We start from the raw sequence: 115,343 nt of genomic DNA on the forward strand, positions 1-115,343 counted from the left end.
AGCGCTAAATACCAGCAGCAAGCTGGTTTTTAATGAAATTTCAATTGATATACAGGGGCGCACTGTCGAGGTTAATAAAAATACGATAATATTAACCAGAAAAGAATATGAAATGTTACTGTACTTTATTGCCAATAAAGGTAAAGTAATTTCAAAAAATGCAATTGCAGAACATCTTTGGGGTGACGAGATGGACATGTATGATAGTTTCGATTTTATTTATACCCATATTAAAAACCTCCGGCGGAAAATTCTGGATGCGGGAGGAAGAGATTATTTAACATCTATATACGGACTTGGCTATAAATTCACTGATTGATGAGGCTGTCAGAGCATTATACCAGGACGAGTTTCTATATCACCCTGGCTGTGTTAGTGATAGGAGCAGTGATTTACTACTTCGCTATAAGTTACATTGGCACACAGCAACTTGATCGGGCGCTTCAACAACAGTTAACAGAGGCTGAAGAGTATATCAGGAGCAACAATGGTAATCCGCAGCAATATGACCTTGACCGCGATCACGCTGTATTTGTTAAAACTTACAAGCAACTGTTACAGAAGCGTTTTTTTGACACTATTTATTTAAAACCGAAAGAGCAGCGATGGGAAGCGGGTAGGGCCGTAGAAGACCTCGTAAAATTAAAAAACAGCAACTACAAGGTTACAATTACTATTTCGAGGGTTGGGCAAAAAAATCTGATCGAACTCATTTCTATTATCACGCTTGCATTACTTGCCGGTTTATTGACGGTACTCTTTATAACCAATAAATATCTGCTAAATGGCCTTTGGAAGCCTTTTCAACTCACCCTAAAAGAGATCAAACAGTTCAATATCGCCGACGTTGATCAGTTTAAAGGTAAACCAAGTAAGGTGGACGAGTTTACAGAACTTAATGAAGCCATACGGGAAATGTCTTTAAGGGTAACTCAGGATTATCTTAGCCTGAAACAATTTACAGAGAATGCATCACATGAAATGATGACACCACTGGCTGTTGTAACCACCAAATTGGATACGCTAATACAGGACGAAACATTGAATGCAGCGCAATTGGCACAAATCGCAGATATTTACAGCTCAGTAAACAAGTCCAGTCGGCTTAATCACTCATTATTACTGCTGGCTAAACTGGAAAATAAGCTGATCGTTGAAGAGGAATCGATTGAACTCGATGTAATACTTGAAAGGAAAATGCTCCAATTTCAGGAACTTATGCAAAATAAGAACCTTACTGTCCGGTATAAGCTGCACCCGAAGCAGATATCGGCCAGTAAATACCTGATAGATATTTTACTAAATAATTTGTTTGGTAATGCAATCCGCCATAATGTGCCGGGTGGTGAAATTTTTATTGGTCTTGACCCATACCAACTTTCGATAAAAAATACCGGTATTGCAAATGCGCTGAACGGGCAACAAATTTTTGAACGTTTTCACAAAAGCAAAGATTCACAAGGTGCCGGACTGGGATTAACACTGGTTAAAAATATTTGCCAGCACTACGGGTATGGCATCCAATACCAATATGACGAGGGAAAGCATGCGTTTGTCATAACCTTTTAATTTCATAGCCTGTTTGTCACGTTTCTTATACATAAGCTTTAACTCCAATTTTACTTCAGATTGTCCCGATAGTTTTAGCGCTATACTATTTGTATACAAGTTAAAACCGACTATTGATGAAATATTTATGTTTATTGATCTTAGTGTTTTACGCCCTGGAACTTAAGGCGCAAGATAATTATGAGATTCAGGTTTACGGTTCTGAAACCGTTGAAAAAGGTAAAACAATGTTTGAATTGCATAGCAATTATACGTTAAACGGTAGTAAAACTGTAACAAGCGGGGAACTTCCTACCAATCATGTTGTACACGAAACGGTAGAGATCACCCATGGTTGGACAACCTGGTTTGAAACAGGTTTTTATATCTTTAACTCTATTGGAGATGCGGGCAGGACGGCTTACGTCGGCTCTCACATCAGGCCCAGGGTTGCCGCTCCTTCAAGCTGGAACTGGCCCGTGGGGGTAAGTATATCTACAGAATTTGGCTTTCAGAAAGCTGCGTTCTCGGCAAATACCTCCACGCTGGAAATCAGGCCAATCGTAGATAAAAAATGGAATAAGTTATATGTTTCCTTAAATCCTACCCTCGAGAAGAGTTTCAAGGGGCCCGATCAAAACCGTGGATTTACCTTTTCACCAAATGTTAAAGGGAGTTACGATGTAACAAAAGTGGTTGCCCTTGGCCTCGAGTATTATGGTAGTACCGGGCCATTTTTTCACTACGACCCAATTAAACAACAAGATCATCAGTTGTTTGTAGCCACGGACCTCAATGCAGACCCTAAATGGGAGTTTAACGGAGGAATTGGCTATGGATTTACATCGAATTCGGACCGTGCCATTGTCAAAATAATTATTGGCAGAAGATTTTAGGTGTATTAAAATGTTCTGATAACAAATAGTGACCTGAATCATTTTTCGGACTGATCAGAAGCATTCGGTTTTTAATTTGCAATGGCTCAATTTGTTTAGAATTTTCTAAACCTCTTTTAGCCCAAACTGATGGAAAGCAAAACTAACGATCAACTGAGTAATTTTTGGCAACTTTCTATTAATGATGCATTTAAACTCCTTGAAACTCAGGCAACAGGTATTGGCACTGCCGAAGCTATTAAAAGGCTTAAGCAATATGGCGCCAATACGTTAAAAAAAGCTAATAAATTTAATAGCCTGATCATATTATTTTCTCAGTTTAAAAGCCCGGTAACATTGTTGCTAATAGCTGCTGCTTTACTTTCCGCAGCCCTGGGAGATACCGCCGACACATTAATCATTATGATCATTGTCCTGATCAGCAGCCTTCTTGGTTTCTGGCAGGAAAAAGGTGCAGCAAGTGCGGTAAGTGAACTGTTAAAGATGGTTCAGCTACACTGCACCGTGCTACGGGATAACAGGAAGACAGAGCTTGAGGTAACTGCCGTTGTACCTGGAGATGTGATTTGCCTTTCTGCGGGAGATATTATCCCTGCCGATGGCCTTGTTTTAGAATCTGAGGCCTTGTTTGTTGATGAAGCGGCATTTACCGGCGAATCTTACCCGGTAGAAAAAAATCCAGGAGTTGAAAGTGTTGACGCCCCCTTAGCCAGGCGCAACAATTGCCTGTTTATGGGTTCGAGCGTGGTAAGCGGTATTGGAAAGGCACTCATCGTGACAACGGGCCAGCAAACCGAATTTGGGAAAATATCAGATAAGCTGTCATTAAGAATTCCTGAAACTGATTTCGAAAAAGGGATAAGAAAATTTGGATATATGTTAATGGAGATCACGCTTTTGTTAGTGTTGGTGATCTTTGCCGTTAATGTGTTGCTGCATAAGCCGGCGCTTGATTCGTTTTTGTTTTCACTCGCGTTGGCGGTCGGGCTTACACCTCAATTGTTGCCTGCCATCATTAGCGTTAATCTTTCAGTTGGTGCCCGCAGGATGGCCAGTCAAAAGGTGATTGTAAAACGGCTGAGCGCCATTGAAAACTTTGGCAGTATGAATATCTTGTGTTCTGATAAGACAGGGACAATTACAGAAGGTAAAGTTACTTTAAAAGAAACACTTGATTTTGAAGGTGTACATAGTGATAAAGTTTTTAAATATGCTTGGCTTAATGCCAGCTGCCAGCAAGGGTTTGTCAACCCGATCGATAAAGCCATCTGTTCTGCCCATTATGAGGGAAATGAAGCGAAGGATTTTTCGGCGATTACAGAAGTGCCATATGATTTTGTGCGTAAACGGCTTACAGTACAGGTGAAAATCCCGGCAGCTAATATAGCCATCACGAAAGGTGCTGTGCGTCAGGTTCTTGATATTTGCAATCGGGTTGAAATATCGGCAGGTATTCTTGCGGATATAGGCGACCATAAAGAAGCGATTTTAGCTCAATATCAGCTTTTAAGTGATTCGGGATTGCGTACGCTTGGAGTGTCATATAAGGAAGTTGGTCCTGATCAAATTTTCACGAGGGAAAATGAGTATGATATGGTTTTCCTTGGGTTTATAACATTGTTTGACCCGCCGCGTGCCGGTATGTCTGAAACTATTCAAAAGCTGCAACATCTCGGTGTCAGACTTAAGATCATTACAGGGGATAACGCACCGGTAGCCAGAAACCTGGCTAAACAGCTTGGGCTTTCATCCGCACAGGTCCTTACCGGTCAGGAAATACGTAATATGAGTAGTGCAGCATTGCGTCATAAGGCGCCCCTGACCCATATTTTTGCGGAGGTTGAGCCCAGCCAGAAAGAACGTATCATAAGTGTTTTAAAAAAAGCAGGGAACGTGGTTGGTTTTATGGGAGACGGTATTAACGATGCGCCAGCGCTGCACACAGCCGATGTGGGTATATCAGTAAATTCGGCGGTTGACGTTGCAAAAGAGGCAGCTGATATCGTTTTATTGGATCAGGACCTAAATGTGTTATGTGACGGGATTATAGAAGGCCGTAAAACATTTACAAATACCATGAAGTATATTTTTATGGCCACCAGTGCAAATTTTGGTAATATGTTTAGTATGGCCGGTGCATCGTTATTTTTGCCCTTTTTGCCTTTGTTGCCAAAGCAGATATTGCTTACCAACCTGTTGACCGATTTTCCTGAAATGACCATATCTTCAGACAAGGTTGATGATATCAATCTTAAAACGCCGCAACGGTGGAACCTCGGTTTTATTAAACGATTTATGATCGTTTTCGGTTTATTGAGTTCCGTTTTTGATTATTTGACATTTGCCGTGCTAATTTTTATTTTGCATGCTAATCAAAGAGTTTTTCAAACAGGGTGGTTCACCGAATCGGTGGTTTCTGCAGTTTTAATTGTTTTGGTAGTACGTACCCGACTGTCATTTTTTAAAAGCCTTCCTGGCAAATATTTATCGATAACTACCATCGCAATATTGCTATTGGTGTTAATGATTCCATATTCGCCATTGGCGTCAATATTTGGTTTCGTAACACTGTCCTGGAAATACTATATGTTGATGCTTGCAACTGTTACTGCATATATTCTATCGGCTGAACTTGCCAAGAGATGGTTTTATAAAAAAATTAAGTAACCTCTTTGTCCGACGTACATAGTAATAGCTGTCTGCAAATCGCTATCATATCTTAAGATGATATTGTACCCGTGTATGGTAATGCGCATGTTAAATTCTATTTCGCGTTTAATATCAGCAACGGAATATTAATGTTTTTAGCCATTTCAAGGGTATGGCTGCCATGAAAAAGTCGTTTTATAAAGTTAAAATGGTGATGTACCATTGCCAGTATATCTATACGTTCGTTTGCGCAAAGCATTGAAAGCCCAGTCTCGATTTTGTCGGCTCTTATAATTCTTTTACTCAAGAAAGAGCATTTTTCCTGATTGGCAATAGCATTAAGTATTTGCTCTATAAATTGTTCGTTTAAGCCAGTACGGTCCGGGTGGTTGTTTACTGATGTTAAAATTAGTTCCGCAGTGAGTGGTTCTATCAATTTGTTTAAAAATTCAAGAGCAATTATATCATCCTTGGTACAAGTTAAATCGGTGGCAAACGCGATCCGTTTTATGTCATTAAACCCTGCAGTTGGTGGAACAAGCAATAACGGGAAATCAAAGCTGTTCATCATGTTTTTTACCGTGTTCCCTTGTAAAAGCGTATTTAAGCCGTCTTTGTCATGAGTGCCGGCAACCACCATGACAATATCATTTGTGGAGGATAGGGCCTCTATCATGTTATTCAAGTCTCCAAAAGAACTCTTAATGGATATGCGTGGATTGAATCTATTATCGACGTTCAAAGTTTCTGACCAGGTTGCAAGCTGGCTTTTTAGCAATTCCAGCATAGCGGTACTTTCCTTGCTTAACATGTCGTATTCTTCAATCGGCCATGTGATGGTATAAGGGCTCGGTATATCAATTGGCAACAGGCAAGCATTACATAATACCAAATCAGCTTTTAAACCAAGTGACAGTTTTAAAGCATAATGCGCTGCATGCGTTGCGTTGGGAGAAAAATCAGTAAGGGAAATTATTGTTTTCATTGCCATTTTTGATATAAATGTGGAGGATAAGGCCTGCAAAATGTATGAGGAAAATCATGTAAATCGTTGATTTACATCAAGTGGATAAAATATGCCTATGCCTAATTTTGCTATTGTACTTCAATTATTAACCTGAAAACACAGCCTATGAAAACGATCCTGGTAATTGACGATGGTTCTGCGTCCGCTACAAATGCCACGCATCTTGCCTTCAATATAGCAAAGCACATTGGAGCTAATTTAGTTTTGGCCCGGATATATCCGGTAAAACAACCATCGTTTTCTAAAGCATTGCAATTGGCGGGGCACGTTGCCGCAGATGGTTACATACCCGGCCCGTTACGTGGCCAACCGGCCAATTTTTCCGTAAAAGAAGGTGAACATATGCCGCTAATTGAAGAACTTGAAGTATCAAGTGATACGGAAGCGCAATTGATTGCTTACATCAATAAAAATTGCGTTTGGATGGTTATAAAAGGGTTACCAGAATCGGCACCATTTAATCGGGACGTTAAGGTGCAGGCGGTTTTAAACCGGATATCTTGCCCGGTGATGCTTGTTCCCCTGAAGTTTGATGGTGGTTTTGAGCGCTTGGTTTACACCGCTGATTTACGATATTGCCGGTTAAATGTTTTGAAACATCTTGCTTCTTTGGCCCAGGCCTTTCGGGCAGATCTGTTACTTGCTCATATTTCGGCAAAGGGTTTGCCCCATATAGAACAAAATTATGCGCTAACACTTTTTAGCGACGAGATAAGTAAAAAAATCGGCTATGAGAGGCTGTTTTTTAGTAATACAAAAGAACGTGATATGTCACGGGCTGTTGATGTTATGATACATAATATGCATGCCGATCTGCTGGCGGTTGTACATCACCGATTTCATTGTGAGCAGTTGAGAACCGAGGGTAGCGATACTTCTGTTCCTGTACAAGTAGGCATCCCGGTGCTTGTCTTTCCATATTGATTTTACAAAGTTTAAACTGTTTTGAGTGTTCAGGATCAATTGGATAAATGACCGTCGTCACTAATTTAACCTACCAGGCATTGCATTTTTACATCATAAAAAAGATATTATGAAAATAATTGAAATAAGCTTTGCCGCCAGTAAACAAACCCTTATTTGGCTGTTTGTTTTGTGTATTTTTTTTATGCCGGTAGGAGCCATGTCAAAAAGCTATGCACCAGGAAAAACCATTATTTTCAATACAAGTGATACTTCGATCACAGCACAGATCGCCGGGCAACTGAATGATAAGGCATTGAATAATAGCTTGTATTTTCCTGTTTCAGCTAAGCGGTTTTACGAAAAACGGGCTTTTGCTCCGGTATGGACAGTGGAACAAAAAGATCAAAATAAAACATGGGCTGCCATGCTCCTGATTGATTGTGTGTTGCAATTTGGTTTAAGGCACGAAGATTATCATCCTAAAGAGCTGCAGTATACCACCTTGCACACCATACTCGAACAACCCGGTAAAGTAAGCAACAAGCAAAAGGCCCGGTTTGAGATATTCCTCACCGACGCTATGCTCGCTTTTATGAATAACCTGCATTTCGGCAAACTGAACCCGTATTATCCGCCAGCAAAAATTGATAGGGCAACCATTAACGGCTTTAATAGCGAAGAAATATTAACTAATGCGCTCAAATTACCTGCCTTTATGGATGCAGTAGTAAAAGTGCAACCTTTAAATAAAGAGTACGCAATATTTCAACATCAGTTGCATTTGATTAAAGGGCTTTATGAAGGAGACTGCTATGAAACGCCTGAAGCCGATGTGAGAAAAATTGCTGTGAATATGGAGCGGCTACGGTGGGCCGAAATAAACGATAGTACTTATATCCAGATTAATATTCCAACTTATACATTAAAATTAGTCCTGCCGGATACAACGTTTAATTTCAAAATAGTTGTAGGGGCCCCTGCTACACCAACACCCTTAATGGTAAGTACGCTTACAGATTTTGCTACCGGAACAGGCGCTGTAAATCCCAAAACTAATCAGAGAGACAAAATGATTCCGTATAATCTGTTTTTTAAACAAAAAACAGGCAATCAAAAAAATGGTACTTACATCTATTTCATGCCCGGCAATAAGGCAGGTATAGAGTTGTTGGGTATATCTGACAAGAATTTATTCAAGAAGCAAAAAAGAGCGACGAGTAATGGCGCGATAAGAATTGAGCGGGGAGAAGAACTTGCCAAATTGTTATTAACTACAGCCGGAAATAAAACTGACATAAAATCCATGCACCGAGCCCTGATGGATCGGGAAATTAAAGTTTTTCAACTTAAAAAGCCTGTCCCAATCAGGATCACTTATATCACTACTGCTATTGTGGATGGCCAGATTGTGAAATATGAAGATATATATAACCTTGACAGTAAGGTCGAAAATCAGCTTTATGGCCTTAAACCCGTCAATAAAACAAAGTGAGCTGTTTTAATTATGATTTTGAAAAATTATGAAAACGATTTTAGTTCCAACAGATTTTTCGGCGCAGGCAAAAAATGCGGCAAGTTATGCTGTAAATATTGCGCAAATTATCAGAGCAGGCGTAATATTATGCCATGCTATAAAAGTACCTGACGAATCACCGATGGCAAATCAGGTGGCCTGGCCGCTCGAAGATTATAATTCCCTCAAAGAAGAGACAACGCAGGAACTGCAAAGCTTGTCGGCTGCATTATTGCATGACATCCACTCAGATGAAGCGGTCGGCGATCGGGAGTTTATAAACACGCGTAGTGCTACAGGTGATGTGGTGGATGTAATCAGAAACGTGGTAGAAGAGCAAAAATGCGTTATGGTGGTTATGGGCATGTCGGGAGCCGGGGCCATAAGCAGGTTTTTCTTGGGTAGCAATACACAGGACGTGATCAATAAAGCTTCCTTCCCGGTTTTGCTGATCCCGGCAAATGCTCATTTTCATCCCATATTTAAAATCGCTTTCGCTACAGATCTGAACGATAACGACATTGAACTAATTCATTCGGTAGCAAGCCTTGCCTATTATTTTAATGCCGAATTATTAATAGCACATATTACCGATGATAAAATTGAAGAGGGAGATGATAAGCGTAAAGTAGATGATTTTTTGAAGGAGGTGACCTGCAAAGCCAATTACGCTAAAGTTTATTACAGACATATAAAAAGTGTAGATGTAATGCATGGCCTCGACTGGCTAAGCGAACATGGCACAGTTGATATGCTTGTTATGGTGCACCGTAAAGTAAATTCGCTTGAAAAGCTTTTTGGCATCAGTTATACCCAAAAACTTTCACATCATATAGAGATTCCGTTGTTGGTGCTGCCTGAGGGATTATCTGCCGTACATTTTTAGTGTTTTTTAGACCGCGAATTAGGATCGAAAACTTTTACTCAGAAGGGATATATTATAAAATCTCACGCACATCTTAACAGGCGTTTGCAGCCTTAAAAAAGCAATATGAAGTCATATTAATAATGGCCGGTAATATATGGTAAGCCTACTGTTTGTTCTGTCAATTTGTAAGCCTACCGAAACCTATGGAATCGTTAATAAACCTGATGACCTGATTAATTTAACATGTAACGTCACTAAAGGTGAAATTGAAGAGTTTAAGGCCAATTGCTATCAGAGAGAGGGCGTTGGCATATATTCAATGTTGCGGCAGGTTAAATGGAATAAAGATAAAGCTTTGTTTTAATTATAATTAGTGATGTCTAAAGAGAGCAATAAATCTGAGATCGCATTCCTGGAGGGGCCCCATTCGCGATTTAAAGAGCTACGTTTTACGGTCGAAACAATGTGGGAATTTATAAAAGGATTCCGTGCATTACATTTTATTGGCCCCTGCATTACGGTATTTGGTTCGGCCAGATTTAAGGAAGACCATCCTTATTATGAACTGACCCGGAAAGCTGCTGCCGAATTTGCGAAACTCGGTTTTACAATTATGACAGGGGGAGGGCCCGGACTTATGGAAGCGGCTAATAGGGGAGCTAAGGATGTTGGTGGCCGGTCTGTTGCCTGTAATATCCAGCTTCCTGTAGAGCAGAAGCCTAACCAATACCTCGATAAATGGGTTTACATGAAACATTTTTTTGTAAGGAAGGTGTTATTGGTCAAATACTCTTTTGCCTTTGTTGTTATGCCTGGGGGATACGGTACAATGGACGAATATTTTGAAGCGCTTACCCTGATCCAAACACACAAGATAAAAGACTTCCCGGTGATTATTTTCGGTAAAGAATACTATTGCAAACTTGTTGAACATATCGATCTCATGAAGGCTAATGGAACAATAGGGCCTGGTGATATGAAGTTGTATTTGATAACTGATGACATAGCAGAAGCCGTTAGTTTAATTTCCGAAAAGTGCATCAAAACGTTTGGGCTAAAGCCGGCAAAGCCAATCACTCCTATAAAGTGGCTTTTGGAACACATTTAATAGTTTTATTATCAATACCGCTATCAATATGAATGATCTGAATTTCTTAAAAGCCGTTATACAGCATGTGATAGATGGTATTATTATAATTGATAAAACCGGACAGATCATTTATGCAAATCCAGCTGCTGACGAATTGTTTGGATATCAGTCGGGTGAACTGTGCAGTTTGAATGTTGACTATTTAATGCCCGTACAGGCACGCATATCACACAACCGCAGTATAGATGTTTATAAAGAAACAGGTTATGCGAAGATAATTAACAAAGGCCGGGAGATTGTAGCATTACGAAAAGACGGAAGTTCCTTCCCTGCAAGACTTTCAGTAAGTGAGGTTTTATTTAAGCAGCAAGCGGTGTACGCCGGTGTAATTCATGACCTTAGCCTCGAAAAAGAAATTGAAGAACAGCAAAGGCAATATACTTCAGAGCTCGAGACAATTGTCGAAAAGCGTACAACCTTCCTGAAGAATATCGTCCAGACGCTTGAACAGGCAAAAGAAGAAGTAAACGCCTCTTTGAATAAAGAGAAAGAGGTTAATAAAATGAAAACCCGTTTTGTATCGATAGCTTCACATGAATTCAGGACCCCTCTTAGCCGCATTCAGTTATCTGCATCGCTGATAGAAAGGTATTTTGAAAGGCTGGACAAGGGCAAAATATTCGAGCATCTTGCTAAAATTAAAGGAGCTGTAACAGATCTTACCGGTATCCTGAATGATTTTTTGTCAATCGAACGCATTGAATCCGGCAGTGTAAATATTCATCGTGTAATCTTTAACCTGGGAGCTCTGATAAAAGAAATAGCTGCGGAGATGTCATTGCTGAAAAAGGCCAATCAGCAAATTATTGTTAATGACGATATCGACACCATCAATGTAATGCTTGACAATCAATTGATCAGGCATTGTCTTATTAATCTCATTTCCAATGCTATTAAATATTCCGGGGAAGACGGTATAATCAATATAAATGCCCAGCTTGTAAAAGGCGCCTGCATCATTAGTATACGGGATAATGGTATGGGAATTCCAACCGAAGATTGTGATAGTATATTTCAGCCATTTTTCAGGGCCGGTAATACAACTGACATAGAAGGGACCGGCCTGGGGCTTAACATTGTGAAGCGATATGTTGAGCTGATGAACGGAAGAATAAGCTTTAATACGAGTCTGAGAAATGGCACCGTGTTCGAAATGAAATTTCCGGCTCAATAAGCCGCTTCATGTAATTGATACCAATGGTCCATTCAAAGTATGGATTGTACCCATTTTTGAATGGACCGCTTTTAATAAACTGAACCGGGTTTAAATAATAGTAGGGAAAATGAACAGCGGCAATTTTAGGTCGCTAAGAGCTTCTTTGGTAGTGCTATGTTCAAAATAGCGCCTGAAAAAAGAATGTTGGTGATGAACTACCGCGAGGAGATCAGGTTTTTCTTCAGCGCAATGACGGTGTAGCCGGTCCGCAACTTCGCGGCCTCCGAGGTTCTTGAACGAAATATGGTCATACCCGAATTTGGCAATATGTTTTTGGAAAGCTTCTTCCTTTTCAATTTGCTGTTTCTTATCTTTTACCGGCTGATTTACATGTACTACTTCAATACTGAACTTGAAGATTTTTCCCAGGCCAATTAAGAAATGTAGTGGCGTGATATCCGCTTCATCGAAGGTAGTAGCGAATATTGTCTTTTTAATATTGTTAACACTGGTATTGGCTGGTACAACCAATACCGGGCGTTGTGTATGTTGAATTATTTTATTTGTTTCGCTGCCGAAAAACAAGTGTTCGATAGAGGTACCTGACGGGGCTCCCATCGTTATAAACATAATTTGGTTTTCATCAATTATTTGTTTGAGATTATCTTTCAGGTTACCGTCACCGCTTAAGCCTTTGAGCGTTGGCTTTCGTTCGGTTTTATCAATCCCATCTGCAATGTATTGTAGTGTATTTAATTGATGATCAAGTTTTTTCTTTGTTTCGGTAGTGGCTAAAAAAAACTCTTCTTCTACGTAGGGTCCTCCTGAAAAAGTAGACGCTACCGCTATGGTTTCATAGTTATGATACAAAAGTACGTTGGCATGCAGTTTACCTGCCAGTAGTACAGCCGAATTTACAGCGTTTGATGAATTATCGGAAAAATCGGTGAGTGCGAGGATAGTTTTCATGATAATGAATTGAGTTTTTAAGTAACTGATTTGATTACACAAATATTCACATCTCGCTCCTCATTATAAATGACCATGATCATGACTGAGCTTGACTTTAAACATGAATGGTTAAATGCAGCTTGCATTTAATGCTCAAAATCATAGCTCTTTGTGAGCAAGGTCATGTGAGGTTGAATAATCCATTCCGAATTTTGATCCATAAACTTAAATATACAACGCTATGTCAACATTAGTAAAATCAAACAACATTCCCTCATTGCGTTCAATGATGGAGGATTTCTGGAACAACGACAATTTCTTTAATCATCCTTTCTTCAATCGGGAGCTATTGCCCGCGGTAAACATCCGTGATAAGAAAGAGAACTATGAACTTGAAGTTGCCGCCCCGGGTTTTAAGAAAGATGATTTCAATATCGGTATTGAAAATGGTTTGCTGACTATCAGCGCCGAAACCAGGGAGGAACATAATGAGGAAAAAGAGAATTACACCCGCAAAGAATTTTCAAGCAGTTCCTTTACCCGAAGCTTCAACTTACCGGAAGATGTGGACGATGAACACATTAAAGCAAATTACAAGAACGGGTTGCTGACTATTGATATCCGTAAAACAACCCCTGCTGTTGCAGAGAAAAAGAAAATTAACATTGACTGATCAACCGCGTTGCGCCTGTACTTTGATTGTACAGGTGCAACTTCTTCTTTGATCAAACGCCGCAAAAAATATCAAACTATGGAAGCTGTAGTTTATAACAGGGTAATTGTCCCGTCCAGATATTGGATATTGATGCTGTTATCTGGTATCCTGCTTTGTGTTCTTGGTTTTTGGGTGATTTTATCGCCGCTGCAGTCGTATCTTTCACTTAGTATTACGTTTGCCGCAGGAATGATGATGACCGGCCTTTTTGAAACTGTTTTTGCAATGATAAGTATCCGGCATATTGAACGCTGGGGATGGCTGCTGGCAAGTGGACTGATTGATTTAGCTATAGGTAGTTATTTGTTTACCTACCCAACAATAACTATGATGTTGCTTCCGATTATTGTTGGATTTTGGTTGCTTGTAAGAGGCATAATGGGTATAGGAAGCGCGCTTGATATGCGTGCTTACGGTATCGAGAGTTGGGGCTGGATCATGTTTAATAGCTTGGTTATCATTTTCTTTTCAGTTGGCATTCTTGCTTATCCTGCTTTTGGTATCGCGAACCTGATCGTATGGACAGGAATGGCTTTTTTGGGAGCAGGTATTTTCAGAGTGGTTATTTCTTTTAAGGTTAGGCATATCATCAGTCTTTCTTCGGGTAAAGCCAAAAGTTAACTAAATGCTGTTACTCATCGGAATTAGTGATGGCGGTCATGTTTTGAGGATCCCAGCCATTTGATATTTGTTGATAATGTTAAATCCCTGAATAATGAATCCTGACAATTCAAAATCAGCTGCCTTACTTGTCTTCAACGCCGGCTCGTCAAGCATCAAGTTCTCTTTCTTTCGACTGTCAACCGGCATTCAGAAAGTTGGAGAAGGGCGAATAACACGTATTGGTTTGCCAGGAACATCATTTATATTGACAAGACAGCAATTTACCGAGATCGAAACAATACCGGGCGATGTAACTGACTTTATATCAGTCATAAAATTTCTCGCCAACTGGATCGAATGCCAGCCCATGTTTTCGCAGGTGAAAATAATCGCACATCGGGTTGTACACGGAATAGAAGATAGTTCCCCCGCGCCGGTTACGGAAAACTTACTAAATGAACTGAAACAGGCTGCCGGTGACAATCCCGAACATTTGCCAAATGAAATTAAACTGATTGAAATATTCCGTCATCGTCATCCGCAGTTACAGCAATACGTTTGTTTCGACTCTTACTTTCACCAGAATATGGCACCCGTAGCGAAACTACTTCCGTTGCCGGATCGGTTTAGGGCTACCGGATTAAGACGTTTTGGTTTTCATGGCCTTTCTTATCAATATATTATGCAAAAGTTAAACTCGGAGGGTAAGGGTTACGGTAAGACTATCATAGCGCATTTAGGTAACGGTGCAAGTTTAGCCGCTGTAAACGGCGGGAATTGCATAGATACCACCATGGGGTTTACACCGGGCTCCGGTTTGCCGATGAGCACACGGTACGGAGATATAGATCCTGGTGTAGCATGGTATTTGATGAAAAAAGAAGGGCTCTCGGCCGACCAGTTTATTCAAATAATGAATCATGAATCGGGCCTTTTAGGTGTTTCAGGCTCCAGCGGCGATATGCAGGATCTTCTTTTGCGGGATGCAACCGATTTTAAAGCTGTGGAAGCAATAAACCTTTTCTGCTATTATATAAAAAAGGCCATTGGCGCATTTACGGCAGCCTTGGGTGGGGTTGACACCCTGGTTTTTACAGGTGGCATAGGTGAAAACGCGCCTGTGATAAGGGAGCGGATATGCACTGGCCTGGATTTTTTGGGACTTAAACTTAACGCTGAAGCAAACACTAACCAAAATAAAAATATATCTGCAAATGATTCAAGGGTAAATGTCTATATTATACCAACTGATGAGGAACTGATGATGGCGCAGATTGTGAATGAAATAATCCACATTTAAAATTATTTAAAGCAATTAAAATGACAATGATAACTGATATCACATCAATCGATAACGCGCCGTTAACCGGTGAATGTTTGGAAAAATTAGATGCTTATTGGCGCGCAGCTAATTATTTGTCTGTCGGCCAGCTTTATCTTTGCGATAATCCACTTTTGGAAGAGCCCTTAAAAATAGAACATCTCAAAAAAATGCAGTTAGGCCACTGGGGTACCACCCCCGGGCAGAATTTTATTTATACTCACCTTAACCGGATCATTAACAGATATGATTTAAATATGCTTTATATTTCAGGACCCGGGCACGGCGGACCTGCAGTAGCAGCAGGTACATACCTGGAAGGGACCTACAGTGAAGTTTATCCGGAAGTTAGCCAGGACCGCGCGGGGATGAAAAATTTATTTAAACGGTTTTCATTTCCAGGTGGTGTATCCAGTCATGCCTCACCCCAAACACCGGGATCAATGCATGAAGGAGGCGAACTTGGATACTCGTTAAGCCATGCATTTGGCGCTGTGCTGGATAATCCGGACCTCATTGCTGCCTGTGTTGTAGGCGATGGAGAAGCCGAAACCGGCCCGCTGGCAACTGCCTGGCATTCTAATAAGTTCTTGAACCCGCTTACCGATGGCGCTGTATTACCAATTTTGCATTTGAACGGCTATAAGATTTCAAATCCTACGGTTTTAGCCCGTATTCCTCACATCGAGCTCGAACAATTATTTCATGGTTATGGGTACTTTCCTTTATTTGTCGAAGGTTCGGACCCCGCAATTATGCACCAGGCTATGGCTGCTGCCTTAGAGCAAGCGGTACACTTTCTAAAGCAAATAAAATATAATGCCATAGAGCATCCAGGGCAGGAGCGACCAAAATGGCCGATGATCATACTAAATTCACCAAAAGGATGGACCGGGCCAAAGGTTGTTGATGGAAAGCAGATAGAGGGCACATTTCGCTCTCATCAAATACCGCTTACCGTTTCTGAGTCAAGCCCGGAGAGTCATTTGCAAATGCTCGAAAGCTGGATGAAGAGTTACCGGCCCGGAGAGTTGTTCGATACTAATGGTTGCTTAAAGAAAGAAATTGCGGAAATAGCACCAAAAGGCAATCGAAGGATGGGAGCAAATGCTCACACAAATGGGGGGCTTTTGCTCAGAGAATTAATTCTTCCAGATTTTCAGCGCTACGCATTTAACGTGAATTGCCCCGGTATTATGGGTGAAGGAGATGTGCATGTGACCGGCCGCTTTTTGCGCGACGTAACATTACTTAATCCTCAGAATTTCAGGGTTTTCGGCCCCGACGAGACTGTCTCAAACAAGTTAGAGGCAATTTTTGAAACTACCAGCCGCCAGTGGAACGCTGATATTAATATAAACGATGAATATCTTGCTCCAAAGGGGAGGGTAATGGAGATGCTTAGCGAACATCAGTGCGAAGGTTGGCTCGAAGGGTATTTGCTAACCGGCAGGCACGGGCTATTCAATTGTTACGAGGCGTTTATACATATCGTTGATTCGATGTTTAACCAACACGCCAAGTGGTTGAAAATGACGCGGGAGATACCATGGCGGAGAAAGATAGCATCCCTGAATATCCTGCTTACTTCAACCGTTTGGCGCCAGGACCATAACGGTTTTACCCATCAGGACCCGGGATTCATTGATCACGTCATTAATAAAAAATCAGAAATTGTGAGGGTTTACTTGCCGCCGGATTCTAACTGCCTTTTGTCTGTTATGGCTCATTGCCTGGGCAGCAAACATTATGTAAATGTCATGGTAGCAGGGAAGCATCCTTCTCCTCAATGGTTAAGTATGGATGAGGCTGTGGTTCATTGTTCAAGAGGCATTGGGGTATGGGATTGGGCAAGTAATGATCAGGACTGTGAGCCGGATATTGTGATGGCTTGCTGCGGTGATGTGCCTACATTAGAAACACTGGCTGCTGTATCCATATTACGTGAACATTTTCCGGATTTAAAGATAAGGGTTGTAAACGTTGTGGACCTGTTAAAGCTGGAAAGGCAATCCAGCCACCCGCATGGTTTGAACGACCATGATTTTGATGCACTTTTTACTGTCGATAAACCCGTTATCTTCGCTTTTCATGGCTATCCATGGCTTATTCACAGGCTTACCTACAACCGGACCAATAATAACAACATTCATGTAAGAGGTTACAAAGAAGAAGGCACAATAACGACATCTTTTGACATGACCGTACTTAACGAAATGGATAGGTTTCATCTCGTAATGGACGTAATCGATCGATTGCCGCATCTGGGTAGTAAAGGCTTATATCTCAAACAAAACCTAATGGACAAATTGGTTGAGCACAAACAATACATCAATATGAATGGTGAGGATATGCCTGAAATTAAAAATTGGCGGTGGAAAGCTTGAAAGGTGGTTACTTCCGAAAAAATAGTTTGGGCTTCTGATAGTTCTTTGGTTTTTTGTACGCCTTTGCTCACCGGCAAGCAACAACTTTTATTGATAAACAGCAATGAAGTTTTCCAAAAGCCGGCTCCGTTAAGCATGCGGATTGCATGTAAAGTATAATGCTTGTTGTGTTTTAAAGCCCTTTTTTTTAAAATATAAAGATAAGGCAGGCTCTGGTCAAAGCAAAAGGCATTATTTAAGTTGCATTAGTGGCCGGCGCCAGGGCGCTTTGATCACAGGAGCTGAACCTTTATATCCGGTTAAAACTGTTTTTTGGGTGACTCACCTTTAAGTTGTGTCCATAAAAGTTTGCCCTTGTCTGTGCCAATTACTTTCCACGTGGCAAAGGCTACTAAAAGTGGAAAAGGAAATGCCGAACCAAATCCTAAAGGCGTAATTGCCAGAAAAAAAATAATAGCTCCGGCGCAGGCGAGCGTTACCCAAATTCCTTTATATGCCAAACCAATGGCAATCAAGGCCTGGCCAATGGCAATTGCCGTAACCATTTGAATAATATGTAAGCTGAACCAACCATTTATGAAACCGAGATAACTAAATGCATACCTGCTAAAACCAAGGTACGTATTTGGATGTGCCCTGCAAACCGTATAATTTGTCCAGGCGGCCCAGGCAAAAAGTAATGCAAGGGCCAGCCGCGTTATCCAGGGTTTTCGGAAAGATGACCAAAGAATCAGCAGTCCGATTATGTTTGAAAAGCCATACGCTACCAGGAGCATCGGAGATTGTTCCATATCTATGAGATTATGGGTAGTAAAGCGCCGCTCTTAACAGGCGGCGCTTTCTGGGATTAAAAGGCAAGCTCTGGTTCTTCAATGTCAAGATTATTGACCACATGAAATACGCCTGGAGCAGCCCACGCCACATCCGCAGCATCTTCGCTTTCGGCAAATGAACGTACCCTGCCGGTTAGAGTAACAGTGTTGCCGCTGATGCCGGCATGTACCTTAGTTGCATCAATGTTTGCGCTGCGCTGAAAAGCAGCACTGATCTTTTGTTCCAGTTCGGCAGGAGATATCCTGGGCCTTAGGGTTATAAGATTGATGACCGAACGCACGCCGGTGAGATCTTGAATCGCGGTCTTCGCGCTAACCCTCTGATATTCCCATTCCAGTTCACCCTCCATAGTTACGGTGCCATCTTCTACTTTGATTTTGATTTTGTCATCAGGCACAGCTGAATGCCATTTAAGCGCATTTAGCACTGCTTCAGCTATCTCTGTGTCGGTTTTCCGGTATACCGGCGAAACACCGATCTGGATGTCTTCTGCTATAGCTTTAACTCCGATAACTTTTTTAGCCGCCCTTTCAGCAGTTATTTTTTTTGAAAATGTATCCACTGTACCCGAAAGGGTTACAATGCCATTTTTAACGGCCACACCAATTGCAGATGAGTTTAGAAATGGCTGCCATTTCAATTCATCCATTACATCTTTTTGAATTTGACTGTCTGTTTTCATGACTTGATGATTAAGTTAAGAAATTGTTTATTGTACCTCAAAGTACTTGTAAAACAGTGTGATATGCCATGATTCAAATCAGTGATTTCGATGATGTTCATCAACTTTGCGGGTGCTGCAGATAAGCCATTAAGCACCCCGCTAACAGTGGTAAAGATTACTGGTTATTGCTTACAAGCTAAGCTGCAATTAGCGCAAACAAGTAAGTGCAACACCTGTCCAATCATCTGAAAGTATATAGGATCCAGTTTTAAAAACAGTAGGTTATGCCAGTAAGTGGATCCGCCTGAAAGCTGTTGGCATAGCCGTTTTGTTCAGATAGCCTAAAAACTGCAATGCGATGGTGCATTGGAAAAGTCTCAAAAGCGCCATATCATAATCAATGATCCAATTTTTGACAACGACATGTATTGATTGGGCGAATGCGCTAACCTATATCATTCATCTGTGTGGTACCTTCATTTATACATAATCCCCGCTTTAGCTAACGCTTAGCCGGGGAAAACGAAGTGTGAAAATGGTTCCAAATCCGGGTTGGCTTTCAAATTTGATGGCTCCATTCATTAGGCCTACATACCGCGCTACGATATTCAGGCCAAGGCCCGTTCCCTGGGTTGTACCGGTGTTACTTGCCCGAAAGAAAGCACTGAACAAATGTGCCTTATCCGCTTCCGGAATTCCGATGCCCTGATCGGTAACTGATAAACTGCATTCTTTTGAGTTAAGTTCTGTGTCAAGGCGGATCAGGGTGTCTTCACCGGAATATTTGATTGCATTTGACAAAAGGTTATTGAGGCAGTTTTTTAACAATTGCTGGTCGAGCGTTACCATTTCAAATCTTCCGGAATGCGTATAAATAAGTTTTTGACCAGGTTTGGCCAACATTTGCATTTCTAAAATAATTTCCCGGCAAAATTCTGCGAGATTAAATTCAGATGCCGAAATGCTGATTTTTCCTGATTCCAGTTTTTCCAGAGAAAGGAAATCGCCGAGGATGGCGGAAAGGTCGTTAACAGCATTCTTGATCTTGTCGGTATGTTTAATAATATTCAGGTCGTGATAGGTTTCAGCATATTTGCCGATGAGGGAAGCCGAAAGTTTTACGGCGCTTAAGGGGGTGCGGAATTCGTGGGATGCCATTGACACAAAACGACTTTTCAACAGCCCCAACTCCTTTTCTTTTTGCAGGGAAAGGTTAAGCTCTGCGGTACGCCGGGCAACCATATCTTCGAGGTGTAAAGTGTAATTTTTTATCTGTTCTTCCGCTTTTTTTTGCCTGCTGATGTCACGGGCTATCGTTGATGCGCCTATTATTCGGTCCCGGGCGTCACGTATTGGAGAAATAGTCAGTGAAGTTGGAATAATGACACCGGCATTTGTTTTACGCAAGGTCTCAAAATGTTCTACCGTCTTACCGCTTCTTATCGCCCTGATGATTCTCTTTTCCTCAGTCAGTTTGTCGTTTGGAATGATAAGTCCGACATGTTTTCCGATTACTTCATGAGGTTTGTAGCCAAAAATCCGTTCAGCGCCACGGTTCCAACTGGTGATTTGCCCGTACAGGTCTTTGGCGATGATAGCATCTTCGGATGAACCTACTATTGCGGCAAGCAGGGCCTGTTGTTTTTCATACCTGCGCTGGGTAGTAATGTCACTGAGGGTATGGATGGAGCCATCATAATTGCCATCTTTATCGCGTACAGCTACAGATGATACGAGGATGTAGCAGTCGGCGCCGCTTGATAACTGAAACCGGATCTCTTGCCGGACAATATCCTTTCGGGCTCTAAGTCCCGTAGTCAATGGTTTATAATTTGTATTAATAAGATGCCCTTCCTGGTCGTATTTGGTTAAAGTCGGATACCAGTCATCGTTACCTTTAAGCGGTTCTATTTCAAAGAGGGTCGCAGCAGCTTTATTATATGCTATGAGCAAATCGTTTCGATCGCATAAATAAACCGCTACCGGTAATTGCTCATAATATTGAATGAAGGTGGCTTGTTCATCATTCATTGTAAATAATATTTAACAGAGGTCAGATTTATTTATAAAAATAGTTATATATATATGGAGTTGTTAGGATTTCTCACTTTATGTAAACTTATGAAATCGGGCCTTATTGTGTTTAAAGGGCTTTAAGGTATGATCTAAGGTCGTTTACTAATGTAAATATTAAGTTGGTTTTTTCCAAAAAAAATTAATGAGGTATTAAACGTAAAATATCAAACGTGACAGAAATCATTGAATGGATGTTCGGTTTAAATTAAATTTGTAAGTATGGTTAACCATTATTTTGTCTTTATCCACAGGTCACGTAACGGGTTTTGTACCATAACCTTAACGCAAAAATAAATGATATGGCAAAAGAACTAAACGAAGAGAGAATAACACAATTGTTAAGCGAACAAATCGTTGGAAGGATCGGTTGTCATGCTGATGGCGTCACCTATATTGTACCCGTCACCTATGTTTATGATGGCGAATTTATCTATGCGCATTCAAAGGAAGGTATGAAGACGACGATCATGAATAAAAATCCAGATGTTTGCTTTCAGGTTGATGAGATACTAAACCTTGCAACTTGGTGGAGTGTGGTTATTTGGGGACGTTTTGAGGAGATTCATGGAGACGAAAGAGAAAAAGCTATAAAATTGCTAATAGAAAAAATAATGACACTCCTCGAAGAACGTCGTAGTTTGCCTGCTCATGGAGCAATTGAGCATGCACAGGCTGCTGCTGTACGTGAAGCTATATGGTATAGAATTAGAATTATCAACAAGACCGGTCGTTATGAAATAAATTAACAGGCATCCCACAATAAATCTAAACATTCAATTGACAAATAATTTTTGTTTTCCCGACAAAACACTACGCAGGCCTCCTAACAATAATGGTTATAGATTTTACACGATTTAGTCTCCCTTAATGCGCCTGTATAGCGATTTGGTAGCCTGCCAGTTCCAGTCGGCAAATCTGCCGCGCTGTACAACGAGTTTGTTCTGCTCAGGGTATTGGATAAAATAATGGAATGCAAAACCGGCATTAGGGTTCTGCCAGCCTATAATCTGACCAAAACGTAAATCATTGAACACAGTTGTGTCCTTCCGTAATTCCACAGTATAAAATTGTTGTGAAAACTGCAAGAGCCTGCCTATATCTTTTTGATATTTAGAGCTATTAAGTAAATGCGTATTACGTGGGAAATAAGTTAATGCTAAATGTTGTTTTCGATCAAATACAGATCGGTATCCGGTATAATAACCGCTATCTGTCCCCGCGGTAATGTACCATAGCCAATTTTGAAGGGGGGCCGGAGTGGTAAAATACCTTGTGTACCGGATGTTTTGCTCTTTTAGCAGCGCCTTAACCGAGAGGTCCATCACCAATTTGTGTTTGTAACAATATAACAAGTAAAAGCAACTTATACCCAAGCCTGCAGTATACCATATTTTTCTTCTCTTATAATCCTGTTTTAAATAAAGCAATGCGAGGCATGCAACGAGCGGCCAAATAGTAAAAAAGGGATCAGCCACGTAAATTAGATTGAACGCTATACGGGCTTCGTTAAACGGTTCGAACCAGCCAACTCCGTAATTATTGAGTGCATCCAACCCATCGTGCAATAATAAAAGCGACACGAAGAAGACACACCATTGCTGCCGGGATATATTTGAGCTCGGTGTCAGACGGTTGGCAGCAATCGTCAGCAAAGGGCAGATCATCGCACAAAACAAAAAAGAATGGGTGAAGCCGCGATGCGCCAACAGAGCTCTTGGGGTGGAGAACCAGAACGCGTTCAGGAAATCAATGTCTGGCAAGCTATGGATTGTTGCTCCCCATAACATTGCGCGTTTACCCAACCGGCGGCCGGCAAACGCTTCGCCTACGCAGGCGCCGATCGTAAGATGTGTTAGTGTATCCATAGCAGTGTTAAAATAATAAAAAGTACTGCGTGATATGCTGCTTTAGAACATCAAATCGGGTGAGCATAATCATTTTAAAAAACATTTTAATAAAACGATGAACTTGAATGTACTTTGAATGGACCGCTGAACCATCTTACAGATATCGAGATAGATGTGGATTAAGATGCTTTATCGGTGACTTTATCGTTTGGATTTGCGGGCATGCAATGGGCTGACAAATAATGTTAGTAAAGTTAATCATCAATTAACACCTAATGATGCCAGAAATAGCAGCTTTCAGACAGACTTGTTAAAAGCAGGCGGAAAAACCAGAACCGCAGATTGTTTGTCGGTGATTGCGGTTAAGGATTCACTCTGGCTAAAAAGTCTCGAAATTAAAGAATGGCGACCATGAGTCATTGCTAATACATTAGCTTGATGTGCCCGGCAATATTCATGCAAGCTTTTATGTACGTTTTTGCCAGGTATTTGGGTACAACTGAGCCCGCGTTGGGCAAGAAACTTACTGAAGGTAACTTTCGGGACAATATCGGCAGCCACTTCATTGGACTGTACAACATGCACAACATCGAAATGAAAATCGAGCGTTTCAGATAAATCAATTAAAAAATCTATCGCCGGCAAATCAGCGGTATTAAAATCGGTTGCAAAAACGACGTATTGAGGTATATACTGTTCAGCGCCTGTCGGTAAAATCAGCACAGGTTTGACAGCTTTGCGAATAACCGCTGCTGTATCGCTGCCCGTCAATAAGTGCTCCAGGGCGCTGTCGGACCTTCCGCCCATAATTACCATTTCAATTTCACGTTGGCCGGAAATTTCTTCTATTACGTCGCTTAGGGTACCTTCGCCGTTTTTTATCTCAATATCCGGGTGGTAGTGCGGTACACTACCGGCAAGTTTTTTCAGATGATCGGCTTCGAGACTTAATCTCTCCCTGGCATCGGCAAACAGCATGCTCGTGGTTTCTGTGACATAAGGACCCGCAGTGTCACTGGGAATCAACGGAATGAACCGCAGGGTATGATACAAAACAATGCCCCAGCCAAGCTTGGCCGAATACCTTAATGCTGCAGCCTCCGCATGTGCAGCGTTCGGTGAAAAATCCGTGAGAACCAGTAGTTTTTTCATTTGAATCTTAATTTAAGTGCTGTGATTGTAGGTGTGTTTTCGCATTTTTTATGCTTCGTCTGCAGTTTACCGCAGGCGGCTATTATTAAAGGTAACCTGCGCGTTCGCTCCTGGTTGACAGGTTTTTTAAGTCAATCAAATATATTTCCGCGCAGTTTGATTATAAATGATGATCAGCATTAAAAAAAATGATATTCAGCGCAATACAATGATGATGTGAGCAAAGTTACCTATTTGGATGATGGGGGTCATTGTTACCGGTTTGTAACTATGTTTAATTTGGGCTTGAAAGAGACAAATATGGCTACAACGCTCAACCCGGAAATTCGTGAGATAATCAATACAGTGCATTACCGCGCTTGGCTATCCATGAAAACCCGTATCAATTCAAAGAATGAATTCGCCAATACAGTCAGAGTTGCTGCCGATAAAGCAAAAGCAGAATTGTGCAGCTGTTAATTTTATTAACTATAAAATGAAGAGGCTTATTATCTACTTGTTAGTGATGTTACCTGCAAGGGGAAGCGCCCAGGCTACAATGACCGACTTAAGCCTGGCAGCCGCAAGAGCGTTGCCCGCGGTGGTAAGGGTTACCTCTTATCTTTCAGACAGCTTATTATCCAGGCGTCCGCAATTGCCCGCGCAGATTGGTCAAAGATTCGACAGATCTGCTTATGATACAGCTGTTAGTGATGCTTCAGGCGTACTTTTAAGTACTAACGGCTACATTATTACAAACGCCCATGTAATAGCGGCAGGAGATAGCGTGGTTGTTATATTACAAGATCGCAGGGCTTTCCACGCAACAGTGCTCGGGATAGATGCGGCGGCAGATTTGGCATTACTGAAAATACAGGCTGATGGCTTACCATTTTTGGAAATAGGAAATTCCAACTTGGTTCGCATCGGAGACCCTGTACTCGCTGTTGGAAATCCGCTGGAATTAAACTCAACGGTTACAGCCGGCATTTTGAGTGCCCGTTTCCGCGGAATTGACGATCTGGGCGCTGCGTCGGGCGTTAATTCATACCTGCAAACAGACGCTGCCAGTAATGAAGGCATGAGCGGTAGCGCACTTGTAGATGTGTCTGGGAAATTAATTGGTATAAATGCTGCAATACTTTCTCCTACGGGTTCATTCTCTGGCTATTCATTTGCCATTCCCTCGGGGATTGTAAAAAAGGCATGGCTGGATTTGGTTGCCTTTGGCGAGGTTCACCATGCATCACTTGATATTGTTCTCCGTGATATGGATGCCAGACAGGCGGGCCGGTTAAAGACGAAGAATGTAAACGGCGTGCTGGTAAAAGGCGTGATAAAGGGAGGAGCGGGGGATCTGGCAGGTGTTCGGAAAGACGATATTTTGCTGATGCTCGATAAAATTACGCTTGAAAATACCGCCCAATGCAGAGAAATGCTGGCGGAACGAGCTCCGGGAGATCGCATTACCCTGGTTATTTGGCGAGATAACGGGCAAATATCGCTGCCTGTTAAGCTTTCGGCGGATAATAACAGCCGGAATGTCGCAGGTAGCAAAGGCGATGCATGGCCTTTACTGCGCACTGTTCATAGAAAATAAATCAAGCTTGAGTATGACTTGTTTGGGAAAAGCGGCCGAACTAATTTATGGAAATGCGGTGTGTATGAGAGACGTTAAGTGACGAAGGTTATTTGCTTGATCTTTTGGTCCGAACAAATATGGTGATACAACTTGGCCAATATTCTGAAGCAATCTTTAGTTGGCATAAGTATATTTTATTAAATATTAATTTTTGATTTGGAAGCCTGGCGGGGCGATAATTTATTCTTTATGAACAGTGAAAAAAAATCAATGGCTGGCGAATTTGGGAACAACAGCCCTGGCAACAATAGGGGGTGCCTGCATCGTGGTCGTGTGGTTGAACTCGTCATACGCCGGAATTCCGCGAGCATCAGCGATATTGCCAGGGCGCTGCAGGTAAGTCGCCGGACGCTTTACAATTGGTTTGAAGCAGAGGATCTGGATTTTGAAATTGTTTGCAAAATAGGATATGTCTTAAATTATGATTTTACCAAGGAGTTTCCTCAAGAACTGCCCGAAAGGTTAGGGGCTGTCAACATACAAACATTGGGCGGTTTAGATGAAGGTAGCGAAAAGCCGGATGATCCGATCTATTATTGGATGAGAAGATACATTAAGTTATTAGAGGCATTTAATGAAAAACTTATGTCAGGAAAAAAACTGATCCGATAGTTTAATAATAAACTTTGATTTGCCATGTATTTACAGGACAGATTGGCTATTCATTGTTTTTTAACCGGGCAAGGCTTTTAATTTCGCTACCTGAGGGGCATCAAATATTACGCCGCGGACACTTTCCAAAGCTGATCAAGGTCAGGTCGCCAGGTGATTGCGGTCATGTCAACTCTCGTTACTTTACGGTTTATTTACTTCAGCAATTACGAGTTATTTATTCAAAAAAACATGAAAACAGATCTTGAAATTCAGAAAGATGTGATGGACGAGCTTAAATGGCATCCTATCCTTCATGATGCAGAAATCAAAGTAAGCGTAAAAAAAGGTGTAGTAACACTTTCCGGACAAGTGGACACATATGGCAGGAAATTAGCTGCTGAAAACGCTGCCAGAAAGGTAGCCGGCGTGAAAGCGCTGGCTGAGAATATCCAGATTGGAGTATCTCCTGCGTACAACACAAACGATGGGGTAATAGCCGAGGCCGTGCTGCATGCCCTTAAATGGCATACAGGGATTCCTGAAGATAGTATTAAAGTAAAAGTGGAAAATGGTATTGTGATGTTAGAAGGAGAGGTGGAATGGGACGTTCAGCGTAACAGTGCCAGCACCGCTATACAGCACCTCCATGGTGTAAAGGCCGTAAATAATTCTATTACCATACGCCCAAAGGTAAGCGCTGATGATTTGGCAAAGAAAATAAGTGAAGCTTTTCTTCGCAGGGCCGCAATAGATGCCGCCAGGATTATAGTTTCTGTAAGCGGGAACAAAGCGACACTTACCGGCAAAGTGCGCTCTTTTGCCGAAAAGGAGGAGGCGGAAGATATCGTGTGGGCTGCGCCCGGAGTTACCAGCCTGGACAGTAAGTTGATTGTTGAAGAGCCTGAATTAATGTTGCAGTCACACATCTGAGAGGATATGAAAGTAATCATGTAGCCGCAACTTGTTGTTTAAACTATGTGCCGCCCGGTTTGTTTACTGTTATGCCTGATGATGGCCAGTACGGTTGCTTCCGGCCAACGGAATTTTCTGTTATTTAATCCAGGATATTCATCAAACGGAACTACTGTAGCAGATACGGCGCTTTCGGCACAAATCAGTTCGCGCATCCTTCCATGGCAGTCTTTATTTTAGTGCGTTCCGTGCAAATGGTTATACATTCTGGCAGTCGGTACCGCCAACGCTATTCGGCAGTTATATTTGGGAGGCCGCTGCCGAAAAACAATACCCTTCACCGAACGATTTTATCAATACCTGTTTCGGCGGTATCGCCCTCGGTGAAATGACCTACCGTTTATCAAACCAGATTGTTAATAATCATACGCGCGGTTTTAAGCGGCAGTTTAGCGAAATATTAGCACTGATGGTGGCTAAGCAAAGTTGAGCATAATCCTCAACTCCTTACCTTATCCGCAAATTATGACTATATCCACAATGAGGCTTTTTTAATAGCGCGCAAAGTGTCAAATTGAATTGGATTTCAGCTTTTACACTTAATAAGCAGTTGCAAGTCACAGCGAGTGCAGGCGGCTGGTCGGTGATACTGGCCGCCGTGCCCGATCCTTACCATTTTAAGGGCCGTAACTATGATTATGGGACCGGAGTAGGCTTTTACGGGCAATTTGGGGCTACCATGTTTAATTGTCTATTTTTTCGCTTCAATTACCGGGGCGGACTAATCGGTACCGTCAATGGCAATGCCTCGCATTAGTATCGCGAGCTGTTACGGGCGAAGTTGGTCTTCGCTTGTGTAGTGGTGTATCGGCGTGTTTGGAACCCAGATATTTTTATTTGCGTGGGTATTATCAAAATACCCAAAGATCACCGCCCGCTATCCCTATCTCCGGTTTTCTTGCCGATACAGCTTGAATTTTAACTAAAACGGATATGACGCAGATCACTGTGACTGCTGACTGTCATCATATTGCACTGCCCTTCAATAAATTACATTTGACATATCATATAGAAATAATATGAAAAAGATCAGTGCAGCATTTGACGGCCTGAAATTCTCACAGGCAACCCTTGACTACGCTATTGAACTGGCAAGCCGCGACCATATGGTAATTAACGGGGTTTTTTTGGAGGACTTTCTCTATCATAGCTTCGATATTTTTGACATGGTGGGAAGTCAGGGTGTTTCAGGAGATAAGCTGAACCGGTTGCTTAGAAAAGACCGGACAACCTGTGATAGGACTATCGCCCTATTTGAAAAGATATGCGCTGAAAAGCAGGTTAGTTATGTAGTGCATAAAGACAAAAGTTTTGCGATCAACGAGCTGATCAAAGAAAGTATTTACAGCGACCTTACAGTTATCAACGTTGTCGAAACTTTAAATCACTATTATCAGGAAAGGCCTGCACCCTTTATTAAAGAGTTCCTGGCCGGTGCTCAGAGCCCGGTATTGGTTGTTCCGCCGGTTTACCATTCAATCAAACGGATAATTATTTTGTACGATGGTCATCCGTCCTCTGTATTTGCGCTAAAAACATTCAATTCTTTATTTCCATGGGCAAATAAATACCCCGCCGAGGTTGTTTGCGTAAGCCAACGCCCCTTGGCTTTACTACCCGATGGAAACCTGATTGGTGAATATGTACGATGTCATTACGATGACCTGGTAACAACGCAGTTGACAGGTGATCCGGAAGATGTATTGCTTGACTGGTTGAAAAAAGCCGATCCGGGAGCTGTTGTGGTAATGGGGGCTTACAGCCGGGGAGCTGTTTCTCGAATGTTCAACAATAGTATGGCTAATAAACTAATGGAAGTTTTGGACCTGCCGTTATTTATAGCACATAGCAAATAAAAACGGAGCTATTTACCTTATTAAATTGACAATTATGAAGACATTGATGATCGCGACTGATTTTTCAGCTAATTCCAGTCATGTTGCAAATTACGCTTACCGGCTTGCACAAGCCCTGGAGGCTAAGTTATTACTTTGCCATACCTTGAATGTACCTGCAGAAGTACCACAAAGCGGAACTGTTGCCTGGCCGGAGGCAGTTTATGACGATATAGACCGCGACAGCAAGCTGCAACTTTCCAAAATGAAAGAGGATATGATTGCAACAGGAAACATTGACAGCTATAAACCAGAGATATTGTGTATTCAGGGCCCTGGTTTCGTTACTGATGTTGTAAATACGGAAGCTGATCGGTATAAGGCAGACCTGATTATCGTTGGTGCCCACAGTAACGACCATTTAGGGACCTGGATGGTTGGTAACCATAGCCGCAAAATGATAGAGTCGGCTGTACGCCCCTTATTACTGGTTCCGATAGGCGCGAAGTTTCAGCCAATCATGAGGATAGGGTTTGCCACCGACCTCAAACATATTAACAACGATTTGGACGCGTTGAAGAATGTGGTGTTGCTGGCAAGATCCTTAAGCGCAGAATTAATATTAGCGCATATCCATTGGGATGTTGATGATCAGGATTACAGATTGGTGATTGATGCTTTAAAAGACGGAATCATGACCAAATACGGTTATGAAAAAGTCAGTGTCAGAACAGTCAACAGTAAGCATGTCGCCAATGGTTTAAATTGGCTCATAGCTCACGCCCACATAAACCTGCTTGCAATGGCTCATCATCAACATGGTTTTTTTGACCAACTTTTCCATGGAAGTCGAACCCAACAATCGGCAGGCCACATGCCAGTGCCTTTATTGGTGGTAAAGTAAGCAGATAATTTGAAATTAAACTGAGAGGAAAAAAGATTAATCAAGTATAGCATAAGCGGGCAGCCTCCGCGCCGATCAGGGACGAAATGGAATAGTGGTGCCTGGGCTGGCCGGCAGCGGCAGCATAATGCAACTATAGACGGTACCGCGCTAAAAATGGTAAATCGGCATAGTTAAAAATGCAGGTGCTGATTACGTTGCAGTAACGAATTTTCTTTTTTTCCTGCTTTGCATGTTCTCTGTTTATTGGAAATAGTTTATTGTTTAAATAAGTTAAAGGTCACATAATATCATCAGAATGTCTTTACTTATCCAGGAAAAAGCATTAGAATATTTAATAAATCATTTGTTCAATTGATTATAATATTATGAAGACAATCCTTGTCATTGAAGATAATAGCGATATTCGGGAGAGTACTGCTGAAATTCTCGCGATGAGCGGTTACAAAGTAATCACGGCCGAAAATGGAAAAAGTGGCGTTAAGACAGCCATCAGGCAGCGACCGGATCTGATACTCTGCGATATCATGATGCCTGAACTTGACGGATATGGTGTACTGAACATTCTGAATAAAAGCCCTTACACGGCAACTATTCCTTTTATATTTTTAACAGCTAAAACCGGAAAGCCAGATCTGCGAAAAGGGATGGCTATGGGGGCTGACGATTATTTGACCAAACCGTTTGACGATAAAGAACTACTGCACGCAATCGACTGCCGTCTTCAGAAGCAGGAAAACCTCAAGACATTTTATAGTCGCTCTCTGACAAGTTTACAACGCCTGGCTTCCGAACATGTTCTTGGTAGCGATGAGTTAAAAAGATTGATTGCCGAACGAAAAGTGAGGCAGCTTAAAAAGAAACATATTTTGTACTATGAAGGCGATAATCCAGAAGGCATTTATTTGGTATTGGAGGGTTTTGTCAAGACGTTTAAGCTTGTTGAAGATGGCCGCGAATTAGTGACCGGGCTTTACAAAGCGGAAGAATATGTGGGGATTAACGAGCTATTCACAGACAAACATGTCGACACCGCTGAGGCGATAGATGATTCGGTGGTGTGCCTCCTACCCAAGGATATGATCATGGATCTGATTTCACAATATCCGGATATTAGTCAGCAATTTATGAGAATTTTATGTAATAATATTCGTGAAAAAGAAGAGCAATTGCTGCAATTTGCATACTCTTCTGTGCGAAACCGAATGTTACAAGTGTTATTGCGCCTCCAGTCGCAATTTCCGGATCATAATGATTTTAAAATATCGCGTGATGAGTTAGCAGCTATGGCTGGTATGGCCACAGAAACCGTTAGCCGTACACTTAGCGATTTTAAAGAAGAAGGCTTAATTGAAAGAAAGGGCAGCCATATACGGATATTGGATGCCATAAATTTTGCAAAAGCCAGACACTAAGCTACTTTCGGATATTTTTCTCACTCAGATAACGCAACATGCCGATGTCCCTTGTATCGCTGGTTCGGAACACCGAAGCAGTTGAAGGTGCACGTGCGCTCAATCTAATCACTATAATAACCAGTTAATGGCTGCGGTCCTTGAATCAAATAAATAAGCAGATCAGGATATAATGTAATTCTTTACACCAGAAAAGCCAAACTGCAAAAATCGATCTGCAATCTGCAGTGCTTAGCAATTTATTCTATTACGACAACAGCCGAGTGAAACAGAAAATGCCAAGAGGCATTTTCTGTTTCCGGACTTAATTTAACGAAGGGGGAGTAGTATTTGATAGTTACTTTCGTCCCGGTATCGCTTTCTTACAGTAATATCAGTGTCCGCTCCCACTGCTTTATGGGCAGGATTCAAAAAAACAGATGCTGTAAAGTGATATTGCCCAGGGGGTAATTGCCTAAAAGTTACACTTCCATCAATAGCGGAAAGCTGCATTCCTTGATATGTAATGTTGCCTGAGTTGTCTTTTTCAGGCATCCCGGCATAGTAATAAACAGGAATATCTGGCACAGGTTGTTGGTTGTATTGTACCATAACATTAACATTCCCATTATATACAATAGCTTTTTCGCATGATGATAATATAGTGATGGTGACTACTGAGATGACTAATTTCATCGTGATATTAGTTTTCATATTTGACAGGCCTTAGTTTAAACTCTATTTAATTTTATTCCGCCTTATTCTTCATCATCATTAATAATGAATACGCGCCTTTGGTTACAAAAACAGCGTTCGCGGTCATATCCTTTGTTGGCAACAGTATTTCGGTAAAGCCGTTTTCACTTTCGCCTATATTAACCTCGGTCATCTCAAACTGTCGGTTCCCGATAACTTTATAGATATACTGTTTACCTTCAAACTGAACAATGGCTTCGTTAGCTATGGCATATGCCTTAGTATTTTTTACTTGTACTTCTGCATTCATATAAGTACCCGGAACCAGTGTTTTATCGTAGGTTTCAAAATGGCAATGCACATCTGCGTTCCTGTCGGCAGAAAGATCCCGGCCAATCAGTAATATCTCGGCTTCGTGTTTTTTTGCGGGTTGGTTGTTGGTATAGGCCACCAGTTTTTGACCGATATATAATTTATCCAGATCCTTCTCATATACTTTCAGCGCCAGGTGTATATCTGTTGGGTTGACCAACTCGAACAGCACCTCCGTCGGGGACACATATTTGCCGATATTGACATTTACTTTAGATACAAAGCCGGTTATAGGAGAGTATATATTGACGCTCCTGGATATTTTTGAGGCGCTGATAGTTCGTACGTTGATACCAATGAGTTGTAATTTCTCAGCTAATGAGCTAATTAACACTTGCTGGCTGCGGTATTCGGCCTCGGCCTGCTGAAAAACCTTGTCACTGCTCGCTTTGCTTTGGTTAAGGTCTTTTTGGCGGTTATATTCATTTTCCAGGTATCCTATCCGGGCCTTTGCTGTAAGATAATCCTGTTGTAACTGGATATATTGCTGGTCCTCTATCATCGCTATGGCTTCACCTTTATTCACATGCATGCCCGGCAACAGCTTGGTTGATTTTAAATACCCACCAAGGGGGACACTAATGGAAACCATATTTTGCGGCGGAACATCGATTTTTCCATTGAGTTTTAACACAGATGATATTTCCCTTTGCTCAAGCTTGCCTGTAAGTATCGATGCATTTTTTAGCTGCGCATCCGTCAGGGTTACAATGTTAGTATTCTCTGCTTTACCTGTATTATCTGTTGCCGGTTTTTTTTCGCCGCATGCAGATAGCAGAATAATGATGACTGATAAATATATAATGGGTTTCATGATCATATTTTTAGTTGTTTGAAAAATAGTTGAGTTGAATGATGGCCTCGTTAAGGTTGCGAACAGCATCCAGGTAATCATTTTTAATAGTAGTGGCCTGGTTAATCAGTTGTGTCCATTCCAGGTAGTTGATGTTTCCGGCGGCAATTTGCTGGTTGGCGGTAACGGTTATTAAAGCGGCATTTTTTAACGGCTTGCTTTCAAAATACTGAACCGTTTGCAGGTATTTGTGGTATTGAAAAACGGCAGATTGATAAGCTGTTGTCATGCTTTGAAGTTCCATAGCATAACTATTTTCGGCTATCTGTTTGTTTACTCTCGCGCTGTTGATCCGCGCCTTTTGCGCCCCGGCAAAAATAGGTATGCCGATACCCAATTGCACTGAGTTAAACCGGTTTGAGCCATTATAAAGCTTATTATCGGCACCAATACCCTTGATGCTGGTATTGTTATATCCTATGGCCAGATCAGGCAAAAGCTTGCTCTTTTCCATGCGGATAGCAGCGTCTGCAATTTGCTGCTGCTGAGCTATTAGTTTTATTACCGGGTGGTTTTTCAAGGTCAATATGTCTGAAGCCAATGTAACGGCTAATTTATAGTCGGATTTATCTGGTGTTAAGGGCTCTGTAGAATTAAGCAACAACTGGAATTGCAGTTGTATGATGGCCACATCTTCCTTTAACTGGCTTAGCTGCATCTGCACCTGTCCCAATAATGTTTCAGCACTTGTTTTCTCCAGTAAATTGGCTTCGCCTTTGGCCAGCCGCAACTCGGCTTTTTTATAAAAGCTCAAATACAGGCTATCGGCATGCTGTAGTAACATCCGCTTGTTTTCCAGATATACCAGGGTGTTAAAAACCTGGCTAACCTGCTTTTTTAACAGCACCTCATTTACCGCGATATTCAGTATGCTGTTTTTCCAGTCTTCTTGCAAAAGTTCTTTCTGCCTGCTATAGACAGTCGGAAAGTTGAAAGACTGGGAAATACCGAATTTGGTATCGTTGTAGCTGCTGTTGATTTGTCCAACCTCCCCAAACAGCGTAGCCTGCGAAATATTGGCTGATGTGCCGATCAGTATCTGCTGATACTTCGACTTTAACTGTTCATGTTTAACTTGTAAGTTGTTTTTTAAAGCAGTATCTATAGCGGCTTTAAGGGTAATGGGCGTTTGCGCCCCTGAGGTTTGGCTTATTACAGTCAGCAAAGTGATGGAAAGCACAGTGCCCGTTTTCTTCGATAGCACTGTTTTAAAGCCTTTTTCAAACATGATATATAAAACGGGCAATACAAACAAGGTGAGGAAAGTGGCGATCAGCAAGCCACCTATTACTACCGTAGCTAACGGCCTTTGTACTTCGGCACCGGCACCGTTACTGATAGCCATGGGAAAGAAACCCAGGGAAGCCACAAATGCTGTCATCAGTACCGGCCTTAGCCTTACCTTGGTGCCTGATAACACAATACGTTTCAAATTGGTCATACCTTCTTTTTTTAACCGGTTAAATTCCGATATCAATACAATACCGTTGAGCACGGCCACGCCAAACAGAGCGATAAAGCCAACACCTGCGCTGATGCTGAAAGGCATACCGCGCAAAGCAAGGAACAGGATGCCCCCGATAGCTGACAATGGAATTGCGGAGTAAATCAATAATCCGTGCTTAATGGAGTTGAAAGCAAAATAGAGTAGTAAGAAAATAAGCAGTAACGAAACCGGCACGGCTATCATCAGGCGCTGTTTGGCAGCATTCAGGTTTTCAAAGGCACCACCATAGGTTACATAATACCCCGCCGGGAATTTAAGTTGTTTATCTACCTTGGCCTGCAGCTCGTTTACGATTGTTTGTACGTCCCGGCCGCGCACATTAAAGCCAACTACGATACGGCGTTTGGCATCCTCGCGCTGTATTTGGTTGGGGCCGTCCTTGATTTGTACATCGGCCAGCTGATACAAAGGGATCTGTGTACCCCGCGGTGTCGGGATGAGTAAATTTTGAATATCCTTCAAGTCTTTTTTTTGCTCGCTGCTTATTCTGACCACTACTTCAAAGCGCTTTTCACCTTCAAACAGGGTTCCGGTGCTTTGTCCGGCGAGTGCGGTGTTAACCACCTTGTTAATATCGGCGATATTGAGGTTGAATTGTGCTATGGCATTGCGGTTATAATTAATGATAATCTGCGGCATGCCGGCAACTGCTTCCACAAACAGGTTTTTAGCGCCGTCAACGGTATTGATTATTTTACCCAGCTTATTCGCATAAGCAGCGAGGGTATCCAGGTCTTCGCCGAATATTTTACAAACCACGTCCTGACGTGCACCGGTCATCAGTTCGTTAAAACGCATCTGAACCGGGTACTGAAAGCCTGCGGTAACACCCGGAACCGCTTGTAAGGCCTTACCCATTTTTTCAGACAATTCATTAAAGGTTTTAGCCGATGTCCACTCGTTCTTGGGTTTTAGTATCACCATCATATCGCTTGCATCCATCGGCATAGGATCGGTCGGCACTTCGCCGCTGCCTATTTTGGTCACCACCTTTTCAACTTCGGGGAATTGGCTTTTTAAGATGTGGGCGGCCTTTTGGGTATTGGTAATAGTAGTATTCAGGCTACTGCCGGTTAGCACCCGCGTATCAACCGCAAAATCACCTTCTTCCAGTGCAGGTATAAACTCACCGCCCAGTGTGGTTAAAATATAGGCTGAAAATATAAACAGACCGATAATAGTTAATAATGCAGCTTTGGGAAATGCAATTACCCCGCTTAATGTTTTTTGATATATTCTTTCAACCTTCGCCATTAACCTATCCGAAAAATTGGGCTTGTGCTTGATCTTCTTACTCAGGAAGACGGCGCTCATCATAGGGATGTAAGTGAGTGATAAAATAAAAGCGCCCAACAGCGCAAACGCTACGGTTTGCGCCATAGGTTTAAACATTTTACCCTCGATTCCCTGCAAGGTGAAGATCGGAAGATATACTACCAATATAATTATCTGGCCAAAAACAGCGCTATTCATCATTTTGCTGGCAGAACTGTTCACCTCCTGATCCATTTCTTTCTGCCCAATCTTGTCAGTTAATGTAAAATGTTTGCTATGGCTAAGGGTATGCATTACGGCTTCTACAATAATTACGGCCCCATCTACGATCAAACCGAAATCAAGCGCACCAAGGCTCATTAGGTTACCGCTTACACCAAAAAGGTTCATCATAATAATAGCAAACAGCATCGACAACGGGATCACAGAGGCAACGAGTAAACCTGCCCTGAAATTGCCAAGGAATAATACCAGTACAAATACCACAATGAGTGCCCCCTCCAGCAGGTTGCGCTCCACAGTACCGATGGCGTTGTTCACCATTTTGGTACGGTCCAGGAAAGGTTCAATCTCAACGCCTTCTGGCATAGTTTTCTGGATTTGTGCTATACGTTCCTTTACGTTTTTAATCACCTCGCTGCTGTTGGCTCCTTTCAGCATCATGACAACCGCTCCCGCAACTTCGCCTTCGTCGTTATAGCACATCGCACCATAACGGGTAGCATAGCCTATTTTAACATCGGCCACGTCTTTAATAAAAAGCGGCGAGCCATCGGCAGTATTTTTAATTACCGTATTATTGATATCTTCCATATTGCCAATCAGTCCCTGGCTGCGGATATACACCACCGTTGGGCCTTTTTCAATATAGGCGCCGCCGGTATTCTGGTTGTTACTTTCCAGGGCCTTAAAAACATCGGTTATGGTAATATTATGGGAAAGCAGTTTATTAGGATCAACTTCAATAGAATACTGTTTAAGCTTCCCGCCAAAGCTGCTCACTTCGGCTACGCCTTTGACACCGAGTAACTGGCGGCGAACTATCCAGTCCTGTATAGTACGGAGCTCGGTTTCGTTATACCTACCGGCATAACCCTTTTTGGGGCGCACTACGTATTGGTAAATTTCGCCCAGCCCGGTGCTTACCGGGCCAAGCTCGGGTGTGCCGATGCCGGCCGGTATCTGGCTTTGCACTTTTTGCAAACGTTCGGCAACCTGCTGCCTCGCCCAGTAAACATCTGTAGCGTCGTCAAAAACAATGGTAACCAGCGACAGGCCAAACCTGGAAAAACTTCGGATCTCTTTTAAGCCCGAGATATTGCTGTTCGCCTGCTCTATAGGGTAGGTGACCAAACGTTCGATATCTGTAGCTCCGAATGATGGGGCGATGGTAATAACCTGTACCTGGTTGTTGGTAATATCGGGTACGGCATCAATGGGCAGTCTGGTAAACTGATAGCTGCCATAGCCAATAAGGGCGATAATAAAAAGCCCTATGATCAGCTTATTCCGTACGGAAAAAGCGATAATATGATTTAACATAAAATAAGATCTTGAAAATTAGCAATTCAAAAAGCAGCGCATAGCAGGAATAGCCAGGCTAAGCGCTGTAAACAACATAGAAATGACTGCTAATTAGGATTTTGGCGGCTGCCAGATGCTGGATAAATAAGTTGAGTGGTTAAACGACTGATCGAAGGCATGTAACTTCGTTTTCGTTGAGAATACCAGGGGAGGGACGAGTGGCTGAAATAATTGAGGAACCAGCACGGGTGATATCGTCGCTGTGCAATTATCTGCAGTTTTGAAGGGCAGCTTCATATCCTCCCTGTAGTCTTTATCCCTCGGGCTGCCATGCATGTAATGCATGTCAAGAAATTGCAGGAATGAAATGCTCTTGTTTTCCTTCCGGTGTTCGGCAAAGTGTTCAAAAACCACAGGCAATTTCAGCAACTGGTGGAGTTCAGTTGTTGAGAACAGGAAGGTTGTTAAAAGCAATATGGCCGTGAACTTTTTCAAAACTATACAAAAGTAACAATTAATAAACAATCGTTTTTGACGCAGATCATATGATTATTAAGTTTTAATCATTTATTAATATGCGCGATCGGCTCAAAATGAGGTCCGGAGGTCTTCACAGCCGCATTTGGTCCTTTTTTCATATTCAGCCTTCGGTTCCAATACGATACCAGGCTGTATTTCTTCATATACTGAAGCCCGCTAAAAAAATAACTGTCATACCGGGCGATTTCTTTGTCACTCGTGGGAATTATATCTCATTTAGCGGTCATTGGGATTGCCTGCGAAGCATGCCTAATGATGACGTGTATTAATGATATATTCCTGTGTTGAAGGTGCATAATTCATAGTTCCTTGATAACCTTTTTTAGTTTGTCTTTTACTTCAGTTGCGATCCTATGTAAATCTTTGTTTAGTATGAGCTTCATAGATGCTGCCGGATTTATGGCGGATACTTCCACTTTGCCAGGTTTTTTTTCCTGTACAATTATATTACAGGGCAGCATGGTACCGATCTTATCTTCGGCTAATAAGGCATTGTAAGCAAATGACGGGTTACATGCCCCCAATATTTTATAGTTGTAAAAATCTACACCCAGCTTTTTCTTTAATGTCGCCGTTATGTCAATCTCCGTTAATAGGCCAAACCCTTCTTTGTTTAAGGCGCTCGTAACCCGTTGAATAGCTTCTTCGAAACTTCCGGTTATTTTTTTGTTGAAATAGTATTTCATTTTTTGTGGATTTATTACTACACTTTTTACGCTTTTAAATTTCCTGGTTTAATGACTCAAAATAAATGACTTAGCTCATTTATGAGATTGATGTAAATCATCGGTGGCAAATCATTGGCTCCGGAAAAAAAGGTGAATTGAGTTTGAATAAAGCTGATTTCATTGTTTTTAATGCCTGATTTTCCTGCCTTTGCTGACGAATTTTAAACCCTAAAGAACCAAAACCCAAGACTGGAAAATGGGGGAATGACGAAAAGTGCTGACAAGGAAGGGTATCATTGTGAAAGAATTGTTGTAAACGGAAATATTAAGAGCGGCTTTCTGTTTTAAAGGATGTAGGAGTGAGGTCAGTTATTAAAGTCAATTGCGGGCAGGTTTCAAATTTGGCTGTTAATCCATCGTTTGAATTTGAGTATTTTGTGCGTACTGTCATATAATACCCTGATCCGTGTCATTCCCGGTTAGCAGAGAAACACCAACATTTGAAAAAATATTCATCAGAACTTGTGAAAAACAGAAATTAAAATAGTCTACAATACTAATATACTCGTCAGTTTTAAAATAACTACGGATTTTTTTTTAAAATCATATGAACTTCTCCTTTCAGCATCCTTACCCAATAAACCCGGAATACAAAACGCCGGTCGCTTATCTTTGCATGGAATATGCCGTCCATCAGCCCCTTAAAACCTACTCAGGTGGCCTCGGCTATCTTGCAGGCTCTTTCATGAGGAGCGCCTATGAACTCAGGCAGAACGTTATAGGTATCGGAATCTTGTGGAAATATGGGTATTATAACCAGGGAAGAAAGGGCGATGAAACCATGGAGGTACTCTTCCAGGAAAAAATATATCACTTCCTCATTGATACCGGCATTAAATTTACTATTAAGGTATCCGGCCATGATGTTTGGGTTACAGCATTTTACCTGAAGCCTGAAATTTTTAAAACGGCTCCTATATTTTTCCTGACAACAGACCTGCCGGAGAATGACTATCTGGCTAAAACCATTTCACATAAGCTTTATGACAGTAATCCTGAAACGGGGACTGCTGCTGCGATATTGCTGGGCGAAGGCGGGGCACGCTTATTAGAAGCAATCAATTTCCAACCGGATATTTATCACCTGAACGAATCACATGCCTTACCCATCGCATTTTATTTATATAAAAAATATCAATCCGTTGAGGAAGTAAAAAGAAGACTGGTTTTCACTAACCATACACCCGAACCTGGCGGCAACCAACGGTCTGATTTGTTTCTGCTTAATAAAATGGGGTTTTGGGGGGATATTCCAATAGATGAGGTAAAGGAAATAGCGGGTTGTCAGGGCGACGTTATGGATCATACCTTAACTGCGTTTAGGTTCTCCGGCAAAGCCAATGCTGTGTCAAAAATGCATTTAAACACACTACAGGGAATATGGAATGGAAATAACGGCATTTGTGAACTTACTTCTATAACCAATGCCCAGAGCTATTCTTATTGGGCAGACAAGGAAATGTATGCGGCATTGGAAACTAATCAGATTCAAAAGCTGGTGGAAAAGAAAAAGGCAGGTAAGCGTGCACTTTTTGACGAGGTAGCGGACCAATGCGGCGTTCTGCTCGATCCTGAAGTGCTCACCATTGTTTTTGCGAAAAGGTTTGCCGGGTACAAAAGGCCGGAATTGCTATTGCATGATATGGACTTTTTTCACCAACTGCTAACTAACAATAAAATGCCGATCCAAATGATATGGGCTGGAAAGCCTTATCCAATGGATTATGATGCGATAGCCAGTTTTGATAAGATCGTAAACTTATGTAAGTATTACCCTAACTGCGCGATTTTAGTAGGGTATGAATTGCGTTTATCACGACTGCTTAAACAAGGGGCAGATGTCTGGCTCAACACGCCGCGGCTGACCCACGAAGCTTCAGGTACGAGCGGGATGTCGGCTGCAATGAACGGATGTATTAATGTTTCGATTCCTGATGGCTGGTTTCCGGAATTTGTTGTGGATGGCGTGAACGGTTTTGTTATACCCAATACTGAAATTAGTGAACATAAATTTCAACAGGATGAAACCGATGCGCATAACTTGTACAATTTGCTGCAAAAAACAGTAATTCCCCTGTATTACGATCATCCGGATAAATGGATTGAAATAATTAGGCATAGCATGCAGGATATATTCCCTCACTTTGACAGTAACCGGATGGCAAAAGAGTATTATAAACAGCTTTATACTAACGGTACTGATATTTGTTAATGTGGGCCCATTCGCTGTTTCCCACAACCTTTTGAGCAGTAGGATCACAAACCTCCGGGGTGATGCCACGTTTGGTCGTAAGGTCGACACGTTGTTGGTATTTATCCAGGCAGCAATCGAAACCGTGAATTGTTTGTTGTAACCGGCTATAGCGAGACCAATTCCTTCATAGTTTTTTCCATTGTGGCCCGGATAAAAGATTACGTAAGGTTGATAAATACGCTCACCTCATCATGATTAATACAATGACCAGTATTGCAGGTACGGCCTGTATATAGAAGATCTTTTTGGTTACTGTAAGTGCCCCGTAAATACCAGCTACGGCAACACAACTCAGGAAAAACAGGGCCACATAGTTATGCCATTATGCGTCGCTGATAAAGAATGTCCAGATCAGACCCGCTGCTAAAAATCCGTTGTATAAACCCTGGTTAGCCGCTAAAACTTTGCTGTTTTCCAGTTCCTGCAATGATTTGTTGAATGCCTTGGGGCCGCGGGTTGTCCAGGCAAACATTTCCAACCATAATATATAACAATGGATAAAGGCTACCAGGCCGATGAGTACTTTGATAATAAGATCCATAGATTTTGATGTCTTAAGTATAAATGTAGTAAATGTTATAGGATATATTGTACCGGGATTCTGTTACGCCATTAAGCCTTAAACCTTACACTTATTCTGTAGGGGGCATTCAAGTACAAATGAATAACCGTGTAAATTACAATAATTAAGAAAGCGGCCATCAGATTAAGGCTAATCGGAGCATTCTTGCCCATGCTAAGCTGATAATTCTCTGCCATCGGGGTTAAACCCGTTTGTAAGATTTTATTTTGCCAGATAATTTCTATATTTGAATTTGACACATATACAATGAGCATTAAAACACCATGATGTTTGTGTAATTAACCTGATCAATATAGGAAATTAAAATAACGCATGGCCCCTCTTGACTTGTCAGACGACGATGCCAAACTTCTGAAACTTATTAGCGAAGGCAGCAAACCTGCCTTTGATGCATTATATACCAAATATTGGAAGCAGGTTTATAATGCAGCATACAAACGGGTTAACGATATAGAACGCGCTCAGGATATTGCTCAAGACGTATTTGTGCAGTTATGGGTGCGCACGTCAACGTCGCCGATTGAGAACCTGCCGGCTTATTTATTGGTTGCCGCTCGCAACGGCGTTTTTAAATATATGGAAAAGGAATCGCGCTATGCGGCCTTGCCTGATACAGTCCATGAAATTGAAAGCCATCTTGGCCGCGCCGATGCCAATGTGCTTCATGACGAATTTTTGAAAGCTTTTAATGAACTTATAGATACTTTACCGCCCCAGCAGCGTATTATATTCAACTTGCGCTTTAATGAAGGCCTCTCAAGCCAGCAAATCGCCGATCAACTGGAAATCTCCCCCAAAACCGTTCGTAATCAAATGGGGAAGGCCCTTGCAACACTTCGCAAATCACTTTTCTTACTCCATGTATTGCTTTATTTTTATCAAAAAGGTTGATAAAACGTTTTTTCTTTAATGAAGATGCGCTATTTTTATCAATTATGATGATTGGTTGATGCTATTTTATCATTTTGATTTTAAATGCACATTATTTTTAAATAAAACATTAAAAATATTTTCAATTAACATGGGCTATTTTCATTTTGCCGACTCATGTATATATAAAGGATGTAAATGGACGAGGCGAACAAGCAATATTTTATACAAATACTAGCAAAATACAAACGTGGCGAGGCTACCCAGGAAGAAATTAAATTCCTGGAATCGTACTATAACCTGTTTGATTTGAACGATGACCTCATTACTGATGAAAATGAGGCCGACTACCTGTATCTGAAAGATGCTATTAAAACAAAGGTTGATGAGAGGATAGCGCAATACGAAAACAAGCCGGTTACCATGCCTTTAAGATCGGGTTGGACCAGATATGCCGTGGCCGCCTCAATTCTGTTGTTTATTTCGGTTGGTGCTTACTTTTTTATTCGTAACCGGTATAAGGCCGATAATTTGGCCGCAAACTCTTACAAAGGCATAGTACCTGGTACCAACAAGGCTACGCTTACTTTGGCCAACGGCACAACCATATCGCTTGATGATGCTGCCAACGGACAAATAGCTAAACAAGCCGGGGTTAAAATCACCAAAACGGCCGATGGGCAGATCGTTTACCAGGCCGAAGCGACCGGACAGAATCAAGCTGTTCAAAACACGGTTACCACACCTAACGGCGGGCAGTACAAGGTGATCCTGCCCGACGGCACTAATGTGTGGCTTAACGCGGCATCGTCAATAACTTATCCAACCGTGTTTAAGGGAGCGGAACGTGAGGTAACGCTCAATGGCGAAGGCTACTTTGAAGTAACAAAAAATAAAGCAATGCCATTCAGGGTAAAATCGGCATTGCAAACTATTGAGGTGCTCGGCACGCATTTTAATATCAATGCTTACGGCGATGAAGCTTTGGTTAAAACCACCCTGTTGGAGGGTTCGGTAAAGGTAACATCGGCAACAAACTCAATACTTATTGTTCCCGGTGAGCAGGCTGTAATAAGCCGTACTGGTAACGGTACGATAAGTAAACAACAAGTGAACCTTGACAAAGAAGTAGCCTGGAAAAACGGCATATTCTCATTTGCAGATGAGGATATCCGCGAGGTTATGCGCCAGGTAAGCCGCTGGTATGATATTGATGTGGTTTATGATGGCGATATGCCAACAGAGAAATTTTTCGGTGAAATTTCAAGGAGCAGCAACCTCGCCGATGTTTTCAGGATCCTGGAGCTTAATAACATGAAATTTGCGGTTGAGGACAAAACAGTGAAGGTATCCTACAGTAAATGATATTTAACTTAAACTTTATACTTACAACTAAACAAACTAAATGCTAATCACTAAAACAAAACTTAATGGATAAACAACTACGATAAATCTCAGATCAATCTCATATCAACAGACCAAAAATTAACCGGAAGCCTCTCACCGCTTCCGGTTTAAAATAGGTCAGGCAGCACAAGATGTCGAAGCCCTGGGCTGCATTTTATTAACCCAATCTTATTCAAAAATATGAAATTAACTTTTCTTTACAACGCCGTATGCGCAATACGGGGGGTAAAGTGCAAATTCTTATTAGTATTGAAACTCACCACTATACTGTTGCTTGTTGGCGTGTTGCACTTATCCGCAGCAAGTTATTCTCAAACGGTAACCATATCCGGTAAAAATAAGAGCCTTGAATCGGTTTTTAAGGATATAAAACAACAAACAGGTTATTTGTTTTTTTACAGCGAAAAAGTGAATATAAAAGGCAAAACAGTGGATGCCGATTTTCATGACACGCAGCTTGTTGACGTGCTCAGCGCCTGTCTTAAAAACTTCGATCTGAGTTTTACTATTGTATCTAAAACCATCGTAATCCAAAATAAAATACCTGAACCGCGGCCGGAACCGGTTACTATCAACAAGGTTTCGGTGAGTGGCCGTGTGTTGGATTCGGTAAGTAAAACCACCTTACCGGGCGTAAATATTGCCGTTAAGGGGGGGAGGGGAGTAATAGGCCAAACCAATGATAAGGGGGAGTTTAATGTACAGGCAGATGCAGGGCAAACATTAATATTCTCATTTATGGGCTACAAATCGGCGGAAGTTAAGGTGGTAGCAGGCCAATCGATTGTAGTGAGGCTTTTGCCTGATATTAATAACATTAAAGACATTGTGGTAACCGGTTACCAGGTTATCAAAAAAGATAATTATACCGGTAATGCTATCACAGTAAGTGGTGCCGATCTGAAGCGTAATAATCCGCAAAACGTGATCAAAAGCATAGCCTCGTTTGATCCGTCGTTTAAAGTACTTGATAATAACTTTATCGGTTCGGATCCAAACAAGCTGCCAAAGATCAACGTAAGGGGCGCCACAGCTATCCCTTCCATCAATGATAAAATACTTGACCGTAACAATCTTTCAAGCAATTATAACCTGCCGGCCTTTATCCTTGATGGCTTTGAAGTATCGCTTCAAAAAGTAGTTGACCTGGATATTAACCGGATAGAATCGGTTACCTTATTGAAAGATGGTGCGGCTACCGCGGTTTACGGTTCAAGGGCAGCCAACGGTGTAATGGTGATCACTACCAAAGCGCCTGTTGCCGGGAAGCTGCAGTTATCATACAATTACGAGCTTACCTTTAACGGCCCGGATCTGTCCGACTATCACGTGCTTAATGCTAAACAAAAAGTGGCCTATGAGCAGCTTGTGGGTTTATATGACACACAGACATCTACCAGCGGTGATACTAAACAGGACGAGCTTGACGCCCAGTTGTTCACGCGCTTAAAAAATGTGGCGAGCGGTGTTAATACTTATTGGTTGTCGCAGCCTTTAAGAAACGCCTATCAGCAGAAGCATTCGGTTTACGCGCAGGGAGGCGATCAATCGTTCAGGTATGGTATCGACTTGCGATACCAGACACAACCGGGGGTTATGAAGGGTTCTGACAATACGCGTTATAGCGGCGGGGTTGATTTTACCTATAACCCAAACTCAAAGCTTATCATCAGGAATGATCTGACCATTACGCAGGTTAACCAGGCCAATTCTCCTTATGGCGATTTTTCGACCTATGTAAATGCCAACCCATATTTCCCGATAAGGGACAGTACAGGCAGACTGGTGCAGGAACTGGCCAACTGGCGTGTAAACACCGGCCGTTCAGGAACTGATCAATATGTTACCGAAAATGTATTTAACCCTTTATATGAAGCCAGCCTGAGCAGTTTTAATAAAGCGGCATATACAGAAATACTGGAGTCGTTCTCTGCTGATTATAAGATGACAAAAAGCCTGAGGTTAAGGGCGTTAATGAGCGTAAACAAAACCAATTCAACATCTGATAATTATGTATCGCCCTTAAGTAGTGTTTTTTACAACTACGCGTCTGATCGGCTGAACAACAGGGGTACTTATGATTACGGAACAAATGCCAGTCTTAACCTTGACGGAAACGTAACTATCAGTTATAACAAGCAGTTGGGCGATCATTATTTCAACCTTGTGTTAGGTGCTAATATTTTGGCTTCAAAGGCCGATGTTAAATCATTTTCGGCCCAGGGTTTTTCAAACGACAGGTTTACCAATATTGGATTTGCACGTATTTACAAAGAAAATTCAGGCCCTTACGGAGATGTTACCAAGTCAAGAACGGCGGGTGCTTTCTTTTCGGGCAACTATGCGTTCCAAAACAAATATCTGTTAGATGCATCGGTAAGGGTTGATGGTTCATCGGCTTTCGGGGCCGACAGGCGTTATGCTCCTTTCGGATCCCTTGGGATTGGCTGGAATATTCATAAGGAAGGTTTTTTTCAGGGCTCAAAAGTAATAAGCCAGCTGCGCCTTAAAGGCAGTATAGCAACGCTTGGTTCTATCAGCTTCCCGGCATACCAGTCGCGCTCAATTTATTCATATGATACGCAAAACTGGTATTCAACCGGTATCGGCGCTACCATCCTGGGCTATGGCAATAGCAACCTGGAATGGCAAAAAACCCGTACCTCTGATGTTGGTATGGACATTGGGTTGTTTAAAGATAGGATAGTTATATCGCCAAGATACTATTACAAACTTACCAAGGGATTGATTACTGATATCAATCTTGCGCCGTCAACAGGTTTTACAACTTATAAAGATAACCTTGGTGACATGTCAAACAAAGGCTATGAGCTTTACCTCGTAGCCCAGGTTTTCCATACATCCAACTGGAACATTAACCTGACCGGTAACCTTGCTCACAACGTTAACAAAATAGTGAGCATATCTGATGCGCTTAAAGCCTTCAACAATAACATAGATAACTTCCAAACCAACAAGGATAACAACGCTTTTTCAACCCCGCTAACCCGGTATGTTGAAGGTAAATCACTGAATACCATTTACGCAGTGAAGTCATTGGGTATTGATCCTGAAAACGGTAAAGAGATCCTGGTGAAAAAAGATGGTACCCTAACCTATGTTTGGGATGTTAAGGATGTACAGGACGTGGGCAATACCACGCCAAAGGCCGAGGGCTTTTTTGGTAGTACGGTATCATACAAAAGGTTTATGCTGAGTTTTAGCTTCCATTACCGTTTTGGCGGGCAGGCCTTTAACCAAACGCTTATCGACAGGGTTGAAAATGCTGATCCCCGTTTTAATGTTGATAGCCGCGTGCTGGAGCAGAGGTGGAAACAGCCTGGCGATCATACGTTTTTCAAAAATATTACTGACCTAACCGATACTTATGTGTCATCGCGGTTTGTACAAAAAGATAACCTGATTGAGCTGCAGTCGCTTTACTTGTCATATGATTTTAAGCCAAACGCTATTCGTCGTTTGGGGCTTCAAAATTTGAGGCTGGCAGCCACGGCAAACGATGTTTTCAGGACTTCAACTATCCAGGCAGAGCGGGGGATCTATTATCCTTTTGCCCGCAGTTTAACATTTTCATTATTGGGTTCATTTTAACACATAACCATGAAGAGATATTTAATTTTTATAATCCCGTTGCTGGTATTTACCTCATGCAAAAAGTTTTTGGATGTACAGCCGGAATCTGATGTAACCAAAGAGCAGTTGTTTACCACTGAAGATGGTTTTGAGGAGGCGCTGAATGGTGTTTACACCAGGTGTACCAAAGCAGATATGTACGGCGGCAACCTCACGTTTAGCAACCTGGATATCATGGCGCAGAACTATTCGTTTTCGAATACTGATTTTCAAAAGATCGCTTCTTTTCAGTACAGCCAAAACATTTTAAAGGATAAAAACAGCCAGATCTGGTCGGCGGTTTATAACGCCATCGGTAATTGTAATGAAATATTACAGGTGATAGATAAACAAAAGGCTGTGTTTTCGGGTAACAACTATGCCATCATTAAAGGCGAAGCGCTCGCCCTTCGCGCATACCTGCATTTTGATCTTTTGCGCATGTTCGCGGCTTCGTATAAATCCAATCCGAACGCCAAAGGCATCCCATATGTAACTAAAGTTATTATTAAAAGTACACCGTTTTCATCAGTAGCTGAGGTAATTAACAACGCCATAGCTGATCTGCGTAATGCACGTGCGCTGCTAAGTACAACTGATCCTATTCTTTCTCCAGGCTACATAGTTGGATACCCCAACAAAACCTATCCCGGCGGTTATACAGGTCGCAAACAAACAGAAACCACAAGTAATAGCCTGTTTTTGCAAAACCGCAGGCACAGGCTTAATTATTATGCCGTATGCGGCGAACTTGCAAGGATTTACCTGTATAAAAATGACTACCAGAATGCACTCTCCAACGCCAATGATGTAATAACTGCTAATAAATTCCCCTGGACTCAAAAAGATGATGCCTTTAACAACAACGTTGAACAAAAAGACAGGATTTTTTACAACGAGCTGGTATTTGGCTGGTATGCACCACATGCCAATGATAACAACGCGCTTGTTACGTTATTCAGTGCCACAAATACTGCTCAATATCAGCCAACACCGTTGCAGTTAGATAATATCTATGAAAAAAGCACTGTTGGTGCCGAGGACTGGCGCTACAGAGAATGGTTTTTTACAGCTACAGATGTAACGCCAAACCGTAGTTACCTGGTTAAATATTTGGTTAACAGTTCGCCGCAGGTAAACCTGCACCCGTTAATGGCGCCGTCTTTTCGCTTAGCTGAGGCCTACTATATAGCAGCTGAAGCAAGCTATGATAGTAACCCAACAAAAGCCATTGAGTATTTAAATACGGTACGTACCCATAGGGGCATTATCGATTTATTGCCGAATACTTTGGGCAAATCAGCTTTTATGAACGAGCTGGTTAAAGAAGCCCGTAAAGAGTTTTACGGTGAGAGCCAGATATTTTACATGTATAAACGCTTAAACCTTGATATAGTGGCGGCCAGCGGCCAGATCTATCCGGCATCAAACAGCATATACGTGTTCCCGATCCCCGACGACGAAACAGCTTACAATAATTGATCTCATACCATTTATAACAATGAAAAGAAATATATTTTTTGTTTTAGTGGTCTTTGCAGCTCTTTTCGGTTGCAAAAAAGACCAATTACTTACATACGGCTCCAGGGATAATATTTATCTGAATTATAAGGATAAAGACGGCAGCCAGGATACATCGATATTAACCTATTCCTTCGCCTATAATCCTACCCTGGCGCAGGATACCATTTGGGTGCCAATAATTATTTCGGGGCAAAGATCAAAAACTGAAAGGAAGTTTGCGATAACCGTAGTTGACACGGCTACCACGGCCAAAGCTGGTTTGCATTATGAAGCGCTTAAGCCATCGTACGCTATGCCTGCTGATTCGGGTACTGTAAAGGTACCGGTGATCATTAAAAACAGCGACCCCGAACTTGCAAATAAGTCTGTAATGCTTACCATTCTTGTTTCGGGTGGTCAGGATTTTAATTCGTCATTGCCTGTGGCATTAAGGACACGATCTATCCTCTATTCGTCGCGTTTGGAGCAGCCGGCATGGTGGATTTACTGGATGGGTAACCTGGGCCCTTATAGCAGGATAAAACACCAGTTGTTCCTGATCTCTTCGGGCACTACCGATCTGGTTGATATGTCAAAACCGAACGCTTATCTGCAGATTCCGCGTACACTGTATTATATAGATAACGTGAGGACCTTTATTAATGATCCGTTTGCATGGGTAGCAAGATACCCGGAAAAAGGTTATGTGCTTACCAAGCGGGCTGACGGAAGCAACAATTATGATTTTTATAATTCTTCTTCGCCCGGTAAGAAGTTTTACCTCAAGTATTACGCGCAGGCAGGCAAGTACTTTTTTGTTGATGAAAATGGTCAGCAGGTTATTATCAATTAAACACTTAGGTCATGAAATTTAAATCGATAGCTATATTGGCGCTCATAACGGTATTTTATACTTCATGTAAAAAAGACCTCGGCAATTATGTATACTCGCCACCTTCCGAGCCGGTAGTTACCGGCGTTAATAATGCAACATTTGCAGCCCTGCTGGGCGATACGCTCACCATATACCCCAAGGTTACTTTGGCCGGTGCAGATCCCTTAAAGGATCTTGATTTTGAATGGCATATCACCGTACAAGAAGAACTGCGGGAAGCAGTTTACAAAGGCTACCCTCTGAAAATGGTCTACAATTTAGGCCCCGGCGACCGTGCTTGTAAACTCACCATTACCGATAAACGGAACGGGTTATTTTATACATTCCCTTTCAAAATTACAGGTACGACCCAGTTTTCGGCAGGTACTTTGGTGTTGAGTAACGATAATGGGGTTACCAAACTATCATTTGTAAAACCGGATAAAACGGTGTTGGGCGATATTTATAAATCACTTAATAAAGACGATTTGCCTATCAATCCGGTTCAATTGTACTATTCAAAACCATTGCCTTATCAGCCCAATACCAAAGAGGAATATTGGGTGCTAAGCAACGATCCTAATAAAAGCGGGGTGGTGCTTGACGCCAGCACATTATTAAAACGAACAGATTTTGCAGCGCAATTCTTCTCGCCGCCGGCTGTTATCAATACAGGTTACCTGGAGCCATTTTTAGGCCCTGTACAAATGGGAACAGTGCCAACTGGTGTTATCAATGGTAAGCTGTATGTAGGTGTATCCTCAACAGCGCCATTTGCTGATGACTACGGCAAATTTGCCAACGAACAAGGCGGAGATTACACGATGTCGAAATATTTTACTCACGGCAGCTCATTTTTTATTGGTTACAATCTTAAAGGAAAAGCTTTTATCACTTTTGGCGCCGATGGTACTTACTCAGGTAACAATTATAAAGTTGATGCTGCAAGTACCGGTTTTGATCCCAAAAATGTAGGATACGATAATTTGTTGTTCATGAAACCTACAGAAGGTGGCCCTTCCTATGCTTTCTTTAAAACAGCGACAGGTACCATAACCGAACTAAGTTTTAGCTACCCTATGGGGGATGACCGGACATTTAAAGGCGTGGGCAAACGCACATTCAAAGGCAGCGCTTTAATTGATGATGATACCAAATGGGTGGTAAACAGCCTAAATGTGTTTTATTTTTCATCAAAAGGGAAAATTTACCGCTATAACCCAATTAATGAAGATATAAGACAGCTTGACGCAGACTTTGGCGGTAAAAAGGTATCCATGCTGAAGATCAGTTTGGATGACAACACCCTTACTGTTGGCGCAGATGGGGCAGTTTATACACTTGACGTAAGTGTTTCTAAAACCGGTAATATCACCAAAACAATAACCGGTATACCGGGCGAACCGGTTGACATTGTGAGCAGATAAAAAACTAACTAATCAAAACCACATAAAAGATTAACCAACAGCATGAATGATTTTTGTGTTTTTGGCCGCAGTCATGACATTAACAAGAGCGTTTCATCCTTGAAAAGTATAACGTAACCTGTCGACTCGATGTATAACATATAAAGAAATGAAAAAACTACTAAACTTAATTTTGAGCATGGCTGCGTTGAACGCCGCCGGCCAAACTAACCAGTTCGCTATTAATGGGCAGATTGGCAATCTCAACGGTCAGAAAGTTTATTTAAGCTTTATGACAGACGGCAAGGGGCATGAAGATTCGACCACATTAGTTAACGGCGCTTTTCATTTCACAGGTAGGATGAACCCATACAGTTCTGTACGCCTTGCACTTGATCATAAAGGCGCCGGCCGGGAAATTGCCACCCATGGCGGCGATATTCTCTACTTTAATTTTTCTAATGAAACGCTTAATATAGTTTCTAAAGATTCCCTGGCAAACGCCCAGATGAGCGGATCCAAAACATATGATGAATATTCGGCTTATGTGAAAGCTGTAGGACCGATGCCATGGGACATCGATCATATTTCTAATGCTGAAATTGCGGCAGCGCCCGAGTTGGTGAATGATACCGCATTTACCAATTCGGTTGCCCGCCATCACTATAAAATGATTGCCGATTTTCAGCGCAAAAATCTCGATTTTGCCAAAACGCACCCCGATTCGTTCTTTGCACCGGTAGCGCTGTTCGGCACTGCATCTAATGAAAAAACGGTTACAGTAGCCGAACAGGTGTTCAAAACCTTCAGTCCGGCAATCCAGGCAACTGATAACGGTAAAACTATCAAAGAATTTATTGATGCACATTACCGTTTAAAAATAGGTGGCCCGGCGCCGGTTTTTACTCAGGTCAACCCTGCCGGCAAACGCTTATCGTTAGCCGATTATAAAGGTAAAATCGTTTTGGTCGATTTTTGGGCAAGTTGGTGTTCACCTTGTCGTCAGGAAATCCCAAATCTGTTAAGTCAGTATAAAATGTACAAGGATAAAGGGTTCGAAATCCTTTCGGTATCGCTTGACAACAGCCGTGACAAATGGCTGAAAGCACTGCAACAGGAGGGTATGACATGGCCGCAGGTTAGCGACTTGAATGGCAACAACAACAGCGTTGCCCGTCTTTATGGCGTTTCGGCTATACCTGCTACATTCCTGGTAGACCGCGACGGCAAACTTATTAGCACAAATCTGCGCGGGGAAGACCTCAATAATAAACTTGCCGAACTTTTTAATTAAGCAGGTATGAAAAAGATCATTTTGGCTTTTCTGCTTTGTGTTATGTTTAGCGTAGCCTCTTTGGGTAACGTCATAAAACACGGAGCGGGCAAAATAGCACTTCATGTTTTATATGTAGGATATGATCCGGCAAAACCTAAGCCCGAACATATTACTTACTATAGCACAGCTGCGGGCGCTGTAGATGAGGCCTGGAAAACCCGTATGGCCGATTTTAAGGCTTTTTTAGAAACGCGCTTTGACAAAGTTGAAGTTGTGGATGTGAGGGATTACTATGCCTCGATGTCTGCCAATGTCGACGTAACAATTGCCGATGCGGGGCCGATAAAATTACCTGCCAATTTTGACAGGCCTATTATTTTGATGCATCAGCTGGCTCCCGATGTGGGCATGCCGATAGGACTTAAGTTTGATTGGTATTGTCAGTGTTTGGAAGACGATGCGCTGAACATCAAAACCAGTCATGCCATATTTAATACACCTGTAAAAGTGAAGTTAACTTTAGTTAACAGGCCTACGCCGGGTTCGTTTTTTAACGGCTTTCAGGGAGCAACTACCCCGAAGGAACTGCCTATGTGGAAGGTGATTAAAGAGGATCCTGCAGCTAAGGATAAATACATTATCGGCATGGTGGCACATGGCGAGGGATTTAACGATTCGCCGGATGCCGAAGCTATAAGTGGCGGTGTTTGCTTAAAAAATGCTGAAGCAGTAGCGTTAGGCCGTCAGGGTAATTATTTTATGTGGGGCTTTTCTGCTTCGCCAAATCATATGACCGATGAAGCTAAAGATGTATTTGTGAACACAGTTTGCTACATCAAAAAGTTTGATCACCAGGCGCCCATCATGAAAAAAGTACAAATTGAAAATCGTGAGTGGGTAAATGAAATGATTTACCGTAGCGATAAAGTGTTATATCAAAAAACACTGATAGCCCGGAAAGAAGGTAACGCCCGCCTGCTAAAAATGCAGCAGGAACTTAAAGACCGTAAAGCCAAAGGCGAGGATATTGGTAAAGGTAACGAGGCGTTTTTAAAGATGCCGGTATCCGATGATGTACAAAGTTTTGATGAATACCTTAAAAGCTGGACTGGCAGCGGCATGTATGATGCTTTTGGAACTGACGTAGAGGCCTATCATAAATACTATCGGGATAACCTCGAGTATTTTTATCCGGTTGATGCTTACTCGTTACAGGTTGATGAGGATGCAAAAAAGCTGGGGATCTCCAACCGCAAAATTGAGCTGCTTGAAAAATGTATCAGCATGCTTGAGAAAGGAGAGGAGCCTGCCCTGGCCCAAAGGGTATTGGAAAGATATACCACTGAAAAATTCACATCTGCCCAAGAATGGCGCACATGGTTAACCAAAAACAAACCGAACCTTTATTATACCGAAGCCGGAGGGTTTAAGTTTATGGTGAATACTTACAAAACAGAAACAGCGGCAATTGCGCCCGTATCAACCGGCAACATTAAAACTGCGAACGCTGTAACAAAACCAACCCGTACCGACCCGGTGATGGTGAGCGCAACGTTGGTTAATGAAGCAAATGGTAAAAAACAGGTAGTTGTTAAAGCAGAAATCTTGCAAGGCTGGCATATTTATGCGTATGTACCTAAAGATAGTCCTTTTATTACTACGCAGCCCATTATTGAGTTGCCTAACGGTATTACGAGCAGCGAGTGGCAAACATCGGCCGGGGTACCATTTACCGGTGGCGAAGGCATGTTTGTTTGGGAGGGCATTGCAACATTTAAAACGGAAATAAGCGCAGCCTCATTAAAACCCGGCATCGTAATTAAATGCGGGCTTTATTACCAGGTTTGTGATAATAACAAATGTTTTCCGCCTAAAAGAAAGATAATTGAAATACAGGTTTTATAATCCAGCCCAATGAAAATAAACTTTAAAAGGTTGCTATTGGTAACACCCATAGCACTTGCCCTAAGCACCGGATGGAAGGCGGAGGGAAAAGCTTCATCATTAAAAAAACAGGATACTGTTACAGCAAATCAAAATTTAATAGTTGGAAAACCTTTGCCGGCTTTTGAGTTACAAACTGCCGATGGCAACTTCATCAAATCACCGTCGGTTAAGTGTAAAGTGGTGCTGCTTGATTTTTGGGCTTCGTGGTGTATGCCGTGCAGGGCAGCTATTCCGCACCTTAAGGAGTTATATAAACAATACCATGCTAAAGGATTCGAGATAGTTAGTATTTCAATTGATCAAAACAATAAAGCCTGGAAAAACGCCATGCTTAAAGAAGCAATGCCCTGGCAACAGGGAATAGATAAATATGAGGATGGCAAAGATGCATCAGTGATGATGAATGCTTTGGGTATCCAGTCGGTACCCTTTGCAATTGTGCTTGATGCTGAGGGGAATGTGATTTTAATAAATCCCACTTCCTCTGATATCGATATACAGCTCAAAAAGATCTTTAACAATTAAGAAATTATAAAAGGATAGCACTGGCTATCGTAAAGACAGTCCCGGTAGGACGTTTTCCATCAGTTTTAGTTTAATTTCCGGAGAGCCGGTTTTAATACCGGCTCTTTTTACATCGGCAGGTACCCTAAACAGCAGCGTTTGGACAACGCTACGGTTCAATTATAATGTATAATGACAAAACGGTTTTTATTATTTTTTTTCCTGCAGTGCTTATGGAACCTGCAGGTTACTAACGCGCAAAATGTTGATAAGCGGATACAAAAGCCCGGAGCTACGCAACTACAGGACAATATAAAAGCAGCGATAAAAAAAGGTTATGCTGCCAGTGTATTGATGTGGGAATATGACACTTTACAGTATAGCCGGATGAGTGCACAGTTTAGTGGTGTTGTAGTCTCGAAAGGAGGAGAGATCTTAAGCGCAGCACATGTGGTAATGCCCGGCAAAACCTATCAGGTAATGTTTCCCGATGGAAAAATGTGCCTGGCCCGTGGTTTGGGCCGTATTACTATTCCCCCAACATTTATGCTGCCGGATGCTGCCATGCTCAAAATAATCCAAAAAGGGGATTGGCCGTTTGTCGAAATGGGCTGTTATTCGGATGTCAAAATCAACCAGCCATGTATTAGCATTGCTTACCCGGAAAGCCTGGAACAACGCAAGCCCGATGTAAGATTTGGACATATCACCAATTTAAATAACAGGTATGGTTTTATGGAATCAACTTGCGTGATGGAGCCAGGAGATTCAGGCGGCCCCCTGTTTGATCTCTCTGGCCGTTTGATCGGAATCCATAGCGGCATCGAACAGTCGGAGGATGTTAATTATGAAATCCCCGTAGATACCTATCGTAAATATTATACAGCACTAACCCGTTTAGAGAATTATACTTCCCTGCCTTTGGATACAAATGTAGTTTCAAAAAATCAGCCGGCCAATAATTTTCCGGTAGCTGAAAATCCAGATAAGTATTTTAAAAGTGTGAACAAGCGTTTTAAAACAACTTGTGTAAATATTAAGAGTGTTATTGATGGTAAGGAACAGATTATAGCAGGGACCATTTTTTCTTTAGATGATGTCAATGTAAAAACCGCTTTCAAAAATTCAGATATCATTTTGACTAAAAGTTCAATGATTGGCGAGGAACCTTTTATTACATTATCGAGCGGCAAGACTGTTAAGGCAAATATTATCAGACGAGACAGAATTAATGACCTTGTGATGTTATTGCCCGTTTCAAAGTTAGGGAAGGAAGGTATCAGGCTTGGAATGTTATTGGCAGATACACTTAGTAATAACGATTTGGGTAGTTTTTTGATCTCTCTTCGCGCTGATTCTCCGTATTGTAGTAGTGTTTTGGGAAGCGTTGGCGTAAGCTTGCCAAAAAAAACCAGCTACGGCTATTTGGGAGCTGTTGCCCGGCAAAAGGGACAGGCGTTATTATTTACTTTTATTCAGCCCAACAGCGCGGCTGAGGCTGTCGGACTAATAACCGGCGATGAGCTTTTAGCAATTGATGACAAAACTGTAAATGACGAACTGGATATGTTTAAAGCCCTTCAAAAATTCCGCGCCGGAGATACTACTTTAATAACAATCAATCACAAGGGAGAAAAGTTAATAAAAAAAGTCGCCCTAAAATATCCACCCCAAAAAATTACCAATCATCCGGCCGACCACTTCATAGGGGGGAAAAGCATTCGAAAAGATGGGTTTGGGAATGTATTTGTTCATGATGCAAGAATAAAACCGTGGGAGTGCGGAGGGGCCGTATTTGATATCACCGGAAAGTTTTTGGGCATTAATATAGCAAGATTGAGCAGAACAAGCACAATTACGATACCAGCCGTCGCAGTAAATCAATTTATAGTAACTGCCATTAACGACAGCAAAGAGGGTAATTAATTATCCGTACAAGAGTCCATTCGCATTGCTGCAGGTTCTTTCGGCCTACTTTAGATCTTGCTAACTCATTCAGAACCGTTGCTTTCGGATAACCAAATCTGGTTCGGAAGATGAACCGTACAGAGCAGGAAATTGAAAGCCTATTTAGCATTTTCGATCAGCTTCATTGCTTCTGTAATATCCTTTGAAGCCGTTATGTCATTTGTCTTATCCCGTGCTTCTTTAACCGCTTTTAAATATTTGATAATATATGGAGCTGCACCGTCTTTTTTGTAGGTTATTCCCATATACTTGAGCTCGGCAATTCCTTGTCGAACATATTCCGGATTCTTCAAGCTTTCTATCATTCTGGAGAATTTTTCGGTCAGATGAATTTGTTCCTGCAAGGTTCCGCTAACATAACGCTGATAAACATAAGGCCATTTGGCATCTCCTCCACTTGCTGCGTACACCCTGACAATTGCTTGCGTCAAGTCGCCTATATTATCATCCTCAAATCTGGCCGCAAATTTCAGGGCGGCAACGGGATCGACCTCATTGATTCCAATAAGCCCCGCCGCGTCAACCTGGTAGGAAGGACTCGATAGGGCTTTTTTAAAAATCTCCATATACTTAAGGTTTTTTAAGCTGCCGAGTATTCTTAATGCATAAGCTTTCACTAAAGTGTTGTCATCATTTTTTGCCAGTTCCATTACTCGCGGCAGAGTGGTGTATTTTAGGTCTTTATCCAGAGTCATAAAGTCTTTTTTATCGTTAGCCAACATTTCCAGGGCTTTGAGGCGTAAACCAGAGAATTTGTCGTTTAATGCGGCAAAGATTACTTTTTGAGCGCCTTTATCCCCTTGATTATTTCCAGAGACTTCAAGGGCTTCGTACCGGTCGAGATATAAAGGGGCGTTGAAGTACTGGAAAACAAATTGCTCCAAAGTTTTGTGATCAGTTTTTTGAGCCACCAGTACTTTATCCGCGTCAACATTGACCAGGTTTGGCTTGGCAATCAATTTAAGGGAAAGGGTGTCAACCTTTGCATTCAGCCAAATTTTATGGCGTTCTGTTTTGCCGTTAATGTAAAGGTCAATTGCTATTGGCAGTTTAAAAACTTGCCCATCTTGTTTCTGAGCGATGTAAACATATTCTGTTTTAGCGGTTTCATCCCAGTGGTAGCTGATGTCCAAAACCGGGTGCCCGGCATTATAGTACCATTGGTTGAAAAACCAGTTCAGGTCAAGTCCGCAGCCCTGTTCCATGGCCAGCCGTAACTGCTGTGCTTCGGCACTTTTAAAAGAGTTTGATGTCAGGTAAATATTCAGTCCCCTATAAAAAGCCTTATTGCCAAGGTAATTACGAAGCATGTTGAGGATACGTCCACCTTTTTGATAGGTTACCCCATTAAAGGCATCATGTATAGCCTGGTAATGAAAGTTGACCAGGGGTATTTTAGCGTTGTCAGGATTGCTAAGATAGCCCTGTAATCCGTTATGTAAATGTTCGTCAGCGGCATCTTTCCCATATTTATGTTCCAGCCACAGAATCTCTCCGAGGTCGGCAAATGATTCATTTAAAGTTATATTGCTCCAGCTTTCGCAAGTCACATAGTCACCAAACCATTGATGGAATAATTCATGCTCCACACCCGAACTGTAATATTGATCCAATAATTCGCGCCGGGTGCTTTGACTGCCGAAAACATTGGCTGTTGTGTTTTCCATGGCACCGCTGACGTAATCGCGCACCACAATGGCGGCATATTTATTCCAAGGGTAGTCAACGCCGGTAATTTTTGAGAAGAAACTTATGGCCTCCGGCACATCTCCAAACATATCCCTTGCATAAGAAGCATATTGGGGTTCAATATAATAGTTCACTTCTTTACCGTGCCAATGATCATGGTAAATTTTAAAATCACCTACTGCCATCATAAACAAATAGGGGGAATTGGGCAATTCCATTTTCCAGGTGTCGGTACGTGTACCGTCGTTGTTTTTCTTTTGCGAGGCGAGCCTGCCGTTGGATAGCGTGACATATTTAGCCTGTACGGTCATGCTGATCTCGGAAGTAGTCTTTTGATTAGGCTTATCGATTGTGGGAAACCAGCCGGAGGAGCTTTCTGGTTCCCCTTCGGTCCAGATCTCAATCGGCTTATTCTTTTCGGTACCATCCGGGTTGATAAAATATAATCCTTTCTCATTGTTGCGAAGCCCTTTGCGTTCATTAGGTTTAGCGGTGTAATTAATAAAAACGGTATAGGTCTCAGAACTATTATAAGTCCTGTTGAGCCTGATCACCAAGCTAAGGCTATCGTAAGTAAACTTCAGCGGACTTAACTTGCCACCTGCCAGAATGCCTGTAGTGTGGATATCCATCCATTTCGCATCGAGCCTCAACGAATCAGTTGGATAAAAATGAGGCTTTATAGTAACCCATTCTTTACCATATAAATAGCGCTTTTTATAGTCAAAGCGTACATATAGTTTGGTATGGACCAAATCATTTACCCTCGCCGGGCTTTGACGATAATTGTTTTCCTGGGCTAATGAGCAGTGTACTATTGCCAGCAAAAAAACTCCGGATAATAAAAGGATATAGTATATTTTCATGTCCTACTGAATAATTAGGGTCAATATACTATATTTATAGTACTATTTATAACATAGTACTATAAATTTTAATTATCGGTTTTTGTCATCCCTCACCTTATCGCTCTTCTTTTTGATATGAATCGATGGTAATTTTGAGCATTTGATATAAAAACAAAAAGCCTGCAAATCATTTGATTTGCAGGCTTTTTAATATTAAAATCAGCGGAGAGTTAGGGAACAATGACGTATTTAACATCCGCTATAAATCAATGTTTTATGTTCTTATCCAATCAAAGGTCACCTAATAGATCACCAGTAAATAATCAAATCGCTTGTACTTATTAAACAAAGATAACTATTTTAAAATATAAAAACTGCAGACCTAACACAAAGGAATTAAAAGACGCGCTGGTCGCTAACGCGCATCGGAAGCCGTGCCGGTTCGACTCCGGTTTAGGGTACTATTTTAGGCAAGTTGTCAACTTCATTAGCAACTTTTTTTATGCAAATTTATTCAAGGGCCAGTTTCTCTTTAAGTTGTAGCTAATAAAATTTATGGTTGACTTTTTGTAAGAGTGAATTTTTTGAGTATATCGACGGCGAAATTAATCTCCTTTTCATCTACAGATGCAAATCCGAAACGAATTGCATCATAGCTTAAGCCTTGATCTTTGAAATGAGCCTTCCCTGAAAATTGCAATCCTAAAGCAGGAGCCCTATTAATAATATTGGCAAGCTGATAGTTCTCCTTAAACTTGAGCCAAAGCGCCATACCTCCCTGCGGTTTGGTAAATTCCACCAGATGACTCAATTCACAACCAATGAGATCTGCCGCATAATTACACCGGTGGCTGTACAGTTTGTTGGCTTTCATGATAAACCTGGAGAACTCACCACTTTGCATAAGCGACGCAATTATTTCTTCCATTAACACATCGCCCCTTAAATCGATCAAGATTTTTAATTTTATAGCGCTATGTAAAAAATCTGGAGTTGATATAATATAGCCAATTCTGAAGTTAGATCCCAGCACTTTCGTCAGTGACCCTATATAGATCACATGGCCATCATGCGCTCCGCTCGCTAGTGGCAAATACGGACTGTATTGATATTGGAAATCGTAATCATAGTCGTCCTCAATAACACTCAATTTGTGCTTTTTTATTAGTTCAAGCAATTTGGTACGACGCGCTGAGCTAAGCGTAACTGTTGTTGGGTGATGATGGTGAGGGATGATATAAAACAGTCTGATATCATGATGCAATATAGCCTCTTCAATTGCATCAACATCGGCGCCATCGTTATCTACGTGAATAGTAATCAGTCGCGCCCCCAATTGCCTGAAAATCGCGTCTGCAAAAAAATAACTTGGCGAGGTCACCAAAACCTTATCGCCCGGTTTAATGATCAGTGAGCTGGCAATGTAAATCGCCATTTGTGCACCACGGGTAACCATTAAATTTTCGGGTCCGATATTAAGTCCGCGGGTGTCATTAAGGAATAATGTCAAAGCTTCTTTAAAGATCTGGCTGCCGTCAATGTTCCAGCTTGTCGAAGCTTTTTTAAGAGTCTCCTGCATAAGCAGCCGCTTGTATTCATTGGCCACGCGCTCAACTGGGAAGATGTTGACATCCGGGAAGCCGTCGTTGATGATAACCTTAAAGTCAGCAGTTGTTTTGGTCAGTGAAGGCACGTGATCCAGCGTATCGAATGTGATGGATGTTTTAGCTGGGTAATTTGTTCTGGCTTTTTTTCCGTAACTGCGCGGTTTCAAAATGGGTAAAGATTCAGATACCCGGTATTCTTTTCTTTCCTCGCTTATGATCCAATCTTCGACGATCAGCTCGTTATATGCTGCCATGATGGTTTTCCGGTGCAGGCCCAGGTCTGTTGCAAGCAGACGGGCGCTGGGTAGGGGCATGGCAGGCAGCAGTATGCCTTTTTGAATTAAGAGTACCAACTGTGACGCAATCTGTTTGAACACGGCTTCAGTACTGCGTCTATCGATCTTGAGCAACGTTTTATAGGGAAGCATAAGTAAATAAGACAAGATTTTTCATGGCAATGCTAAATGGCGCTGGTCACTCTGATTACAAAAGACTGGTACCTTAAGCGATGGCCGCACTTTTTTAAGTTTGTAGAACAAAGATATCATATTCAAAAAGGATCATTATAAGATGATTTATCGCAAATATCAAAATGAAAAACTTACTCGTCATTAATGCCAGTCCGAGAGGTGAACGATCTGTCACCAGGCGGCTTACTAATTTATTTGCAACCAGGTGGATATTGGCTCATCCGGATTACATCATTCATCTCCGAGAGGTTGGGCAGGCAACTATACCGCATGTTACCGAACTGTGGATCTCGGCAGCCTTCAAACCGGCTGAATCAAGGACTGAAGCTGAGATCAACGAACTGAAACTGAGTGATCAGTACATCGCCGAAATTAAAGCTGCTGATGTAATTGTGTTAGGGGCGCCAATGTTCAACTGGTCTATCCCGAGCGGCTTAAAGGCCTATTTAGACCAGGTGATCAGGGCGAACGAAACGGTTAAAATGCGGCCTGATGATCCGCGAAATCCTTACCGCGGTCTGTTGAGCGATAAGAAGGTTTACCTGCTTTTTAGCAGGGGAAATGCCGGCTATGAAAAAGGCGAATATTATGCGCACATGAATTTCCAGACGGATTACCTCAGAACGGTTTTCAGGATCATGGGGCTTACCGATGTACAGGAGATTGCTTTAAATGGAAGCGCATTCGATAAAACGATATATGAACAATCTGCCCGGGCAGTTCATGATCAAATAGCCGAAATTACTTCAGTTATCTTTTAAAACCTTTTTCTCTATGCGTGTATCCGGGATAAACCAGATACACGCAACAATGGCATATAGTATACAAGCCGGTACCGGCAGCCACCAGGCCATAACAATCGCGATCACATAGATCAGTAGTGAAAGCTTACCTTTCCGATCGGAACCCAGCGCCTGCGCCAATTCGGACTCTACGCCTCCCTGCCTGGCTAATATTCGGGCCAGTATCACGTAAGCGCCCCCGCACATCAGCAGTAAAAATCCATAAGCCGCTACCGGTACCCGCGCGAAATGATTGGCTGCCATCCATTCGGTGCCGAAAGGAATGAGCGACAGCCAAAAAAGTAAAAACAGATTGGCCCATAACGCGCTGCCATTTATGGAACTGACCAGGTAATGCATGTGATGATGGTTATTCCAGTAAATACCCACGTAAACAAAGCTTAGGATATAACTCAGAAAAAAAGGTGTAAGCGGAATAAGCGCATTCAACTCATGACCATGCGCCGGCACTTTAAACTCCAGTACCATGATCGTGATGATGATTGCAAACACACCATGGCTAAAGGCCTCCATGCGTCCCTTTCTCATCATTAACCGCTGGCTTTGGCAAAATGATTACAAGCCAGGTAATATCCTTTGTTCAGGTATAACCTGTGCGCTGTATGCAGCATATAGCCGCTATCCAGGTGAACGCTTTTGATCCCTGTGTTGGCAGCATAGTGTGCAACAAAATCCAGTAGTGCGCCTGCATATCCACGGCCGCGGCACTCAGGGAAAGTGAAAAGGACATCTACGTAGATCATCGGTCATGTACGTAACAGGTTTAATTTCCGGTAGCTGATAAATGCGCAGGCCCTGGTACTCACCTCATTTGGGATGTATACCAGTTCAAATTCTTTCTGGTTAATCATTCCCAAAACCTGATTCACCACTGTTTCGGGGTCCAGGTTCGGCCTGAATTCGAGGATCGCCTCTTTACAAAACTCAATATCTGCTTTTGTAATTATCTTTTTGCATTCCATAATTGTTGATGCTAAAATGTGATTTTATTATAGGTGGCTTTTTTGGATATAGCTATCCACACTCCATTTATGATGATCGAGGGCTGAGAGCACCAATGCAGCACCCGTAAAAACAAATACCGGGTAGTTGAACGGAGCTTTTATGCTTACGAATATGGCCATGCATAAGCCAAAACATAGTGTGAGAACGGCGGCGCCTATACCAGTTTCTTTGATCCGGTAGCCAACAATTAGCGATATGCCAAACACAAATTCGCCGAGTGTCGCAATAATGCCCGTCACATTGGCAACCTGCCGATTGGCAAATGGAATAAGCGTGTTTGTATAATCAATAAAGTGTTTCCAGTCTCCCCAGGTAGCACCGGAGCCGGGAGGCCCCAAAAGCCTAATCTGTCTAATACAGGTATTAAAAAGCCAATTCCAAGGGCTGATCGTAACAGGAGTTGGCCTATTGCCGCGACATTTTTCATTTGATTTTGAATAAAGATCAAAGTTAACGCGATACTATTTTAGTCTAAGGTGCCAGTTATGGTATTTGAAAGGGGCCAGCTTTAAAGCCCCCGATTATTTATTGCAAATTTTATTTTGGCGAAAAAGGCATCAGGGCCTTTTTCCATATATGAATAGCTTCAGCCATTTCTTTTTCATCCAATGAACTATACCCCATACGTATGAAGTCACGGGGTTTGGAAACATGCGGTTCAAAGAAATAATTACGCCCATCACTCATCCTTAGCCCTAACTTTGCTGCATTCCTGGCAACAGCGCCGGCGCTTATGCCATCCCTATAAGAAGCCCATATGGCCAGTCCGCCATTCGGCTTATCAAATGTCAAGTATTCTCCCAGGTGCTCAGAAAGTAGCAGGCAGGTATTTTCCAGTCGTTTCTGGTAAATTTTATGAGATCTTTTAATGTGCCGGGAAATATCGCCGGCTATCAGCAGTTCGGCTGTGGCTTCTTCAAGCAACTGTTCGCCCTGCCGGTCAATCAGGCGGCGGATAGCAGCAGCTTCGTTTATAACAGCGTCTGGTGCAACCATGAAACCAATGCGAATACCCGGGGCAATGCTTTTACAGAATGAGCCTACATATATAATATGTGCACCCGGATCTACACTGGCCAAAGGAAACAGTGGGTCACTGGCAAAGTGGTAGTCAAAATCATAGTCATCTTCCAATAATGTAAATCCGTACTTCGAGGCAAGGTTCATGAGCCGCATGCGTCGCTCCGCACTCAAGGTTACGGTAGTTGGCCTGTGATGGTGCGGAATAAAATAGATTAACCTGGGTACTTTTTGTTTACACAATTCTTCGATCCGGTCTATATCCATGCCTTCCTTATCAACAGGTATAAATACCAGGTTGGCGCCTGTGAGTTTAAAGGTTTGGTTCGCGTCGAAATAACCCGGTTCCGGTACAAATACCGTGTCGCCCGGATTGATAAGCAACTGGCTTGCTAAATAGATGGCCATCTGTGTCCCTTTGGTGATCAGAATCTCTTTTTCCGTTATCTGCAATCCCCTGGTCCGGTCTAAATATTTAGCCAGTTCAACTCGCAGGCGAAAGGAGCCGTACTCCGGGCCATACATCAAAAATTTATTGGCAAAACGCCCTTTCCCCAGCCGCCGGTACTCTCTCACCAGCTCTTCAATGGGCGCGATCCTTGGGTCGGGAAAGCCGTCGTCAAATTTATACTGCGGCTTACCGGTTCCAGGTAGGCTGAATTTTCCGTCCTGATCATCTACCGTAGCATAGTTGAATGGTTGCCTGGTCATCAATGAATAGCCAGCCTCCCTGGTGCGTGCCAATTTTTCATTGTCTTTGGAAACCTTGCGCACAGCTATTTCCGGTAGCTGGCTGGAAACATAAACACCGCTTCTGTCCTTTGTTTCTACCCAGCCCTGGGCATTTAGCTCCTCGTAGGTAGCCACCACTGTTTTCCGGTTGAATCCAAGACGCTCCGCAAGTACACGGGAAGAGGGGAGCGCCTGTCCCGGTTTCAGAACGCCGCGGCAAATTAGTTGAATAATTTCCGACTCCAATTGCTGGTATAAAGAACCTCGCTGGCCGTCTTTGTGGAAAGTGATTTCAAGTAATTTCTCTATCATAACTGGACCCTTATCTATTTTGATTTTGGCCCACTAAGGTAACCAAATTGACATCTAATTTTGTATCAACATTAGCAAATTTTAACACATGAACACTGAAATCACGACCAATCCGGTCATTGAAACCATTTTAAGCCGGAGCGCAGCTAAATACTACGACACCACGGCTACCCTGAGTGATGATGAGATCCGCGAACTGGTGCAAATTGGCACTACCGCGCCAACATCCTTTCATTTACAAAACTGGCGCTTTATTGCCGTGCGCACCGCCGAAGCCAAAGCCAGGCTACGGCCAATTGCCTGGAACCAGCCTGCTATTACTGATGCAGCCGTTACATTCATTGTGATTGGCCAGTTGGTTGATACCAGCGTAATCCCAAACCGCCTTGCACCATTGGTAGCCGCCGGCGTTATGCCCGAAAGCATGGTGCCCGAATGGGAAATCCCGGCGCGCGATCTTTATATGCCTTATCCGCAGCGCAGGCGCGATGAAGCGATACGTACAGCCACCTTCGGCGCTGCCGCTATTATATACGCTGCTCGCGCACTTGGTTACGGTTCTACGCCAATGATTGGGTTTGATTTTGACGCCGTAGCCAGCGAGTTTGGATTGGCTGAGGACGAAATACCGATGATGTTATTATCCGTTGGCCCAGAGCGTGCCGGTAACTGAAAGCAAAAGCCCCGCCGCCCTCTTGAAGAAGTGCTTGACTTAGTTTAATTGTTATTTAAAAACTGTAAATAAAGACCCTACAATGCCCAGAATTGAAGCGCTTAAGCCGGAACAGGTACCGGCAGATTCAAAACCAACGCTTGACGTGTTTACAAAAAACATTGGGTTTACGCCCAATATGATGGCCACTTTTGCTGCAAGCCCCGTTGCATTCAACGCATGGGCTGCACTATTCAGCGTAATGACCAAGGCGCTGGATGTAAAGACACGCGACAGCATTGGCCTTGCGGTATCCGAAGTGAATGGCTGTAATTACTGCCTCACTGTTCACAGCTATATAGCTAAACACATGGCCAAATTGGAAGATGATGAGATAATCCTTGCCCGAAAAGGTCACGCTATAGACCCCAAGCGCGATGCAGCCGTCCAGTTTGCAAAAAAACTGATTGAGGCCCGCGGCAAAGTTAGCGATGCTGATCTGGTGGCCGTACGGGGCGCCGGCTACACCGATGCCAATATCCTGGAGATCGCTGGCCTGGTGGCCATGTATTCACTGACAAACTTTATTAATAACGTTTCGGATCCTGAGAAAGACTTTCCATCGGTGACACCTGCTGGATCGATCTGATCCTTAGGTTAGAAATCTCCGGGGAAAACCCCAAAAGTTGACTTCCTGAAAAATAGACTGCCGGCATAAAATAATCCGGCAGTCCTGTTCCGGATGTTTGAAGATAACTATCAGCCCTAAATCTTATAAAATAGAAATAGTAACTTATTATAATACCACTCTATCCGGGTGGTGTTTATTGAACAACAAAAAGGAGTTGTATTATGAAAGCAATTGTTGTAACAAATGAAAATGCGGGATTATCGGGAATGAAACTCGTAGAGTTGCCCGAACCGTCGGCTGCGATCAATGATGTCATTGTGCAGGTTTATTCGGCCAGTATTACCGGCGACGAACTGTCTTGGCCATCGACCTGGACTGATCGTAAAGGAGCGGACAGGACGCCATCGATTCCCGGACACGAGTTGGCCGGAGTAGTAACAGCGCTGGGCTATGGCACCACAGGCCTATCCGTAGGCCAGCGGGTATTTGGCCTTCAGGACTGGTATCGCAATGGTTCCCTGGCAGAATACGTGGCCATTGAGGCGCGCAATCTTGCACCGCTACCGGACGATATTGACTTCAACGACGGCAATGTGCTTGTGATGCCAGGTTTGACAGCATGGCAGGCACTTTTTGATCATGGGCAACTACAAGCAGGCCAACGGGTTCTTATTCATGGAGCTGCAGGTATTGTTGGCTCTATGGCCGTTCAGTTTGCGCGTGAGGCCGGCGCGTACGTTATCGGTACCGGGAGGGCAGCTCACCGAGATGCTGCACTTGAATTTGGTGTAAACGAGTTCATCGATTTGGATGGTAATGAACTGGAAAATATCGATAAGGTCGATTTAGTGTTTGATGTCCTTGGTGGCGATGTTGCGAAGCGTTCTCTTGGTGTAATTCGTAAGGGGGGAAGATTTGTATCTATTACCGGTTGGAACGAGGAACAAGCTGACGGAGTACAGAATATCGACTTCGTAGTTGAAGCTGATCGATCCCAATTGACTGAGATTGCAAAAAGATTCCGTGAGGGACGTTTAAAGACAAACAGCGGGAGCATTGTAACGCTCGACAACGCGATTGCCGCCTACAACTCGAGCGACCGGCCTAAAGGTAAAACGATTGTTCGCGTTGGTGCATAGGGATTGGGTAGGTAAATATTAAAATACTTCAAATCATAGAGATGGATGTTTGCTGTCTCTATGATTTTCTTCAATTTTTTTAGATGCTACATGAGAAATGTTACTCCAATTGCCCGGAAATCAGGAAGAGAAGCTGATGGTCAATATAAATTCAATGACCTAAGAAATACCGGTGCCTCGCAGGTAGAAATATTCTTAAATGAGAAACGTGATAATCTTTGTAGGATTGATTTTGTTATTGACGCGTCCAAAACCATGTCTAACCATTCATTATTAAGTTTTTCTTATTCAACCGGAAAGCCGGTCCGTTCTGGAAATGTCCCGGATTATGAAATTTATTTTATGAAGGATTTTCTTGACAGCGGAACTTTAGCATTATCTGAACAATTGGGCTTGTTCAGATCTCAATTACCAATAATGTTTATAGTTAATAAAGAATGGAAATGGCGAATTAATGAAATTTTTGAAAGTATTAATAATGTGGCCTCCAAAGCCGACTTATACCAAAATGAATTGATCAGAATTCATATTCGCGAACTCATCCTTTTCACCCGCCGGCTTAAATTGATTAATACTAATCAACTTAATCTACGGGTACGCTCAAATTAATTTAAAAATGAATAAGGGCTGAGAAATAAGTCTTTCTAATTTTAGAATCGCAAATGGATAAGAGAATGTATGCTATTAGACGACAATTGTTACGCAGGCTGTTCTTGCCAGAAGATGTTTTAAATCCTATAAACTTTCCGGTTCGATCAAAATCGGCTTTGATATTTCATAACGACCTCACTCATCAAATAGAGCAGCAAATCGTTTAAGGTCATCGATGAATTGGTTCGTCTGGCTGACGGGTTTGAGTACATCTGATAGATGTAGTAGGCTGTAAGCTCATAACTTACAGCCTTTCTTTTTTTCTTACCTATTATTTTACATACAGTTTTTGGTATAATGTTTAAAGTATTCCCGGTTAACCTTGTCGCCATAAAGGGTGTTTATCGGGAAGTTTTAAACCACTAAAATCATCGCAAGTATAGCTTCAACAATACACACACTTGAGACTGAGTAGCAATTATCCCACTTAATCAGTGAACAGTGTAAAAATTCCAAATTATTTAACCTTTAGAGTCAATGACAATAAAGGCAGAATGGTCTCATACGGCCATAGGTTTACAATCGTAAACTTTTTTCAGGATGAGACCTTTTAGTAAACCCATTTCGGACGGGACGGTAAAATAAACGGATAAATCAGGCCTGGCAGAGAAGCCGGACTTTTGTTTAGCTGCTTATTGTACAATCCGCTCCATTACCATACACACACAGGATTTTATGATACTCATTAATGTTTTGGTTGGCGAGCCTAGCGGAATTGAGAGAGAGGGTGTTTGAATGGATTGCAAGAGAGCAATAAGCTGGATCATTACATAGTCGAGGGGATTTAGATATGTTATAAATCTGCGCTTTTAATTAGAGATATAAAAAGAAAGAAAACCTTGTGGCTGTGAAAAATTCGATTAAATTTGTTGAACAGAAACAGCCACTTAATACCTTGTCACATGCCAATAAAAAAGCCACCGTTATTCATAGTCAGCGTTCAAAACGCTTAATTAGATTCTGCCAATTTTTCCGTTCCCTAAATTCTTATCTCTCATGTTACCAATAAAACCATTCAAATTTTTAGTGTCATTACTGTGCGCATTTGTAATTGCAATAAATATAAAAGCGCAAACAACCGGGCCCACCTTGGCTAAAGTAATTCCCCCTTCGCCAAATATGCAGGCCTTTCAAAAATATGGTAATATCCCGGTTAGTCCTTATACAGGCATCCCGAATATATCTATTCCGTTATATGATGTTAAGTTTCGTGATATTACGGTGCCCATTTCATTAAGTTATCACGCATCGGGCATTAAAGTATCCGAAGAAGCCAGCCAGGTAGGTTTAGGATGGGTGATCAATACCGGGGGCTCAATATCACGTAATATAATAGGCGATGACGATTTTTATGGTTCTGTGTACTTTAACAGTGCTCAAAATAATGTAATGGATTTTGCAGACGGCCAGGGGCCCAGGGATCTTCTTGGCCGTGGCTGTACATTAAATATGTTTAATAAATCTATCGCCAATAGCCCCACACTTTATACATATGATATTTACGATTATCTCCACGAAAACTCGCCGGTCGATTTTCAGCCGGATCAGTATTTTTATAATTTCCTGGATAAAAGCGGCAAGTTTATAGTTAAACGAAACCGGCAGGCAATATTACAAAAGCAGGAAAGAATTCAGATTATTAATACGGGTACTGATGGCAGCAGTTGGCAAATTAAATCAGCCGATGGTTATACGTTTGATTTTAACGCCGCCGAAAGCTATCATTCACTTGAAGATCATTATTCGGCCTGGTACCTTACAAAAATCACCTCGCCTACAGGCAATACGGTTACATTCAATTATACTACCGTTCCGCGATATGTAACTTCGGTAGGCGGATACTCAGAGTTACTGGATTATCAGGATTTGCCGGTGCCTTATGGCGGAGGTGCCGATGGAAACAGGCTTTACTCGGCACATAACACCGGCTGGCAAAAAGGTTCAATCCCCGGCAAGGACTATACCCTTGCTGTTCTTGACAATATCGATTTTAATACCGGCATAGTAAAGTTTAATTATTCGGACAGGCTGGACATTTCAGGCGATAAAAAGTTGGATAGCCTCACTGTATTTATGAAGGATAAAAACGGTGCCTTAAGCAGCCAGCCATTAAAAACCATTGCTTTAAGCTATAGCTATTTTGATAACGGTAACACGGATAATGATGCAGGAAACGGAAATTCGCCAAGGCTTAAACTACTCAGCGTTCAGCAAAAGGGCTCATACAACAACGTAAACACTGCCGAAAAGCCCTATCTTTTTACCTATAATGAAAACATCTGGATGCCATCGAAAGGCTCGTTTGCCAGGGATCATTGGGGATATTATAATGGTAAGCTGGACAATACATCGCTTATTCCGAGCGTAATGTCGGTAAGTTCGCCCAATCTGATAACGAGGGCGCTTGGTGTGCCGGGGCCCGAACGCGAACCAAACTCCTCCTATGTTAACGCCTACTCCCTGTTGAAAATTCAATATCCAACAGGTGGCTCAACCGAGTTTCAGTATGAAAGCAATGATTTTGATGAACAGCAATCGCAGGTAAATGATGCAAGCTACTTCAGTAAAACTTATACTGTTGTTCAGCAAACAACAACGATTAATTACGATAACCAAAACACAACGCCTTTTTTTCCTTCGGATACCCTCGATCTTTCTAATGAATACATTTTCACCGAGAATCCTTTGACACAAAACGCCACGTACGTTAATTTTAATGTTGCTTTCCGCTTTTCGGATTATAATTATTGTTCAACACATCCGTATCCGTTTCCGGTAACCGATGTTATGACTTTTGATATTTACGATGTAACCGGCACTAATCTTATAATGCATAAGGATGCCTCCTACTTTCCGGTGTGCTCGGGCGGGAGCACCGAGGGGTGTACCGTTTGTGGAGGCCCTGTGTTAAGTTATAACTCCAGTAACCTTTTACTGCCGCCTGGCAAGTACAAATTAAAGGTTCACGTTGATCCTTCTTATGCATCCTCGTTACAGGATATCCACTTCAACTTTACTTATTATACCCAGGTGGGTACGGCCACACTCTATGGCAACGCCAATGCGCTTACCTTTTCCACAGGTGGAGGGCAAAGAATTGCCAGGATAATTGATCACGAAGCAGATGGTAGTCCCAATGTAAATGTTAAAAAATTTGTTTACCACTATTTTGCGGATAAAAACAATAGCGGGCAGCAAAAAGAATACAGCTACGGCCGCAGGATGTCGCACCCGGTGTATAATTATTTTGTGATAAACGATGTACTTGGCCGTGTTGTACTTTCGCAGGGTTCTATCGACAGGCAGTTTGTGGCACCACGCCTTATGCGGAGTGCCGATAGCGACATACCTTTAAACGGCTCGGCGGCCGGCGCGGTGGTAGGTTATGATCGTGTAACCGTTTTGTATGGCGAAAACGGCGAAAATGGTAAAACCGAATATCAATATGTTAACCAGCCCGATCATGTATCAGATTATTCCTCTCCGCTTAGTGAATATGGTTTACCGCTTCAGCCACCGTATGCCTCCAACGTTCCGGAGTTGCTGAATGGCTCAGTGTTGGTGCAAAAAGATTATATCAATAAAGCAGGTCAATTTCAGATTGCCAAAAGCGTAACCAACACGTACGAAAATGCCCTAACGAATGATAATGTGGTTTACGGCATGGAAGTGCGAAAACGCCCATATGAACTTGCAGAAAATGGCTCCTATACCAGCGACATGCCGACCGATATATGCGAATCGGGCAGTATGATGAGCTATTTTAACCTTGTATCGAAGTTTTTGCCTCTGAGAACTACCACAGAGCGGGATTACACCCAAAATGACACCACCAAATATTCGGAAGTAAACACCAGTTACTATTATGATAATTACCTCCACTATCAGCCTACCCGGGTGGTAACAATCAACAGTAAAGGCGAGCAGATTATTACCCAGAACAAGTACCCGCTTGATTATACCATAACCGGTACACCTGCAAACCCAACTGCCCAGGGTATAAAAAATTTAATTGATAAAAACCTGGTTGGCACTGTGGTTGAAAAGATTACAAAAAAGGCGGATGCCAATGGGGCAAACGAAAAAACGCTTAGTGCGGTTTACACTTCATATAAGCCAACGCTGCCTTTACCCGATGTGATACAGGCAACCAACACAGTGCAGCCGCTTGGCGATTTTACGCCATCAAGTATAACAGCCTCATCGGCAGCTATCGATACGCGGTATAAACAATATGTGTTGTTTGATCAGTACGATAACTATGGGCATATCGTTCAGCAGCATATGCTTAATGGAGCTTTAAATTCGTATATATGGGATTATAATTCAACATCGCCCATAGCTCAGGTAATTAATGCAGGTGTAACCGATATTGCCTATGCCGGTTTTGAATGGGATGGCACCGGCGGGTGGATCACCGGTTCAACACTACGCGACAATACATCGGCGTTTTCGGGGCGTGTATCCTATAACCTATCTAATGGATCTGTTACCAAAAGTGGTTTAACGGCAGCAAACACCTATGTGGTATCGTACTGGACAAAGAACCCAGCTGCACTAACAATCACAGGAACAATTACCGGCTACCCAATAAAAGGAACAACAATCAATGGCTGGACATATTATGAACATCAGGTAACAGGGCAAACTACTATAACCGTGTCGGGATCAGGAAACATAGATGAATTGCGGCTATATCCAAAAGGTGCTCAAATGACCACTTACACTTATTCGCCATTAATTGGTGTCACAGGTTCGATAGATCCGAAGAACAATGCCTCGTACTACGAATATGACGGCCTCGGACGTTTGCAAAACATCAAGGATAAAGACGGTAATATCGTTAAACATTTTGATTATCATTATCAGGGACAATAAAACATTACAAATCAGAGACATGAAAAAATTAACCTTAATCACGATTTTATTCGTTTGCATATCTAACTATCTTTTTGCGCAATGGACAACCAGCGGCACCAATATATATACAAATAATGCAGGCAGTGTAGTTATCGGGGCGACAGCCCCAACAGTAGTCAATGCTTCAGCAGCTTTATTTCCATCTGTCACGTCCAAATTCAATGTAGTAACGGGGACCGGACCGGCGACCTTTGCTGATCTGGTTGTTCTGAACCATCCTGGCGTGAACGCAGATGCTGTTCAGCGGCAGATCGGCCTTGTTTTCAAATTATCAAGCGAAAGCACTACGGGCGAATCTGACAAAATGGGTGGGATGCTATTGGAAAGCAGTAATGTATATGCCAATCTTCCTTCTTTAAGCTTGCTTACTGCTAACACCCGCAGACTTACAATTGACGCATCTGGAAATGTTGGTATTGGAACAATTACCCCGCAATCTAAACTTACTGTAAACGGCGTCATATCTGCTGATAATTTTGGCTTCATCTCTGCCCAGAGAGCGGCCGCGAATAATTATACTAATCTGTTTTTAGGCGGGGCCATTAAGGATAATAACAACGGTACTTTTACTGTAATGGGTGATGGCGAGTCCAATTATTTTGCTGCGATTAGAATGGACAATAATGGCGGTAATATCGGTGCAATTAATTTCTACAGCGCCCCTTCAACTGCAGGGACAAACTATTCGATCAATAACGCTACGTTAACGAGCTATTTACGGATGACGCTGGTGAACGGCAACCTGGGAATCGGTATCTCTAATCCAACAAACAAGCTGGATGTCAACGGAACTGCGCACGCAAAGTCTGTAAAAATTGATCTGGACGGTTGGTCAGATTATGTATTCCAAAAGGATTATCAGTTACCGTCTTTAACCGACGTAAAATCTTACATCGACCAAAACCGGCATTTACCCGAGATTCCGTCGGAAAACGAAATGATCAAAAACGGTCTGGATGTAAGCGAAATGAACAAACTTTTGATGAAGAAAGTGGAGGAACTGACCTTGTACGCGATAGAGAATGAGCAGAAGGATAAGGAAAAAGACAAGTTGCTTACCTCGCTTCAGGAACAGATCAACGAGTTAAAGCAACAACTCAAGCCCGCGTCAGGGAAAGCAAAAAAATAACTGAACCTATATCACACCTAAACACTTGAAGCATGAAAAGAAATGCTCATCACAGAAACCGTTTTACGGTTTCCTTACTTATATCGCTGCTTATGGGCAGTATGCGTTTGGCAGCGCAAACCTATTTAGCGCCTCCGGCAACATTAACAACAGCACCGGCAGCGGGTTCATATTATAACTATACGGGGATCACGCTGAACCCAAACTTCAGTTTTACGGCAGCAGCTGGTAGCAGCCTGAACCTGTATATTGCCAATCCTGACTGCCAGCTGCTAACAAACAGTTTTAGCCAGAACCAGAACTATATTATTACCAGTACGCCGCGTACGGCGATGAGCTCGTTCAGCACGAGCGGTAAAACGGCCTGTGACCTGATGCAAACAGTACAATACTTTGACGGGTTGGGCAGGCCACTGCAAACGGTACAGGTAAAAGGGTCGACAGCGGGTAAAGATATGGTCCAGCCATTTGCGTATGACCAGTTCGGACGGGAAGTACAAAAGTACCTGCCTTACGCGGCACAGGGCGCAGCAGACGGGAGCTATAAAAGCACTGCGGTGAGCGACCAGAACGCATTTTATACCGCCCCGCCGTCAGGCTCGGGCGTTTCAGCGATTGCAAGCCCTTTTTCGCTGACAAATTTTGAACCTTCGCCACTGAACCGGGTGCTGGAACAGGGAGCTCCCGGTGCCGTTTGGCAGCCGGTAGCGGGTAGTTCGGCCGGGCATACCAATAAAATAGAATACACCACCAATAATATCACGGCGCTAACAGATGTAAACAACAGCTACCTGGCAGCCTTGTACACAGTAGCGATTAATGGCGACCAAAGCCGGACGCTAAACCGGGTAAGCGGGGCTAACTATCCAGCGGGGCAGTTGTATGTAACGATCAGCAAAGATGAGAACTGGGTAAGCGGTAAACCGGGCACCACAGAAGAATATAAGGATAAAGAAGGGCACGTAATACTAAAACGGACGTTTAACCTGGTGGGCACAACGGTACAGGTATTATCAACCTATTATGTGTACGACGATTTGGGGAACCTGGCTTTTGTACTGCCTCCTAACAGCAATGCCGATGCGGGTATCACCAGCGCTGCCAATCAAACTACGCTGGATAATTTATGTTACCAGTACCGCTACGACGAGCGAAACAGGATGACCGAAAAGAAACTGCCGGGCAAAGGATGGGAGTTCATGGTGTACAATAAATTAGACCAGGTGATTTTTAGTCAGGATGCTAACCAGCGTACCCAAACGCCCCAGGTATGGACATATACTCAATACGACGCGCTGGGCAGGGTTGCGATCACAGGTTTATGGAGCTCAACAGGAGCTTCGGGAAGTAACGGCGACACGAATCTGAGTACGCCGGACCATACGCTGAAGAACTGGCTGATTAGCTGGGCTGCAGCTCAAAGCACCTTATGGTTAAGCCGGGATAACACTACCTCAACAGGTTACAGCGCCATCAACCCTCAGGGAACGGTGCTAACGGTTAACTATTATGATGATTACAATAACCTGGGAAGTTTACCGGGTTACCCGACCAATTTTACCGTATCGGGGAACAGCCAAATGACCACAGGATTAATAACAGCCAGTAAGACAGCGGTGCTGAACAACCCCTCAGATTATTTGTGGACAGTACATTACTATGACGATAAAGGCAGGGAAACACAGCTGTTTAAACAGCACTATTTAGGCGGCACGGTAAGCCAGTATAATTATGACCAGATCACCAATACGTATAATAACATTACCAGCGAACTGACGACCAGTAAGCGTGAACATTATGTCAAAAACACAACCAATACGGATAAGGTAAAATCGGTAACGATACTGAACACCTATGCTTATGACCACATGGGGCGCAAGGTGCAGACCAAGGAGCAAATCAACAGTGGTGCGAACATATTGTTGAGCCAGACAGATTATAACGAGATTGGCCAGGTGCAAACCAAACACCTGCACGGAGCAACAGGAACAGCACCGTTTATGCAGAATATCGCGTATGCCTATAATGAACGTGGATGGTTAAAGAGCAGTACTTCACCCTTGTTTACCATGCAATTAACCTATAATAATGGTAATACCGCTCCGTTTAATGGCAATATCAGTAACCAAACCTGGCAAATCCAGGGCGGCGCAAGCAAAAGTTATAATTATACCTATGACGCGCTGAACAGGCTGACTGCAGGGATCTACAGTCCTACTACCGAGAACTATAATGAACAGGGCATTGATTATGATTTGGCAGGGAATATCCAGCACCTTACCCGTCAAAGCTCAGCCTACACTTATAATTATACAGGCAACCAGCTGCAGTCGGTAAGCGGGCTGACCACGGGTACATATCAATACGACCCGAATGGCAACGTCAAATTTGATGCCCGTAATCAGAAGAATATCGCGTATAACCTGCTGAACCTGCCGCAGAGTGTAACCGCAACTGGTTTTAACCTGAGCTATACCTACGATGCGGCAGGTAAAAAGCTCCGTAAAAACAACGGGGCAACTATAACGGATTATATTGAGGGCATTCAATACGAAAACGGTAACATCATTTTTATCCAAACCGAAGAAGGCCGGGCGATCAATAGCGGGGGGAATTATATTTATGAATACACCCTGACAGATCATTTGGGCAACAATCGTTTAAGCTTTGATCAAAACTCGGCTACAGTGATCAGGCAGCAGGATGATTATTATCCGTTTGGTATGGAAATATCGAGGGGCACTACAGCAAGCCCTAAGAATGAGTATCTTTACAATAAGAAGGAGCTGCAGGAAGAATTGGGGCAGTATGATTATGGTGCAAGGTTTTACGATCCTGTGATTGGGAGATGGGGAAGTGTTGATCCTTTGGCAGAGAAAATGAGGAGATACTCGCCTTATAACTATGGATTTGATAATCCAATAAAATTTATTGATCCTGACGGCATGAGCCCCGAAAAAATAAAAGCTCCTAAAAAAGATCAGCAGGCTCGAATACTCGGTTACATAAACTTAAGATCGAAAACTCAATATGAGTTTAAAGATAACTATCTCCAAGTTGATAAAAAGGCTAAGGACAATGTCCATGGATCCACAAAATACTCTGATAAGCTTAACAAGGCTATCAATAACTCTAAAACAATTCAAATAGAAATAGGAGATACATTTAAAGGAAAAAACAACGAATCAAAATCTGTTGACCTTGATGCGGGCGGTGGGGTGACATCAACACCGGCGCAATCAGCTGTCGGACCAGCGATTGATCAACGCTTAAGAATAGCAGGCGATCCTGTTATAACGATATCTGGTAATTCCAATAATAGTATGTTGAATCAGGGTAAGATTGTTCCTGATGATCCGTCGCTGATCCTAATGCATGAAATTGTAGGTCATGCTCTTCCAATAATTCTACGATCAACCGGGGGGAATGCCGTTGATAATGAAAACGAGATTAGGAAAGATTTAAATATACCTACAAGGTCATTTGATCCTACACATAAGGAAAGTAATTTTGGTCAATAATTTTAATATATATACGTATGAAATACTTATTGCTCTTCAGTTTCTTTCTTTGCACTGCTATTTGCTCATGTAGTTTCCAAGCAGAAAAAAAGAAAGCTAAGCAATCTGGCGTGTTATTATTTTGTCTTAAGGATAATGATACTATTTATGTAAAGATTACAAACAATACAGATAGCATTATTTATGTCCCGCCAAAATATACTCCGGATTTTACGAATAATGATGACACTCTTCATTTTGAAACAGTTAATAAAGCTAAGTATAGCATTACTCGCTACTACCGATACAAGAACGTGTTGCCTTTTGAATTTCACACAACACGGGAAATAAAAGGCATCAGCGCGGACTCTGTTGAAGAACATAGATCGCCGGTAACCTTTTATAATCAGTTTCGTGTTCAACCTATGCATGATATAAAACCAGGAGCATCTTATATAGAAAAGATTGAATTTAATGTTCCTAAATATGTAAACGTTTTACAAGTAGTGTATTATAGCCGACCTTTTTTAAATAGTTATCAGAAATATATTCTATATTCATATAAGGATTTTATGGCTTTTGACAGCTTATATGCTAGCTATGTAAATACTTCCATTTTGATTAGATATCGTTAACTATTTGGTACAAGACGAAAGAGGATAAAGAAGACTTTCACTGTTCGAAGGTGTGCTGTGAATCCCTGCTACCGCAAGCGTTTTTCGCTGCCGCAAGCCTTTGGCTTGTGGCCCGTTTGCAAAGTATTGCAAATCCCGGATGTTGATTTCATCCGGGATTTTGTTGTAAATAGGTAAGCCAATATTCTATTATGGTTATGATAATCCGAACCGGCTACACCCGACAGAATCGCATTCCCATTCAGGCGCGGGTATGCAGCGGTGGGATTGTGGGCTGGATACCCGTGACTTTTAAGATTGCCTCATAATCCAGCCACTGAACTGACAACATCTTGTCAGTGTTCAATTTTTTAAAAACGGGTGTTCAGCTTTTGAAAATATAATATTGCAATTAATTGATTATCAATGGAATTTTGTTCAAATTAAGATTTAATACATTTGAGGCTAAACTTAAGTTGTTGATTATCAGCAATGATAATTTAATGGAAAATACAAAGTGTTCACACTTTCAAAAATTGAACACTCACGAATTGAACAGTCATGCTTATAACCTTGAACGATCAACGCAAGCTACTAATACCAGCTCAAGCACCGGTCGTGAAACCGGCTTGCTAAAAAAGCCGGTGACATAGCTGTAGTAAGCACCTGCTCACGGTCTGTTGGATCGATTGATGGAGAAAATACGTAGAGTAGTGGTTTAACTGGTAATGCCGGGTACAGATCCTTAAAGCCTTCAAAGAAATCCCAGCCGTCAAACCTGGGCATCCTGATGTCCAGAAAAATAACATCCAGGCAATCCACCGGATGTTCTCTCATCCGGGATTTTGTTTTAAACGAATGCGTAATCCATGAAGATGCGTTCGCTTTTAACAAATAAGGGAAACTTTTACTGAAAGCTATTACTCATCTGGAACATCGGCAGGTACATGGCTATGAGGATCACACCTACGATCAAGCCTAAAAAAATGATGATCAGAGGTTCCATCATGCTGCTGATCGTAGAGGTTTTATATTCCACTTCGTCAATATACTGTTCTGAGATCTTGGCAAAGAAATAATCCAGCTGGTTGGTTTCTTCCCCGACTTTCAACAACTGGATCATTTTAGCGGGGTAGATCTTGAACTGCTGCAAGCTTTGGTGCAGGGATTTGCCTTTCATGATGTCGTCTTCCACTTTTTGCAGGGAGGACTCGATAGGATAGTAACCGATCATTTGCCGGCTCAATGCAATGGCCCTCAACAAGGGCAAACGGGCGTTGATCAGCAGGCGCATCGAATTGCAAAAACGGGCCAGGTAGATCTTTTGAACGATATTGCCGGCAAGCGGGAGGCGCAGCACCAAAGCGGAAATAAACTGCCGGTAACGCTCTGTTTTACGGCTGTACCAGGTTAAGCCTGCAATGATCGCTATCACCATCACAAAACCATAAAAGTTATTTTCCATAGCCTGCGAGATATTGATGATCTTTTCCGTGATCCAGGGCAGCTGGCCCCCAAAACGTTTAAATACATCGCCAAACATCGGTACTACGAATTTCAGCATAAAAAATACCGCGCCTAACGAAGTGCTTAATACCACACATGGGTAAGTGAGTGCAGAAACGATTTTCCGGCGTTGTTTGATCTTGTTCTGATAGAATTTTGCCAGGTCGCCGAGCACTTCGGTGAGTTTGCCGGTCTCTTCACCAATCTGCAAACTATACACTTCATAAAGCGAAAATTTGCCGGTTTGCTCCAGCGCCTGTGAAAAGGGCATTCCCTTCAATACAGCTTCCTGTATGGTGCTGAACAACTGCTTATCCTTTTCTTTTTCCTGGTCGGCAGTGATGAGCTCAAAGCTGCTTTTGAGGTTAATACCCGCCAGCAACAGGGAGCTGAGTTCCAGGTATAAGGCTTCTTTCTTTTTATCACTCAGTTCCTTACTGCCGAAACTGATGTCTTTATTGAGCAAAGCCGACAGGCTGCTTTCGCTGCTCTGCCTGGGTGGTTTTGGCGCTTTTTTAGGTTCGTACCTGCTCAGGTCAATGGATGGCATCAGTTTATAGGCTGGAATAGGTTAACGGAACTATATGTTTTATGGTAATGATACGGAATTTTCTGCCTTTCCGCCAATAATACGATTTGCAGGTCATCGATTTTCTTTTCCTCCCCCCCGGCCGGATTGCCTTCAACAGGAACAGATTCAAATGAGGTGATGAAACTTTCAGTGCTTACTTTAAACGTATCTGCAAGCAGCTTTTGGCGGATTACCCGGTCGGCCTGGAAACGGTAAATAACGGTATCTATATGGCTGCTCATGGTCACGGTATTGCTATCCCTGTATATCATTTCAGCCTTATCGATATCCCGGTTCAGGCGTTGGTCAAGCGAGGCGAGCATGTCAGTGTTATTATTACGGTCAACAAAAGAGAGGTATGAATGGCTGATGATGGCGTAAGCACTGTACATCAGGCCGATCACAATGGCCGAAATGAGCATGGCGACAGTAAGTTCCATGATCGTAAAAGCCGGGAGCTTGTTTTTATTCCTCATGGTTCATGATCACTTTTTTTAGCCGGGCTACCTGCTCATGATTACGATCAAAAGCGGTCAGTGTAATGACCGATAGTCCGGGCTCGTTTTCAAATGGTGTTATTTCCTGTTTGATAGTCATATCGTCGACGGTGATTGTTTGATTGGTATGATCTTTTGTCAGCTCGGCCTGAAGCAACGTGTGCTGTAATATGGCCTGCGCCTTCAGTTTTTTTGCAGAAAGCGATAAGCGGTTTACATTGGTAAAGATCATCATAGCGATACCGAACACCACAATGATGATGATCATCGAGATGATCACTTCCAGTATGGTAGAGCCCTTGACGCTATGCCTGTTTCTCAGTTTGCTTCCAGCCATTGTAAGATTTTTTTTGGTCTCCCGGCCACGGGCGTAAGATCACTGCTCAGGTAATAGGGAGAAAGCGCCCGTGAATCCAGATTGACATTGATCAGGTAATTTTCGTACCTGGTGAATTCACTCTGGTATAAAAAACGTTTGGTGAATACACTGCCGTCTATTGTTGTTCCGGCCCGTAGGTTTAAGATCCCCATGGAATAAACCTGGCCTAGTACCCTGGCCTTTTTGCCCAGTGAAATAACCGGCGGCAGTTGTTTATCGTCTTTCTGGTAACTAAAAATCAAACCTTCACAATCAGCCCGGTCCCCGATAGTTAATTTAGCCGGGAGCCCCACTGTGTTACCTGTAGTAAAGCGAAGTACGCCGAGACAGGACGGGTAAATGAATTTGCAATCTCGTTCTACACTAATAGAATCCGTGGCAAAGAGCTGGCAGTTGCCCCGAAAACCACTCTTGATGACTATACCCCTGGCAAACACCAGTACATTGTTCAGACGGGCAGTGCTGTCAATGATCAGGGTGGTATCTGAATATAAAATAATGTTGCCTTTGAGGTTAACATGGCTTATGGTCTTTGCCGTTTTGCCAAAGCTGTAACTGAGCGTTGGTTTCAGAAAAGACCGGGCAATGCTGTCTACACCCACAGGAAGATTGTTCATGGCCGGAGAAACCGACAATTGCTTTTGCAGTTGCCCCAGCCTGGTCATCGAAAGCGGCGGCAGCTTTCTTTCGCTGTCAAAGGTTTTGCCGTTAACAATATGCTGATCTCCGGTATAAGCCTGGTTGTCCACGTAGGCCGTCCTGATGCCTGCCTTGGGAATAAAAGCGTTCCCCCGAATAACCGTATTCCCGCTGACGGAAACGGGACGGTCCTCATCAATAAGGTATAGCACTCCCCATTTGGCTGAATCGATTTGGCTTGCTAATGAGAAAACCTTATAAAGCGTATCCCTCTTAATAAATGCGCTTGCAGCGCACACGTCGAAAGTTCCCCAATCTGTTTTTTTTAAAGTTACCGAATCCGCATCGTCATTGAAAAGGCTGAACGTATGCCCGTCCTTGTAAATACTATCCTTACTATGAATTAAAATAGTGATACCGGAGTTCAGGTTGTTCCGCAACTGGTCGGTGCGGAACTTTGCCTGATACTGGAATTTATACAGGTATGCCGCTACGATAAGCGCGGAACAGATCACGCCAATAACTAAAGTGATCACAATAACCATATACAGCGCGGAGGCTTTGAGCATGTCAGGGTGTTTTGGGTTGCGGAGTTCCGGCTGTTTTCTTTTTGAAAATGTTGATCCGTTTCAGGAAACTGCTGTTTTTCGCCGGTACTATTTTGCCATCCTTGTACAGGATGGTTTTAACCGAATCGGTGCCGGTATGATACGTGATCTTGCCGTCCAGTAAATCATGATCATACTTCCCGGACTGCGTTTCTTTGCCGTATGCATCATAGTAAGCGAATTTGCCTGTTTTTACACCTTCATACCAGGTAATCATGCTGCCAAGCTTACCGCCTTCATTCCAGGTTTTCCAAACACCATCTTTAAGGCCGCCCTTAAATCCTCCCTGCATGATCAAATGATGGTTCCTGTCGGATTCTTCGTAACTGCCGTTGAGCAGTTTACCGCTGAAGCCGCCTTGCTGTTCATGGATGATGTTACTGCCAAACCAGTAATATAAGAGCCCCGGCCTTGTAAAAACCGTACCTGAAACCGGGTTTACCTGGGCACGGATGATTCTCGCTGAATCGCTGATATGAATATTATAAAGCCCGTAATCCGGCATTTGGGCCATAACGCCACGGGATAACAGAATGAAAATGAAAAGTAATAGTTTCTTCATGGCGTTGCTGGCTTAAGGGGGATAAACTTGATTTTGCCCTGGTAGTTGATCCTGATCGAATCCCGCAGGTTTTTGATGAGTTTCAGGCTGCCGCTCGATTCGCCTTCGCTCATCATCAACTCGGTTCCGTTGAGGTGCACCATGGCCACGAGTTTTTTGGAATCAGGGTTCCTGACATAGCCCACATACCGGATAAAATCCCAGTTCATGGGAGGTACAGCCGGATGTAGTCCTGTCTGCGCCGGCCCTGAAGAACTACGCTTATGGCTAGTGGTATCTTTAGCAGCTACCATGTCGAATGGATCCCGGTAGTTCAGCAGTAAGTGCGTGGTGTCAGGTGGAATGGCATAGTCATTATAGGCCTCTTTTTTTACCGGGCCGGGTATTGCCGGCTCATCGGGTTCATTATCACCCATCGCTCCGAATACACGGTACAGGATCAGGCCCCAGACGATCAGTACGGCGGCGCCAAGCAGGTATGTGAATTTTTTATTCTTCATAATGCCTGTTATTGCAGTACAAAACTTTGCAGCGCGGAGGGAGCACTTTCATTGCCGGCTGCATCAAGCGCGGTAACCCGCCAGTAGATCCTTTCCCCGGATGAGCCCAGGGTAAAGCTGTAAGTGTTGGTATTCAGTAAAGCAGGAAACGCTGTGCTGTACAAAGTAGTCGAGTCTGCCTTGTATACGTATAGTTTATAGTTGGATGCCGGGGCCGATTTAGTCCATTGCAGGCTGACCGGTTTGCTGACTACCGCATTGTTTTGCGGTGAGGAAAGCGTTACGCCGGCAGGGGCGGTAGCATCGAAGCTGATATTATTAACAACAGACCATTTTGATTGTTCCGTAGCGTTCTCTGCCCGCACCCGCCATTGATAAGTCTGGTCTTTCGGAAATTTGTAAGTATACTGCTGACCCGGGATGGTCAGGTCAACGAGGATGTGGCTGGCATCGGCAAAATTATTGGTATCCGCCTGGATGTGGTAGTTCACAGCACTGAACAATGAAGCCCATTTAAAAGTTACGCTGCTTTGATTAGTGACGGTATTGTTGGCAGGAGAACCAAGGATCACCGTTTGGGCCGTAAGTGAAGAAGGAATGACAGTAAGGTGGTTGGGCGTACTGAATTCCGTTTGGGAGCTGCCGTTCTCTGCCCTTACCCGCCATTGATATTCTCCGGGATCAAGCGTTAACGTAAAGCGGTTCCCTTTAACCAAGGTATCAGCAACCAGACCGCCAATGGTGTCAAAGCCCGGTGTCACAACCTGCAGGCGATAGGAGAGCGCATCTTCCACTTCATCCCACCAAAAATTAATATTATAGTTCGTGCTCTGATATTTATCTGAAGGTGCCTTGAGCGATACCAGCCGCTTGCTGATGTTCGGCTCGATAAAATCCTTGCAGGCCGATAGGGAAAACATCAGCATGGCAAACAAGGCCAACAGGATCTGTGCGGGTTTAAGTTTCATTTCGACTAAATTAAAAATAATTCATGAAAAGACTTGCAATGTTTTTTAACGCAGGGTTTGGAGGCTGTCTGTGCAGGTGTAACTGATGGAGAGTTCATGCGGGTGTAATTTGTTTGTAATGAATAATTTGCTTTGATTTTAATACATAATAAATAAACTTTAATCAGCTGAATTTCAAATATTATTAAATGAGCATATTTGCATCAACATAAATATTTGTTAGCTTAGTGCTGAAATTTGATAATGAAGTTGCCTAAATTGAAATCACCAAAGCGCCTTGTTGCGTACACACTTACCGAGATCCTCGTGGTTTTGGTGATCATCGGGATATTGGTTTTACTGGTATTACCCAACCTCCTTCCTTTAATTACGAAGGCCAAAAGTACAGAGGCTAAATTACAGCTCAATCATTTACAGGTATTAGAAAAAAACTATTTCTACGAGCATTCCAAATATTCCAGGGACCTGGCCGAGCTGGGTTTTATCCAGGAAAAACTGAGTACGGAGGGAAAGGATGCCAAAGCTAATTACCGGATCGAGATCACCAACGCCTCTAACACCGGCTTTACAGCCAAAGCTACTGCTGTCGTTGATTTTAATGGTAACGGCACTTTTAATGTTTGGGAAATTGACCAGGACAAGAACCTGAAAGAAGTAACCCCGGATTGAGGTGTCGCTGGTTTTAAAATTAATCATCCTGACGGTGCTTGGCGCTTTGGCAGTGCAGGATTTTAAGAGCCGGTCGGTATATTGGTTTTGGTTCCCTTTGTTAGTGGCTGCTTTTGCTGGTATGCACTGGTTCAGGTTTCGTCAATTGGAAGATTACTGGGAACCTGTTACTTTCAATCTTCTTTTTGTCTGTTTGCAACTCGCTGTACTGACTGTATATTTTTCGCTTAAAAATCGGCGGATCGTCAATATTACTCAGCAGCTTCTGGGCTGGGGAGATATTCTGTTCTTTTTAGCTACCGCTTTTTATTTGTCAGTATTAAGCTTCGTGTTTTTTTATGTGGCAAGTTTGATTGTGGTATTGTTTTGCTGGTTGTTGTGGCAGCTCGTTTGGGCAAAAGGTGGAGCCCACATCCCCCTTGCGGGGTTTCAATCTGTTTTATTGATTCTGTTTTTGATGGCCGACTGGTGGTATTTTCACTTCGATGTGACAGATGATAACTGGTTGCGTCATATCCTTTTATTATGAGAAGCGGGGAAGAGATTTTATTGTTAACTGAAAATATCCATTTGTTGAGCAAGGAGCAGGCCTGGCATTACCGTGTTCTTCCGAAGAACGGTACAGCCCTCCGAATGGAATTGTATTGTGAAGCAGGAGCAGAAGATGATAGCCTCGCTGCCGAACTGGAGGTACTGTTGGGTAAAGAGGTGTTGCTGGAGCCGCTAGAGGCCGGTATGATCGCCAGGTTACTTTCCAAGTATTACCTGCGGGATAACGCAGTAGAGGGCGCTTCCCAACTGCAATTGAGCAACCATGCGGATAATTTTCTCGAAAACCTGATCGCCGAAGCGAAGAATCTGAAGAGCAGCGATATTCATATTGAACGGTATGAGCATAAATGCCGGGTAAGGATCCGGATTGACGGCATGATGGTAGAGCGTTACCTGCTAAAAAATGATGATTACCCGGCACTGATCAACAAAATCAAGATCTACGCGAATCTGGACATTGCCGAAAAGCGGCTTCCACAGGATGGCAGGATCAACTTTAAAAGTGGTGATAGCCAGTTTGATATCCGTGTTTCCGTTTTGCCAACTTTATATGGTGAAAAGGTGGTGTTGAGGTTGTTAAACAATGATGCGACAGATATCGATCTGAACAGCCTTGGTTTTTCGGGTTTTGACCTGGAAAATTACCTGCAGGGTGTAAGGCGCCCCAATGGTATCCTGCTGATCAGCGGGCCTACAGGTTCAGGGAAGACAACCACGCTGTATGCGACGTTAAAGTTATTGAATAAAGAAACCCGGAATATCCTGACCATTGAGGATCCGGTGGAATATACGCTGGAGGGGATTAACCAGGTACAGTTGAAAGAATCAATTGGGCTGGGTTTTGCTGCTGCGCTCCGGACCTTCCTCCGGCAGGACCCGGATGTGATCATGGTCGGCGAGATCAGGGACCCGGAGACCGCCAATATGGCGATCAGGGCGGCACTGACCGGTCACCTGGTATTGTCAACTATCCATACCAATTCAGCCTGGGGAACGGTGTCGCGCCTGATCGATATGGGAATCCCGCCTTTTTTGGTGGCGAATACGCTCTCTACGACAGCGGCGCAACGTTTGATCAGGCTATTGTGCCCGCATTGCAAAACGCTGCATGATTTTGACAATTCGATGTATCCGCGCCAATACCGGCCTTCACGTGATGTAGCACATCATTACAAGCCTCATGGCTGTGAACAGTGTTACTATACCGGGTATAAAGGCAGGAAAGCGATTTATGAAGTAATCCCGATCGACCTTGACCTGGCTGAAGAGATTAAGAGAGGAAATGCTAATATCCACCGGCTATTGACGGACCGCGGTATCCATACATTGGCAGAAAATGCATTTCAGGTATTCAGCGAGGGACATACTTCAATTGATGAGATTTACCCGCTGTTATTTAATTATTAAGGAGATATGGGGAAAAGATTTTTACTTTTTTTATTTTTTATCATTGCTGCCGGTTGCCTGAGCCCAACTATTGCGCAGGAAACGGAGCGGATCCAGGGTATCCATCAGAAACTGGACGACCTGGCCGGCAAGGTGCCTGGTCTGAGTCAGCGTGTGCAACTGAGGGTTAGCGGTGTATCGATCCGGGAATACCTGAATTCACTGGCTCGTGCCAATGAATTGAATATCAGCGTTGACCCGGCGCTGACGGTAATCGTTTACGATACATTTAACAATGCGACAGCAGCCAATATTCTCATGTTGCTGGCGCAAAAGTATAACCTGGATATTTCGGTAGTGGGAACGATTATTTACGTGACCCCCTTTCAGGACCCCAATCGTTTTGTAAAGCCGCCGGTAAAGGATATCAACGCTAAGTATAACAAGACTGATAACACTTTATCGCTTGAATTACAGAATGACAGTCTGCCCGCGGTAGCCAAAAAGATCAGCCAGGTCTCCGGCAAAAACGTGATCGTGCCGGGCTCATTACAGGGTAAGCTGGTTACGGCCTTTATTGCCGGCGCGCCGTTTGAAGGAGCGTTGGAAAAGCTGGCCTACACTAATGAATTAAAAATGGTCAAGACTGCAGATGGCTTTTACCTTTTTCAACCGCTCGGGGAGAACGAGGAACTATATGTCAATGGCGATAGAAATACGTCGGTCCGTAAAAATTTCCGGCCGGCTGGCGCTGCTGCCGGGGGCGCGACAGGTTTGTACGTGAGAATAGTAAACGGGCAAAAGCTGATCTCCGCTGATGCGGTCAACGCGCCGATTAACGACATGGTTAAACAGGCCTCGCAGGAAACGGGCAAAAGCTATTCGATCTACTCGGAGATCAAAGGAAATATTACGCTGCATGTAACGGACGTAAGTTATGATACTTTCCTCAACCTCCTGTTTAAAAGTACGGAGTACACTTTCCATGCCGAAGGAGGGATCTATATTATCGGTGACCGCAAACAGGAGGGTTTAAGGTCTTACCGGGCGATCCACCTGCAGAACCGCGCGATCGATACGGTGATGATGATGATCCCGTCTGACTGGAAACGAGGCCTGGAGATCAAAGAATTTCGTGAACAGAACACCCTGCTGGTATCGGGGTCGGACGCTCAAATCAACGAGGTAGAAGCTTTTGTCAAGCAGCTGGATGTTTTGGTGCCAAGCGTGTTGGTTGAGGTGACATTGATCGATATTCATAAATCCAATACCATATCCACCGGGATCTCTGCGGGTGTTTCCGATAGTGTGAAAACAGGGGGAACAGTACTTTCCGGCCTGGACTATACGTTTGGGGCCAAATCGATCAACAGCTTCCTGAGCAGCCTGAGTAAAAACAGCTCTATCAACCTGGGCCGGGTGACCCCCAATTTTTATATCAGCCTGAAAGCGCTGGAGGAAAGCAATAATGTCGATGTCCGTTCAGTACCCAAGCTGGTCGCCCTGAACGGGCATACTGCTAAAATGAGCATCGGCAGTAAAAGATATTATAAAAATACAACCCAGAATGTGATCACAACAACGGCGACGCAATCCATCTTTTCCAATGTGTATGAGGCGGTGAATGCCGACCTGTCGATCGGGATCAAACCGCTCGTGTCGGGCAATGATGAGGTTACGCTTGGCATCAGCGTCAATATTTCTGACTTCACCTCTATTCCAACAGATGGCTCACCGCCGCCCCAGTCGATCAGCAAGTTCGAGACCAGCTTGCGGGTACATAGTGAAGACACCATTGTACTGGGCGGCATTGAAAGGACGGAGAGTGATGAAAGCGGCTCGGGTATTCCTATTCTGTCGAGGATTCCGGTATTAAAATGGATCTTCAGCAGCAGGACTAAAACCAAATCAAAAGTAGTAAGCGTATTATTTATTAAATCGACCATTATCAGATAGGTATATGGCAGTGTTGGATCGCTTTTACGGAATTAAGGAGGCAGCGGGACTGGGTATTGTTATTAGCAAAGATGGCAGCGCGACAGTTAATTGCTGTCAGCTATCACTGGAGGGTAAAAATCTTTCCTTTGAAAACAAACTTACCGGGCTAAGCTTGCCGGAAATAAAAAAACAGGTTAAGGCGGGTATACCTCTCAGTGTTAATATCTCGGGCAGGGGAGTGCTGTATAAACAACTGGAGAGGATAGAGGACATTACCCCTTCGAACTTCTCCTCCGTATTGCCTAACGCATCCATAGATGATTTTTATGTACAGCATTTTCCTTCCGGCGGGCATTCTTTTGTGTCCGTGATCCGCAAAACAGAGGCCGACAAATGGTTGGAAGCTATTTCGGAGCAGGGGCTTTCCCCGCTTATGCTGAGCCTTGGGCCTTTTCCAATAGCACATATCCTGCCGCAATTGAATATCTATGATGAAGAAATCTTATTTGCAGGTATAAAAATTGCAAGATCGGCAGACAAAAACTGGGAAAAGGTCAGTTTTCATGAAGAATTCCAGGCACCCTATACCATTAAAGTAGAAAGCGAAGTATTAGACCAACAACTGCTGCTGCCATATGCGGCGGCTTTTCAGTTGCTGCTGTCGGGTAAACTTGACGCAGTTAAGGCAGATATACCCGTCCTGGGATCGGCATTTGACGGACTGATCAATGACAGAAAATTCAAGGTAAACGGGATGGCCATTCTGCTGGTTTTCTTCGTTTTGCTGCTGGGCAATTTTGTGTGGCTTTCAGGGCTGAATGCTGAAAATACCAGGCTTGCAGCCGAAGTAAGCAGCTCGGCCAGGACAAGTACAGATCAACAAGCCTTGAATGACGAAATCAGGCAGAAAGAATCGTTGTTAAAAGAACTCGGCTGGGATGGCGGGATTAATAAAAGCAGTTTAATTGATCAGGCGGCGGCAATGATGCCACCCGAGATTACGTTGAAAGAGATCAGCATCAATCCGGTCGATGCCGCTGCTGACCATGGATTTGGTGGAATAAAATTCCGGGAACGGAAGATATTGATCCGCGGGGAGTCGGCGCAGATCATACCGGTCAATGAATGGGCAGCCCGGCTGAAATCAAAGAAATGGGCAAAAAACGTGGAGCTGGAAAGCTACAACTTCAACAATGAACTGAATACAGGTATATTCACGATAATGCTAACCTATTGATATGCTGAAATACTGGCCTTTTAAGAAAGTTTATCTGCTGGTGCTGGGGACAGTTTTGCTGGCTGCTGCGGGCTATGGCCTGGCCTTCAAGCATACGCTGCAAGCCAGAAGCCTGAACAAACAACTCAGGGAGCAACTCACACAACAAAACAATGCAACTGAGCAACCCGGGTATACAGACCGGAAAAAAGCTAACCTGGACAGGATCATCAGTCTGTACCGTGCAGATACGCTGACGTACAGGAGCAGCGCGATCAATGCCATCGCCTTCCTGGCAGAAAAAAATAATGTCAAATTTGTGAGCGCACCCTTACAGGATAAAAACTATCATACGGAAAAATATATCCTTCAAAAACTGACCTTTTCCGGCGATTATTTTTCATTGCTGAAATTGCTGAACCAGTTACAGCAAGCAAACGGCACGGGTAGGATCCGTTCCTGTTCGCTTCGGGCGCCAACAAGGAACGAGGGAACCTCCGACAGCAGGATGATATTACTGGAAGTGCTTTTTGAAGTTATCATAAAGTAGGTTACTATTTACGTAAAGCCTAATAATTTATTTTACAAATGATTTTTGATTCGTCATTAAGTGGGAGAAACCATTTTTAGTCGAAATTTGGCTCGACGATGTGTCGCAGGGTAAGGCTAATAGTCGATTTAATGTAGATACAGCTAACAATATCTCTGAACTGGCGAACGCGTGCCTTGCGTTCCCTCTATGAAAACAGCCATGGTGCCCTTTACGGGGAGGACGATCCGCAACTGGGCAGGTTTTAACGACATTAACCCGGCTGTTGATAAATTCGCCAGTTGGACTCCCTATAATTTCGAGTCTAACGATCTGGTGGAAATGAATAACCTCTTGGGGCTTTGGTTTAGGATGCTTCTCAAGATTTATCCACAGGTGTTATAATAATTATTTACGAAGAAGTGTTTGTTTTAAACCATAAATAATTATATTTGAAATACCTAACTTTTTATCAGATGATCTTTATCCCCATTGTAATATTTCGTCACTAAAGCCTTGTAAAGGACTGCAATCGTATTTATATCTAATATAATTTCCTTACATAGTATCAGGATACAACTGTGCCTTTAATAATATCATAAACACCTAGAACCTTAATTAATATTAATCATGAAACTTACTTACACAATTCTTTCCGCGCTTTTATTAATGACCATCAATAGTTATGCGCAAAACACATTTCCGGCAACCGGCAATGTTGGTATCGGCACAACAAGCCCAACCCTTGGCTTACTACATTTAAATGGCTCAGGAGCTGACTTTTTATCTATGAATCAAACAAATTCAGCTCAATATGTTCAACTAAATGCTTATAATAATGCCGGTTTCAGGATTGTTCAAAGAAGCAATGCCCCTTTGACGTTCTGGACTAATACGATAGAAAGAATGCGTATTGATCAAACAGGCAACGTAGGTATTGGCACAAAAACCCCGCAAACAAATCTTCATATCATAAGCCAAGGTACAGACATAGATGGGGATAATAGTCGGAATGCCTTAGGAGGAGGCCTGATAATACAGGGTAATACCGGTGGGCGATCAGCGGTTCAGGGAGCACAGTTGGAGTTTGTAATTCCGGCAAATACAGATGGTAGCAACGTCTGGGGGCAGGGGAGAATAATAACCGTAGCGGGCAATGCCAGTAATGCAAGCGCTGTAGGCAAAATGATCATTGGTACAAGACGGTCGTTCAATAAGTTAGGTACCGGTTCTCAATGGTATTATGGCAATGATCTGGTTATTGACGGGGTGGGAAATATTGGCGTTGGAACATTGACACCAGATCAAAAGCTGTCTGTAAATGGAACCATCCATTCCAAATCCGTATTGATCGATTTGAACGGATGGAGCGATTATGTTTTCAAAAAAGATTATAGGTTGCCATCATTGAGCGATGTTAAAGCTTACATTGACCAGAACCAGCATTTACCGGAAATTCCTTCAGAACAGGAGATTTTGAAAGCGGGACTGAATGTGGGCGAAATGAACAAGCTGCTGATGAAAAAAGTTGAAGAGCTTACTCTTTATCTAATCGAAAAAGACCAAATCATTAAAGAACAACAAAAGAAGTTGTTCGACCAGGAGGTAATAAATAAGGCTTCTGAAGTACGCTTGAAACGAATAGAGATGTTATTAGATTCATTAAAATAGCAGTTTAATAAATCTTAAAAACCGGGATACGTCTCATTATTTGATGAATTTGCTATCCCAACAAAAAAAAATCTGTGAATTTGAAACAGCTAATCAGAAAGGTAAATTGTATCCGGCATATAACCAATTCTTTTTCTATCTGTTGGTTGCGACTTTTTCTGTATAAGTTCATCCAGATATCCAAATATCAGCTCAAGGCTTTTATCCTGCCTTATCAATTTGCTTTTAATTTGTTCAATTTCCAATCGAAGCTTTTTTATCTGCCTCCACGTTTTGATGTCGCAATTTGCGACATCAAACTTTCAAACTCCGATTCATTTAATCTGAACATAAAATCTTCAGGGAACCTGTCCATGTTTCTGGTTACCTGTTCGTTCAGACGTCGTGTTTCTGCACCATAAAGTTCCGCGAGGTCGCTATCCAGCATTACTTTCTGATCCCTGATATAATAAATTTTAGTCATGATGATATCATCAGATACTGATTTTGTAATATTCATGTAGGTGTTGGTTATAAATGTGATGATTAACCATAGAGCCATAATTGGCTCTATGGTTATCGACTAGCTTGTCTTTTAATAAATCTGCCTTAATTTAGACATATCCTGGGCGACTTTCATATCAAGGATTTTCGCGTAGTGCTGGGTTGTTTTGATGTTCGTATGACCGAGCATCTTAGATACACTTTCGATAGAAACGCCATTTGCAAGTGTTACAGTCGTTGCAAAAGTATGGCGGGCTATGTGGTAAGTCAGTTCTTTATTTATGCTACAGGCATCGGCTATTTCCTTCAGATAGCTATTCATTTTCTGGTTGCTCAACACAGGAAGCAATAAACCTTGGTCTACGCATTGCGGATGATCTTCATATTTTTCCATTAATTCCATTGCCTGGGGAAGTAAAGGGATTCGGGTCGAAGTATCAGTTTTCTGACGACTGGTATAAACCCATTTCTGTCCGTCGATCCCGGTTACGATCTCCGAACGTTTTAATTTCTTAACATCCGCATAAGCTAAGCCTGTGTAGCAGCTGAAAAGAAAAATATCCCTTACCTGTGATACTCGGTCGCTGACAAGTTTCTTATTTGCCATCACCTCCAGTTCTTCAGCGTTTAAGAAGTCGCGTTTAACCTCTTTAACTTTCGGTTTGTATTTGATAAACGGATCTCTATCAAGCCATCCGTTGGCTATACAAATGAGTATTATCTTTTTAAAATTTTTGAGGTATTTGACAGTTGAGTTGTTATTGCAGCTCCTTTCCGAACGCAAATAAAAATCATAAGCCATGATAAACTCGTGGTCTATTGCCCGGATATCAATATCCGAGGAGTTGAACTTCCATCGCAGGAATGCTTGTGTATGTTTTAGGCTTGTTTCGTACCGATCAAGCGTCCCCTTTGCATATTCTTTGCCAATAAGGGCAGCAACCTGACGGTTATGTTCCTGGAATATCGGCACCAGCATTTTTCCGGGCGAGGGTTTGCCGCCGAGGAGCCTGTCTTTTAAGTTGGGAGCAGTGATCAGTAACTTACGTTCTATCATATCCCGATGGACATCATACACTTGGTGTTCTAATGTTTTCAGGTAAGCATTGATGCTTTTCGTTTCCTCATTGTTCCCGGTTAACTTCTGAGCGTTTGTATTCCATTTGTCGGGATTGACATAGCGTTTAGAGGAGACTTCGATGCGCACGCCATCGATAGTGATACGCAGGTAAACAGGGGCGAGGCCTTCGGCATTTGTTTTTGATCTCTTTACGTAAAAGAGGAGGTTAAAAGATTTGTTCATCGCTGAAGCTTTAAGTGAATAAAATTAGTTACATATCCTCCTGTAATCAAGATGTTTAATTACTAAACAGGCTCAATAACAGCAACTTATAAGCATTCCGGTGACCTGCGAAAGTACCATAAAAAAGGTCACCGGCAGGTCACTGGAGCAAAGCGATTTATTGGTTTATTTTGGTGTGGGCTAAAAACAGAAAACGCCGTAAATGATTTATTTACAGCGCTTTTGATCCTAATTGAATAATACTTGGCGGAGAGCTAGGGTTTTGAACCTATTGCGATTCCGCTTCACTGAGGCCGTTTTTGGCGCTTTTTGAACTTGAACGCTACGAATAGCGCATTTTTTCAATTTTTACCTTTGGCGGAGAGTTAGGGATTCGAACCCCAGGAACCTTTCACAGTTCAACAGTTTTCAAGACTGCCGCAATCGACCACTCTGCCAACTCTCCGGGCGCAAAAGTACAAATCTGAACCGAATTGCCAAATCTGAATTGGTACTTTAAGCACAGGCTAAGCAAATGTTATAACGCAGTGTCTGTTTATCAGGTTATTATAATTGAACTTTTTTTGCAATTAATCATTTTACGTTCAGAAATTCACCTCGATGTTCGTATAATCAAGTTTAATAATCCTGCAGATCATGTTCAAATCTTCTTATACTTTCAAATAGCATGGCGAATCCATCGGCCATTTGACGAAACAATCGCTCGTCAATGCTGTATTTAATTGAGCCGCGTAAACCATGAGTCTTTAAAATACCCATCCGTTTTAATTCGGCAATGTGCTTGGTTATTGTTTCCTGGTTAAATGGGATGCTATATAAACTTTCTTTGGGTACTAAATTGCCGTTAGCTATAATGATACGAACAATGGCAATCCTGACCGGCAACGCAAGGGCTTTGGCAAAATTAGCGAGTTCGTTATCGGTATTTGAAAATTTTAAGTTGAAATAAGGCATAACTTGTATACACGATTTTTAAATAAATTAATAATACAGCGTTAATCGCTGTAAATGCAGGTATTAAGAAAACATTGTAAAAGGTACTGGCAGGTGAGAAGCTGATAACTCAGATTTTCCAGGTACAGGTAATGGAAAAAATGTTAGCAGCGTAAAAAACCTTGTGAGACCGAAATCTGCTTTGAGTGTCATATTGTGATATGAGCCGGAACGGGCATAACTCACAGGTACGAATTAACCTGAATTGATCATTTAATGCAGTTAAGGTTTTGCCGAAAATGACACGGGGGCGGGATAAAAAGAGAACAGGTGCCGATTTGCTGTTATTTGCACTCGAAATAACCGGATCGTTTTGTTTTACCGTTCCGTTGTTAAGCGTTAAATATTTTCCTGTTTTAGCATGACCTGTAATTTTGGGGCATCGTGTAACATACAAACACGAAAAAAAGAAATATCCTATTGCTATAAATAAGCATAGTATTCTTTTACCAAATGTTTCTGTCCCCATGCATCATAATTTTCCAATTCAAATCTATGGGCCTAGTATTAATAGTATGTTGTTAAACGATTAAAATAATATTAAGTCAATTGATGTTTTAATTTGCAATTTTGTATATTTAGACATAAACCAAAATGCTTTAACCCTTATAAGTAAAATGATGTGTTTGCTATGGGCAGATATGTTAAAATATTATTCCCTTGTTTGATACTTTTAAGTACAGTTAATTTGTTTGCTCAAAATAACAGTAGGATTTGTTTTGCTTTTTATGATGGTACATTTAATGCCGATGCTTTAACTATTAGCGATACCACAAGCGGACTATCGGTAAATAACATAAAAAGCTTTTATATCAATGTTGATGCCGGTAATTATAAACCTCTACTTGATGCATTGTTGAGTTATAAACAAGATCACCAGCTTAATGACTGGCTGTATTACCAGCTCGTGCGTAAAACTGCCCAGCAGATAAGTCCTAAAGAAAAAAATTACAGTAGGTATACCTTGTATAAATGGTTCCTGATGGTTAAATCGGGCTATGATGCACGATTGGCGCTGGCCGGAAAAAAAATCATTTTTTATGTTTACAACAATGAAGATGTATTAGATATTCCTTCTTATACGGTTAATGATAAAAAGTACATGTGTCTTAACATTCATGATTACCCGGGTACCGATCTTACAATACAACCTGCTATTCCTGTTGATATCAATGTGCCCGGTGCAATAAACTCATTTTCATATAAGGTTACGAGCATGCCTGATTTTACGCCTGCGGACTATGTTGAAAAGGACCTGCAGTTTACCTATCGGCATAAGGCATACTATTTCAAGATTAAGCTTAACCCGCTGATTGATTCCATTTTCAGGAATTATCCGGTTGTCGATTTTGAATATTACTTCAATATTCCCCTAAGTAAAGAAACTTATGGATCGCTGATTCCTTTGCTAAAGAAAAATGTGGACGGCATGAGTCTCAAAAAAGGCGTTGATTACCTGATGCATTTTACGCGATATGCCTTTTTATATGAAAATGATGATATGAATTTTGGCCGGGAGAAACGGTTGAGCCCGGAAGAAACCCTGTTTGCCCAATACAGCGACTGCGACGATCGTGCCGCATTATTTTTTTACCTTGTTAAAGAAATATACAATTTGCCGATGATAGCGGTGTTATATCCAACTCATATAACTATGGCAGTGCAGTTTGATAAACCGATGGGTAAACCCTTGCTTTATAAAGGAAAAGCTTATTCCTTTTGTGAGCCTACGCCACAACTGCGTGATCTGAAGATAGGACAGGTATCTGCCTCGCTTAAACAGGTGCCTTATAAGGTTGTGTACGAATATAACCCATAAATTGAGCGGGCAGATTAGGGCTCCTGTTCCGCCTTGTTAATAGCACTGAGCATATTTTCAAACTCGGCTGTATACTTGTTCCAGGTTGGCCAGTTTACATCATACAACGATTTTTTACCATCAATTGCAACAGTAATCAGCTTGGCATCCATCAATTCTTTTAAATGATGGGATACCGTTGGCTGCGCTAAAGGGAGTATTTCAACTATTTCGCCGCAGGTAAAATGCTTGTGCTGTGCCAAAATGCGCATAATAGCGATTCTTGCAGGGTGCGACAGCGCCTTTGCTACCATTGATATGTCCTGATCTGTTGCGGCAAACTCAGTCTTTTTATGATTAGCCATGTTTAGATATGAGTTACAAATATATAATTCATATTTAAACATGAACAACTCTCGGCCTAAGCCTTCATCCAATCTTCATAAGGTTGCATATGCTGATATTGCTCAACTGTAAATACGCTTTAAAATGAGCAAGATAGAGTAAGAAGTATTAATTATAGGTTAATTCATGTTTTAATTAAAAACCTTTGCGATAAGTTTTTCGTAAAACGTAACTATTAATAAATATGGGATAACTATGCACTTGCGGGCTGTCTTTAAAACACCACGGAAATTTTTTTTACTGCTTTTGATAAATCTTTTCTTTTGTGCTAGCAACGCCCTCGCTTCCTATACTTTTGCCTGGGACGGCAGTTCATCAACGGATTGGAATACTACAGCAAATTGGACTATTTCCGGCTCGGGAAGTGGAACAGCCACTTACCCGGGGAGTGGGGGCAGAACCGATGACATTGTTCAGTTTGGGGTAACCGGATCAACGTATACCCATCAGCCGGTATTGGCTACAAGTGTAACAGTTGGTTCTATTACATTTGGAAGTATTCAATACATTTCCACTTACGTATTAAGCGGTACAACATTAACGGGAACCGTTTTAACCGTTAACGGCGCCACACTTACCGTAGCGGGAGATATTACCCAAAACTATAATTCAAGCACTTCAGGTACAAGCATTTTTAATGATATCAGAGGGACGGGAACTGTAACCTGCACCAACTTACAGTTTGGTAGCACTGCTTCTGTAACAACCTCATCCTTTTCGTTTTTAATCCTTGAAGCATCTGCTTTTACAGTTAGCAATAACGTTAATATTAATTTAAACGTTAGACAAATAAATGGCAGCGGTATCAGGCTTGAAGGAGGCACGATGACCATAAACGGACAGATCAATTTTACCAACCGGGGTGTGACGGCCAGAAATTCGGGTTACTTTACGGTCAATGCCCGTACATCGTATAAAGTAACAAACACGAATACGAATCCCACATTAGTATTGGCTAATACGAGTGCTATTGGTACATTGGTCACCCCGTATTCTTCAGCAAACTTTTATGGCGACCATAACCCGGGTGGTAAGGCAACGGTCAGGTATACCGGCTCAAATCCGTTAATTTATACTACAGCCACACTTGGGTTTGGGCCTGGTGGTGGGGTAGTTAACACTAACGCTTCAACTGATCCTATTTATGATAACCTGGTGATCCAGGGGACAGGGACAGCGGTTATAGGTGGATCTGCAAGTACGGGGCAGACGAGTTATCTTAACGTCGATTCTACGCTTACGACAAACTCAAACGTCTCCTTTTCAAACCCCACAAATACTGCCACTACTATAGGTGTAGCCGGATCAACAGCGGCCACGTGGACGAATAATTCGGCAGCAACCATTACCGGTGGTGCGGGATCAATTGATATAAACGGAACACTCAGCAATGCAGGTACCATGAATATGGGTACGGGTGCTTTAAATATCTCGCGTAATTACACAAATACAGGTACGTTCACGCCTAATCCATCCGCGCTGATATCATTTGACGGTACAACCCAAACGCTTACAGACGCAACTGCCACGGGAACAAATTTTTACAATGTTACCTTCACCACAGGCGGAACAAAAACAATGGCCTCAGGAAGTACATTTACCGTCGCGCCAACTTATACATTAAATGTTAACTCATCGTCAACGCTTGCGGTAGGCAATGTCACATCGACCACAACGGCGCTTACCATACTATCCACCGCTGCAGGCGATGCAAGTATCGGCAGTCTTTCAGCAGGCGCCATTACGGGCAGTATCAATGTTCAACGTTATGTGAAAGGTACATTGCGTCGCTATATGCTAATGTCATCGCCGGTACTTAATACAACATCAACATTTTTAACAACCGGTTCGCTTAGCACCTATAATCTTTTACCGCTTATCGCTACAACGTACATTACCGGTCCAGGTGGTACAACAAATGGATTTGATGATGCTACAGCTACCGGCAACAGCCCTTCGGTATTTGTTTATGATGAAAACGCACCGGTTACTTCGGATGTAAATCAGGTATTGAATAATGAATACAAGCCTTTTAGCTCAACAAGCCAGGGTTTGCCACCTGCAAACGGTTTTTTATACTATTTCAGAGGGAGCAGGAGTGTAGCAAACCCCTTTGTAAGGCCTTTTCCGGCAACAGATAATGCTACGCTAAACTTTTTTGGAACTGTTATTAAAGGTACGGGGGCCAGCAATGCAACATTAACGGCCAATATTGTGAATTTTCCATCTACACCGCCAACTTATTATACCGCTACCGCGGTGAGTGCCCCGGCTACCTTGTCTTATCACACGTCAACACCGACTGTTAAACAAGGTTTAAACCTTATTGGTAATCCATATGCCTCGGTAATAGATCTGCATACCCTTTACACTGTAAACACTACTAATAAATTTTATTATATGCTGGTAAAAGATGCCAGTACCGGAACCAATAGCTCGTCAACCAAATTCGCGTTGTATGATGCCAGTACCGGATCTATTGGCACAGGAGCAAGCCGCTACGCTTTATCAGGGCAGGGATTTTTTACCGTTGCAACCTCTGCTTCAGCTATTAAGTTTGATGAAACAATGAAGGTAGCATACTCAAATTATAGCGGAGCGCTTCCATCAACCCCTGTATTTAATGTTGTTGGCAGCCCTTCAAAAAACATTACGGCTTCATTTGCAGCAAGCCCGGCTACCAATAATGTTGAAAGCAGTATTCCTCGTCTAACTATGAACCTGGTACAAGACGCTATTGTTCATAACTCTACCGACATCAATTTTGATGAAAATGCTACCGACAAGTTTGTGCCCGGTGAAGATGCGCCCTACTATCGGCCATCGGGGCAGGGTGATTTGTTTTACTCGTTAAGCAGCGATTCGGTAGGGTGTTTTGCTAATTACACAGGTAACCTCGAAAAATTAAAACGTGTGAATCTCATCGTTACTTTCTCTAATTATGGTACTTATAAACTCACCTCACCTGTAAAAAAGAACATTGACGAAAGATATTCCATCTATCTGAAAGATAAATATACCAATGATTCACTCGATGTTGTAAATAACGCCGAGTACGCATTTAAGGTTGATGCAAATCCGGCAAGCTATGCTCATGACAGGTTTTATCTTAAAATTGGTATCGTACCGGGACACGATTATCGCTTGCTGAGCTTTAACGGTAAAAAAGTAGCCGAAGGAATATCCCTTAATTGGGAAACTGATAACGAAAGTAATTTTACCAAATTCGCTGTTCAAAAAAGTGCTGACGGGGGCAAAACGTTTTTGACTATAGATAGCCTGCAGTCAACAGCTACCGGTAAGTATAGCTACACTGACCAAACTCCAGGCAGTGGCCAGATCGTTTATAGGCTTAGCCAAAACCTGGTAACCGGCGAAACTAAATTATCTGATAATCTAAATTTTGAAATACGGCCGGGCCCCGGTGTAAGTAAATTCCTGGTATATCCAACTGTGGTTTCGGCCAGTACAGTAAATATAAAGTTAGAACAAACATCTTCAAAACCTGTTAGGATAAGTATAGTTAGCCCTTCGGGCGCTATTGTCAGAAAGCTATCGGCTACTGGTACTAATACCTTTCAGGAAAATGTTAATAGTTTAGGCCGGGGACTTTACATAGTAGTTGCAGTTAATGAAAGCACAGGAGACAGGATTGGGAGCGGAATGTTTTTTAAACAATAACAGTATGTACGTATTATCTATAATTACATCAAAATGGAAAACAGTATTAGCTGTTATTATAATCAATTTGCTTACAGTATCCTTGAGTTATGCAGATCCGGGAGATGGCCTTTGCGATGGTAATGATGGTGGACCTGATGGCTGCCCGCTTGATACCTGGGTATGGATATTAATTTTAGTTGCGTTATTTTTTACCGTGCGGCATTTAAGGTTGAATAACCAATCCAAAACTTCATCATAACTTCGGTTTAAATGATTTTTATTTACTGATAAAGTATATTTATCAGTAAATAAATTCACTCCCAGGTTAATGTTGAAGTTTTAAGCTCAATGGGTTAGGATAATTGTCGCTTTGGTCTTCAGCCACATTGTCAAGACATTTAAAATCTTTTTCAATAAGCAGGTACATCTGGTTGTTGTTGCTTTCGTAACCAACACGGTCGGTGCTTGCCCATTCAACGGCCATCGAGGCTGGCATATACATAATTATGGTATTATCGCTGAACCCGGCAGTTAAAAATTCAGTTGCAGAGCGTTGCAATGCATATTTAAATACTTGTGAACCAAAATTGGTGCTTTCTTCCAGATAGCCGTCCCTGTTAAAGTTTTGCACGTCTGTTTTGGTGAGGCGATAACGCAGTGAGTTTCCTTTTATCCTGATCTTCATTTCCTTAATTTTTAACGTTAACAACATCACCTATAATAATAATAGCGGGGTAAGTAAGCTGATTATCTGCCGCGATAGCTTCAAGGTCGCTTACTTTTCCTTTTGCAGATTTTTGTTGGGGCAATGAAGCATGTTGTATAATAGCTGCCGGTGTATCCCCTTTGCCAGCCTTTATATAGGCTGATGCTATTTCTGCCAGCTTTTTCATCCCCATATATATAACAACTGTTGCGTTACTGTGTATGGCGCAGGTTAAATCGGCAGATAGGCTGCCGTCTTTTTTGGTGCCGGTAACCATCCAAACGCTTTCGCTCACTTGTCGGTGGGTTAGGGGAATGTCTTCCAGCCCGGAGGCCTGCATGCTGGTTACACCCGGTATGTAATGTGTGGTGATACCATGTTCACGTGCATAAATGATTTCTTCAAACCCGCGGCCAAATATAAACGGATCGCCTCCCTTTAACCTTACCACGTTACCTTTAGTAAATGCGTAGTGTTTTATCAGTTCATGAATTGTTTCCTGCGGTGTATAATCACCATAAGGTTGCTTGCCAACGTATACCTTTTCACAATCATCCCGGCTTATCGCCAGTAACTCTTTGTTAGCCAGGTTGTCATATAATATCACATTTGCCTGCTGTAATACCTTAAATCCCTTGATAGTCATCAAATCTGGGTCTCCTGGACCTGCTCCAAGTACAAAAAGTTCAGGATTTTGTATTTGTTTTTGCATTTTATTAAATTAGTGATTAAAAAATAGACTTTTAAGCCTTTATATTTTAGTGATTTTGTTAAAATAGCAAAATCATTTTAAAAAATCTATTTAAATAATGATATAAATTATATTAATAGTACTAATTTATGAATTTAAACGTCAATAATCATGATTTATTTAACAAAAAATTGAAATTAAATTTTTATTTGATGCTTTTTTGAGTTATAATTGTAATATAAATGAAATCAAGGTCGCAGTTGATTCATTTTTAGTTTGAAAATTGCTTTAACATTTAAAAAATTTCGATATGTCAAAACCAACTATCATTGTTGTTGGCAACGGTATGGTAGGTTATAAGTTTTGCGAAAAACTTTTAGCCAGATCAACGCAGTTCCAAATAATTGTTTTTGGCGAAGAGCCGCGTCACGCTTATGACAGGGTGCATCTTAGTGAATATTTTAACGGCAAGACTGCTGATGATCTTTCGTTATCCACTTTATCGTGGTATTCAGATAATGGCATCGCGCTGCATTTGGATGACCCCATCCAGGAAATCAATCGCACCGAAAAAACAATCCACTCTTTAAAAGGCATTACACTTAAATATGATTACCTGGTTTTAGCAACCGGCTCATCGGCTTTTGTACCTGATATTCCGGGTATTGAAAAGGAAGGTGTGTTCGTGTATCGCACCATTGAAGACCTGGAGTTGATCAAGGCCTGCGCTGTTAATGCAAAATCAGGGGCTGTAATGGGTGGCGGCTTGCTGGGGCTGGAAGCTGCTAAGGCTTTAATAGATCTTGGCATTTCTGAAACGCATGTCATCGAATTTGCACCGCGCCTGATGCCGCGTCAGATAGACTCTGCAGGGAGTAATATGTTGCAAATGAAATTGAGCCAGCTGGGGTTGCATATTCACTTAAATAAAAGCACAGCCGCTATTACCGGCGATAAAAAAATACAGTCGTTAAAATTTAATGATGATAGCCAGCTTGCTGTAGATATGCTGGTTATTTCGGCCGGTATTCGCCCGCGCGATGAGCTGGCTAAATTGGCGGGTTTGCATGTAGGTACACGTGGCGGTATTGTGGTGAACGAAAAAATGCAAACCAGTGATGAATGTATTTATGCTATTGGTGAATGTGCTTTATACGAAGGTATGATATATGGCCTCGTTGCACCCGGCTATGAGATGGCTGATATTGTAGCAGCTCATTTAACTGAGGCTGATAAGAGTTTTTATGGCTATGATATGAGCACCAAACTAAAGTTGATTGGTGTTGATGTGGCCAGTTTTGGTGATGCCTTTATTACTGAACCTGATTGCCGTACCATTTTGTTTGAGGACACGCATAAGGGGATTTATAAGCGCATTAACATTACAAACGATGGCAAGAACCTTTTAGGTGGTATTTTAATCGGCGATGCAGATGCTTATAATATGCTGCTGCAAACCGTTAATAATAAAATAGTACTGCCGCCGGATCCTGAAGATCTGATATTAGGATCAAGGGGAGGTGAAGCTAATGCAGGGGCAGGTGTAATGAGCTTGCCTGATGGTGCGCTGATCTGCTCATGCGAGGCGGTTACCAAAGGTGCAATCTGTTCGGCTGTAAATGAGGGTGGTGTGACTGGTATTGATGGCATGAAAAAATGCACCAAGGCGGGTACAGGCTGCGGCGGTTGCGTACCATTGGTAAAAGATTTGATTGCCGGCACCATGAAGGCAAATGGTCAGTATATTAAAAATGTTATTTGTGAGCATTTTGATTACTCGCGCCAGGAATTGTTTGACCTTGTTAAAATAAACGGGCTGAAAAACTACGATCTGGTACTTGATCATTATGGCAAGGGCGATGGCTGTGAGGTTTGCAAGCCGGTTGTTGCCAGTATTTTATCCAGCTTATGGAATGATGTTATTGTAAAGCAGGAAGTAATACAGGATAGCAATGATCGTTTTTTAGCCAATATTCAAAAGGGAGGTACTTATTCTGTTGTGCCGCGTATTCCGGGTGGTGAAATTACGCCTGATAAATTGATCGTGATTGGCCAGGTTGCTAAAAGATACGGGTTGTATACTAAAATAACCGGAGGGCAACGCATTGATATGTTTGGTGCCCACCTGAGCGATCTTCCTTTAATTTGGGAAGAGCTTATTGATGCCGGTTTTGAAAGTGGGCATGCTTACGGCAAGGCACTCCGTACTGTAAAAAGCTGTGTAGGCAGTACCTGGTGCAGGTTTGGCTTGCATGATAGTGTAACTTTCGCCATCGAGGTGGAGGATAGATATAAGGGGATCCGCGCGCCGCATAAAATTAAAGGTGGTGTAAGCGGTTGTGTTAGGGAGTGTGCCGAAGCGCAATCAAAAGATTTTGGAATTATAGCCACAGAGAAAGGTTGGAATTTATATGTGTGTGGCAATGGTGGCTCAAAGCCTCAGCACGCCCAGTTGTTGGCTACAGATATTGATAAGGAGACTGTAGTTAAATATCTCGACAGGTTCCTGATGTTTTATATAAAAACAGCCGATCAGTTAACCCGGACAGCAACCTGGCTTAATAAGCTCGACGGTGGCATGAGCTATCTTAAAAATGTAATAGTAAATGACAGTCTTGGATTGGGCGAGCAGTTGGAAGAGGAAATGCAGACATTGGTAAACACTTACCATTGTGAGTGGAAAGAAGCTATAAATAACCCTTCAATGCGCAAGCGCTTCGCTCATTTTATAAATGCGCCTGATGAAAAAGATCCTCATGCTCAATTTGAGCCAATGCGTGAACAGGTTCGCGCTAAGGAATGGTAGGCTTTATTAGGAAATCCCGAGTTTTTAGTTCAAAGTTAGATTGATCATTATTAAAAAGAAAACACAATGGAAGCAACAATAGCAACCCAATGGATCATGGCCTGTTATGTTGATGATGTGCCCGAAAATGGCGGATCATGTATTAAGCACGGTGATGAACAGATAGCAATATTTAATTTTACACGTCGCAATGAATGGTATGCTACGCAAAATCTTTGTCCGCATAAGCAGCAAATGGCAATATCGCGTGGCATGATCGGCAGTGCCGGCGAAAGCTGCGAGCCAAAAGTAGCTTGTCCTTTTCATAAAAAAACATTTTCGCTGCTTACAGGTGAGTGTCTGGGTGAAGAGGAATTGGTGATAAAAACTTATCCGGTAAAAATAGCCGATGGAAAAGTTTTTGTCGGAGTTGATTAAATGTTAGTGTATTTAGGCGGAAAATAGAACGAAATTTACATTAAGCGCCGTTGCCGAAAGGGGTAATGGCGCTTTTTTTGTGTTTTTGTTTAAAATTTCGGTGTATTTAATACACCAAGGCATTGGTTAATAAAGTCATGTTCGTTTTTGCTGTCTTATTTTGAATTTATTTTTCGAATTTTTAGAGTTTAAAGCAAATTTAAATGGCGTTATATCGATGTATGTGATTTTTTATAGTGATTTTATTTTGTTTAAAGGGTTTTAATTTGGTTTTTGCGATGGTTTATTAATTTTTTATCTATTAATAAATTGTTAAAAATGCATTTCATCTGTTTTTGATCGTTTGTAATTTGAGTTTTTATCAAAAAATATAGTTTTTAATGATTTTAATCATAAAAATTAATTTTAAAAATCAATTATTTGTACGCAATCATTAAATAAGTTATATTTATCATAATTAAACAGATAAATAAATCAAAAAAGATTGAGCCTATGGTAAAAATCAAAAAATAATAAAAAAGCCCTGCCGGGAGGTCGCATTCCCAGACAGGGTTAAATAGTTTTTAATCGCTTTAACAAATAAAAAACCAATTCAAATGTACAAAAATGTATCTAATCAATACACTATTGGAAAAATTCTATTAATTATATCATGTTTCGTTTCTTATAATGCTTCTGCGCAGCTGTCTTTGACAGGGCAGATCAAAACAAGGGGCGAATTACGTGATGGTTATGGAACTTTAGAACCGGTAGGTAACAAAAACGCGGCCTTTGTGTCACAACGAACGCGGCTCACCTTTAATTACAAAAGCAGCAAGCTTATTTTCCAAACATCCGTACAGGATGTAAGGCTTTGGGGCCAGGATGCCTCAACTATTACTATCAACGATGGCAGCCGGCTAAGCCTTCACGAAGCCTGGGCCGAGCTGATCCTCTCCAACAAAAAAGACACTTCCTTTAAAAAATCACCTGTCGATTATTTCGCCATAAAAGCTGGTCGCCAGGAAATTAGCTATGACGATGAACGCTTGCTTGGTGCTACCGACTGGATTCAGCAGGCCCGCAGGCACGACGCCATCGTATTAAAACTTCTTCAATCAGGCTGGCAGGTTGACCTCGGCGCAGCATTCAATCAGAGTTCTGATGCTATTAATTATAACGGTACCTATTATACACCGGCCAATGTGCCCGCTACGGTAAAGGATAGCAAAGGTAATTTGGCTAATACCCCTGCCGGGCTTATCCCGCTGGTTAATGCATCGGGCGTTAGTGCCAAAAATGGCAATCTTTCATTTTTAAATCCTCCCGGTACTAATGGGCAAAACCAAAACTATAAAGCACTTGAATACCTCTACTTTGCTAAAAAATTTAATAAAACAAAGGTAACCGGCCTTTTCCTTGCCGATCAATTTGCCAAATACAAGCTCGATTCGGTAAAAAATGTATCAGGCGAAGATGTTGGTTATATATATGGCCGCCGGTTTAATCAACCAGGAGTTAATACCCGTTATACAACCGGGCTGCTTGTTAATCCCGTTTTCGGTAGCAAAGATGAATGGGCTGCTACCGCTGGATTTTATTACCAGGGAGGTCATGATCGCGACGGTGCTGAGTTAAGTGCTTACACTTATACCGGGTCTTTATCATACAAAAGCAGTAACATGGCTTACACAGCCGGATGGGATTACCTGTCAGGAAATGATGCGCTGTCCTCTTCAAAAACCAATCACAGGTTTGACCCATTGTATGGTACCCCGCATAAGTTCTGGGGCTATATGGACTATTTTTATGCAGGCACCGGATCCCCAACCGGCGGCTTGAGCAACCCTTACGTTAAAATTAAATATCTTTCAGATAATAAGCGTTTTAGCGTTGATTTGGCTAATCATTACTTTCTGTTGGCTAAAGATCAGAAAGGAACAAACGGGCAACCTATCGACGAATATTTGGGTACTGAATTTGACCTCACCAACAGCTATAAACTTAACAAATTCACCGCTGTGGATCTGGGCTTATCCTACATGGCAGCAACTCACAGCATGGAGTATGCTAAAGGTTTAACGCCGGATAGCAGCAAACTGCACCCGTTTTGGGCGTACCTGCAGCTTAATATCAAACCTGAGTTTTTGAATAAGTAATGTAGGCTAAAAACCGAAAGCGAGAAATGTTAAAAAATCAAAGTACAAACAAACAGCTTTTAGCCTTAGGCTTTGAGCTTTAAGCTTAAAAAAATGGAAAAACAACTTACCAAACTCAACATATTTTCATTGAAGGGTGTACAAATGCGCACCTTTCACATTACCTGGCTCATGTTTTTTGTTTGCTTTTTTGGCTGGTTCGGCCTGGCTCCGTTAATGCCAACCATCCGTGCCGAATTACATTTGAGTAAAGGACAAGTGGGTAACACCATCATTGCATCTGTAGCTGCAACAATTATTGCCCGCCTTATTATAGGTAAACTTTGTGATACCTGGGGGCCGCGCAAAACAGCCGTTAGGTTATTAATAATAGGGTCATTGCCTGTTTTTCTGGTAGGTCTGGCGCATGATTACACGTCTTTCTTATTGTTTCGGTTGGCAATCGGTGTAATAGGTTCATCGTTTGTAATTACCCAGTTCCACACTTCTATGATGTTTGCGCCTAATATAAAAGGTACAGCCAACGCGGTAACCGGTGGTTGGGGTAACCTTGGCGGTGGTGTAACCAATATGGTGATGCCTTTAATATTTGCTGCTATAGTGGGGGCCGGTTTTACCAAGGCCGAAGCTTGGAGGTATGCCATGATAGTTCCGGGTGTAATGATGCTGATAATAGCATTCGTATACTGGAAATTTACCAAAGACACGCCTAACGGTAACTATGATGAAGTAGGTTATGCCAAAACCAACCCATCAAAAACCGATTGGTCGATATTGGCCGACTGGCGTGTTTGGGCACTTACACTGGCCTATGCGATGTGTTTTGGTATGGAGATCACTTTTGATAATGTAGCTTCTCTGCATTTTGTAGATACTTTTCATTTGTCGCAAAGTTCGGCCGGTTTCTGGGCAGGTATTTTTGGCTTCATGAACATTTTTGCCCGTGCATTAGGCGGCATTGTATCTGACAAAGTTGGTGGCAAATTCGGAATGCGGGGCAAGGGCTTATTGCTTGCCGGCGTACTGCTGCTGGAAGGCATTGGTCTTGTTCTGTTTGCAAATTCGGGCAACCTTACAATGGCTATTATTTCCATGCTCTCGTTTGCACTGTTCCTCAAAATGTCAAATGGTGCTACTTATGGTATAGTTCCGTTTATCAATAGTAAAAATGTTGGGATGGTAAGCGGTATAGTGGGTGCAGGCGGTAACCTTGGGGGGATGTTGTTTGGGTTTCTTTTCAAATCCGAACATATCACTTATATACAGGCATTTACTTACATCGGTATAACTGTTATGGTGATTTCCGTGATTGTGCTGATCACCCGTTTTCAAAAACAGGCTGAAGCTCAACCAGCAGATGAACCAGCTTTAGCTTTAGGAGCTTAAAGCCCGGGCAAAAAAACTTTAAGCAGAAAGCCATTAACGCTTTCTGCTTAAAATACATAATAAATAGTAATAAATAAAAGAGCTTTTGGCTTTCAGCCTTAAGCTTTTAGCTTAAAAGAAATGTTGAACAAACGCCCTCAAAATACATTTAAAAGTACTTGCTGCTACTGCGGAGTAGGATGCGGCGTGGTAATTAATAAAGAAAAAAATGGCAGTATAACGCTTGAGGGCGATAAGGACTATCCTGTAAATAAAGGCATGTTGTGCAGTAAAGGGCTTAACCTGCATTACACAGCTAATGATAAAACCGACAGGCTGCTGTACCCTCAAATGCGTTATAACAAAAGCATGCCCCTGCAAAGGGTAAGCTGGGACGACGCATTGGAGCGCACAGCAGCCATTTTTAAAACGTTCATTGATAAATACGGGCCGGATTCGGTTGCATTTTATGCCTCAGGCCAGTGCCTTACTGAAGAATATTATGTTGTCAATAAGTTAATTAAAGGTTTTATTGGCAGTAATAATATAGATACTAATTCGCGCTTGTGTATGAGCAGCGCGGTTGCCGCGTATAAAATTGCTTTAGGCGAGGATACTGTACCTGTTTGTTATGACGATATTGAACTGGCCGATTGCTTTTATGTTACCGGAGCTAACCCAGCCTGGTGCCATCCTATTTTATGGCGAAGGGTTGAAGCGCATAAAGCCGCAAATCCCGAGGTAAAGATCATCGTAGTTGACCCCCGGGTTACGGATACCTGCAGCAATGCCGATCTGCACCTGCAGTTAAACCCGGGTACCGATATCACCCTTAACCACGCTATTGGCAGGGTATTGATAGAGAACGGGGATATCGATATTGATTTTGTAAACAATCATGCTGATGGTTTTGAGCAGTACAGCAAATTGGTATTTGAACGTACCCTTGCTGAATCATCTGCAATTTGCGGTGTAAGTGAAAACGACATCCGGCTTGCTGCCAGTTATATTGGCGATGCAAAAGGTTTTATAACGATGTGGACAATGGGGCTAAATCAAAGCGCTGTTGGGGTAAATAAAAATTTAAGCCTCCTGAATCTTAATTTGATAACAGGCCATATTGGTAAGCCGGGATCTGGCCCATTATCGCTAACGGGGCAACCAAATGCTATGGGCGGGCGCGAAGTGGGAGGGCTTGCTAATCTTTTACCGGCGCATCGTATTTTAACTAACCCGGCTGACAGGGCGGAGGTGCAGAAGTTTTGGGGAGGTACAGAGATAGCCGCAAAACCTGGTCTTACCGCAACGGAGATGTTTGAGGCATTAAATGATGGCCGCCTTAAAGCCATCTGGATCATGTGTACCAACCCCTTAACCAGCTTGCCAAACGTACGCCTTGCCGAAGCGGCTTTGAAAAAAGCAAAGTTTGTAGTGGTTCAGGAGATTAGTAATAAGCCCGAAACATTGGCTTATGCCGATGTGATCCTCCCTGCAGCAGCCTGGGCCGAAAAGGAGGGTACTATGACCAATTCTGAAAGGCGGATCAGTTATTTGAGTAAAGTACTTGACCCCCCAGGCGAGGCTATGCCGGATAGCGAGATCATTTGCCGTTTTGCTCAAAAAATGGGGTATAAAGGCTTCGACTTCAAAAATGCCGCACAAATTTATACCGAGCATGCTAAGCTAACAGGGAAAACCAATATTGATATCAGCGGGCTCACGCACGAAACCATCATACAACAACGATCAATACAATGGCCTTATAAAAAACGTAATGCGATACCAGGGACACCTCGCTTGTTTACCGACAAGCAATTTTATACCGAAACACGTAACGCTAAGATAAGCGCGGTACCGGATGCGCATACCAGCGAGGTTCCTGACGGCGACTATCCTTTTATTCTCACTACCGGCCGTATCCGCGATCAATGGCATACCATGAGCAAAACCGGTAAGGTGAATAAGCTTAATCAGCATATTAAAGAGTCATTTATCGAAATCAATCCTGTTGATGCTGAAGCATTGGAGATCAGGGAAGGCGATGTTACTATTATTACATCCCGAAGGGGTGAAGTGAGGGTAAAAGCCCGGATTACCGAACAGATAAAACAGGGTGTTGTTTTTGTGCCGATGCATTGGGGCAAGATACTGAACAATGATCTCCACCGCATTAACAATGTTACTAATGACGCACTTGATCCGATATCAAAAGAGCCGGATTTTAAGTATTGCGCAGTAAAGATTCAAAAGTATAAAAAGCCTTTTCAAAGAATTGTGGTTGTTGGCGCCGGTGCCGGTGCGCACGGCTTCGTGCGGTCATACCGGGAGTTGAACAAAAATGATGAGATCATCATTTTTAGCAAAGAAGATCATCCTTTTTACAACCGCGTTATGCTGCCAGATTATATCAGCGGCGAGCAACGCTGGGAGCAACTGGTAAAAATGACGGATGAGGAAGAACCCGAACTTAAAATAAGGTTATTACGTGGCGTAAGTGTCGAGAAAATAGACCGTGTTAACAAATATGTGTTGGATAGTCGGGGCGTAAAAACTTATTACGATGTATTGCTGTTGGCCACCGGCAGCCGGGCAGCAATTCCTAAAAACGTTCCATCGTTGCCGGGTATCTTCAGTATGCGCAGCCGTAACGATGCTGACAACTTTAAAAAGCATGTACCTAAAAACGGACATGTGGTTATTGTTGGTGGCGGCCTGTTGGGTTTGGAGATGGCGGCTTCCCTACGTGAAATAGGGATTACGATTACCATTATTCAGCGTACATCAAGATTTTTAAACCGCCAATTGGACGAGTTAGGCAGCAGGCTCTTGCATGAAGAAATGGTTGACCAGGGCTGCGACATCTTTTATGACGACGAAGTGCAATTGTTTTATGGCCGCAGCAAGCTTACCGGTATAGGTTTAAAAAGCGGTCGAAAAATTGACTGCGATGCAATGATTCTTGCCATTGGTACTATGCCAAATCTTGAAATAGCAAAAGATTGCGGCCTTGAAATTAAGCGCGGCGTAATTGTAAACGAACGTTTGCTTACCAGCGATCCAAACATATATGCCATTGGCGAAATAGCAGAGTTTAACGGCACATTATACGGTATAACTGCCGCTGCAGAACAGCAAGCTGCTGTGGTTGCAGGGTATATGAATGGCGACATTGCCAGTTACTATAAGGGAAGCCTGTTTATGAATATCATCAAAATTCATGGTTTTGATCTGTGCAGTATAGGTTTATCTGATTGCCCGAATGAAAAAGACTATGAAGAAATTGTGTTTATAGATAAGGCAAAGCGTTATTATAAAAAATGCATTATTCACCAGGACAGGCTGGTGGGCACCATTTTGATTGGGGATAAAGGCGAGTTCCAGGAATTCAGAGAGCTGATAGCAAACAAAACCGAGCTCAGCGACAAGCGCCTTAAACTGCTCCGCAGCGGTAAAACGGCCGAACCTGTTTTAGGTAAATTGGTTTGTAGTTGTAATAATGTGGGTGCCGATAATATCCGTAATAAAGTAGCCGGCGGCTGTACGCAACTGGCCGATGTTTGCAGCCAAACCGGAGCCGGAACGGGCTGCGGATCATGCAGGCCCGAAGTAAAACGCCTGTTGGAAGAAGTACTTGAGCAACAATTATTAAAAGCTTAAACCAATGGATAATAAGCAACTAATTAAGATTAATTTGCCGGGAGGTATAGCATCTGCCGGTGATTTTTACGAGATGCTCATCATCGCGCAAAATGCTGGTGCAAAACAGGTCCGTTTTGGGAACCGGCAGCAATTGTATTTTGAAATTGAAGAAGCACGGCTGGAGGATCTGGAATTTGATATGCTTAGTGCCGGTATTGACCATGAAGTTAACCAGGATACTTATCCCAACATCACCAGTTCGTACATAGCTGATGGTATTTTTAACCAGGAGAACTGGCTCAAAGAAGGTGTTTACAAAGACATTTTCGATCTGTTTGATTATCAGCCCGAACTGAAAATAAACCTGGTTGATAGCAATCAAACTTTTGCTTCGTTTTTTACCGGTAACCTTAATTTTATTTCTTCGCCGGTAAGTAATTACTGGTACTTGTATATCAGGTTTCCTAAAACTAATATCCTGTATTGCTGGCCTGTATTGGTTTATTCGGATGATATTCCCGCCATTGGCAAGGCAATACAACAGGTAATATTTGCCAACAAAAAACTGTTTTACGATCAGGTTGAAATCAATCCCGATAAGCTTTATCAATTAGTTACTGCCGGTTACCAATTTGTAATCCAGGAAATTGATCAACCGCTTATTATTCCCGAATTTCAACTACCCTATTATGAAGGTTTTAACAAACAGGGTAATAAATATTGGCTGGGTATTTACAGGCGCCACGAGCTTTTTGATATTGAGTTTTTAAAAGAGATCTGTAACCTGTGCATGCAAACCCGGGTTGGACAATTGTATTTTAGCCCATGGAAATCTCTGCTTATAAAAAATATCGAGGCAAAGCACAGGCCGTTATGGGGTAACCTGCTTAATAAATACCGGGTAAACATCAGGCATGCTTCAAATGAGCTTAACTGGCAGGTTGAAGACCTTTGCAATCCCTGCCTCGAGCTTAAGCAGCAATTGGTAAGCGAATTTGAAGAGGCAGATTTGCGAACATATGGACTTAGCTTTGCCATAAAGCGGTCGCCTAAATCGGGGATTTATGGCTCAATTATGATCCGCGCGCGGATGCCCGATGAATTTGAAATTGTGCATACCCGCGATTTTAACCACAATACCCGCGAATTTGTGATTTACAAACAAGGTGTTGCCAAAGCAGATTTAAGCAGGCACCTGACAGCGCTTTGCGATATGTTTTATGAACAACAAATCAATAACCTATCACCATTGCCGGTAAGCAAAACCAATACTGAAATTAAATCACCCAATCAAAAAACAGTTCATCAATGTAAAAGCTGCTTCACTATTTATGACGAGTTGTATGGAGATATCTTTAATAATATAGAACCTGGAATGCCTTTTGAAAATTTAAGCGACTATGAATGCCCAACCTGCGGCGCCGAAAAGGAAAACTTTGCAGAACTGATGTATCAAGCCGATTAATCGTTTTTAAATAAATTAATTAAAAAAAATCGGCCTGTTTGCTTATTGTAAACAGGCCGATTTTTTTAATAATATACCTTCGGTAATTTATTTTGCCGGAGTAATGATAATGTTTCTGTAATCGATAGGTCCGTGATCCCCCTGAATCAGCAGCGGCCCTGGTTCGCCTTCTTTACTGTCGATAGCCCCGCCGGTAATGCCCGGAATCTCCTGCTGGCATATCACCATGGTGCCATTGGCTACGATGGTAACTAA

General features: G+C 42.4%; 94 protein-coding genes, 1 tRNA gene and 1 pseudogene (2 of these 96 running past the window's edge). 59 read left to right on the forward strand and 37 right to left on the reverse strand.

The annotated features are described in order from the left end of the window. The 4 genes from J3L18_RS07780 to mgtA all read left to right on the forward strand — a co-directional run. A protein-coding gene (locus J3L18_RS07780) for a response regulator transcription factor (RefSeq protein ID WP_091164237.1) crosses the window boundary here: on the forward strand, positions 1-319 show its 3' end. Its footprint begins 356 nt before the window's first position; only the last 319 of its 675 coding nucleotides appear in the window; its start codon lies off the left edge, out of view; its stop codon occupies positions 317-319. Next, positions 319-1,569 (forward strand): sensor histidine kinase, encoded by a 1,251-nt coding sequence (locus tag J3L18_RS07785; RefSeq protein ID WP_129570051.1) that lies wholly within the window; start codon positions 319-321, stop codon positions 1,567-1,569. Before J3L18_RS07780 ends, J3L18_RS07785 begins: the two co-directional genes overlap by 1 nt. 116 nt (positions 1,570-1,685) lie before the next feature. Next, entirely contained in the window at positions 1,686-2,444 is a 759-nt protein-coding gene (locus tag J3L18_RS07790; protein WP_112653686.1) for a hypothetical protein, read from the forward strand. A 129-nt stretch (positions 2,445-2,573) separates the two neighbouring features. Then, complete coding sequence (gene mgtA, locus J3L18_RS07795) at positions 2,574-5,111, forward strand: magnesium-translocating P-type ATPase (protein WP_129570052.1); 2,538 nt, start codon at positions 2,574-2,576, stop codon at positions 5,109-5,111. A 97-nt stretch (positions 5,112-5,208) separates the two neighbouring features. Here mgtA and J3L18_RS07800 read toward each other — a convergent pair whose 3' ends face one another. Continuing rightward, entirely contained in the window at positions 5,209-6,078 is an 870-nt protein-coding gene (locus tag J3L18_RS07800; RefSeq protein ID WP_189549271.1) for a universal stress protein, read from the reverse strand. 147 nt (positions 6,079-6,225) lie between these two features. On the opposite strand from J3L18_RS07800, the gene J3L18_RS07805 reads away from it, so the two are divergent. From J3L18_RS07805 to J3L18_RS07825, 5 genes are all read left to right on the forward strand, one after another. Further along, complete coding sequence (locus tag J3L18_RS07805) at positions 6,226-7,044, forward strand: putative universal stress family protein (RefSeq protein ID WP_129570054.1); 819 nt, start codon at positions 6,226-6,228, stop codon at positions 7,042-7,044. Between the two features lie 109 nt (positions 7,045-7,153). Continuing rightward, positions 7,154-8,518: a L,D-transpeptidase scaffold domain-containing protein gene (locus tag J3L18_RS07810; protein ID WP_129570055.1), complete on the forward strand. Its 1,365-nt coding sequence runs from the start codon at positions 7,154-7,156 to the stop codon at positions 8,516-8,518. A gap of 28 nt (positions 8,519-8,546) precedes the next feature. Beyond that, the gene (locus J3L18_RS07815; protein ID WP_112653682.1) at positions 8,547-9,425 is read left to right on the forward strand and encodes a universal stress protein; all 879 of its coding nucleotides are present in this window, start codon (positions 8,547-8,549) and stop codon (positions 9,423-9,425) included. A 445-nt stretch (positions 9,426-9,870) separates the two neighbouring features. Continuing rightward, positions 9,871-10,515, forward strand: a complete 645-nt coding sequence (locus tag J3L18_RS07820) for an LOG family protein (RefSeq protein WP_243771464.1) — start codon at positions 9,871-9,873, stop codon at positions 10,513-10,515. Positions 10,516-10,543: 28 nt separating this feature from the next. After that, positions 10,544-11,731, forward strand: coding sequence for a PAS domain-containing sensor histidine kinase (locus tag J3L18_RS07825; protein WP_129570056.1), 1,188 nt, complete (start codon positions 10,544-10,546; stop codon positions 11,729-11,731). Between the two features lie 90 nt (positions 11,732-11,821). Here J3L18_RS07825 and J3L18_RS07830 read toward each other — a convergent pair whose 3' ends face one another. Continuing rightward, the gene (locus J3L18_RS07830; RefSeq protein WP_091164263.1) at positions 11,822-12,682 is read right to left on the reverse strand and encodes a universal stress protein; all 861 of its coding nucleotides are present in this window, start codon (positions 12,680-12,682) and stop codon (positions 11,822-11,824) included. A 223-nt stretch (positions 12,683-12,905) separates the two neighbouring features. On the opposite strand from J3L18_RS07830, the gene J3L18_RS07835 reads away from it, so the two are divergent. The 4 genes from J3L18_RS07835 to J3L18_RS07850 all read left to right on the forward strand — a co-directional run bounded on the left by J3L18_RS07835 (position 12,906) and on the right by J3L18_RS07850 (position 17,690). Beyond that, a complete protein-coding gene (locus tag J3L18_RS07835) occupies positions 12,906-13,337 on the forward strand; it encodes an Hsp20/alpha crystallin family protein (RefSeq protein WP_091164265.1) in 432 nt (143 codons plus the stop codon). Between the two features lie 78 nt (positions 13,338-13,415). Further along, a complete protein-coding gene (locus J3L18_RS07840) occupies positions 13,416-14,000 on the forward strand; it encodes an HdeD family acid-resistance protein (protein ID WP_129570057.1) in 585 nt (194 codons plus the stop codon). A 94-nt stretch (positions 14,001-14,094) separates the two neighbouring features. Further along, positions 14,095-15,282, forward strand: coding sequence for an acetate/propionate family kinase (locus J3L18_RS07845; RefSeq protein ID WP_091164270.1), 1,188 nt, complete (start codon positions 14,095-14,097; stop codon positions 15,280-15,282). Between the two features lie 26 nt (positions 15,283-15,308). Continuing rightward, positions 15,309-17,690, forward strand: a complete 2,382-nt coding sequence (locus J3L18_RS07850; protein WP_129570285.1) for a phosphoketolase family protein — start codon at positions 15,309-15,311, stop codon at positions 17,688-17,690. A 299-nt stretch (positions 17,691-17,989) separates the two neighbouring features. On the opposite strand, the gene J3L18_RS07855 is transcribed toward J3L18_RS07850, so the two are convergent. The 3 genes from J3L18_RS07855 to J3L18_RS07865 form a co-directional block, all read right to left on the reverse strand. After that, a complete protein-coding gene (locus J3L18_RS07855) occupies positions 17,990-18,481 on the reverse strand; it encodes a hypothetical protein (protein ID WP_189549273.1) in 492 nt (163 codons plus the stop codon). Between the two features lie 56 nt (positions 18,482-18,537). Continuing rightward, positions 18,538-19,206: a BON domain-containing protein gene (locus J3L18_RS07860; protein WP_091164276.1), complete on the reverse strand. Its 669-nt coding sequence runs from the start codon at positions 19,204-19,206 to the stop codon at positions 18,538-18,540. A 480-nt stretch (positions 19,207-19,686) separates the two neighbouring features. Further along, entirely contained in the window at positions 19,687-21,219 is a 1,533-nt protein-coding gene (locus tag J3L18_RS07865) for a sensor histidine kinase (protein ID WP_189549275.1), read from the reverse strand. Positions 21,220-21,563: 344 nt separating this feature from the next. Between J3L18_RS07865 and J3L18_RS07870 the strand changes: the two genes are divergently transcribed. Then, positions 21,564-22,010 carry a pyridoxamine 5'-phosphate oxidase family protein gene (locus J3L18_RS07870; protein WP_091164280.1) on the forward strand — a complete coding sequence of 149 codons (447 nt, stop codon included), beginning with the start codon at positions 21,564-21,566 and terminating at the stop codon, positions 22,008-22,010. A gap of 108 nt (positions 22,011-22,118) precedes the next feature. Here J3L18_RS07870 and J3L18_RS07875 read toward each other — a convergent pair whose 3' ends face one another. Then, a complete protein-coding gene (locus J3L18_RS07875) occupies positions 22,119-23,129 on the reverse strand; it encodes a metal-dependent hydrolase (protein WP_129570058.1) in 1,011 nt (336 codons plus the stop codon). A gap of 279 nt (positions 23,130-23,408) precedes the next feature. Further along, positions 23,409-24,263, reverse strand: coding sequence for a universal stress protein (locus tag J3L18_RS07880; protein ID WP_129570059.1), 855 nt, complete (start codon positions 24,261-24,263; stop codon positions 23,409-23,411). A gap of 300 nt (positions 24,264-24,563) precedes the next feature. On the opposite strand from J3L18_RS07880, the gene J3L18_RS07885 reads away from it, so the two are divergent. The 4 genes from J3L18_RS07885 (at position 24,564) to J3L18_RS07900 (ending at position 27,408) form a co-directional block, all read left to right on the forward strand. After that, positions 24,564-24,722, forward strand: coding sequence for a hypothetical protein (locus J3L18_RS07885; protein ID WP_189549277.1), 159 nt, complete (start codon positions 24,564-24,566; stop codon positions 24,720-24,722). 16 nt (positions 24,723-24,738) lie between these two features. Further along, positions 24,739-25,842 (forward strand): S1C family serine protease, encoded by a 1,104-nt coding sequence (locus J3L18_RS07890; protein WP_189549279.1) that lies wholly within the window; start codon positions 24,739-24,741, stop codon positions 25,840-25,842. Between the two features lie 231 nt (positions 25,843-26,073). Then, the gene (locus tag J3L18_RS07895; RefSeq protein ID WP_129570061.1) at positions 26,074-26,496 is read left to right on the forward strand and encodes a helix-turn-helix domain-containing protein; all 423 of its coding nucleotides are present in this window, start codon (positions 26,074-26,076) and stop codon (positions 26,494-26,496) included. 231 nt (positions 26,497-26,727) lie between these two features. Then, positions 26,728-27,408: a BON domain-containing protein gene (locus J3L18_RS07900; protein WP_129570062.1), complete on the forward strand. Its 681-nt coding sequence runs from the start codon at positions 26,728-26,730 to the stop codon at positions 27,406-27,408. Between the two features lie 38 nt (positions 27,409-27,446). Here the strand turns inward: J3L18_RS07900 and J3L18_RS07905 are convergent, their stop codons facing one another. Next, on the reverse strand, positions 27,447-27,605 hold the full coding sequence (locus tag J3L18_RS07905) for a hypothetical protein (protein ID WP_189549281.1): 159 nt from the start codon (positions 27,603-27,605) through the stop codon (positions 27,447-27,449). Between J3L18_RS07905 and J3L18_RS31080 the strand changes: the two genes are divergently transcribed. The 5 genes from J3L18_RS31080 (at position 27,572) to J3L18_RS07925 (ending at position 31,604) form a co-directional block, all read left to right on the forward strand. After that, positions 27,572-27,880, forward strand: a complete 309-nt coding sequence (locus J3L18_RS31080) for a DUF3943 domain-containing protein (RefSeq protein WP_129570287.1) — start codon at positions 27,572-27,574, stop codon at positions 27,878-27,880. The two genes, J3L18_RS07905 and J3L18_RS31080, sit on opposite strands and share 34 nt — an antisense overlap. Before the next feature lie 120 nt (positions 27,881-28,000). Beyond that, a complete protein-coding gene (locus tag J3L18_RS07910) occupies positions 28,001-28,207 on the forward strand; it encodes a hypothetical protein (RefSeq protein WP_146749916.1) in 207 nt (68 codons plus the stop codon). 262 nt (positions 28,208-28,469) lie between these two features. After that, complete coding sequence (locus J3L18_RS07915) at positions 28,470-29,306, forward strand: putative universal stress family protein (protein ID WP_129570064.1); 837 nt, start codon at positions 28,470-28,472, stop codon at positions 29,304-29,306. Between the two features lie 34 nt (positions 29,307-29,340). Then, entirely contained in the window at positions 29,341-30,189 is an 849-nt protein-coding gene (locus J3L18_RS07920; protein WP_129570065.1) for a universal stress protein, read from the forward strand. 368 nt (positions 30,190-30,557) lie between these two features. Continuing rightward, on the forward strand, positions 30,558-31,604 hold the full coding sequence (locus tag J3L18_RS07925; RefSeq protein ID WP_129570066.1) for a response regulator: 1,047 nt from the start codon (positions 30,558-30,560) through the stop codon (positions 31,602-31,604). Between the two features lie 309 nt (positions 31,605-31,913). On the opposite strand, the gene J3L18_RS07930 is transcribed toward J3L18_RS07925, so the two are convergent. The 5 genes from J3L18_RS07930 to J3L18_RS07950 form a co-directional block, all read right to left on the reverse strand. After that, on the reverse strand, positions 31,914-32,297 hold the full coding sequence (locus J3L18_RS07930; RefSeq protein WP_129570067.1) for a hypothetical protein: 384 nt from the start codon (positions 32,295-32,297) through the stop codon (positions 31,914-31,916). A 34-nt stretch (positions 32,298-32,331) separates the two neighbouring features. Next, the gene (locus J3L18_RS07935; protein ID WP_112653777.1) at positions 32,332-33,465 is read right to left on the reverse strand and encodes an efflux RND transporter periplasmic adaptor subunit; all 1,134 of its coding nucleotides are present in this window, start codon (positions 33,463-33,465) and stop codon (positions 32,332-32,334) included. 10 nt (positions 33,466-33,475) lie between these two features. Continuing rightward, positions 33,476-37,828, reverse strand: a complete 4,353-nt coding sequence (locus tag J3L18_RS07940) for a CusA/CzcA family heavy metal efflux RND transporter (RefSeq protein WP_129570068.1) — start codon at positions 37,826-37,828, stop codon at positions 33,476-33,478. Between the two features lie 93 nt (positions 37,829-37,921). Further along, positions 37,922-38,305: a hypothetical protein gene (locus J3L18_RS07945; protein ID WP_129570069.1), complete on the reverse strand. Its 384-nt coding sequence runs from the start codon at positions 38,303-38,305 to the stop codon at positions 37,922-37,924. 344 nt (positions 38,306-38,649) lie between these two features. After that, positions 38,650-39,036, reverse strand: coding sequence for a DUF302 domain-containing protein (locus tag J3L18_RS07950; RefSeq protein WP_129570070.1), 387 nt, complete (start codon positions 39,034-39,036; stop codon positions 38,650-38,652). A 589-nt stretch (positions 39,037-39,625) separates the two neighbouring features. Between J3L18_RS07950 and glgP the strand changes: the two genes are divergently transcribed. Next, complete coding sequence (gene glgP, locus J3L18_RS07955; RefSeq protein WP_129570071.1) at positions 39,626-41,290, forward strand: alpha-glucan family phosphorylase; 1,665 nt, start codon at positions 39,626-39,628, stop codon at positions 41,288-41,290. Between the two features lie 223 nt (positions 41,291-41,513). On the opposite strand, the pseudogene J3L18_RS07960 reads toward glgP, so the two are convergent. Further along, positions 41,514-41,873, reverse strand: a pseudogene (locus tag J3L18_RS07960) (DUF1304 domain-containing protein). Positions 41,874-42,227: 354 nt separating this feature from the next. Between J3L18_RS07960 and J3L18_RS07965 the strand changes: the two are divergent. The 10 genes from J3L18_RS07965 to J3L18_RS08010 all read left to right on the forward strand — a co-directional run bounded on the left by J3L18_RS07965 (position 42,228) and on the right by J3L18_RS08010 (position 57,261). Continuing rightward, positions 42,228-42,806, forward strand: a complete 579-nt coding sequence (locus J3L18_RS07965) for an RNA polymerase sigma factor (RefSeq protein WP_129570072.1) — start codon at positions 42,228-42,230, stop codon at positions 42,804-42,806. Between the two features lie 177 nt (positions 42,807-42,983). Beyond that, positions 42,984-44,150, forward strand: coding sequence for a FecR family protein (locus J3L18_RS07970; RefSeq protein WP_129570073.1), 1,167 nt, complete (start codon positions 42,984-42,986; stop codon positions 44,148-44,150). 222 nt (positions 44,151-44,372) lie between these two features. Continuing rightward, positions 44,373-47,804 carry a SusC/RagA family TonB-linked outer membrane protein gene (locus J3L18_RS07975; protein WP_129570074.1) on the forward strand — a complete coding sequence of 1,144 codons (3,432 nt, stop codon included), beginning with the start codon at positions 44,373-44,375 and terminating at the stop codon, positions 47,802-47,804. 9 nt (positions 47,805-47,813) lie between these two features. Next, positions 47,814-49,307: a RagB/SusD family nutrient uptake outer membrane protein gene (locus J3L18_RS07980; RefSeq protein WP_129570075.1), complete on the forward strand. Its 1,494-nt coding sequence runs from the start codon at positions 47,814-47,816 to the stop codon at positions 49,305-49,307. Between the two features lie 19 nt (positions 49,308-49,326). Further along, positions 49,327-50,181 carry a DUF4843 domain-containing protein gene (locus J3L18_RS07985; RefSeq protein ID WP_129570076.1) on the forward strand — a complete coding sequence of 285 codons (855 nt, stop codon included), beginning with the start codon at positions 49,327-49,329 and terminating at the stop codon, positions 50,179-50,181. Between the two features lie 11 nt (positions 50,182-50,192). Continuing rightward, complete coding sequence (locus tag J3L18_RS07990) at positions 50,193-51,629, forward strand: PKD-like family lipoprotein (protein ID WP_129570077.1); 1,437 nt, start codon at positions 50,193-50,195, stop codon at positions 51,627-51,629. A gap of 148 nt (positions 51,630-51,777) precedes the next feature. Then, positions 51,778-52,902, forward strand: a complete 1,125-nt coding sequence (locus tag J3L18_RS07995; RefSeq protein WP_129570078.1) for a TlpA disulfide reductase family protein — start codon at positions 51,778-51,780, stop codon at positions 52,900-52,902. 6 nt (positions 52,903-52,908) lie between these two features. Beyond that, on the forward strand, positions 52,909-54,789 hold the full coding sequence (locus tag J3L18_RS08000; RefSeq protein ID WP_129570079.1) for a protein-disulfide reductase DsbD domain-containing protein: 1,881 nt from the start codon (positions 52,909-52,911) through the stop codon (positions 54,787-54,789). Positions 54,790-54,798: 9 nt separating this feature from the next. Beyond that, positions 54,799-55,356: a TlpA family protein disulfide reductase gene (locus tag J3L18_RS08005; protein ID WP_129570080.1), complete on the forward strand. Its 558-nt coding sequence runs from the start codon at positions 54,799-54,801 to the stop codon at positions 55,354-55,356. 435 nt (positions 55,357-55,791) lie between these two features. After that, positions 55,792-57,261, forward strand: a complete 1,470-nt coding sequence (locus J3L18_RS08010) for a trypsin-like peptidase domain-containing protein (protein WP_243771484.1) — start codon at positions 55,792-55,794, stop codon at positions 57,259-57,261. A 140-nt stretch (positions 57,262-57,401) separates the two neighbouring features. On the opposite strand, the gene J3L18_RS08015 is transcribed toward J3L18_RS08010, so the two are convergent. Together J3L18_RS08015 and J3L18_RS08020 are read right to left on the reverse strand one after the other, a co-directional pair. Then, a complete protein-coding gene (locus J3L18_RS08015; RefSeq protein WP_129570082.1) occupies positions 57,402-59,858 on the reverse strand; it encodes a M1 family metallopeptidase in 2,457 nt (818 codons plus the stop codon). 535 nt (positions 59,859-60,393) lie between these two features. After that, on the reverse strand, positions 60,394-61,875 hold the full coding sequence (locus J3L18_RS08020; RefSeq protein WP_129570083.1) for an aminotransferase-like domain-containing protein: 1,482 nt from the start codon (positions 61,873-61,875) through the stop codon (positions 60,394-60,396). 164 nt (positions 61,876-62,039) lie between these two features. On the opposite strand from J3L18_RS08020, the gene J3L18_RS08025 reads away from it, so the two are divergent. Beyond that, entirely contained in the window at positions 62,040-62,678 is a 639-nt protein-coding gene (locus tag J3L18_RS08025) for an FMN-dependent NADH-azoreductase (RefSeq protein WP_129570084.1), read from the forward strand. Here J3L18_RS08025 and J3L18_RS08030 read toward each other — a convergent pair. The 5 genes from J3L18_RS08030 to pdxR form a co-directional block, all read right to left on the reverse strand. Next, positions 62,664-63,251: a TMEM175 family protein gene (locus J3L18_RS08030; protein WP_223266193.1), complete on the reverse strand. Its 588-nt coding sequence runs from the start codon at positions 63,249-63,251 to the stop codon at positions 62,664-62,666. The genes J3L18_RS08025 and J3L18_RS08030 overlap by 15 nt on opposite strands. After that, positions 63,251-63,463: a GNAT family N-acetyltransferase gene (locus tag J3L18_RS08035; protein ID WP_129570085.1), complete on the reverse strand. Its 213-nt coding sequence runs from the start codon at positions 63,461-63,463 to the stop codon at positions 63,251-63,253. Before J3L18_RS08035 ends, J3L18_RS08030 begins: the two co-directional genes overlap by 1 nt. A gap of 3 nt (positions 63,464-63,466) precedes the next feature. Then, positions 63,467-63,682: a hypothetical protein gene (locus J3L18_RS08040; RefSeq protein WP_129570086.1), complete on the reverse strand. Its 216-nt coding sequence runs from the start codon at positions 63,680-63,682 to the stop codon at positions 63,467-63,469. Positions 63,683-63,709: 27 nt separating this feature from the next. Next, positions 63,710-64,063 (reverse strand): DoxX family protein, encoded by a 354-nt coding sequence (locus J3L18_RS08045; RefSeq protein WP_129570087.1) that lies wholly within the window; start codon positions 64,061-64,063, stop codon positions 63,710-63,712. A 199-nt stretch (positions 64,064-64,262) separates the two neighbouring features. Continuing rightward, positions 64,263-65,789 (reverse strand): MocR-like pyridoxine biosynthesis transcription factor PdxR, encoded by a 1,527-nt coding sequence (gene pdxR / locus J3L18_RS08050; protein WP_129570088.1) that lies wholly within the window; start codon positions 65,787-65,789, stop codon positions 64,263-64,265. 88 nt (positions 65,790-65,877) lie between these two features. Here pdxR and J3L18_RS08055 point away from each other — a divergent pair, with 88 nt between their 5' ends. From J3L18_RS08055 to J3L18_RS08090, 8 genes are all read left to right on the forward strand, one after another. Beyond that, positions 65,878-66,462 carry a nitroreductase family protein gene (locus J3L18_RS08055; RefSeq protein WP_129570089.1) on the forward strand — a complete coding sequence of 195 codons (585 nt, stop codon included), beginning with the start codon at positions 65,878-65,880 and terminating at the stop codon, positions 66,460-66,462. An 82-nt stretch (positions 66,463-66,544) separates the two neighbouring features. Beyond that, positions 66,545-67,090, forward strand: a complete 546-nt coding sequence (locus J3L18_RS08060; RefSeq protein WP_129570090.1) for a carboxymuconolactone decarboxylase family protein — start codon at positions 66,545-66,547, stop codon at positions 67,088-67,090. A 203-nt stretch (positions 67,091-67,293) separates the two neighbouring features. Continuing rightward, the gene (locus J3L18_RS08065) at positions 67,294-68,211 is read left to right on the forward strand and encodes an NADP-dependent oxidoreductase (protein ID WP_129570091.1); all 918 of its coding nucleotides are present in this window, start codon (positions 67,294-67,296) and stop codon (positions 68,209-68,211) included. A 90-nt stretch (positions 68,212-68,301) separates the two neighbouring features. Continuing rightward, the gene (locus J3L18_RS08070; protein WP_129570092.1) at positions 68,302-68,820 is read left to right on the forward strand and encodes a hypothetical protein; all 519 of its coding nucleotides are present in this window, start codon (positions 68,302-68,304) and stop codon (positions 68,818-68,820) included. A gap of 1,131 nt (positions 68,821-69,951) precedes the next feature. Further along, complete coding sequence (locus J3L18_RS08075) at positions 69,952-73,740, forward strand: RHS repeat domain-containing protein (RefSeq protein ID WP_189549283.1); 3,789 nt, start codon at positions 69,952-69,954, stop codon at positions 73,738-73,740. A 19-nt stretch (positions 73,741-73,759) separates the two neighbouring features. Further along, a complete protein-coding gene (locus tag J3L18_RS08080) occupies positions 73,760-74,911 on the forward strand; it encodes an autotransporter outer membrane beta-barrel domain-containing protein (RefSeq protein WP_129570094.1) in 1,152 nt (383 codons plus the stop codon). A 32-nt stretch (positions 74,912-74,943) separates the two neighbouring features. Beyond that, entirely contained in the window at positions 74,944-78,432 is a 3,489-nt protein-coding gene (locus J3L18_RS08085) for a DUF6443 domain-containing protein (protein ID WP_129570095.1), read from the forward strand. Positions 78,433-78,449: 17 nt separating this feature from the next. Continuing rightward, complete coding sequence (locus tag J3L18_RS08090) at positions 78,450-79,046, forward strand: hypothetical protein (RefSeq protein WP_129570096.1); 597 nt, start codon at positions 78,450-78,452, stop codon at positions 79,044-79,046. A 573-nt stretch (positions 79,047-79,619) separates the two neighbouring features. On the opposite strand, the gene J3L18_RS08095 is transcribed toward J3L18_RS08090, so the two are convergent. The 8 genes from J3L18_RS08095 to J3L18_RS08130 form a co-directional block, all read right to left on the reverse strand. Beyond that, the gene (locus tag J3L18_RS08095; RefSeq protein ID WP_129570097.1) at positions 79,620-79,862 is read right to left on the reverse strand and encodes a response regulator; all 243 of its coding nucleotides are present in this window, start codon (positions 79,860-79,862) and stop codon (positions 79,620-79,622) included. Positions 79,863-79,932: 70 nt separating this feature from the next. After that, positions 79,933-81,081, reverse strand: coding sequence for a type II secretion system F family protein (locus tag J3L18_RS08100; RefSeq protein ID WP_129570098.1), 1,149 nt, complete (start codon positions 81,079-81,081; stop codon positions 79,933-79,935). After that, positions 81,081-81,542 (reverse strand): hypothetical protein, encoded by a 462-nt coding sequence (locus J3L18_RS08105; protein ID WP_129570099.1) that lies wholly within the window; start codon positions 81,540-81,542, stop codon positions 81,081-81,083. Before J3L18_RS08105 ends, J3L18_RS08100 begins: the two co-directional genes overlap by 1 nt. A gap of 25 nt (positions 81,543-81,567) precedes the next feature. After that, positions 81,568-81,936, reverse strand: a complete 369-nt coding sequence (locus J3L18_RS08110; protein ID WP_129570100.1) for a hypothetical protein — start codon at positions 81,934-81,936, stop codon at positions 81,568-81,570. Continuing rightward, a complete protein-coding gene (locus tag J3L18_RS08115) occupies positions 81,918-83,186 on the reverse strand; it encodes a hypothetical protein (RefSeq protein WP_129570101.1) in 1,269 nt (422 codons plus the stop codon). The genes J3L18_RS08110 and J3L18_RS08115 overlap by 19 nt, the downstream gene beginning before the upstream one ends. A 1-nt stretch (position 83,187) precedes the next feature. Then, positions 83,188-83,787 (reverse strand): toxin-antitoxin system YwqK family antitoxin, encoded by a 600-nt coding sequence (locus J3L18_RS08120; RefSeq protein WP_129570102.1) that lies wholly within the window; start codon positions 83,785-83,787, stop codon positions 83,188-83,190. Next, entirely contained in the window at positions 83,784-84,287 is a 504-nt protein-coding gene (locus tag J3L18_RS08125) for a hypothetical protein (RefSeq protein WP_129570103.1), read from the reverse strand. The genes J3L18_RS08120 and J3L18_RS08125 overlap by 4 nt, the downstream gene beginning before the upstream one ends. Positions 84,288-84,295: 8 nt before the next feature. Then, complete coding sequence (locus J3L18_RS08130) at positions 84,296-85,255, reverse strand: fibronectin type III domain-containing protein (RefSeq protein ID WP_129570104.1); 960 nt, start codon at positions 85,253-85,255, stop codon at positions 84,296-84,298. A gap of 243 nt (positions 85,256-85,498) precedes the next feature. Between J3L18_RS08130 and J3L18_RS08135 the strand changes: the two genes are divergently transcribed. The 7 genes from J3L18_RS08135 (at position 85,499) to J3L18_RS08165 (ending at position 93,216) form a co-directional block, all read left to right on the forward strand. Next, positions 85,499-85,924, forward strand: coding sequence for a type IV pilin protein (locus J3L18_RS08135; RefSeq protein WP_129570105.1), 426 nt, complete (start codon positions 85,499-85,501; stop codon positions 85,922-85,924). A 1-nt stretch (position 85,925) separates the two neighbouring features. Continuing rightward, positions 85,926-86,453, forward strand: coding sequence for a hypothetical protein (locus tag J3L18_RS08140; RefSeq protein WP_129570106.1), 528 nt, complete (start codon positions 85,926-85,928; stop codon positions 86,451-86,453). Continuing rightward, positions 86,450-87,883, forward strand: coding sequence for a GspE/PulE family protein (locus tag J3L18_RS08145; protein WP_129570107.1), 1,434 nt, complete (start codon positions 86,450-86,452; stop codon positions 87,881-87,883). Before J3L18_RS08140 ends, J3L18_RS08145 begins: the two co-directional genes overlap by 4 nt. 6 nt (positions 87,884-87,889) lie before the next feature. Further along, positions 87,890-89,818, forward strand: a complete 1,929-nt coding sequence (locus J3L18_RS08150; protein ID WP_223266194.1) for a type II secretion system protein GspD — start codon at positions 87,890-87,892, stop codon at positions 89,816-89,818. A 4-nt stretch (positions 89,819-89,822) separates the two neighbouring features. Further along, positions 89,823-91,037 (forward strand): hypothetical protein, encoded by a 1,215-nt coding sequence (locus J3L18_RS08155; RefSeq protein WP_129570108.1) that lies wholly within the window; start codon positions 89,823-89,825, stop codon positions 91,035-91,037. A 1-nt stretch (position 91,038) separates the two neighbouring features. Next, positions 91,039-91,566: a hypothetical protein gene (locus tag J3L18_RS08160; RefSeq protein WP_129570109.1), complete on the forward strand. Its 528-nt coding sequence runs from the start codon at positions 91,039-91,041 to the stop codon at positions 91,564-91,566. A gap of 609 nt (positions 91,567-92,175) precedes the next feature. Next, on the forward strand, positions 92,176-93,216 hold the full coding sequence (locus J3L18_RS08165; protein ID WP_129570110.1) for a hypothetical protein: 1,041 nt from the start codon (positions 92,176-92,178) through the stop codon (positions 93,214-93,216). 256 nt (positions 93,217-93,472) lie between these two features. Here the strand turns inward: J3L18_RS08165 and J3L18_RS08170 are convergent, their stop codons facing one another. The 4 genes from J3L18_RS08170 to J3L18_RS08185 all read right to left on the reverse strand — a co-directional run bounded on the left by J3L18_RS08170 (position 93,473) and on the right by J3L18_RS08185 (position 95,956). Next, on the reverse strand, positions 93,473-93,715 hold the full coding sequence (locus tag J3L18_RS08170) for an ORF6N domain-containing protein (RefSeq protein ID WP_223266195.1): 243 nt from the start codon (positions 93,713-93,715) through the stop codon (positions 93,473-93,475). A gap of 75 nt (positions 93,716-93,790) precedes the next feature. Further along, entirely contained in the window at positions 93,791-95,002 is a 1,212-nt protein-coding gene (locus tag J3L18_RS08175) for a site-specific integrase (protein ID WP_129570111.1), read from the reverse strand. 355 nt (positions 95,003-95,357) lie between these two features. After that, positions 95,358-95,447 (reverse strand) — tRNA-Ser (locus J3L18_RS08180). A gap of 173 nt (positions 95,448-95,620) precedes the next feature. Next, the gene (locus tag J3L18_RS08185; RefSeq protein ID WP_091170798.1) at positions 95,621-95,956 is read right to left on the reverse strand and encodes a hypothetical protein; all 336 of its coding nucleotides are present in this window, start codon (positions 95,954-95,956) and stop codon (positions 95,621-95,623) included. Between the two features lie 703 nt (positions 95,957-96,659). Here J3L18_RS08185 and J3L18_RS08190 point away from each other — a divergent pair. Next, positions 96,660-97,814, forward strand: a complete 1,155-nt coding sequence (locus J3L18_RS08190; protein ID WP_311085755.1) for a hypothetical protein — start codon at positions 96,660-96,662, stop codon at positions 97,812-97,814. Positions 97,815-97,828: 14 nt separating this feature from the next. Here J3L18_RS08190 and J3L18_RS08195 read toward each other — a convergent pair whose 3' ends face one another. Further along, the gene (locus J3L18_RS08195; protein WP_129570113.1) at positions 97,829-98,158 is read right to left on the reverse strand and encodes an ArsR/SmtB family transcription factor; all 330 of its coding nucleotides are present in this window, start codon (positions 98,156-98,158) and stop codon (positions 97,829-97,831) included. Positions 98,159-98,444: 286 nt separating this feature from the next. Here J3L18_RS08195 and J3L18_RS08200 point away from each other — a divergent pair, with 286 nt between their 5' ends. Both J3L18_RS08200 and J3L18_RS08205 read left to right on the forward strand, forming a co-directional pair. Further along, a complete protein-coding gene (locus tag J3L18_RS08200; protein ID WP_129570114.1) occupies positions 98,445-101,879 on the forward strand; it encodes a beta strand repeat-containing protein in 3,435 nt (1,144 codons plus the stop codon). Positions 101,880-101,883: 4 nt separating this feature from the next. Next, a complete protein-coding gene (locus J3L18_RS08205) occupies positions 101,884-102,120 on the forward strand; it encodes a hypothetical protein (protein ID WP_112652375.1) in 237 nt (78 codons plus the stop codon). Positions 102,121-102,186: 66 nt separating this feature from the next. On the opposite strand, the gene J3L18_RS08210 is transcribed toward J3L18_RS08205, so the two are convergent. Further along, a complete protein-coding gene (locus J3L18_RS08210; RefSeq protein WP_129570115.1) occupies positions 102,187-102,546 on the reverse strand; it encodes a DUF7009 family protein in 360 nt (119 codons plus the stop codon). 4 nt (positions 102,547-102,550) lie between these two features. Further along, positions 102,551-103,279, reverse strand: a complete 729-nt coding sequence (gene cobA, locus J3L18_RS08215) for a uroporphyrinogen-III C-methyltransferase (protein WP_129570116.1) — start codon at positions 103,277-103,279, stop codon at positions 102,551-102,553. 289 nt (positions 103,280-103,568) lie between these two features. On the opposite strand from cobA, the gene nirB reads away from it, so the two are divergent. The 6 genes from nirB to J3L18_RS08245 all read left to right on the forward strand — a co-directional run bounded on the left by nirB (position 103,569) and on the right by J3L18_RS08245 (position 115,088). Beyond that, positions 103,569-106,064, forward strand: a complete 2,496-nt coding sequence (nirB, locus tag J3L18_RS08220) for a nitrite reductase large subunit NirB (RefSeq protein ID WP_129570117.1) — start codon at positions 103,569-103,571, stop codon at positions 106,062-106,064. A gap of 66 nt (positions 106,065-106,130) precedes the next feature. After that, on the forward strand, positions 106,131-106,481 hold the full coding sequence (nirD, locus tag J3L18_RS08225) for a nitrite reductase small subunit NirD (RefSeq protein WP_090525796.1): 351 nt from the start codon (positions 106,131-106,133) through the stop codon (positions 106,479-106,481). Between the two features lie 596 nt (positions 106,482-107,077). Next, positions 107,078-108,619 (forward strand): alginate export family protein, encoded by a 1,542-nt coding sequence (locus J3L18_RS08230; RefSeq protein WP_129570118.1) that lies wholly within the window; start codon positions 107,078-107,080, stop codon positions 108,617-108,619. Between the two features lie 93 nt (positions 108,620-108,712). Beyond that, positions 108,713-110,005 (forward strand): MFS transporter, encoded by a 1,293-nt coding sequence (locus J3L18_RS08235; RefSeq protein ID WP_129570119.1) that lies wholly within the window; start codon positions 108,713-108,715, stop codon positions 110,003-110,005. A gap of 120 nt (positions 110,006-110,125) precedes the next feature. Next, complete coding sequence (locus tag J3L18_RS08240; RefSeq protein ID WP_129570120.1) at positions 110,126-113,641, forward strand: nitrate reductase; 3,516 nt, start codon at positions 110,126-110,128, stop codon at positions 113,639-113,641. Between the two features lie 4 nt (positions 113,642-113,645). Next, positions 113,646-115,088 (forward strand): rubredoxin, encoded by a 1,443-nt coding sequence (locus tag J3L18_RS08245; RefSeq protein ID WP_223266196.1) that lies wholly within the window; start codon positions 113,646-113,648, stop codon positions 115,086-115,088. Between the two features lie 87 nt (positions 115,089-115,175). On the opposite strand, the gene J3L18_RS08250 is transcribed toward J3L18_RS08245, so the two are convergent. Next, positions 115,176-115,343 carry the final stretch of a 3-keto-disaccharide hydrolase gene (locus J3L18_RS08250; protein WP_129570121.1) on the reverse strand. It continues 810 nt past the right edge of the window, so the window shows 168 of its 978 coding nt (coding positions 811-978); its start codon lies off the right edge, out of view; it ends in the stop codon at positions 115,176-115,178.

Source organism: Mucilaginibacter gossypii, from assembly GCF_017569325.2.
In the GTDB taxonomy this organism is placed as follows: domain Bacteria; phylum Bacteroidota; class Bacteroidia; order Sphingobacteriales; family Sphingobacteriaceae; genus Mucilaginibacter; species Mucilaginibacter gossypii.

Coding starts and splice junctions, on each gene's coding strand:
- J3L18_RS08065 (WP_129570091.1), top strand. CDS start 67,294: ATGAAAGCAATTGTTGTAACAAATGAAAATGCGGGATTATCGGGAATG.
- J3L18_RS08235 (WP_129570119.1), top strand. CDS start 108,713: ATGGAAAAACAACTTACCAAACTCAACATATTTTCATTGAAGGGTGTA.
- J3L18_RS07810 (WP_129570055.1), top strand. CDS start 7,154: ATGAAAATAATTGAAATAAGCTTTGCCGCCAGTAAACAAACCCTTATT.
- J3L18_RS07790 (WP_112653686.1), top strand. CDS start 1,686: ATGAAATATTTATGTTTATTGATCTTAGTGTTTTACGCCCTGGAACTT.
- J3L18_RS08090 (WP_129570096.1), top strand. CDS start 78,450: ATGAAATACTTATTGCTCTTCAGTTTCTTTCTTTGCACTGCTATTTGC.
- J3L18_RS07900 (WP_129570062.1), top strand. CDS start 26,728: ATGAAAACAGATCTTGAAATTCAGAAAGATGTGATGGACGAGCTTAAA.
- cobA (WP_129570116.1), bottom strand. CDS start 103,279: ATGCAAAAACAAATACAAAATCCTGAACTTTTTGTACTTGGAGCAGGT.
- J3L18_RS07975 (WP_129570074.1), top strand. CDS start 44,373: ATGAAATTAACTTTTCTTTACAACGCCGTATGCGCAATACGGGGGGTA.
- J3L18_RS08185 (WP_091170798.1), bottom strand. CDS start 95,956: ATGCCTTATTTCAACTTAAAATTTTCAAATACCGATAACGAACTCGCT.
- J3L18_RS07995 (WP_129570078.1), top strand. CDS start 51,778: ATGAAAAAACTACTAAACTTAATTTTGAGCATGGCTGCGTTGAACGCC.
- J3L18_RS08130 (WP_129570104.1), bottom strand. CDS start 85,255: ATGAAACTTAAACCCGCACAGATCCTGTTGGCCTTGTTTGCCATGCTG.
- J3L18_RS08240 (WP_129570120.1), top strand. CDS start 110,126: ATGTTGAACAAACGCCCTCAAAATACATTTAAAAGTACTTGCTGCTAC.
- J3L18_RS07980 (WP_129570075.1), top strand. CDS start 47,814: ATGAAGAGATATTTAATTTTTATAATCCCGTTGCTGGTATTTACCTCA.
- J3L18_RS08035 (WP_129570085.1), bottom strand. CDS start 63,463: ATGATCTACGTAGATGTCCTTTTCACTTTCCCTGAGTGCCGCGGCCGT.
- J3L18_RS08210 (WP_129570115.1), bottom strand. CDS start 102,546: ATGAAGATCAGGATAAAAGGAAACTCACTGCGTTATCGCCTCACCAAA.
- J3L18_RS07950 (WP_129570070.1), bottom strand. CDS start 39,036: ATGAAATACTATTTCAACAAAAAAATAACCGGAAGTTTCGAAGAAGCT.
- J3L18_RS08105 (WP_129570099.1), bottom strand. CDS start 81,542: ATGGAACTTACTGTCGCCATGCTCATTTCGGCCATTGTGATCGGCCTG.
- J3L18_RS07905 (WP_189549281.1), bottom strand. CDS start 27,605: ATGCGCGAACTGATTTGTGCCGAAAGCGCCGTATCTGCTACAGTAGTT.
- J3L18_RS08080 (WP_129570094.1), top strand. CDS start 73,760: ATGAAAAAATTAACCTTAATCACGATTTTATTCGTTTGCATATCTAAC.
- J3L18_RS08095 (WP_129570097.1), bottom strand. CDS start 79,862: ATGAGAGAACATCCGGTGGATTGCCTGGATGTTATTTTTCTGGACATC.
- J3L18_RS07835 (WP_091164265.1), top strand. CDS start 12,906: ATGTCAACATTAGTAAAATCAAACAACATTCCCTCATTGCGTTCAATG.
- J3L18_RS07935 (WP_112653777.1), bottom strand. CDS start 33,465: ATGAAACCCATTATATATTTATCAGTCATCATTATTCTGCTATCTGCA.
- J3L18_RS07915 (WP_129570064.1), top strand. CDS start 28,470: ATGAAAAAGATCAGTGCAGCATTTGACGGCCTGAAATTCTCACAGGCA.
- J3L18_RS08015 (WP_129570082.1), bottom strand. CDS start 59,858: ATGAAAATATACTATATCCTTTTATTATCCGGAGTTTTTTTGCTGGCA.
- J3L18_RS08040 (WP_129570086.1), bottom strand. CDS start 63,682: ATGGAATGCAAAAAGATAATTACAAAAGCAGATATTGAGTTTTGTAAA.
- J3L18_RS07985 (WP_129570076.1), top strand. CDS start 49,327: ATGAAAAGAAATATATTTTTTGTTTTAGTGGTCTTTGCAGCTCTTTTC.
- J3L18_RS07845 (WP_091164270.1), top strand. CDS start 14,095: ATGAATCCTGACAATTCAAAATCAGCTGCCTTACTTGTCTTCAACGCC.
- J3L18_RS08150 (WP_223266194.1), top strand. CDS start 87,890: ATGGGGAAAAGATTTTTACTTTTTTTATTTTTTATCATTGCTGCCGGT.
- J3L18_RS08230 (WP_129570118.1), top strand. CDS start 107,078: ATGTACAAAAATGTATCTAATCAATACACTATTGGAAAAATTCTATTA.
- J3L18_RS08070 (WP_129570092.1), top strand. CDS start 68,302: ATGAGAAATGTTACTCCAATTGCCCGGAAATCAGGAAGAGAAGCTGAT.
- J3L18_RS08020 (WP_129570083.1), bottom strand. CDS start 61,875: ATGCTTCCCTATAAAACGTTGCTCAAGATCGATAGACGCAGTACTGAA.
- J3L18_RS07885 (WP_189549277.1), top strand. CDS start 24,564: ATGGCTACAACGCTCAACCCGGAAATTCGTGAGATAATCAATACAGTG.
- J3L18_RS07855 (WP_189549273.1), bottom strand. CDS start 18,481: ATGGAACAATCTCCGATGCTCCTGGTAGCGTATGGCTTTTCAAACATA.
- J3L18_RS07805 (WP_129570054.1), top strand. CDS start 6,226: ATGAAAACGATCCTGGTAATTGACGATGGTTCTGCGTCCGCTACAAAT.
- J3L18_RS07890 (WP_189549279.1), top strand. CDS start 24,739: ATGAAGAGGCTTATTATCTACTTGTTAGTGATGTTACCTGCAAGGGGA.
- pdxR (WP_129570088.1), bottom strand. CDS start 65,789: ATGATAGAGAAATTACTTGAAATCACTTTCCACAAAGACGGCCAGCGA.
- J3L18_RS07990 (WP_129570077.1), top strand. CDS start 50,193: ATGAAATTTAAATCGATAGCTATATTGGCGCTCATAACGGTATTTTAT.
- J3L18_RS08010 (WP_243771484.1), top strand. CDS start 55,792: ATGCCCGGCAAAACCTATCAGGTAATGTTTCCCGATGGAAAAATGTGC.
- J3L18_RS07965 (WP_129570072.1), top strand. CDS start 42,228: ATGGCCCCTCTTGACTTGTCAGACGACGATGCCAAACTTCTGAAACTT.
- J3L18_RS07930 (WP_129570067.1), bottom strand. CDS start 32,297: ATGAAAACTAATATCACGATGAAATTAGTCATCTCAGTAGTCACCATC.
- J3L18_RS07970 (WP_129570073.1), top strand. CDS start 42,984: ATGGACGAGGCGAACAAGCAATATTTTATACAAATACTAGCAAAATAC.
- J3L18_RS08195 (WP_129570113.1), bottom strand. CDS start 98,158: ATGGCTAATCATAAAAAGACTGAGTTTGCCGCAACAGATCAGGACATA.
- J3L18_RS08205 (WP_112652375.1), top strand. CDS start 101,884: ATGTACGTATTATCTATAATTACATCAAAATGGAAAACAGTATTAGCT.
- J3L18_RS08025 (WP_129570084.1), top strand. CDS start 62,040: ATGAAAAACTTACTCGTCATTAATGCCAGTCCGAGAGGTGAACGATCT.
- J3L18_RS08085 (WP_129570095.1), top strand. CDS start 74,944: ATGAAAAGAAATGCTCATCACAGAAACCGTTTTACGGTTTCCTTACTT.
- J3L18_RS07865 (WP_189549275.1), bottom strand. CDS start 21,219: ATGAATGATGAACAAGCCACCTTCATTCAATATTATGAGCAATTACCG.
- J3L18_RS08060 (WP_129570090.1), top strand. CDS start 66,545: ATGCCCAGAATTGAAGCGCTTAAGCCGGAACAGGTACCGGCAGATTCA.
- J3L18_RS08115 (WP_129570101.1), bottom strand. CDS start 83,186: ATGCTCAAAGCCTCCGCGCTGTATATGGTTATTGTGATCACTTTAGTT.
- J3L18_RS07820 (WP_243771464.1), top strand. CDS start 9,871: ATGTGGGAATTTATAAAAGGATTCCGTGCATTACATTTTATTGGCCCC.
- J3L18_RS08000 (WP_129570079.1), top strand. CDS start 52,909: ATGAAAAAGATCATTTTGGCTTTTCTGCTTTGTGTTATGTTTAGCGTA.
- J3L18_RS07875 (WP_129570058.1), bottom strand. CDS start 23,129: ATGGATACACTAACACATCTTACGATCGGCGCCTGCGTAGGCGAAGCG.
- J3L18_RS08110 (WP_129570100.1), bottom strand. CDS start 81,936: ATGGCTGGAAGCAAACTGAGAAACAGGCATAGCGTCAAGGGCTCTACC.
- J3L18_RS08005 (WP_129570080.1), top strand. CDS start 54,799: ATGAAAATAAACTTTAAAAGGTTGCTATTGGTAACACCCATAGCACTT.
- J3L18_RS07940 (WP_129570068.1), bottom strand. CDS start 37,828: ATGTTAAATCATATTATCGCTTTTTCCGTACGGAATAAGCTGATCATA.
- J3L18_RS07870 (WP_091164280.1), top strand. CDS start 21,564: ATGGCAAAAGAACTAAACGAAGAGAGAATAACACAATTGTTAAGCGAA.
- J3L18_RS07925 (WP_129570066.1), top strand. CDS start 30,558: ATGAAGACAATCCTTGTCATTGAAGATAATAGCGATATTCGGGAGAGT.
- J3L18_RS07860 (WP_091164276.1), bottom strand. CDS start 19,206: ATGAAAACAGACAGTCAAATTCAAAAAGATGTAATGGATGAATTGAAA.
- J3L18_RS08055 (WP_129570089.1), top strand. CDS start 65,878: ATGAACACTGAAATCACGACCAATCCGGTCATTGAAACCATTTTAAGC.
- J3L18_RS08030 (WP_223266193.1), bottom strand. CDS start 63,251: ATGATGAGAAAGGGACGCATGGAGGCCTTTAGCCATGGTGTGTTTGCA.
- glgP (WP_129570071.1), top strand. CDS start 39,626: ATGAACTTCTCCTTTCAGCATCCTTACCCAATAAACCCGGAATACAAA.
- J3L18_RS07800 (WP_189549271.1), bottom strand. CDS start 6,078: ATGAAAACAATAATTTCCCTTACTGATTTTTCTCCCAACGCAACGCAT.
- J3L18_RS08170 (WP_223266195.1), bottom strand. CDS start 93,715: ATGAATATTACAAAATCAGTATCTGATGATATCATCATGACTAAAATT.
- J3L18_RS07785 (WP_129570051.1), top strand. CDS start 319: ATGAGGCTGTCAGAGCATTATACCAGGACGAGTTTCTATATCACCCTG.
- nirB (WP_129570117.1), top strand. CDS start 103,569: ATGTCAAAACCAACTATCATTGTTGTTGGCAACGGTATGGTAGGTTAT.
- J3L18_RS08175 (WP_129570111.1), bottom strand. CDS start 95,002: ATGAACAAATCTTTTAACCTCCTCTTTTACGTAAAGAGATCAAAAACA.
- J3L18_RS07880 (WP_129570059.1), bottom strand. CDS start 24,263: ATGAAAAAACTACTGGTTCTCACGGATTTTTCACCGAACGCTGCACAT.
- J3L18_RS08160 (WP_129570109.1), top strand. CDS start 91,039: ATGCTGAAATACTGGCCTTTTAAGAAAGTTTATCTGCTGGTGCTGGGG.
- J3L18_RS08165 (WP_129570110.1), top strand. CDS start 92,176: ATGAAACTTACTTACACAATTCTTTCCGCGCTTTTATTAATGACCATC.
- J3L18_RS07840 (WP_129570057.1), top strand. CDS start 13,416: ATGGAAGCTGTAGTTTATAACAGGGTAATTGTCCCGTCCAGATATTGG.
- J3L18_RS07815 (WP_112653682.1), top strand. CDS start 8,547: ATGAAAACGATTTTAGTTCCAACAGATTTTTCGGCGCAGGCAAAAAAT.
- J3L18_RS08245 (WP_223266196.1), top strand. CDS start 113,646: ATGGATAATAAGCAACTAATTAAGATTAATTTGCCGGGAGGTATAGCA.
- J3L18_RS08125 (WP_129570103.1), bottom strand. CDS start 84,287: ATGAAGAATAAAAAATTCACATACCTGCTTGGCGCCGCCGTACTGATC.
- J3L18_RS07850 (WP_129570285.1), top strand. CDS start 15,309: ATGATAACTGATATCACATCAATCGATAACGCGCCGTTAACCGGTGAA.
- J3L18_RS07825 (WP_129570056.1), top strand. CDS start 10,544: ATGAATGATCTGAATTTCTTAAAAGCCGTTATACAGCATGTGATAGAT.
- J3L18_RS08100 (WP_129570098.1), bottom strand. CDS start 81,081: ATGCCATCCATTGACCTGAGCAGGTACGAACCTAAAAAAGCGCCAAAA.
- J3L18_RS08120 (WP_129570102.1), bottom strand. CDS start 83,787: ATGAAGAAACTATTACTTTTCATTTTCATTCTGTTATCCCGTGGCGTT.
- J3L18_RS07830 (WP_091164263.1), bottom strand. CDS start 12,682: ATGAAAACTATCCTCGCACTCACCGATTTTTCCGATAATTCATCAAAC.
- nirD (WP_090525796.1), top strand. CDS start 106,131: ATGGAAGCAACAATAGCAACCCAATGGATCATGGCCTGTTATGTTGAT.
- J3L18_RS08135 (WP_129570105.1), top strand. CDS start 85,499: ATGAAGTTGCCTAAATTGAAATCACCAAAGCGCCTTGTTGCGTACACA.
- J3L18_RS07895 (WP_129570061.1), top strand. CDS start 26,074: ATGAACAGTGAAAAAAAATCAATGGCTGGCGAATTTGGGAACAACAGC.
- J3L18_RS08155 (WP_129570108.1), top strand. CDS start 89,823: ATGGCAGTGTTGGATCGCTTTTACGGAATTAAGGAGGCAGCGGGACTG.
- J3L18_RS07920 (WP_129570065.1), top strand. CDS start 29,341: ATGAAGACATTGATGATCGCGACTGATTTTTCAGCTAATTCCAGTCAT.
- mgtA (WP_129570052.1), top strand. CDS start 2,574: ATGGAAAGCAAAACTAACGATCAACTGAGTAATTTTTGGCAACTTTCT.
- J3L18_RS08145 (WP_129570107.1), top strand. CDS start 86,450: ATGAGAAGCGGGGAAGAGATTTTATTGTTAACTGAAAATATCCATTTG.